Source organism: Chengkuizengella axinellae (assembly GCF_030730905.1).
Taxonomy (GTDB): domain Bacteria; phylum Bacillota; class Bacilli; order Paenibacillales; family KCTC-33759; genus Chengkuizengella; species Chengkuizengella axinellae.
In genome coordinates this window covers 230687-346029 of sequence record NZ_JAVAMP010000002.1, presented here as the reverse complement: position 1 = coordinate 346029, position 115343 = coordinate 230687, and the positions used below count along the sequence as shown (strand labels likewise).

General features: G+C 34.2%; 125 protein-coding genes and 1 other annotated feature (2 of these 126 running past the window's edge). Of the genes, 12 read left to right on the top strand and 113 right to left on the bottom strand.

Features of this window, described 5'->3' with window-relative positions:
- The 7 genes from parE to Q5Y73_RS07250 all read right to left on the bottom strand — a co-directional run.
- Positions 1 to 1470: the 5' portion of a DNA topoisomerase IV subunit B gene (gene parE / locus Q5Y73_RS07280; protein WP_305991630.1), read on the bottom strand. 504 nt of this gene lie to the left of the window's left edge; the window shows 1470 of its 1974 coding nt (coding positions 1-1470); the start codon lies at positions 1468 to 1470; its stop codon lies off the left edge, out of view.
- Positions 1471 to 1749: 279 nt separating this feature from the next.
- Positions 1750 to 2742, bottom strand: coding sequence for an ABC transporter permease (locus Q5Y73_RS07275; protein WP_305991197.1), 993 nt, complete (start codon positions 2740 to 2742; stop codon positions 1750 to 1752).
- Positions 2735 to 3691 (bottom strand): ABC transporter ATP-binding protein, encoded by a 957-nt coding sequence (locus Q5Y73_RS07270; protein ID WP_305991196.1) that lies wholly within the window; start codon positions 3689 to 3691, stop codon positions 2735 to 2737. The genes Q5Y73_RS07275 and Q5Y73_RS07270 overlap by 8 nt, the downstream gene beginning before the upstream one ends.
- 28 nt (positions 3692 to 3719) lie before the next feature.
- Positions 3720 to 4499: a GDSL-type esterase/lipase family protein gene (locus Q5Y73_RS07265; RefSeq protein WP_305991195.1), complete on the bottom strand. Its 780-nt coding sequence runs from the start codon at positions 4497 to 4499 to the stop codon at positions 3720 to 3722.
- A gap of 193 nt (positions 4500 to 4692) precedes the next feature.
- Positions 4693 to 5394: an ABC transporter ATP-binding protein gene (locus tag Q5Y73_RS07260; RefSeq protein WP_305991194.1), complete on the bottom strand. Its 702-nt coding sequence runs from the start codon at positions 5392 to 5394 to the stop codon at positions 4693 to 4695.
- 1 nt (position 5395) lies between these two features.
- The gene (locus Q5Y73_RS07255; protein ID WP_305991193.1) at positions 5396 to 5764 is read right to left on the bottom strand and encodes a GntR family transcriptional regulator; all 369 of its coding nucleotides are present in this window, start codon (positions 5762 to 5764) and stop codon (positions 5396 to 5398) included.
- A gap of 3 nt (positions 5765 to 5767) precedes the next feature.
- Positions 5768 to 6583 (bottom strand): hypothetical protein, encoded by an 816-nt coding sequence (locus Q5Y73_RS07250; RefSeq protein WP_305991192.1) that lies wholly within the window; start codon positions 6581 to 6583, stop codon positions 5768 to 5770.
- 183 nt (positions 6584 to 6766) lie between these two features.
- On the opposite strand from Q5Y73_RS07250, the gene Q5Y73_RS07245 reads away from it, so the two are divergent.
- Positions 6767 to 7747, top strand: a complete 981-nt coding sequence (locus tag Q5Y73_RS07245) for a right-handed parallel beta-helix repeat-containing protein (protein ID WP_305991191.1) — start codon at positions 6767 to 6769, stop codon at positions 7745 to 7747.
- Between the two features lie 57 nt (positions 7748 to 7804).
- On the opposite strand, the gene Q5Y73_RS07240 is transcribed toward Q5Y73_RS07245, so the two are convergent.
- The 6 genes from Q5Y73_RS07240 to leuC all read right to left on the bottom strand — a co-directional run bounded on the left by Q5Y73_RS07240 (position 7805) and on the right by leuC (position 16866).
- Positions 7805 to 11461: a dynamin family protein gene (locus tag Q5Y73_RS07240; RefSeq protein ID WP_305991190.1), complete on the bottom strand. Its 3657-nt coding sequence runs from the start codon at positions 11459 to 11461 to the stop codon at positions 7805 to 7807.
- Between the two features lie 234 nt (positions 11462 to 11695).
- Entirely contained in the window at positions 11696 to 11965 is a 270-nt protein-coding gene (locus Q5Y73_RS07235; RefSeq protein WP_305991189.1) for an NAD/NADP transhydrogenase alpha subunit, read from the bottom strand.
- A gap of 23 nt (positions 11966 to 11988) precedes the next feature.
- Entirely contained in the window at positions 11989 to 12651 is a 663-nt protein-coding gene (nth, locus tag Q5Y73_RS07230) for an endonuclease III (RefSeq protein ID WP_305991188.1), read from the bottom strand.
- 54 nt (positions 12652 to 12705) lie between these two features.
- Positions 12706 to 14211, bottom strand: coding sequence for an N-acetylmuramoyl-L-alanine amidase family protein (locus Q5Y73_RS07225; RefSeq protein ID WP_305991187.1), 1506 nt, complete (start codon positions 14209 to 14211; stop codon positions 12706 to 12708).
- Between the two features lie 597 nt (positions 14212 to 14808).
- A complete protein-coding gene (gene leuD, locus Q5Y73_RS07220) occupies positions 14809 to 15393 on the bottom strand; it encodes a 3-isopropylmalate dehydratase small subunit (protein ID WP_305991186.1) in 585 nt (194 codons plus the stop codon).
- A 63-nt stretch (positions 15394 to 15456) separates the two neighbouring features.
- The gene (leuC, locus tag Q5Y73_RS07215) at positions 15457 to 16866 is read right to left on the bottom strand and encodes a 3-isopropylmalate dehydratase large subunit (protein WP_305991185.1); all 1410 of its coding nucleotides are present in this window, start codon (positions 16864 to 16866) and stop codon (positions 15457 to 15459) included.
- A gap of 176 nt (positions 16867 to 17042) precedes the next feature.
- Here leuC and Q5Y73_RS07210 point away from each other — a divergent pair, with 176 nt between their 5' ends.
- Positions 17043 to 17942: a LysR family transcriptional regulator gene (locus Q5Y73_RS07210; RefSeq protein WP_305991184.1), complete on the top strand. Its 900-nt coding sequence runs from the start codon at positions 17043 to 17045 to the stop codon at positions 17940 to 17942.
- On the opposite strand, the gene Q5Y73_RS07205 is transcribed toward Q5Y73_RS07210, so the two are convergent.
- The 4 genes from Q5Y73_RS07205 to Q5Y73_RS07190 form a co-directional block, all read right to left on the bottom strand.
- Positions 17939 to 18730, bottom strand: coding sequence for a carbon-nitrogen family hydrolase (locus Q5Y73_RS07205; protein ID WP_305991183.1), 792 nt, complete (start codon positions 18728 to 18730; stop codon positions 17939 to 17941). The genes Q5Y73_RS07210 and Q5Y73_RS07205 overlap by 4 nt on opposite strands.
- Positions 18731 to 18813: 83 nt before the next feature.
- On the bottom strand, positions 18814 to 19689 hold the full coding sequence (locus Q5Y73_RS07200; protein ID WP_305991629.1) for a YitT family protein: 876 nt from the start codon (positions 19687 to 19689) through the stop codon (positions 18814 to 18816).
- A 96-nt stretch (positions 19690 to 19785) separates the two neighbouring features.
- Positions 19786 to 19971: a hypothetical protein gene (locus tag Q5Y73_RS07195; protein ID WP_305991182.1), complete on the bottom strand. Its 186-nt coding sequence runs from the start codon at positions 19969 to 19971 to the stop codon at positions 19786 to 19788.
- Between the two features lie 14 nt (positions 19972 to 19985).
- Positions 19986 to 20603 carry a LysE family translocator gene (locus Q5Y73_RS07190; protein WP_305991181.1) on the bottom strand — a complete coding sequence of 206 codons (618 nt, stop codon included), beginning with the start codon at positions 20601 to 20603 and terminating at the stop codon, positions 19986 to 19988.
- Between the two features lie 140 nt (positions 20604 to 20743).
- Positions 20744 to 20959 (top strand) — a binding site (T-box leader).
- A gap of 176 nt (positions 20960 to 21135) precedes the next feature.
- Between Q5Y73_RS07190 and proB the strand changes: the two genes are divergently transcribed.
- From proB to proC, 3 genes are all read left to right on the top strand, one after another.
- Positions 21136 to 22245, top strand: a complete 1110-nt coding sequence (gene proB, locus Q5Y73_RS07185; RefSeq protein WP_305991180.1) for a glutamate 5-kinase — start codon at positions 21136 to 21138, stop codon at positions 22243 to 22245.
- A 104-nt stretch (positions 22246 to 22349) separates the two neighbouring features.
- Complete coding sequence (locus Q5Y73_RS07180; RefSeq protein ID WP_305991179.1) at positions 22350 to 23597, top strand: glutamate-5-semialdehyde dehydrogenase; 1248 nt, start codon at positions 22350 to 22352, stop codon at positions 23595 to 23597.
- Positions 23598 to 23612: 15 nt separating this feature from the next.
- Entirely contained in the window at positions 23613 to 24464 is an 852-nt protein-coding gene (gene proC, locus Q5Y73_RS07175) for a pyrroline-5-carboxylate reductase (RefSeq protein ID WP_305991178.1), read from the top strand.
- A gap of 314 nt (positions 24465 to 24778) precedes the next feature.
- Here proC and Q5Y73_RS07170 read toward each other — a convergent pair whose 3' ends face one another.
- Positions 24779 to 26113: a glycoside hydrolase family 30 protein gene (locus Q5Y73_RS07170; protein ID WP_305991177.1), complete on the bottom strand. Its 1335-nt coding sequence runs from the start codon at positions 26111 to 26113 to the stop codon at positions 24779 to 24781.
- A 101-nt stretch (positions 26114 to 26214) separates the two neighbouring features.
- Positions 26215 to 27000, bottom strand: coding sequence for a DUF4037 domain-containing protein (locus Q5Y73_RS07165; RefSeq protein WP_305991176.1), 786 nt, complete (start codon positions 26998 to 27000; stop codon positions 26215 to 26217).
- A 259-nt stretch (positions 27001 to 27259) separates the two neighbouring features.
- Here Q5Y73_RS07165 and Q5Y73_RS07160 point away from each other — a divergent pair, with 259 nt between their 5' ends.
- Complete coding sequence (locus Q5Y73_RS07160; RefSeq protein ID WP_305991175.1) at positions 27260 to 27724, top strand: hypothetical protein; 465 nt, start codon at positions 27260 to 27262, stop codon at positions 27722 to 27724.
- A 55-nt stretch (positions 27725 to 27779) separates the two neighbouring features.
- On the opposite strand, the gene Q5Y73_RS07155 is transcribed toward Q5Y73_RS07160, so the two are convergent.
- From Q5Y73_RS07155 to murG, 7 genes are all read right to left on the bottom strand, one after another.
- A complete protein-coding gene (locus tag Q5Y73_RS07155) occupies positions 27780 to 28841 on the bottom strand; it encodes a DUF6687 family protein (RefSeq protein ID WP_305991174.1) in 1062 nt (353 codons plus the stop codon).
- Positions 28842 to 28903: 62 nt separating this feature from the next.
- Complete coding sequence (locus Q5Y73_RS07150) at positions 28904 to 29428, bottom strand: YfiT family bacillithiol transferase (RefSeq protein ID WP_305991173.1); 525 nt, start codon at positions 29426 to 29428, stop codon at positions 28904 to 28906.
- Between the two features lie 82 nt (positions 29429 to 29510).
- Entirely contained in the window at positions 29511 to 30074 is a 564-nt protein-coding gene (locus Q5Y73_RS07145) for a hypothetical protein (protein ID WP_305991172.1), read from the bottom strand.
- 63 nt (positions 30075 to 30137) lie between these two features.
- Positions 30138 to 30515, bottom strand: coding sequence for a hypothetical protein (locus Q5Y73_RS07140; RefSeq protein WP_305991171.1), 378 nt, complete (start codon positions 30513 to 30515; stop codon positions 30138 to 30140).
- 116 nt (positions 30516 to 30631) lie between these two features.
- Positions 30632 to 31081 (bottom strand): NUDIX hydrolase, encoded by a 450-nt coding sequence (locus Q5Y73_RS07135; RefSeq protein ID WP_305991170.1) that lies wholly within the window; start codon positions 31079 to 31081, stop codon positions 30632 to 30634.
- Positions 31081 to 31755 (bottom strand): YgaN family protein, encoded by a 675-nt coding sequence (locus Q5Y73_RS07130; RefSeq protein WP_305991169.1) that lies wholly within the window; start codon positions 31753 to 31755, stop codon positions 31081 to 31083. The genes Q5Y73_RS07135 and Q5Y73_RS07130 overlap by 1 nt, the downstream gene beginning before the upstream one ends.
- Positions 31756 to 31803: 48 nt before the next feature.
- Complete coding sequence (murG, locus tag Q5Y73_RS07125) at positions 31804 to 32871, bottom strand: undecaprenyldiphospho-muramoylpentapeptide beta-N-acetylglucosaminyltransferase (RefSeq protein ID WP_305991168.1); 1068 nt, start codon at positions 32869 to 32871, stop codon at positions 31804 to 31806.
- Positions 32872 to 33050: 179 nt separating this feature from the next.
- Here murG and Q5Y73_RS07120 point away from each other — a divergent pair, with 179 nt between their 5' ends.
- Entirely contained in the window at positions 33051 to 33245 is a 195-nt protein-coding gene (locus Q5Y73_RS07120) for a hypothetical protein (protein WP_371320169.1), read from the top strand.
- 74 nt (positions 33246 to 33319) lie between these two features.
- Here Q5Y73_RS07120 and Q5Y73_RS07115 read toward each other — a convergent pair whose 3' ends face one another.
- The 7 genes from Q5Y73_RS07115 to Q5Y73_RS07085 form a co-directional block, all read right to left on the bottom strand.
- Positions 33320 to 35107 (bottom strand): S9 family peptidase, encoded by a 1788-nt coding sequence (locus tag Q5Y73_RS07115; protein WP_305991167.1) that lies wholly within the window; start codon positions 35105 to 35107, stop codon positions 33320 to 33322.
- 117 nt (positions 35108 to 35224) lie between these two features.
- Positions 35225 to 36154, bottom strand: a complete 930-nt coding sequence (locus Q5Y73_RS07110) for a 5'-nucleotidase (RefSeq protein ID WP_305991166.1) — start codon at positions 36152 to 36154, stop codon at positions 35225 to 35227.
- 221 nt (positions 36155 to 36375) lie between these two features.
- Positions 36376 to 36810 carry an NUDIX hydrolase gene (locus tag Q5Y73_RS07105; RefSeq protein ID WP_305991165.1) on the bottom strand — a complete coding sequence of 145 codons (435 nt, stop codon included), beginning with the start codon at positions 36808 to 36810 and terminating at the stop codon, positions 36376 to 36378.
- A 43-nt stretch (positions 36811 to 36853) separates the two neighbouring features.
- Positions 36854 to 37147, bottom strand: a complete 294-nt coding sequence (locus Q5Y73_RS07100; RefSeq protein ID WP_305991164.1) for a MazG nucleotide pyrophosphohydrolase domain-containing protein — start codon at positions 37145 to 37147, stop codon at positions 36854 to 36856.
- 364 nt (positions 37148 to 37511) lie between these two features.
- The gene (locus tag Q5Y73_RS07095; RefSeq protein ID WP_305991163.1) at positions 37512 to 38303 is read right to left on the bottom strand and encodes a VOC family protein; all 792 of its coding nucleotides are present in this window, start codon (positions 38301 to 38303) and stop codon (positions 37512 to 37514) included.
- 41 nt (positions 38304 to 38344) lie between these two features.
- Positions 38345 to 38710: a VOC family protein gene (locus Q5Y73_RS07090; RefSeq protein ID WP_305991162.1), complete on the bottom strand. Its 366-nt coding sequence runs from the start codon at positions 38708 to 38710 to the stop codon at positions 38345 to 38347.
- An 83-nt stretch (positions 38711 to 38793) separates the two neighbouring features.
- Complete coding sequence (locus Q5Y73_RS07085; protein ID WP_305991161.1) at positions 38794 to 39474, bottom strand: RNA polymerase sigma factor; 681 nt, start codon at positions 39472 to 39474, stop codon at positions 38794 to 38796.
- A gap of 170 nt (positions 39475 to 39644) precedes the next feature.
- On the opposite strand from Q5Y73_RS07085, the gene Q5Y73_RS07080 reads away from it, so the two are divergent.
- The 3 genes from Q5Y73_RS07080 to Q5Y73_RS07070 all read left to right on the top strand — a co-directional run bounded on the left by Q5Y73_RS07080 (position 39645) and on the right by Q5Y73_RS07070 (position 41866).
- Positions 39645 to 40553 carry a phosphotransferase gene (locus Q5Y73_RS07080; RefSeq protein ID WP_305991160.1) on the top strand — a complete coding sequence of 303 codons (909 nt, stop codon included), beginning with the start codon at positions 39645 to 39647 and terminating at the stop codon, positions 40551 to 40553.
- A 29-nt stretch (positions 40554 to 40582) separates the two neighbouring features.
- Complete coding sequence (locus Q5Y73_RS07075) at positions 40583 to 41377, top strand: sugar phosphate isomerase/epimerase family protein (protein ID WP_305991159.1); 795 nt, start codon at positions 40583 to 40585, stop codon at positions 41375 to 41377.
- 75 nt (positions 41378 to 41452) lie between these two features.
- On the top strand, positions 41453 to 41866 hold the full coding sequence (locus Q5Y73_RS07070; protein WP_305991158.1) for a hypothetical protein: 414 nt from the start codon (positions 41453 to 41455) through the stop codon (positions 41864 to 41866).
- 72 nt (positions 41867 to 41938) lie between these two features.
- Here Q5Y73_RS07070 and Q5Y73_RS07065 read toward each other — a convergent pair whose 3' ends face one another.
- From Q5Y73_RS07065 to Q5Y73_RS06910, 32 genes are all read right to left on the bottom strand, one after another.
- Positions 41939 to 42664 (bottom strand): hypothetical protein, encoded by a 726-nt coding sequence (locus Q5Y73_RS07065; protein WP_305991157.1) that lies wholly within the window; start codon positions 42662 to 42664, stop codon positions 41939 to 41941.
- A 77-nt stretch (positions 42665 to 42741) separates the two neighbouring features.
- Positions 42742 to 42957 (bottom strand): hypothetical protein, encoded by a 216-nt coding sequence (locus Q5Y73_RS07060; protein WP_305991156.1) that lies wholly within the window; start codon positions 42955 to 42957, stop codon positions 42742 to 42744.
- Between the two features lie 7 nt (positions 42958 to 42964).
- Positions 42965 to 43102: a VOC family protein gene (locus tag Q5Y73_RS07055; RefSeq protein WP_305991155.1), complete on the bottom strand. Its 138-nt coding sequence runs from the start codon at positions 43100 to 43102 to the stop codon at positions 42965 to 42967.
- A gap of 184 nt (positions 43103 to 43286) precedes the next feature.
- Complete coding sequence (locus Q5Y73_RS07050) at positions 43287 to 43958, bottom strand: DnaD domain-containing protein (RefSeq protein ID WP_305991154.1); 672 nt, start codon at positions 43956 to 43958, stop codon at positions 43287 to 43289.
- 170 nt (positions 43959 to 44128) lie between these two features.
- Positions 44129 to 45424 (bottom strand): asparagine--tRNA ligase, encoded by a 1296-nt coding sequence (gene asnS, locus Q5Y73_RS07045; protein WP_305991153.1) that lies wholly within the window; start codon positions 45422 to 45424, stop codon positions 44129 to 44131.
- Between the two features lie 109 nt (positions 45425 to 45533).
- The gene (locus Q5Y73_RS07040) at positions 45534 to 46733 is read right to left on the bottom strand and encodes an acetate/propionate family kinase (protein ID WP_305991152.1); all 1200 of its coding nucleotides are present in this window, start codon (positions 46731 to 46733) and stop codon (positions 45534 to 45536) included.
- Positions 46730 to 47602, bottom strand: a complete 873-nt coding sequence (locus tag Q5Y73_RS07035) for a 3-hydroxyacyl-CoA dehydrogenase family protein (RefSeq protein WP_305991627.1) — start codon at positions 47600 to 47602, stop codon at positions 46730 to 46732. Before Q5Y73_RS07035 ends, Q5Y73_RS07040 begins: the two co-directional genes overlap by 4 nt.
- Positions 47603 to 47945: 343 nt before the next feature.
- On the bottom strand, positions 47946 to 48875 hold the full coding sequence (locus Q5Y73_RS07030; RefSeq protein ID WP_305991151.1) for a pseudouridine-5'-phosphate glycosidase: 930 nt from the start codon (positions 48873 to 48875) through the stop codon (positions 47946 to 47948).
- The gene (locus Q5Y73_RS07025; protein WP_305991150.1) at positions 48865 to 49983 is read right to left on the bottom strand and encodes a carbohydrate kinase; all 1119 of its coding nucleotides are present in this window, start codon (positions 49981 to 49983) and stop codon (positions 48865 to 48867) included. Before Q5Y73_RS07025 ends, Q5Y73_RS07030 begins: the two co-directional genes overlap by 11 nt.
- Positions 49984 to 50138: 155 nt before the next feature.
- Positions 50139 to 50558: a hypothetical protein gene (locus Q5Y73_RS07020; RefSeq protein ID WP_305991149.1), complete on the bottom strand. Its 420-nt coding sequence runs from the start codon at positions 50556 to 50558 to the stop codon at positions 50139 to 50141.
- A 264-nt stretch (positions 50559 to 50822) separates the two neighbouring features.
- Positions 50823 to 51269: a hypothetical protein gene (locus tag Q5Y73_RS07015; RefSeq protein ID WP_305991148.1), complete on the bottom strand. Its 447-nt coding sequence runs from the start codon at positions 51267 to 51269 to the stop codon at positions 50823 to 50825.
- A 188-nt stretch (positions 51270 to 51457) separates the two neighbouring features.
- Positions 51458 to 53686 (bottom strand): S-layer homology domain-containing protein, encoded by a 2229-nt coding sequence (locus tag Q5Y73_RS07010; RefSeq protein ID WP_305991147.1) that lies wholly within the window; start codon positions 53684 to 53686, stop codon positions 51458 to 51460.
- Between the two features lie 197 nt (positions 53687 to 53883).
- Positions 53884 to 54183: a hypothetical protein gene (locus tag Q5Y73_RS07005; protein WP_305991146.1), complete on the bottom strand. Its 300-nt coding sequence runs from the start codon at positions 54181 to 54183 to the stop codon at positions 53884 to 53886.
- A 225-nt stretch (positions 54184 to 54408) separates the two neighbouring features.
- The gene (locus Q5Y73_RS07000) at positions 54409 to 55890 is read right to left on the bottom strand and encodes an AAA family ATPase (RefSeq protein ID WP_305991145.1); all 1482 of its coding nucleotides are present in this window, start codon (positions 55888 to 55890) and stop codon (positions 54409 to 54411) included.
- 1 nt (position 55891) lies between these two features.
- Positions 55892 to 56416 (bottom strand): hypothetical protein, encoded by a 525-nt coding sequence (locus Q5Y73_RS06995; protein ID WP_305991144.1) that lies wholly within the window; start codon positions 56414 to 56416, stop codon positions 55892 to 55894.
- Between the two features lie 211 nt (positions 56417 to 56627).
- The gene (locus Q5Y73_RS06990) at positions 56628 to 57152 is read right to left on the bottom strand and encodes a cell wall elongation regulator TseB-like domain-containing protein (RefSeq protein ID WP_305991143.1); all 525 of its coding nucleotides are present in this window, start codon (positions 57150 to 57152) and stop codon (positions 56628 to 56630) included.
- Between the two features lie 3 nt (positions 57153 to 57155).
- Complete coding sequence (locus tag Q5Y73_RS06985; protein ID WP_305991142.1) at positions 57156 to 58448, bottom strand: amidohydrolase; 1293 nt, start codon at positions 58446 to 58448, stop codon at positions 57156 to 57158.
- Between the two features lie 80 nt (positions 58449 to 58528).
- On the bottom strand, positions 58529 to 59419 hold the full coding sequence (locus tag Q5Y73_RS06980) for a CPBP family intramembrane glutamic endopeptidase (protein ID WP_305991141.1): 891 nt from the start codon (positions 59417 to 59419) through the stop codon (positions 58529 to 58531).
- Between the two features lie 27 nt (positions 59420 to 59446).
- Positions 59447 to 60061 carry a redox-sensing transcriptional repressor Rex gene (locus Q5Y73_RS06975; RefSeq protein WP_305991140.1) on the bottom strand — a complete coding sequence of 205 codons (615 nt, stop codon included), beginning with the start codon at positions 60059 to 60061 and terminating at the stop codon, positions 59447 to 59449.
- 27 nt (positions 60062 to 60088) lie between these two features.
- On the bottom strand, positions 60089 to 62935 hold the full coding sequence (gene dinG, locus Q5Y73_RS06970; RefSeq protein WP_305991139.1) for an ATP-dependent DNA helicase DinG: 2847 nt from the start codon (positions 62933 to 62935) through the stop codon (positions 60089 to 60091).
- Between the two features lie 59 nt (positions 62936 to 62994).
- Positions 62995 to 63561 carry a tetratricopeptide repeat protein gene (locus Q5Y73_RS06965; protein ID WP_305991138.1) on the bottom strand — a complete coding sequence of 189 codons (567 nt, stop codon included), beginning with the start codon at positions 63559 to 63561 and terminating at the stop codon, positions 62995 to 62997.
- A 185-nt stretch (positions 63562 to 63746) separates the two neighbouring features.
- The gene (panD, locus tag Q5Y73_RS06960) at positions 63747 to 64130 is read right to left on the bottom strand and encodes an aspartate 1-decarboxylase (RefSeq protein ID WP_305991137.1); all 384 of its coding nucleotides are present in this window, start codon (positions 64128 to 64130) and stop codon (positions 63747 to 63749) included.
- Positions 64123 to 65043, bottom strand: a complete 921-nt coding sequence (gene panC / locus Q5Y73_RS06955; protein ID WP_305991136.1) for a pantoate--beta-alanine ligase — start codon at positions 65041 to 65043, stop codon at positions 64123 to 64125. Before panC ends, panD begins: the two co-directional genes overlap by 8 nt.
- Positions 65044 to 65074: 31 nt before the next feature.
- Positions 65075 to 65920 carry a 3-methyl-2-oxobutanoate hydroxymethyltransferase gene (gene panB, locus Q5Y73_RS06950; RefSeq protein ID WP_305991135.1) on the bottom strand — a complete coding sequence of 282 codons (846 nt, stop codon included), beginning with the start codon at positions 65918 to 65920 and terminating at the stop codon, positions 65075 to 65077.
- Between the two features lie 369 nt (positions 65921 to 66289).
- On the bottom strand, positions 66290 to 67267 hold the full coding sequence (locus Q5Y73_RS06945) for a biotin--[acetyl-CoA-carboxylase] ligase (RefSeq protein ID WP_305991134.1): 978 nt from the start codon (positions 67265 to 67267) through the stop codon (positions 66290 to 66292).
- Complete coding sequence (locus Q5Y73_RS06940; protein WP_305991133.1) at positions 67260 to 68552, bottom strand: CCA tRNA nucleotidyltransferase; 1293 nt, start codon at positions 68550 to 68552, stop codon at positions 67260 to 67262. Before Q5Y73_RS06940 ends, Q5Y73_RS06945 begins: the two co-directional genes overlap by 8 nt.
- A gap of 34 nt (positions 68553 to 68586) precedes the next feature.
- Positions 68587 to 69738: an N-acetyl-alpha-D-glucosaminyl L-malate synthase BshA gene (bshA, locus tag Q5Y73_RS06935; RefSeq protein ID WP_305991132.1), complete on the bottom strand. Its 1152-nt coding sequence runs from the start codon at positions 69736 to 69738 to the stop codon at positions 68587 to 68589.
- Positions 69739 to 69818: 80 nt separating this feature from the next.
- A complete protein-coding gene (gene bshB1 / locus Q5Y73_RS06930; RefSeq protein WP_305991131.1) occupies positions 69819 to 70517 on the bottom strand; it encodes a bacillithiol biosynthesis deacetylase BshB1 in 699 nt (232 codons plus the stop codon).
- A complete protein-coding gene (gene mgsA / locus Q5Y73_RS06925) occupies positions 70514 to 70933 on the bottom strand; it encodes a methylglyoxal synthase (protein WP_305991130.1) in 420 nt (139 codons plus the stop codon). The genes bshB1 and mgsA overlap by 4 nt, the downstream gene beginning before the upstream one ends.
- Positions 70934 to 70980: 47 nt before the next feature.
- Entirely contained in the window at positions 70981 to 71784 is an 804-nt protein-coding gene (dapB, locus tag Q5Y73_RS06920; RefSeq protein WP_305991129.1) for a 4-hydroxy-tetrahydrodipicolinate reductase, read from the bottom strand.
- Between the two features lie 22 nt (positions 71785 to 71806).
- Entirely contained in the window at positions 71807 to 72328 is a 522-nt protein-coding gene (locus Q5Y73_RS06915) for a tetratricopeptide repeat protein (protein WP_305991128.1), read from the bottom strand.
- Between the two features lie 126 nt (positions 72329 to 72454).
- Positions 72455 to 72781 (bottom strand): nucleotide pyrophosphohydrolase, encoded by a 327-nt coding sequence (locus Q5Y73_RS06910; RefSeq protein ID WP_305991127.1) that lies wholly within the window; start codon positions 72779 to 72781, stop codon positions 72455 to 72457.
- A gap of 170 nt (positions 72782 to 72951) precedes the next feature.
- Between Q5Y73_RS06910 and Q5Y73_RS06905 the strand changes: the two genes are divergently transcribed.
- Positions 72952 to 73824 carry a YitT family protein gene (locus Q5Y73_RS06905; RefSeq protein ID WP_305991126.1) on the top strand — a complete coding sequence of 291 codons (873 nt, stop codon included), beginning with the start codon at positions 72952 to 72954 and terminating at the stop codon, positions 73822 to 73824.
- A 234-nt stretch (positions 73825 to 74058) separates the two neighbouring features.
- Here the strand turns inward: Q5Y73_RS06905 and Q5Y73_RS06900 are convergent, their stop codons facing one another.
- The 23 genes from Q5Y73_RS06900 to Q5Y73_RS06790 all read right to left on the bottom strand — a co-directional run bounded on the left by Q5Y73_RS06900 (position 74059) and on the right by Q5Y73_RS06790 (position 95233).
- Positions 74059 to 74919 carry a sporulation protein YpjB gene (locus Q5Y73_RS06900; protein WP_305991125.1) on the bottom strand — a complete coding sequence of 287 codons (861 nt, stop codon included), beginning with the start codon at positions 74917 to 74919 and terminating at the stop codon, positions 74059 to 74061.
- Positions 74920 to 75015: 96 nt separating this feature from the next.
- Positions 75016 to 75654 carry a DUF1405 domain-containing protein gene (locus tag Q5Y73_RS06895; protein WP_305991124.1) on the bottom strand — a complete coding sequence of 213 codons (639 nt, stop codon included), beginning with the start codon at positions 75652 to 75654 and terminating at the stop codon, positions 75016 to 75018.
- Between the two features lie 148 nt (positions 75655 to 75802).
- Positions 75803 to 76708 (bottom strand): c-type cytochrome, encoded by a 906-nt coding sequence (locus Q5Y73_RS06890; RefSeq protein WP_305991123.1) that lies wholly within the window; start codon positions 76706 to 76708, stop codon positions 75803 to 75805.
- 108 nt (positions 76709 to 76816) lie between these two features.
- On the bottom strand, positions 76817 to 77488 hold the full coding sequence (gene qcrB / locus Q5Y73_RS06885) for a menaquinol-cytochrome c reductase cytochrome b subunit (RefSeq protein WP_305991122.1): 672 nt from the start codon (positions 77486 to 77488) through the stop codon (positions 76817 to 76819).
- A gap of 18 nt (positions 77489 to 77506) precedes the next feature.
- Positions 77507 to 78049, bottom strand: coding sequence for a QcrA and Rieske domain-containing protein (locus Q5Y73_RS06880; RefSeq protein WP_371320168.1), 543 nt, complete (start codon positions 78047 to 78049; stop codon positions 77507 to 77509).
- Positions 78050 to 78326: 277 nt separating this feature from the next.
- Complete coding sequence (locus Q5Y73_RS06875) at positions 78327 to 78773, bottom strand: DUF2487 family protein (RefSeq protein WP_305991121.1); 447 nt, start codon at positions 78771 to 78773, stop codon at positions 78327 to 78329.
- Positions 78774 to 78894: 121 nt separating this feature from the next.
- Positions 78895 to 79086, bottom strand: coding sequence for an IDEAL domain-containing protein (locus Q5Y73_RS06870; protein ID WP_305991120.1), 192 nt, complete (start codon positions 79084 to 79086; stop codon positions 78895 to 78897).
- Between the two features lie 113 nt (positions 79087 to 79199).
- Positions 79200 to 80327 (bottom strand): hypothetical protein, encoded by a 1128-nt coding sequence (locus Q5Y73_RS06865; protein ID WP_305991119.1) that lies wholly within the window; start codon positions 80325 to 80327, stop codon positions 79200 to 79202.
- A gap of 291 nt (positions 80328 to 80618) precedes the next feature.
- On the bottom strand, positions 80619 to 81230 hold the full coding sequence (locus Q5Y73_RS06860; RefSeq protein ID WP_305991118.1) for a histidine phosphatase family protein: 612 nt from the start codon (positions 81228 to 81230) through the stop codon (positions 80619 to 80621).
- A gap of 279 nt (positions 81231 to 81509) precedes the next feature.
- Positions 81510 to 82073 carry an anti-sigma factor family protein gene (locus Q5Y73_RS06855; RefSeq protein WP_305991117.1) on the bottom strand — a complete coding sequence of 188 codons (564 nt, stop codon included), beginning with the start codon at positions 82071 to 82073 and terminating at the stop codon, positions 81510 to 81512.
- A 1-nt stretch (position 82074) separates the two neighbouring features.
- Entirely contained in the window at positions 82075 to 82668 is a 594-nt protein-coding gene (locus tag Q5Y73_RS06850; RefSeq protein WP_305991116.1) for an RNA polymerase sigma factor, read from the bottom strand.
- 777 nt (positions 82669 to 83445) lie between these two features.
- Entirely contained in the window at positions 83446 to 84534 is a 1089-nt protein-coding gene (locus Q5Y73_RS06845) for a prephenate dehydrogenase (RefSeq protein ID WP_305991625.1), read from the bottom strand.
- A gap of 38 nt (positions 84535 to 84572) precedes the next feature.
- Complete coding sequence (hisC, locus tag Q5Y73_RS06840) at positions 84573 to 85667, bottom strand: histidinol-phosphate transaminase (protein ID WP_305991115.1); 1095 nt, start codon at positions 85665 to 85667, stop codon at positions 84573 to 84575.
- 23 nt (positions 85668 to 85690) lie between these two features.
- Positions 85691 to 86497 carry a tryptophan synthase subunit alpha gene (gene trpA / locus Q5Y73_RS06835; protein ID WP_305991114.1) on the bottom strand — a complete coding sequence of 269 codons (807 nt, stop codon included), beginning with the start codon at positions 86495 to 86497 and terminating at the stop codon, positions 85691 to 85693.
- A complete protein-coding gene (trpB, locus tag Q5Y73_RS06830; RefSeq protein ID WP_305991113.1) occupies positions 86484 to 87689 on the bottom strand; it encodes a tryptophan synthase subunit beta in 1206 nt (401 codons plus the stop codon). The genes trpA and trpB overlap by 14 nt, the downstream gene beginning before the upstream one ends.
- Entirely contained in the window at positions 87682 to 88386 is a 705-nt protein-coding gene (locus tag Q5Y73_RS06825) for a phosphoribosylanthranilate isomerase (protein WP_305991112.1), read from the bottom strand. The genes trpB and Q5Y73_RS06825 overlap by 8 nt, the downstream gene beginning before the upstream one ends.
- On the bottom strand, positions 88383 to 89171 hold the full coding sequence (gene trpC, locus Q5Y73_RS06820; protein ID WP_305991111.1) for an indole-3-glycerol phosphate synthase TrpC: 789 nt from the start codon (positions 89169 to 89171) through the stop codon (positions 88383 to 88385). Before trpC ends, Q5Y73_RS06825 begins: the two co-directional genes overlap by 4 nt.
- A complete protein-coding gene (trpD, locus tag Q5Y73_RS06815; RefSeq protein WP_305991110.1) occupies positions 89161 to 90198 on the bottom strand; it encodes an anthranilate phosphoribosyltransferase in 1038 nt (345 codons plus the stop codon). Before trpD ends, trpC begins: the two co-directional genes overlap by 11 nt.
- 40 nt (positions 90199 to 90238) lie before the next feature.
- Positions 90239 to 91768, bottom strand: coding sequence for an anthranilate synthase component I (trpE, locus tag Q5Y73_RS06810; protein ID WP_305991624.1), 1530 nt, complete (start codon positions 91766 to 91768; stop codon positions 90239 to 90241).
- Between the two features lie 387 nt (positions 91769 to 92155).
- Positions 92156 to 92524, bottom strand: coding sequence for a chorismate mutase (gene aroH, locus Q5Y73_RS06805; protein WP_305991109.1), 369 nt, complete (start codon positions 92522 to 92524; stop codon positions 92156 to 92158).
- A 7-nt stretch (positions 92525 to 92531) separates the two neighbouring features.
- Positions 92532 to 93626 (bottom strand): 3-dehydroquinate synthase, encoded by a 1095-nt coding sequence (gene aroB, locus Q5Y73_RS06800; RefSeq protein ID WP_305991108.1) that lies wholly within the window; start codon positions 93624 to 93626, stop codon positions 92532 to 92534.
- Between the two features lies 1 nt (position 93627).
- Entirely contained in the window at positions 93628 to 94791 is a 1164-nt protein-coding gene (gene aroC, locus Q5Y73_RS06795; RefSeq protein WP_305991107.1) for a chorismate synthase, read from the bottom strand.
- 289 nt (positions 94792 to 95080) lie between these two features.
- Positions 95081 to 95233 (bottom strand): hypothetical protein, encoded by a 153-nt coding sequence (locus Q5Y73_RS06790; protein ID WP_305991106.1) that lies wholly within the window; start codon positions 95231 to 95233, stop codon positions 95081 to 95083.
- Positions 95234 to 95542: 309 nt separating this feature from the next.
- Here Q5Y73_RS06790 and Q5Y73_RS06785 point away from each other — a divergent pair, with 309 nt between their 5' ends.
- Positions 95543 to 95977, top strand: coding sequence for a hypothetical protein (locus tag Q5Y73_RS06785; protein ID WP_305991105.1), 435 nt, complete (start codon positions 95543 to 95545; stop codon positions 95975 to 95977).
- Positions 95978 to 96031: 54 nt separating this feature from the next.
- Here the strand turns inward: Q5Y73_RS06785 and Q5Y73_RS06780 are convergent, their stop codons facing one another.
- From Q5Y73_RS06780 to cmk, 25 genes are all read right to left on the bottom strand, one after another.
- Positions 96032 to 96829, bottom strand: coding sequence for a CheR family methyltransferase (locus Q5Y73_RS06780; protein WP_305991104.1), 798 nt, complete (start codon positions 96827 to 96829; stop codon positions 96032 to 96034).
- A gap of 1 nt (position 96830) precedes the next feature.
- On the bottom strand, positions 96831 to 97274 hold the full coding sequence (gene ndk, locus Q5Y73_RS06775; RefSeq protein ID WP_305991103.1) for a nucleoside-diphosphate kinase: 444 nt from the start codon (positions 97272 to 97274) through the stop codon (positions 96831 to 96833).
- Positions 97275 to 97351: 77 nt separating this feature from the next.
- Positions 97352 to 98326 carry a heptaprenyl diphosphate synthase component II gene (gene hepT, locus Q5Y73_RS06770; protein ID WP_305991102.1) on the bottom strand — a complete coding sequence of 325 codons (975 nt, stop codon included), beginning with the start codon at positions 98324 to 98326 and terminating at the stop codon, positions 97352 to 97354.
- A 16-nt stretch (positions 98327 to 98342) separates the two neighbouring features.
- The gene (locus tag Q5Y73_RS06765; protein ID WP_305991101.1) at positions 98343 to 99209 is read right to left on the bottom strand and encodes a menaquinone biosynthesis protein; all 867 of its coding nucleotides are present in this window, start codon (positions 99207 to 99209) and stop codon (positions 98343 to 98345) included.
- The gene (locus Q5Y73_RS06760) at positions 99169 to 99822 is read right to left on the bottom strand and encodes a UbiX family flavin prenyltransferase (RefSeq protein WP_305991100.1); all 654 of its coding nucleotides are present in this window, start codon (positions 99820 to 99822) and stop codon (positions 99169 to 99171) included. The genes Q5Y73_RS06765 and Q5Y73_RS06760 overlap by 41 nt, the downstream gene beginning before the upstream one ends.
- Positions 99822 to 100691, bottom strand: a complete 870-nt coding sequence (locus Q5Y73_RS06755) for a UbiA-like polyprenyltransferase (protein ID WP_305991099.1) — start codon at positions 100689 to 100691, stop codon at positions 99822 to 99824. Before Q5Y73_RS06755 ends, Q5Y73_RS06760 begins: the two co-directional genes overlap by 1 nt.
- Entirely contained in the window at positions 100691 to 101407 is a 717-nt protein-coding gene (locus Q5Y73_RS06750) for a demethylmenaquinone methyltransferase (RefSeq protein WP_305991098.1), read from the bottom strand. The genes Q5Y73_RS06755 and Q5Y73_RS06750 overlap by 1 nt, the downstream gene beginning before the upstream one ends.
- A gap of 16 nt (positions 101408 to 101423) precedes the next feature.
- The gene (locus Q5Y73_RS06745; protein ID WP_305991097.1) at positions 101424 to 102275 is read right to left on the bottom strand and encodes a heptaprenyl diphosphate synthase component 1; all 852 of its coding nucleotides are present in this window, start codon (positions 102273 to 102275) and stop codon (positions 101424 to 101426) included.
- A gap of 95 nt (positions 102276 to 102370) precedes the next feature.
- On the bottom strand, positions 102371 to 102907 hold the full coding sequence (locus Q5Y73_RS06740; protein WP_305991096.1) for a hypothetical protein: 537 nt from the start codon (positions 102905 to 102907) through the stop codon (positions 102371 to 102373).
- An 84-nt stretch (positions 102908 to 102991) separates the two neighbouring features.
- Positions 102992 to 103210, bottom strand: a complete 219-nt coding sequence (gene mtrB / locus Q5Y73_RS06735; RefSeq protein ID WP_305991095.1) for a trp RNA-binding attenuation protein MtrB — start codon at positions 103208 to 103210, stop codon at positions 102992 to 102994.
- A 214-nt stretch (positions 103211 to 103424) separates the two neighbouring features.
- On the bottom strand, positions 103425 to 103697 hold the full coding sequence (gene hbs / locus Q5Y73_RS06730) for a non-specific DNA-binding protein Hbs (protein WP_305991094.1): 273 nt from the start codon (positions 103695 to 103697) through the stop codon (positions 103425 to 103427).
- Between the two features lie 296 nt (positions 103698 to 103993).
- The gene (gene spoIVA, locus Q5Y73_RS06725; RefSeq protein WP_305991093.1) at positions 103994 to 105472 is read right to left on the bottom strand and encodes a stage IV sporulation protein A; all 1479 of its coding nucleotides are present in this window, start codon (positions 105470 to 105472) and stop codon (positions 103994 to 103996) included.
- Between the two features lie 404 nt (positions 105473 to 105876).
- Positions 105877 to 106599 carry a YphF family lipoprotein gene (locus tag Q5Y73_RS06720; protein WP_305991092.1) on the bottom strand — a complete coding sequence of 241 codons (723 nt, stop codon included), beginning with the start codon at positions 106597 to 106599 and terminating at the stop codon, positions 105877 to 105879.
- Between the two features lie 30 nt (positions 106600 to 106629).
- Positions 106630 to 106971 carry a 2Fe-2S iron-sulfur cluster-binding protein gene (locus Q5Y73_RS06715; protein ID WP_305991091.1) on the bottom strand — a complete coding sequence of 114 codons (342 nt, stop codon included), beginning with the start codon at positions 106969 to 106971 and terminating at the stop codon, positions 106630 to 106632.
- Entirely contained in the window at positions 106972 to 107568 is a 597-nt protein-coding gene (locus tag Q5Y73_RS06710; RefSeq protein WP_305991090.1) for a nucleotidyltransferase domain-containing protein, read from the bottom strand.
- Between the two features lie 54 nt (positions 107569 to 107622).
- Positions 107623 to 107991: a 2Fe-2S iron-sulfur cluster-binding protein gene (locus Q5Y73_RS06705; protein WP_305991089.1), complete on the bottom strand. Its 369-nt coding sequence runs from the start codon at positions 107989 to 107991 to the stop codon at positions 107623 to 107625.
- An 18-nt stretch (positions 107992 to 108009) separates the two neighbouring features.
- A complete protein-coding gene (locus Q5Y73_RS06700; RefSeq protein ID WP_305991088.1) occupies positions 108010 to 108189 on the bottom strand; it encodes a DUF2768 family protein in 180 nt (59 codons plus the stop codon).
- 217 nt (positions 108190 to 108406) lie between these two features.
- The gene (locus tag Q5Y73_RS06695) at positions 108407 to 108706 is read right to left on the bottom strand and encodes a stage VI sporulation protein F (protein ID WP_305991087.1); all 300 of its coding nucleotides are present in this window, start codon (positions 108704 to 108706) and stop codon (positions 108407 to 108409) included.
- A 60-nt stretch (positions 108707 to 108766) separates the two neighbouring features.
- The gene (locus Q5Y73_RS06690; protein ID WP_305991086.1) at positions 108767 to 109813 is read right to left on the bottom strand and encodes an NAD(P)H-dependent glycerol-3-phosphate dehydrogenase; all 1047 of its coding nucleotides are present in this window, start codon (positions 109811 to 109813) and stop codon (positions 108767 to 108769) included.
- An 83-nt stretch (positions 109814 to 109896) separates the two neighbouring features.
- Positions 109897 to 110490 carry a glycerol-3-phosphate 1-O-acyltransferase PlsY gene (gene plsY, locus Q5Y73_RS06685; protein ID WP_305991085.1) on the bottom strand — a complete coding sequence of 198 codons (594 nt, stop codon included), beginning with the start codon at positions 110488 to 110490 and terminating at the stop codon, positions 109897 to 109899.
- A gap of 12 nt (positions 110491 to 110502) precedes the next feature.
- Complete coding sequence (gene der, locus Q5Y73_RS06680; RefSeq protein WP_305991084.1) at positions 110503 to 111822, bottom strand: ribosome biogenesis GTPase Der; 1320 nt, start codon at positions 111820 to 111822, stop codon at positions 110503 to 110505.
- Between the two features lie 131 nt (positions 111823 to 111953).
- Positions 111954 to 112559, bottom strand: coding sequence for a YphA family membrane protein (locus Q5Y73_RS06675; protein WP_442548607.1), 606 nt, complete (start codon positions 112557 to 112559; stop codon positions 111954 to 111956).
- 121 nt (positions 112560 to 112680) lie between these two features.
- Positions 112681 to 113898, bottom strand: coding sequence for a 30S ribosomal protein S1 (gene rpsA / locus Q5Y73_RS06670; RefSeq protein ID WP_305991082.1), 1218 nt, complete (start codon positions 113896 to 113898; stop codon positions 112681 to 112683).
- Between the two features lie 180 nt (positions 113899 to 114078).
- Entirely contained in the window at positions 114079 to 114657 is a 579-nt protein-coding gene (locus Q5Y73_RS06665; protein WP_305991081.1) for a lysophospholipid acyltransferase family protein, read from the bottom strand.
- Positions 114638 to 115343, bottom strand: partial view of a (d)CMP kinase gene (cmk, locus tag Q5Y73_RS06660; RefSeq protein ID WP_305991080.1) — the 3' portion only. The gene runs 11 nt beyond the window's last position; 706 of the gene's 717 nt are visible here — the last part of the coding sequence; the start codon falls outside the window, past its right edge; the stop codon is at positions 114638 to 114640. Before cmk ends, Q5Y73_RS06665 begins: the two co-directional genes overlap by 20 nt.

Genomic DNA, 115343 nt, shown 5'->3' with positions numbered 1-115343 from the left:
GTACTCTTCATTTTTCAGTATATCTGCAAGTTTTGCTTTTTCTGGATTCATAGGTTTCCCTTTTAAAGGTAAAATAGCTTGATGTTTTGAATCTCTACCTTGTTTTGCAGAACCTCCCGCGGAGTCCCCCTCCACGATAAAAATTTCATTACGTGAATAATCCTTGGATTGTGCAGGAGTTAACTTTCCACCTAAATTAGAGCTTTGGCTTCTTCCTTTTTTTCCAGAACGAACATCTTCCCGCGCTTTTCTTGCTGCAGCTCTTGCCTTGGCAGCTTGAACAGATTTTTTGATCAGCAATTGAGAAACCTTGGGATTTTCCTCAAGAAAAACCGCAATGTTTTCCGCTACAACCGCATCTGTTGCACTTCTTGCAGAGCTGCTTCCTAGTTGATCCTTCGTTTGACCTACGAATTCAACTTCACCCATCTTAATGTTTATAACAACCATTAATCCTTCACGAAGATCCGAACCTTCTAGGTTTTTATCTTTTTCCTTTAGTAAAGCAGATTTTCGAGCATATTCATTCATGATCCTAGTATATGCTGTTTTAAAACCCGTTTCATGCGTTCCTCCACCACGTGTAGGAATGGAATTCACATATGATGCAATCGTCTCTGTAAATCCATCGTTATATTGAATGGCAATCTCAATTTCGATATCATCCTTTTCTCCATGAAAATGAATGACATCATGCAAAACAGATTTGTTTTCATTTAAATATTCAACAAATTGTTTTGCTCCGCCATTGTAATCATAAGAAACATCTTCATTTGTACGTTCATCTTTTAAGTTTATTTTCAACCCTGAATTTAGAAATGCAATTTCTTGCAGCCGTTCAGCTAATGTATCGTATTGAATGTGAGTTCCGCTTTTAAAAACTTTTTGATCGGGTTTAAAGGTGATTTTTGTACCTGTCCTACGTGTATTACCTACTACTTCTAATTTTGTTACAGGCTCTCCAACATGTTCTGTTCCATCTTTGTCCACCCAATATTCATATCGCTGTTTATGTATTTTTCCATCACGGTATATTTCAACTTCCAACCATTCAGATAATGCGTTGGTTACAGATGCACCTACTCCATGAAGTCCGCCAGATTTTTTATAACCTGAGCCTCCAAATTTTCCACCTGCGTGTAGAATTGTAAATACAACCTGAGGGGTTGGAATACCTGTTTTGTGCATGTCTGTTGGAATGCCTCGCCCATAGTCAAAAACAGTAATGGATTCGTCTTTATGTATAGTAATATCTATTTGATCACAAAATTTTGCAAGATGTTCATCAACCGCATTATCCACGATTTCCCAAACCAAATGATGCAAACCTGAATTTCCAGTGTTTCCTATATACATTCCAGGTCTTTTACGGACGGCAACCAACCCTTCCAATACTTGTATATCATCCGCACCATATTCAGTTTGTTGTTTTTCTTTTGGCTTCGAAAATAAATCGATTTGATCCAAAATTTGTCGCCTCCTTGCCAATTACTTCAAACGCTATTTAGCATTATACCATGAAATTCATTTTTTTGTTGAATCGGGACAAAAACTCTAAGGTTGACAAGCCTTCAGGTATAGACTTAAAGATAATTGTCTTTAAACGATAAAGTGAGAAAAAAACAAGAAGATATACCAGATCATCGGTGAACTGGTTTTGACGTCAATCACATAAATCAGTTATTATCTGACCTACATTGCAAACGTCTTTATCTCGCTTGTTTTTTAGGTTTTTTATACTAATAGTTGTTAATTTAATATATCACGTTTCATAAATACAACAAAAGAAACGAAAATTGATAATAGAGCCCAAACACTTAAATTAATAAGAGAAAATGAGAGGGTTAGACCTTCAATTGGTGGTACTGAACCTGACAAATAAGAAACAGTTTGTAAGTTGACCATGAAAAAGTATTTCGCATTTTCCCAAGATGAAACCATATTGGTTAAAATGGTGCCGGCAATTAAAGTAGCCAACATAATCCCCATTCCAGCTGCAATACTTCTGACTAATACAGATATCATCATTGCTAAACAAGCTACAACTAAGGAAGAAAACCAAGCAAGTCCTAGTTCCATCACAAGAAATTGCCATTGGGGAATGCTATTAATGTTATTTAAATTCAAATCAGATCCAATCACTTCAAAGCCAGTTAAAACGGGCTGCATCCAGCCATTGAAGCCAAATACAATGCCTGAAATGAGATAACTCATGATAGCTAACAATAGAACTGTAATTGAAACATATATTGTTAGGGCAATATATTTACTTAATAATATCTTCCACCTTTTTATAGGTCTAGTTAATAACAATTTTAACGTTCCAGCAGAATGCTCCCCAGACACTAAATCTGCAGCAATAACCAGCACCAATAAAGGCAGAAACAAACCGACTGAATTCGCAACAAACTGATTCGTGAAAGTCACCCCATTTGGAGAATTAGGGTCTATATTTTGATCCAAATGAAGCTGCAAACGTTGAATTTCAACCGTGTACCATCGCTTCCATTCTTCTTGCATTCTAGGACTGCCAACACGATTCTCATAATCTTGAATTTGTTGCTGAACTACAATTCGCCAGTCTTCCGTTCCCATTTGTTTCTGAACATTTAAAGCAACTCGAAGCTGTGCATATGTAAAAATAGGAATTAATACGGCTAATATAAGCACAATGACAATAAATCTTCTTTTCTTCCATATTTTCAGCACTTCGTTACGCACCAAAGGGTATATTTTAATCAATTCTCTCACCCTCCGTTAAGGTTAAAAACATATCTTCCAAGGATGGCTTTCTGACTTCAATATTTGTAACTTGGATACCTGCTTTAACCATTTGTTCATTTACTAGAGGAATATCTTCTACATTCATTAATGTTGGTACAATATTAGAAGAAGTTACAGTCTCAAATTCGAAATCATCTAGCTGTGTTAATTCTATAGATTGAAATGATTGCAATATTTTTTTTCCTTGCTCAACAGGAGAGACCCCCCATAATACTGTTGAGCTAGATTGTTCAAGAAGTTCATCTACATTTCCAACGGCAATCACTTCTCCTTTTCTAATAATCGCTACACGATCACACATTAATTGAATTTCACTTAATAAGTGGCTAGATATAAATAAGCTTAAACCCTCTTTTGCTAAATTCCTTATAAATATCCGAAGCTCTTTTATCCCTTGAGGATCAAGCCCATTTGTAGGTTCATCAAGAATTAGAAGTTTAGGTTTTCCCAGCAATGCTTGAGCGATTCCTAACCGTTGTCTCATTCCTAGTGAATACGTTTTGACTTTATCATGAATACGTTGATCCATTCCAACAATTTCAACAACCTCTTGAATTCTTTGCTGCGATATATTCGGAAGCATTGCTGCGAAATGTTCAAGGTTTTCCCATCCTGTTAAGTATGTATAAAGTTCTGGATTCTCCACAATACACCCAACATGTTTTAAAGCCTCATCGTGTTCTGTCTGCACATTTTTCCCACAAACATGAATTGATCCCTCAGTTGGGCTGATTAAATCTACCAGCATTCTTATCGTTGTCGTTTTTCCCGACCCATTTGGTCCTAAAAAACCAAAAATTTGACCTTCATAAATATCAAATGAGATGTCGTTAATAATCCACTTTTTTTTAATTTTTTTCTTTAAATGTTTAACAGATAAAACAGGTATTTCTTCTTTTAATCCCATTAACTGAACCCCCTATCATGAGAAATGATTATTGCAGCACGTTGACAATTCGTTCTCCGATCCTCTTATAACCCTCTTCATTTGGATGATACACATCTGAAGACAAGAAACTTTTAGTATTTTTATAAAATAAATCAGAAGTTGGGACAAACATCACTTGTTTGTATGCTGTGGTCATTTTGAAAACCTCATGATTCCACTCCTGTACGAATAAAGCCACTTCTCCATTCTCATCAATTTCTGAAAAAGGATTATACAAGCCAACATAAACGATATCTGCTTCAGCATTTAGAGCATTTAACTCAGCAAAAACTTTACTAATATTAGCAAGCGCATCCTTCATCAGTTGTTCAGATGTCTGTAGGTCAAGCTCATTACCTGGAGAAAACATATCATTTCCTCCTATGGTCATTAAAATAAGATTGGATTCTTTTATAGCCGTCCGAACTCCACTTTGAGTTGTTATAAAATCCAGTAGCTGTTCCGTTGTGTAACCATCCACTGCAAAAGGACGAAGGTATACAGGCTTGTCTTTATTTTCCTCAAGCAGATTTCTCACAACCCCCACATATCCATTGTTGGTTTTGTCTCCTGTTCCTTTTGTTAATGAGTCCCCCAAAGATAAAATAATAATTTCATCAGCACTTGGGGCAATTTCTTCTTCAATTTCAGCTTCAGGTTCAGTTAAATTTGATCCATTTGGATAAACCACGGTTTGAATGGCATTCACAAAACCATAAATAAATATTGAGGTTGTAATTATAGCTACGATTAAAATTGAAGACCACAATAAACGCGACGATTTCAAAAGCTTCTAACCTCCTTATATCAATGTAAAATCGTAAGTAAGTATGTTATTTTATCTTACTAATTCTTTATTTCTTTTGCAAATGCAGGGCATACAAATAAGCCTTCATTATTCAGTGAAGGCTTATATTGTCTTTTTTTCATATGAAGTGGGGATGGTTTACATCCTCATTTCATCATCTATAACAGTATAATCATGCAGGAGCGTTCTCATACACATTCTTCAACCACTCTACCACACTCATTTGCTCTTGCTCATGAAGCTTCTCAACACTTTTTGTATCTATAATTTGACCATTTCTAATTACAACAATCATATCTAGAAGAGCCTCTACCTCTTGAATTTCATGTGTTGTAATTATGACAGTTTGTTTCTCCAAATCGATATAAGATAGGAGTCCCTTAACAACAGACTCTCTTACCATAGGGTCTAACCCAGAAAAAGGTTCATCCAAAATGATATACGGTACATCACGCGCTAGTGACAATACGATTTTTAACCGCCCTCGATTCCCTTTGGATAAGTTTTTCACCTTTTGTGAAGGCTCTAACTTCATAAACTTCATAATTTGGTTTGCTTTCTCTAAATCAAAGTCTTTATATTGTGTTGCAAAGAAGTCCATCGTTTGTTTCACAGTGTACATCGCATAATAAGCATCTAGTTCTGACAAATAAGTGACGATTTCACTGACCCTTCGGTTTGTTTGAATATCATTTACTTTCACAAAGCCTTTTGTTGGACGAATTAATCCAGCTATCAATTTCAGCATCGTTGATTTTCCACTGCCATTTTCTCCAATAATACCGATGATTTTCCCCTTAGGCAGCTCAATATTGATATCTTTTAAAGCTTTTTGTGTAATATACGTTTTTGAAACATTTTCAAAAGTAATCAAGTTATTGTCCCTCCTTTACAATGTATTCTTGTAATCCCTTTACCATCTCATTTTTGCTAAATCCCATTTCTCCCATCTGTTGGATAAACCTTGTGATATGTTCAGTTTTCAGTTGATCTCTTAATTGTTCTAATTTCCCTTCATCTTCCGTTACAAAAGTTCCCTGACCTCTTCTTGTTTCCACAATATTCATCCTTTCTAATTCACTGTACGTGCGTTGTACAGTATTTGGATTTACACCGGATTCAACAGCCATCTCACGAACTGATTTTAACTTTTCCCCTGCATGCAGTTCTCTCCGTACAATCTTATGATTAATTCGTTCTGCTAATTGCATATATATCGGTTTTGTTGCCTGAAAGTCCTCCATTTTTTACACCTCAACCTTCTTTTCAATCATCCATGCTGATAATACAAATAAAACAGCAAATATTAAAACGTTAAACACATAAAGTCCAACGAAGTCTTCACCTTGATCTACATCCATAACATTACTTTCTACAAAATTTAATGCTTCAAATGAAGGGAATTCAATGTTGATCTCCCCTCTAAGAACTAAATTGTTGTATATATCTGTGGCTTGAAAATTAGACATCCCCCAAATGAATAAAATCATTACAATTAAAATGACTAATAAACTCCATTTTCCAATTCTACTTTTAAATACATGGTACAACACCCAGAAAAATAAAATCGCACTTCCTATAACCAAAGAAGCAAAGATAATGTTCGTAGAGGCATACATAATTAATTTTGTTAAATCTCCAATGTGAGGTCCTAACTCCGATAGAATCGGAAGAAAATACATGAAAAATAGAAAAAATGAGAAAATGAGAGAAATGATTAGAGCAATTAATCCATTTACTACCTTACTACCTAATAAGACATATGCAGATTGTGGATTATGAAGCCACAAATGCAATTGTTTTCCCTCTTTTCTTAAACTCATAAAAACGTAAAAGCTTATAAACAACACATGTAATCCTATTGCAATTGCAAGTGGTATCAATTTAATAAAATCATTTTCATTCATCACCCAATTCAAACTTGGATTATTCAAAAATCCAATTTCTTTTATATGCAGATACCACCCTAACCCAAATGCCAATAAATCAAGCATCAAAAAAACCAAAAACCTATTTTTCATTAACAAAAAGTCTTTTTTCAATAATCCCATCCAAGAATCCATAATCATCCTCCTTTAATATAAATAATACTTCTTTGTTTTAGTGTTCTAGTTAGATAATACACTGATACATATGAATTGTCAACTTTTCACTAAAAAAAATCTCCTTCTCCTCAAACACCCATTTTTCTTACCTTTTTGATTAAAGTGAATATAATAAATTATTATCAAAGAGGAGGGTCCACGATGATCATTCATGTACCTCAGGATAAAGTCACAATTACTGACGCTGTCAAAGCTGCATCTGAAGGGGATACTATCTGTATTGCTGCAGGTTCTTTTAACGAAGCAATAAATATCGGCGTGGACAAAAATCGAATTCGAATCATTGGAGCTGGGATAGGAAAAACAATCGTAGATGGCTCAAATCTTGGATTAAATAAAGATGGATTTAACATCCAAGGTTCTAACTTCATTACAATTGAAAATTTAACGGTACAAAATTTCAGCCGATTTGGGTTATTCATTCAGAAGAATGATAATACCATTCACCATATTAAAACAATTGAAAATGAATTAGATGGGGTTTGTATTGAAAGTGATGCATTGCACAATGTAGTGACACAATGTGAGGCGGAAGGAAATAATAGAGATGGGATGCTTGTCCTTGGAAATCATAACTTCATTATGAAGTGCAAAATGAAAAACAACCTAGATTGTGGGCTTAATTTTCAAGGGAAATACAATCTAGCATTTAACAATATGACATCAGGGAACCGCTTTGATGGTTTTTTATCTGACAGTGTATATAATACATTTTTATATAACACCTCTTCTAAAAATGGAGAGGATGGATTTGATACTGAGAAAAGTTCTAACTTTTTATTTTGGAATAAAGCACTGCAAAATGAAGATGATGGAATCGAAGCAGATTCAAATTCATTGCTCCTAGGAAATGAGAGTAAGTTTAATAAGGAAAACGGAATCATGATATTCTCCTCTAAAGAAAAAGCAACTAAGAGTCGCATCATTCATAATGTAGTCACTAACAACAATAATGGAGTGAAACTTGAGGGGAATGAAAATATAGTTGACAAGAATACAATCAGAAGTAGTGAAGAGGCAGGCATTAACATTTTAGATGATGATAATGCCATACGCTCCAATCATTTTCATCAAAATAAAGAAAATATTCGAAACAAAGGTGATAGGAATACAGTTGATTAAACAGCTTACTTATATACTACAATTCAATTGTGTATTCATAACATATAGATTCACCAATTACATTGCTTTTAACGCATCTACCTTCGCTTCAATTTCTTTTATGTCTAATTTCATTTCTAGGGCAGAAATAAATCCATCGACATGCTCCTGCACATCGTTTTTCTGTTTCATTATCATTCGTTGAATCCAGCTTCTCATTTCGCTAGTTGCATGTTCAATTAATAATTCTTCATGTTCTCTAATATAAGATTCTATCACGGAACTCAATTTCTTTTCCAAGTCTATCTTAAGTTTACCTTTTCCTTGCCCTTCAAAAAATGACTTCGGATCTTTAAATTGTTTTACCAACCAGTTCAAATCCATTTCTATATCTCCTAAAGATTCTTGAATAGAAGGAGCATGATAGGTTTGTAAATTCAAAGCTTCTGTTTCAAACTGCGGAAGTTTTAGAGCAGTGTGTTGTATAAATTGGTTATTCATACCTTTTAGCTGTTCATTCATATAGTTTTCCAATCTTAAGGTTGTCGCCAAAACCTCTTGTGAACAATTCATGGATAATAAACGATGGAGCTCGTTCCAAGCTGAATGTAGTGCTTGTTTTAAACCTTCCTTACGGCCCATCCCAAAATCTGAAGGATGGAAGGATACATTGTACAGCTCCCCAAAACGATACATTACACGTTGTTTTACATAATATAAAAGTTCCTTTATTTCTTTTCTCAACGATTTTTCTTCAAATTCGGACAAGTTAAACTGAATGAACCATGTATTCAATTCTTCCATAGTCGCGGATAAGTGTTTAACCTTTTCTTTCCTAAGTTTACCCTCTTGAAGAGCATTGTTTTTCCATTGCTCTAACGTATTCGTTGCTCGATTCAATTCAATATTTGCAGCTTGAATGGCCATCTCCGTCAATTCTTCATCCGTAAATCTAATAAAATCCATTTCAAATGCAGTAATTCCAGCGTTTTTCATCGCTTGTTCATCACCTGATTGTTTACTCTCTAGGGCCTTTAAGCTAGATAATGGGTAAATCCTTGGATTTCGTATTTCATGCTGTGCTAAATTGTGTTTTACATGCTCCTCAACAGCTTCTAATTCCTGTTTTGACGACGCTAAATCTGCTGCATTTAAAACAAAAAACATTTTATCCAACTCAAATTGATCTTTCACTCTTCCTAGCTGCAGCAAAAATTCTCGATCTGCCTGAGAAAAGGCATGATTATAGTAGGTCACAAAAAGAATAGCATCGGCATTTTTAATATAATCAAATGCAACACCTGTATGTCTAGCATTTATGGAATCTGCTCCTGGCGTATCCACTAGAATCATACCAGAATCAGTAAATGGACAAGAATAATATAATTCAATATATTCAACGTAGCAGGATTTACTTTCGTCCGCTGCAAAACTCTGAAATGTATCGATATCCACTTTTAGTTCTTGACCTAAATCTTGCTTAATATCTTTCCATCCATTTAATGCTGCTTTTAAAAATGCATAGTGAGGTTTTGCTTTGCGATGAACCCCATTTGCTTTAATTTTTGAAATCTGCACAAAGGATTGATCTATTCCCATGTTTTGAAATCCTAATTGTTCCATTGCATATTGAATTTCCTCTAGAATAACCTCTTTTGTTTTTATTTTCACTTTTGCTATACCATGAGACCATTTTTCATCAGGTGGCATAATTTTGATAACGGTTGCTGTGGTTGGATTAGGTGAAACAGGAAGTAAGCGTTCACCTAATAATGCATTAGCAAAAGAGGATTTCCCTGCACTAAATGCTCCAAATAGAGAAATAGTAAAACGTCGATGGTTTAAACGATTAGATTTTTCAAGCAAAGAGCTGCTTAATGAGTTCATAGCAGGTAGATCTTTAATCATTTTATAGGCTGTATTTAGTTGGTCTATCGTTTTTGTTATTTTTTCTCTTGTTTCCTTTTTTGAAAAATTGGAAGTCAGCTTGTTGTGTTTTACTGGAGAAGATTGTTCAACATTAATAGAAACTTCCATTCCCTGTCTTTTACTTTTTAATTCAGAGCTCTGAGATTCAGTTTTAGATTTTGAAGGAGAATATTCATTTAGGTTGGGCATAATGACAGCTTGCTTATCCCATTGAATAATAGAAAACAATTTTTGTTCATATTGTGTTTCTCGTTTATTTATCTCCTGTAGTTGTTTAAAATCAACTAGTTGTTTTTGGATTTTTTCAATTTCATTTTGAAGTTCTACCATTTTTTCTTGATATGTATTTTGTGAGATGTCCAATAAAAGATTCGCAATATTTATGGCTCTTTTGCGGTATATTTTTTTCATTTCCTCGGAAATATGTTTTGAAAAATTTAATGTATATTCATTTGAAAACGCTGCTCCTGTGTTGACTTCCCCCATTAACCATTCTGGTGAAAGCTTTACTTCTAATTCATCTATTTGTTTTTGCACTTCTGATTTCATACTTTCATTTACAACCTGTGCATTTAAACGTTGATTTAATAAATCTTTCAAATGCCACATAATGTGAGCCTGTACTTTTTCAGAAAAATCCTCAAAAAAACGATTCAATCGTTTATCATGCTCTGCTTTAATTTTTCCTTTTGTAGAAAACAGCCCCATTCTAAAACCAGGTTGTCGACTTTGCAAATATTCATGTGCCAAGTCTCTCGTAGCTGCTGGAATCACGTTTGCATTTTGCAAAAGATCACTGATCTCATATTTTAGTTGATCTAAGTACTTTATTGAAGTTTCTTCTATTTCATTTCTATTATTTGTTAAAATAGATAGTTCTTCTAAAAGTAAATCACTGTTTTCACTATTTACAGTAAGCTGCTGCTTTTTCACTTCATTTTGTTCTTTTTTGGCTTTCATATGTTCGTTTAAAAGAAACTCGATAGATTTTTCCACATTCGAAATAAGTAAACTCTCCCGAATTTGCGTTAAACATTTCAGATACCACTTAAGTTGATCAAACTCATTGAAAATATAGTCATCTTGTTTGACGGAAATGAAAAATATAGCTTCAGGATGGATATCCCAATCACGAAATGCTTGATTCACGCTTTGTTTGAAATCAGAAAAGGACAATTCTTGATCCTGATGTTTGTCTATTTGATTTACAATAAAAATGAACTTTTTCTCCTGCTCTTGTAATCGTTTGGCAAAAGAAAAATTGATCTCTGATTGAACATGATTATAATCCATCACATAAAACACGATATCAGCTAAGTGCAAAGCAGATTCAGTAGACAATAAATGAGCTTCATCAGTAGAATCAATACCTGGAGTGTCTAAAAAATGAACATGGTCTTCGAGCATTGGAATCGGATATTGAATCTCTATAGATTCAATTTCAGAACCATTTTTACCATATTCCTGCAATTGTCCTAATTCAATTTGTTCAATACTTTGCTTTTTTTGAACATCTCGATAGTGAAGCACAGCCTTAGGATCACCATTCGATATAGCTACTAAATTAGCACTAGTGGGTATCGGACTAGAGGGTAAAATAGGATGTCCGCTTAACTTGTTAATTAGGCTTGATTTCCCGGCAGAAAAGTGACCGCAGAATGTAAAATATAAATCCGAAGCTTCTAATTTATCAGCTAATTGCTTCAATTTTTGTCCAGACTCCGTATCTTTTGACACTTCCATTACATTGCTTAACTCTAAAATATTTTCAGCATATTTGTGAATTGTTTCCCCTACGATTTTCAAAGCAGTTAACTCCTTTTATTCCTCTATCTTAGACCTATGTAAATATTCCGTTGAAAGTTAGACTTTTTTATTTATTTAAAAACTCGCCAAATTGGCGAGTTTTTTTCAAATAACATGAATTGCTCTTTGTTTTTTATTACTACATTAATTTACTAGTAAATATTTATTCTGTGATTCCTGAAAAGTATTCGAACTATACTCAAACACTTAATGTCGCTTTTTGGAGTAAATCCATTATACCACAGTTTCTTTTTCTGGAATTAATATTTCAAAAACTTCTCCATGTTGAAAGATGGTAATATCTTCTTCTTTCACTTTCATTACAACAACCTCTGGTTTGTCTCTCATACGATCTATGTACTGCATTGGAACTTCACCTGAATCACTCACCGTGATTCCTTCGATCACTTTTTCCTCGTCTTCAGCTAATGGTGTTCTTAATATCTCTTCAAATATATCGGAAAACTCTTCAAAGCTTTTAGTGTAAACTGTTATACATTTCATAATTTCACTACCTTTTTTATTTTTTACTTATCTTTCCTAAGATCTTTCTTTTTCATTCTTTTTTTTCCTTCTCTACATAAATCAAGTAAAGGACAAATATCACAGGCTGGATTTTGTGCTTTGCAATGATATCTTCCGAAAAATATAAGTCTGTGGTGTGTCTCTGTCCATTCTTCTTTAGGAATCTTTTTCATTAATTTTTTTTCAACTTCTAGAACAGAGTCCTTCCAATTGGCTAACGCTAATCTTTTAGAAACACGTTCCACATGAGTATCCACAGCAATAGCAGGAACTCCAAAAGCATTGGACACTACAACATTTGCTGTTTTCCTCCCCACTCCTGGAAGTTCTACGAGTTCACTATGTAATCTAGGTATTTCACCATCATATTTTTCAATAATCAACTCACATAATTTTCTTATGTTTTTTGCTTTATTGCGATATAATCCTATTCTTCTTATATCAGATTCTACTTCTTCTAGAGAAACATTCAGGTAATCTTGTGGAGTTTTATATTTTTCAAAAAGATCTACTGTTACTTTATTCACCATCTCATCTGTACATTGAGCAGAGAGCAGCACAGCTATCGTTAGCTCAAATGGATTCGAGTGATGCAACTCACAATGAGCTTCTGGAAACATGTCTGCTATGGTGTCTAGTACAACCCTAATTTCTTTTTTATTCATGATTCCTCCAATATAAAGTACCAAACTCTAACATGTTAAAAACCTCTAAAAATGTTATTCATTCAAGTAAAAATCTCTAAGCGCCTCTACAATAGATTCAGCCACACGATTTTGAAAGTCATCAGTCAACATCAAATCTTCATCGTGTTTAGTTGATAAATAGCCAATTTCCAACAAGGCAGCTGGCATATCCGTTTTATCCAAAACTCTGTATTTCACTTCTCTTAACTCACGATCAGGAAGTCCTGCTGCTTCTACAACATAACCGTGGATAGTCTGAGCCAGATCATAACTTTGATCAGACCAATAATATGTTTCTGTACCACTGATATTTAATTTTTCATGTATATTACCATGAATGGATAAAAACGCATCTGCACCTAGTTCATTTGCATATGCTGCACGATCATCCAATTCAATTTCCACATCATCGTTACGAGTCATGTATGGCTGAAAGTATGGGTCTTCATCAAGAAGATCGTATAGCTTTTGCGCAAATTCTAATGTAAAGTGTTTCTCTACTCTTGATGAAACACTGCCTGTTGCCCCTGGATCATCTCCTCCATGACCAGGATCTATTACTATAATAAAAGGATCTTCAACTACGATCTCTTCATCTGGATGATTATTGTTTGACTGAGATGCAGTATTCGTCACTCCCAATAATACCTTTACTTGATTATCTTCCGGAATTCCTATCATACTATACTCTATATTTTCATGTAAATCAACGACAATTCGAGGATATAAATCTTCAAACATGGCATATCGAATTGATTTTACATCTGGATGATCTACTTCAATAACCCCATTATAAGTACCACTTTCTTGATCCATGAAGGCGGGTCCGAATGAGCTTTTTTCAAAGTCTATTACAATTCGATCTGGCTCTGGCAAATAAAAACTTGAATAATCTAATGGTGTACTTCCTTGAAAAACAATTTCATCTTCTAACACTTCAATCTCATAAAGAGTAGGATCTCCAGCATTCGTTTGAAGAACGATATTATCACTCGTTAAGTTAGACTCTGGTTTTATTTCTGGACTCTGTGTAGATTGTGTCCCAGTTGAGCTATTCGTTTCAACTAGAGGTTCAGGTTCGGGATTTGATCTTTTGCTGCTTGAAATTTGTATTCCGTCTTTGTTCTTATATACATAAATAGATTGAGTGAAATTATCCCAAATATATTTTATTCCAAAGTCTTCACTCATAATTTGTATTGGCAAATAGACCTCGCCTTGAATCATTTTTGGAGTATTCTTCATCTCCAATGTAGAACCATTCAGATATGCTGTACTGCGATCCATGTAGATATCTAAATTGATTTGTTTATTTTGTATATTTACATGATTATTGCTAGATTTCCATTCTACTTCTGCATCCAATTCATCAATAAAAAACTCAAACGGTATGTATAAGTCTCCATTTATTTTTTGTGGTGAATCGTTTGATTTCTCACCGTTTACATACAATGATATGGAGGAATCATCTGCAAAAATCATAGAAGGAAAAACATTTAAAAATAGTAAAACAGATAGTAGAATGGAAATACGTTTCATAGGTCACCTCGAAATGATATTTTTATAATTTAATGAATTAAAAGTGTAACGCAGCGTTAGCTCTGTAAATTCCAATTCATGAATGTGATGATTATAAATTGAAACAAATATACTTAATAAATACTAGAATTCAACTTAACAAAGCCCACTTCACTACGTGTAAATCATAATTCTTAACGTCTCTTATTCTAGCACTAGCAATGAAATGTTACTCACTACTATATTCTAGCAAAATAAATGAAAGAATGACAATAAGATTTTAAATTCGACAAACACTTTATTTACTAGACGAAAAATTGAAGGAAAAGTTGCGAAAATTAGTGCAAAAATACTAGAAAAAGAGAACTTCCCCCACTAAGCGCTAGATGACCTTAAGAGTTGCTTTGCCACAGGGCTTTATCCGTGCCAATTCTCTATCAGTTATTTCAATAAAACCACTTGAGATAGTAAATATAATCCTTTTAATAGTACTAGTATTTTAAGAGCACACCATTTTTTTTAAAACCCGCATAGCAAAAAAACAGTTCGCTTATTTCCCCACATAAAAACGAAGGAAGCGAACTGTTTTCTTTTCATACAATCCCTAGACTCTAATTGTTATCTTTGCTCATATGCTGCAATTTTATCTTCATATTGCAAAGTTAAACCGATATCGTCTAAACCTTGAAGCAAGTACTGACGACGATGTTCATCCAAATCAAAATCTATTTTTAATCCGAGATCATCTGTAATCACTTTATTTTCTAGATCTACATTCAGCTTATAGCCATCGTTTGCTGCTGTACGTTGGAATAAATCCTCAACTTGCTCTTCAGAAAGTTTAATAGGTAAAATACCATTTTTAAAACAGTTATTATAAAAAATATCTGCAAATGAAGGAGCAATAACGACTTTAAATCCATAGTCTAAGATCGCCCAAGGTGCATGTTCACGGGAGGAACCACATCCAAAGTTCACTCGAGATATCAAAACAGAAGATCCATTATATCTCGGTTTGTTCATTTCAAATTCAGGATTCTCATCTACACCATTTTCTAAAAATCTCCACTCATAAAATAAAAATTGTCCAAATCCTGTGCGTTCAATTCTTTTTAAAAATTGTTTAGGAATAATCGCATCTGTATCTACATTTACACGATCCACAGGTGCTACAATTCCAGAATGTTGTTTAAAAGCTTCCATTAATTATTCTCCTCTCAAATCTATCAATTTGAATCTAAAAATATCTTTTAAATCATTATATTTTTATTGAAACTGCCACTCTCTCACATCTACGAAATGTCCTTTAATTGCCGCTGCAGCTGCCATTGCTGGGGATACTAGATGCGTTCTACCACCTCTACCTTGACGACCTTCAAAGTTACGGTTAGATGTTGATGCACAACGTTCACCTGGATTTAGAAAATCAGGATTCATAGCCAAACACATACTGCATCCAGCTTCTCTCCACTCAAAGCCAGCTTCTTCAAAGATTTTGTCTAAACCTTCTTCTTCGGCTTGGATTTTTACTCTTCCTGAACCTGGTACAATCATAGCATTTACATTAGATGCTACTTTGTAACCTTTAATAACTTTAGCTGCACTTCTTAAATCTTCGATTCTACCATTTGTACAAGATCCGATAAATACACGATCGATTTCAAGCTCGCTCATTTTAGTTCCAGGCGTAAGGCCCATATATTCAATTGCTTTTTCAGCAGCTTTGCGTTCGTTTTCAGTAGTAAAGTCAGTTGGGCTAGGAACTGAAGCTGTTACGTCTGTTCCCATACCTGGACTTGTTCCCCACGTAACTTGCGGTACTAAGGATTCGGCGTCGAATTCTACAACACGATCATATACTGCACCTTCATCAGTTGCCAGACTCTTCCAATCTTCTACTGCGCGATCAAAAGCTTCCCCATGAGGAACATGCTCTCTACCTTTTAAATATTCAAAAGTAGTTTCATCTGGTGTAATTAGACCCGCTCTCGCTCCTGCTTCTATAGACATATTACACACTGTCATTCTTTCTTCCATAGAAAGGCTGCGAATAGCTTCTCCTGTATATTCAACAACATATCCAGTAGCAAAATCTGTACCATATTGTGCTATAACACCTAAAATTAAATCTTTTGCAGTTATACCTGGTTTTAATTTACCGTTAATGCGAACTTCTAATGTTTTTGGTTTAGCTTGCTGTAAACATTGTGTTGCAAGAACATGTTCAACTTCACTTGTACCGATACCAAATGCAAGAGCACCAAACGCACCGTGTGTAGAAGTATGGCTGTCACCACAAACAATCGTTTTACCAGGGTGAGTTAATCCAAGTTCCGGTCCCATTACGTGAACTACACCTTGATCCAAGCTATTTAAGTCATATAGTGTTACTCCGAATTCCTCACAGTTTTTAGTTAACGTATCAATTTGTTGTTTTGATACAGGATCTGTAATGTTGAAACGATCCTTTGTAGGAACGTTATGATCCATTGTAGCAAAGGTTAGATCAGGTCTGCGAACTTTACGACCTGCTAAACGCAAACCTTCAAAAGCTTGTGGAGAAGTTACTTCATGAACTAACTGAAGATCAATATATATAATGCTTGGTTTTCCTTCTTCTTGATGAATTTCATGGCGATCCCAAATTTTTTCAATAATCGTTTTTTTAGTAGACATCAAATTTTCACCTCTTAATAAAATCTTATACATAGTTTAACATTTCTTTATTCATTGATCCAAGATATAATAGTTATAACCTTTATAACTTTTACCTATAACTATGAAAATTAATACAAAGTAATTTCTATTTATTCATTATAAAATGAATTTAATATGAAAGGCAGGAACAAATAATGGAATTAAGACAGCTGCAATATACCATCCAAATTGGATTAGAAAACAACTTTTCTAGAGCAGCGGAAAAGTTGCATGTCGCACAACCTTCTCTTAGTCAACAAATCGCAAAGTTAGAGAAGGAATTAGGTGTAAAATTGTTCAATCGAAATACAAATGCTGTTGAGCTGACGCATGCAGGAACTGTATTTGTTGAAAAAGCACATAAGGTTATGGATTTAATAGAACAAATGAAAAATGAAATGGAAGACATTTCTCAAACCCGGAAAGGTAAACTAATCATAGGTAGTTTACCTATTACAGGATCGCATATACTACCACGTGTCCTTCCCATCTTTCAACAAAATTATCCAGGAATAGAAATCGTACTAATTGAAGAAAGCTCTACCAACTTGGAAATTTTAACTTCTCAAGGACAAACAGATATCAGTTTGTTATCTTTGCCGATGCAAGAATCATCACTTACTTATTATCCTGTGATTGATGAAGAAATCATCCTTACTGTTCCTCCCAAGCACCATCTAAACCTTAAACACCATGGCCAAAAAAGAGAGATCGATATTAAAGATTTAAAGGATGAACCTTTTGTTATTCTAAAAAAGGGACAAGGATTTAGACAAATTACAATTGATTTATGTGAGCAAGCAGGATTTACACCTAACATTGTTTTCGAAAGCAGTAACATTGAGACGATCCAATCTTTAGTAGCCGCAGGAATGGGCATAGCTTTTGTACCCTATATGGTTACGCAAACGAAGTGGAGTCACTTTACTCCAATTCATTTCAATTTAAAACACCGTCCAAAACGTACACTTGTTATTGCACACCAAAAAGGCAGATACTTGTCCAAAGCAGCGGAAGCCTTCATAGAAACTATGATGGATGAGATGAAAATTTAATATAAAGACGGTCTTCTATCCTCAAATACAGGAATCGTGTCACGTACAGTCTGTACTATATCCAAATCTATCGTTGCTTGTAATATGGTCTCCTTATCGTCAGCTTCTTTGATTACTTCTCCCCAAGGACTAATGATCATAGAATGTCCTGGAAAATCTTCTCTTCCACTGCTTCCAATTCGATTACAAGCAACTACATACATTTGATTTTCAATCGCTCTCGCCATCAATAATGTCCTCCAATGATGAAGTCTAACATCAGGCCATTGAGCTGGAACAAACAAAACCTTTACACCTTCCAATGCTAATTTACGCACAAGTTCAGGAAACCGAATATCATAACAGATAACCATGCCTACTTTAGTACCAAACAACTCAAAAATGCCAACACTATTTCCACCTACATAATAACGATCTTCATACATCAATTGAAATAAATGTATTTTAGAATAATCTGCAATAAAGTTCCCACTTGGATTGCAAACGTAACTGATATTATGAACTTTTCCATTGATCTTTTCAGATATTGAACCTGCTACAATATGTACTTGATGTTTTTGGCTCATTTCTGAAATAAATTGTTTTGTTCTCTCTCCATACGTCTCTGCAAGAGTTGAAACATTTTTTATAAAACTGGTATTCCACATTTCTGGGATCAAGATCACATCTGGTTTATCTGAACTTGCAACTGCATTTTCTATCATCCTTGTTACTTTATTGATGTTTTCTTCAACCAATCCTTTTTTAACATCAAATTGCAAACATGAGATGTTCCAATTCACCATCATTTTTTATTTTATTCCCCTCTAACTTAACTCATCCACACAAAGTTTTCTTTGCGCCAGTATTGAGCTTTTAATCTTTAGTGATTTTAATGAATATCTCTCTTCTTAAATCTTCCACCCTTTACATCATGAATATTGCCGATGGCAAGAAAAGCCTCAGGATCTAACTCATCCACAATAGACTTTAGTTTGGCTTCTTCCAATCGAGTAATAATACAGAAAATAATCTTTTTATCATCACCTGAAAAACCACCTTCTCCACTCATATAGGTGACGCCACGTCCTAGACGAAATAATATCGCATCCCCTACTTCTTTATGGTTTTCACTAATGATCCATACCGATTTTGATTCATCAAATCCGTTGATCGTAATATCAATCATTTTAAAAGCGATAAAATAGGCAATTAGTGAGTACATGGCACGTTCCCATCCAAACACAAAACCTGCACTACCTAGAATAAATAAGTTGAAGAACATTACAATTTCGCCTACGGAGAAGGGTGATTTTTTATTCACCAGAATAGCAACGATTTCTGTTCCATCCAATGATCCACCATATCTTAGTACGAGACCAACTCCAAATCCAAGAATCGTACCTCCAAATACAGCAGCTAATAAAGGTTCATCTGTAGCCATTTCTGCTGAATGTAAAACAAAGGTACCAATAGACATTATAAAAACACCAAATAAAGTCGAAATCGCAAACGTTTTACCAATCTGTTTATAACCAATAAATAGAAAAGGTAAGTTTAAGAAAAATAAGAACACACCTAATGGAATATTGCTCAAATATGATAAAATGATGGATACCCCAACTATTCCTCCATCAATGATTGTATTCGGAACTAAGAACATCTCTAACGATACAGCTACTAAAGTTGCTCCTAAAAAAATGAAAAATATACGTGTTAAGATTTCTCGTAGTGATATTTTATGATGTTGTCTTTGATCTTTTTTCATACTTTTTTCCACTCGTTATAATCCCCTCTTTAAATAATTTTGATATGTATAAATAAGATTGCTTAAATAAAACTTATGATAAACCTCAGTAATTAATTATGAATTATTTTTATCCAACTTTTCATTTATACTTTTCAATTCTTTTTTTAGGTCTATGAAAAATCTAATCCCCTTATATGTAACTAACATTATTCCTATTACACCTGCAATCAGTATAATCAGCAATAAAAAAGGCAATATTGTTGGAGATTCTTCAAGAGGAATAAACTCTACATTTAACATCCATTCTCACTCCTCTAAAAAACTGAAAATACAATAGTAATAGCAAATAAAATGAGTACAATTCCAAAAATGCGATCAATCCAATACGCATATTTGTTGTAGTATTTCCTAAATATAAAAGTAGATGCAATAACGGCTATTGTGCTAAATAATAATCCTACAGTTAGAACCATTTCCAATCCGTATAACCAACGAATTTGTGTGCCCGTTTCTGGGTCTATAAATTGTGAAAAAATACTAACAAAAAATAAAAGTGGTTTCACATTAAACACACTAATTAAAAAACCCTCTCTAAAAGCTTTGAAAAATGGTTTCAACTCTTTTTGTTTATCCTGATCTTCATTTTTTTCACCTTTCGATGGTGAAGACTGAATCGCATTAATCCCAATCCACACAATATACAGTGCCCCTATAATTTTAATACCTGTGTTTAAACTAGGGTACTGGTCTACCAAAACTGAAATTCCGATAATTGTTAAACTAATGTGTACAACGTTAGAGGCTGCAATACCCAAAGCAGTAGCTAAACCAATTCGAACACCGTAACTAAGACTATTCTTAATGACAACAAACAAATCAGGACCAGGGGTGATCCCAGCAAACAAAGCAATAATAAAAAGTTCAATAAACATGTACAATCTCCTCTTAAGCTTATCTTTCATATGTGGTATAAATCAAAAATAATTATACATTAAAAAAAAGCGTTCGGCATTAAAATTTATACTTATTTGGGATTTACAAACGTTATTCCCCGTGATATCCTAATAAAAAGCAAAACATAGTGATGGGATTAGTAGGTTAGTCACTTCTGTTCAGAGAGTAAATTTCCAGGCTGAGAAAATTTACCGTGAAGCCTTTCCGAACCTGCCCCAGAATGGTCAATGAAAGTTGAACAGTCCCCTTCTGTTATCAAGGGATAAAGTTGGATAAATGATATTTATTTATCAACGAAGGTGGTACCGCGGAAGCACAGACTTTCGTCCTTTATTGGATGAGAGTCTTTTTTGTTTTCAAAAAGCATCTTGAGACAAATCACCATTTAACGAAAACTCTTGCATAGTGTATATCAGCTCAAATTATTATTAGAGTCGGCAAGTTCTCAAGAGACACCGATTGACTTTTCGCAATATACAAGGGATAAAAATACAGGAAGTGTGATTATTTATGCAGCAAAGAATCGTCGTAAAAATCGGAAGCAGCTCACTAACCACGGCTGAAGGAGAACTGGATTATGCGAAAATTGAATACTTTACTAGTGAAATCGTACAGCTACGCAAATCCGGATATCAAGTGTTATTTGTTTCATCAGGAAGTGTTGCGGCTGGATTTAAATTAATCGGATATAGAAACCGTCCCAAATTGCTGCAAGAAAAACAAGCATCTGCAGCAGTAGGGCAAGCGGTGTTAATGCAAGCTTATTTAAAAGCATTTGAAAAGCATGGTTTTAAAACTGCTCAAATATTATTGACCCGCAATAATTTTACAAATCGCAAGCAGATGCGAAATGCTTTCAGTACATTTGAAGAATTATTACGTCAAGACACGATACCTATCATAAATGAAAATGACACTGTATCTGTTGAGGAATTAAAATTTGGGGATAATGATTCTTTATCTGCTCTAGTGGCTAATTTAGTAAAAGCAAAACAACTTCTCATTTTTACAGATACTGATGGTTTATATACAGCTGATCCTCGTAAAAATCTCAACGCAAAAAAAATCCAACGTGTTGATGAAATAAATGAGGATATGTTCCGCATAGCTGGTGGAGCAGGTTCATCTGTAGGAACTGGTGGGATGCGTTCAAAAATAGAAGCAGCTAGAATTGCTATGCGTGGTGGAGTTCCAGTGTTTGTAGGAAAAGCAAACGAACCTTCAGATATGCTGCAAGCAGTGAAACAAGATGGGAAAGGGACTTACTTTGATACAGCATTACACAATTTACCTACAAAAAAACAATGGTTGGGGTTCCATTCAGTTCCCAAAGGAATCATAACAGTAGATCAAGGAGCAGAGCAAGCACTTATAATGGGAGGAAAAAGTTTATTACCAGCAGGTGTTATTCAAATTTCTGGAGATTTTCACCCTGGTGACGTTATCGAGGTAACAAATCAGTCTGATAAAGTCATTGGTCGCGGGGTTGTAAATTATGCTTCATGGCAATTAAAGGCTGTTGTTGGAATGTCAACTAATGAAGTAAAAAAAAGAATTGATGTCAATCGAATTGAAGTCATTCACCGTGATGAATGGGTGACCTTACAGCTTCTTAATTAACTCCCATAACACGCTTTAAAAGAGAAAAGAAAACCATTATAAGCTGATCATTAATAACACAGTATAAAAGAATAAACGAAACATACTAAAAGGAGGTATTCATAATGAGTGAAGTAAAGCAAAAGGCAGAGCTTGCCAAAAAAGCTTCTATGCCATTCATGTCTTTAACAACAAAGCAAAAAAATGATGCTCTAAATGCGATGGCAGATGCATTAGTTGAACATCAAGATCTCATCATCTCTGCTAATGAAGAAGATTTGCAAATGGGAAGAGACCACGGATTAAGCAAATCATTACAAGATCGTTTAGCCATTAATGCTGAAAGAATCAAAGACATGTCAGAAGGTTTAAGGCAAATTGTTAATTTGAAAGACCCGATTGGGGAACAATTAGAAGAAATAAAAAGACCAAATGGATTAGTCATATCCAAGATAAGAGTCCCTATCGGTGTAATTGGCATGATTTACGAAGCTCGTCCGAATGTAACTGTTGATGCTGCTGGACTAAGCTTAAAAACAGGTAATGCTGTAGTATTGCGAGGAGGTTCTTCTGCATTAAAATCAAATCAGAAGATCGTTGAGGTATTACGTCAGGCATTACGTACCACAGATATATCAGAAGAAGCCATACAATTGATTCATGATCCCGATCGTGCTTCAGTGAATGAGATGTTAAAATTAAACGGCTTATTAGATGTGGTTATCCCAAGAGGCGGGGCATCTCTCATTCAGAATGTAGTTCAAAATGCCACAGTTCCAGTTATTGAAACAGGTGCAGGAATTTGCCACACGTATATAGATGAATTTGCAGATCCTCAAATGGCAATCAACATCGCTTTTAATGCAAAAGTGCAAAGACCTTCTGTATGTAACGCCATGGAAACTTTACTTGTACATCAAAATTTTGCGAAAGAGCATTTTTCAGCACTTGCAGAAAAATATCGTGAAGCAGATGTTCAGATAAAAGGAAATGAAGAGGCCAAAAGGATTGTTTCTTGGATCGAAGATGTTTCAAATGATGACTATGCAACTGAATATAATGATTATATTTTAAATGTTAAGGTAGTTCGCAATATAGATGAGGCGATTGAACATATTCATACTTACGGAACAAAACATTCAGAATGTATTGTCACAAAAAATCAAGATCTCGCGACACGTTTTCTTCAAGAAGTCGATGCAACTTCTGTATATCATAACGCTTCAACACGATTTACTGACGGTTTCGAGTTTGGATTTGGAGCAGAAATTGGTATAAGCACACAAAAGCTGCATGCACGTGGCCCTATGGGATTACCAGCCTTAACTTCTACAAAATACAACATCTATGGCACAGGGCAAATTAAAGAGTAGAAAGGTTGATTCATCTTGAATATTTCAACTAAAAAAATATGTTTTATCGGTGCGGGTTCCATGGCTGAGGCTATCTTCAAAGGTTTGGTTGAAAAGGAAATTTTACCAGTTCAACACATATCAGTTACTAACCAGCAAGATCAAAATAGATTAAATGAATTAAATATGTTATATGACATTCAAACAAGCAACAATGCAGTGATCAAAAAAGATTTGATCAAACAAGCAGACATTCTTGTATTAGCTATGAAGCCAAAGGATGCTGAGAGTGCGTTTCAAGAATTAAATCCTTTATTAAACGAGACACAAATTATTGTTTCTGTTATTGCAGGACTTACCATCGAAACTATCCAAGACTTGTTAAAAACGAACAACCCAATTGTTAGAACCATGCCAAATACTTCGAGTTCTATTGGTTTAGGTGTTACAGGCATCAGCTTTTCATCGAATGTGAATGAAAAGCAGCAGCAGCTTTCACTGGAAATGTTTGATGCTATAGGTACAACTTGTGTAGTTCCTGAAAATAAGTTAGAGATATTAACTGGTGTATCAGGAAGTGGACCTGCTTATTTCTATTACATGATGGAAGCCATGGTTCAAGCTGGTGTTTCTGGAGGGTTATCTGAAGAACAAGCCATGGATCTAACAAAACAAACCATACTAGGTGCTGCTCATATGGTGCAAGAAACGGGTGAACACCCAGCGGAATTGCGCAGCAAAGTAACCTCTCCTGGAGGCGCTACAGCAAAAGCTATAGAAGCCTTAGATTCTCATCATATTCACGAGGCTGTTCAAAAGGCCGTTTATGCTTCAGCTGAAAAATCCAAAGAGATGGGCGAAATGATTAAAGTGAGTTTAGTTAAATAAAAAAACTTTTAGTAATAGGACTGATATTATATAATCAGTCCTTTATACTGTGCCAAACTTAAACAGATGTACAATAAGGGAAATTATAGCCTTATTCACATCAACTATCCCCCCTTCTATTTAGGGTGTAATATGAGTTGAAATTCTCTATGTACCAGCTCAAGAATTATATTGTTTACCTTTCTTCTTTTTTGGCTGTAACTCCTCATATAATCCGCTCAATATAAAAAACAAAAAAACATGGATTTTCATAACGAAAACCCATGTAATTTCATTAAAATATGGAATTTGAAACAATATTATAAATTTCTATATTACAGAATAAAAGTTGTAATTGAATGCTCAGGAACTACAACCTCTGCACCTTTTTTATCATGAACTAATGAAAATTCTTGTAAATGGTCACGCTCATTTTGTACTACAACCGCAATACTTCCATCTGTATTTTGAAACGCAGTTGCATAAACATTTTCAGGCAAGTTCATTGAATGTTGAATTCTTTTTGCACCTGGACGAATAAACTTGGAAAAATGACCGATATAGTAATAGGAACTGTTAATAATCAACTCATCTTTTTGGCGGTCTGCAAGAATTGGAGCATCACATAAGTTACCTACATGATTTGGTCCTCCTTCTTCATTCAACACCAAGTTCCAATCCAACCATCCTCTTGACCAGTTGTTAAAATCACCGATAATGTTACGACCATATCTTTCACCAGTAAACCACTCACCTGGTTTAGGTCCACCCTCTTGACAACCTTCTGTAAATAAGATGTGCTTGTCTGGGAAAAGATCATGTATGACAGATAAGTTCTCAAACTCTTCACTCACATACCAGTGATTTCCAGTTCCCCAAACATATTTTGCTGCTTCTTCATCACGAAGAACTGTAGATGCTCTTTCTACAATTTCATCACGGTTATGATCCCAGATGACAATCGCTTTTTCAGCCATACCTGCTTTTTCAAAAGTTGGTCCAAGATGATCTCTTACAAAATCACGCTCATCTTTAGATGTATAAATACATGAATCCCACTTTTGAATTGCTGCTGGTTCGTTTTGTACACTTACACCCCAGATGTCAATTCCTCTATCCTTCATTCCTTCAATGAACTTCACATAATAGTTTGCCCATGCTTGACGGAATTCAGGTAACAGATATCCACCATAGTTCATTTCCTTATTCGATTTCATAAACGCAGGAGGTGACCAGGGAGATGCTAAGATGGTTAATTCTTGTCCTGCTACTTTTGTTGCATCATTAACCATTGGCACGACCCATTTATCTTCGTGTGACATATCATAAGTAGACAACTCAGTGTCTCCTTCTTCAATGTATGTGTAGTTTCCTAATGCAAAGTCGCAAGAATGAATATGCACTCTTCCTAATGTATAACCTAATCCTTCTTTCGGATCAAAATACTTTTTGATTGCTTCAGCACGTTTTTCCTCTGACATTTCACTTAATGTATATGCAGCTGCTTCTGTGAATGCTCCACCAAAACCCATATGTTCTTGAAATGTTACTTCAGGATTAATAGCTAGCACCGGTATGTTATTATTGAACTCTTCTTTTAAATGTAATGATTGCTTTTCAGTGAATCGATCACCAGTATTTTTTGCTGTTCGAATTACTTTTGCTTCCATGTTTGCACCTTCTTAATTTTAGTATAGATAATTAATGAAATCGATTTCGATCTCTTTTCTGATATTATACATGCTGTTATGAATATGAACAAGTAAAAACTCTATAAGTCTGCAACTGGAGCTGTTCCATCCATCCAATTCCACTCACTTTCAACCATAAAACGATTGGGCCAACCTTCTTTAATCTCAGGCCACTTTGTGAATTCAAGCACACATTTACTAAATAGCTCAGCATTCTCTTTATTAGGCTCGGACAATAAAACATCTGCTAATTGCATGAAATCTTTCGGTTTATCTTCAACCTCACTCAATTTTCTCATAAACCACTTATGATAAGGGTAAATAATCTTATTATGAGCTAAAATCATTCTGCCACCAAATAAAACAAGTGATGATACGATATGCATCATTAAATATTTATCGTTTCGTTTTTCCGCTTCATTGACATACCATCTGGCTGCCTCAAATTGAGTATAGAAACTTTCAATCTTTTGTTGTTGCTCGTGTTCTGGATATGTGGTTACTTGTTGTAATAAAGGCTCTAGTTCTTCTGTTTTAGAGAAGCCTACAGTCACATTGCAAAAAGCAAACCTTGCTGGCTCGCTTCCACGTTCAGCCACATCCTTTAAAAACTGCAAACTCGTAAATTTACCGTCTACATATCCACCTTCGTAATCACAAAAATCACCAGACCAATAATATAAATCGTGGTTTCGTTTGCGAGTTTCAAACTCATCCTCGGTTACAACAAGCATAAAATCCACATCAGAATTTTCTTTTGCATATCCTTTTGCTACAGATCCCCCAATTAATAATGCCAATACTTTCGGCTCTTTTTCGAAATGGTGAATCAGCTTATCAATTACTTTTTTATGATGCTCATACATAGTTTCACCTTCTTTTCAAAAATGATTCTTTATTTGATGAATAAACTCGAAGATGACTGACGCATTGATTTAATTATAATCGGTGGCTCCTCCCTATTAAATTACCATTCTAGTAAAATCTTTATGTTATTTTGGGATTTAAGCTTTTTTCATTATTTTTATTTAAAATGAAACTTTTTCCGTTTACGATAGTCATATTATATATAAAGAAATAAAAAGGCAGATTTAGAGTTTATTTTGAAAAGGACGAGAGGATTAAATGATAAGAAATAATAAAAGAATAATATTCAAACTTAGCAAAGAACCAACTTACAATGGGAGATCCTTAGAAATTGGGGTAGTTGGAGATAAAGTGTTCCCTGCATTTGATCGTATCACATATACAAGGGTAGAACTTGACTCTCTAGTTCCTGAGGAATCACAATTTGACGCCATTTTTATAACAGAAGATGCTTTTCTACAAGCAGACAACGTTAAATATGTTCCATTTTTTAATCAAGTATTATATCCGATTTATTTTATTGGAATGGAAGATCATATGTCTTTTGCATTTACTTTTGAGGAAATAACTCTTGATATGGCAAAAAACGAAAACAGTGCTTATATCCAAGGAATTAAAAATGAAGCAGATGGCACTCGTAAGAATTGGGGGGTATATAGAGAGCATTCAGAAACAATGAAAGAGTTACTTTTGATCCTTTTTAATGACCCATTTCTCCATTAAGATAGCGCGGTGATTCATTTCATGCATTTCCATAATAAAATGAATCACCATTAATTTAAAAAGCTTTACTTAACTTTGAAATCACTTCGGATGGAGAAATAGAACTCACGGATGGTTTATCTTCATTCAAAAAGGATAAAATAACTGGAAAATCTCGTCCCTCTATGCTTTGAAATGGGCTTAATTGTTTAGCTAAAATCCATTGTCCCGCTCCCTTTTCAAGATGATTCAACTCTGTGATAGCATCATTTAAAGGTTCATGTCCATAATAATATGCATTTGTACTGCCACTGAATTCAAACCCTGGTGCACGCCAAGAATGAGGCGTATCTGCCCACATATATCCTGGATACCATAAATCGTAATACCAACCCTCAGCAGTTTCGGCTGAAACTAATTGTACCTTTTCTCGATCATAATAATTTCTAACCGAAGGAATTAACCACATATTATCCTGCAATAAGTCATTAAAACGAGGAATTTTAATTGCTTTTTCTAAATCTTTTTCCACTAACTCTTTTGGAATCTGATAACTTACAAAATGTTCAGAAACAATCCGCCTTTGAATTTCTTCTGATTTTACTCTATTCAGAGATTTCTGTAAGGCTTCTAAACCATTAATAATGACAGAGTATGATGTTTCTTTTTCAATTAACTCAAAAACATTATCAAAACATACTGCATAAATTTCCTTTATATCTTCTTTCCCTTTTAATTCAAACATCAACTTCGTAAGACCTTGAAACAAAATTTGGCTAGAACGCTCAGAATACCCCCAAAAATCTCCAATCTCTGCCGCTCCAATAATTGTATTTCGATGTTTTAAGGCGAATTCACTATGAACTAACGTAAACACTGACAATATGCCATCTACATCCAAATGGTTGTTTATAGCCAAGTCCCATTCCTTTGAGGATTCCTTTGCAACAAAATTCATACATATTTCAGTTGAAGTATCTGCTCGATATATATCAGGAGTTTGATTAGGAATCCAATGACTTAATTCAATGTCTACTCCCTCTCGAAAAGTATTGTCTGGTGCTCCATCCGTAAATATCGTCTTTTTGCTTGGAGGTCTCTCCGTTTCACTCCCAATGATATAAAAATTTGGTATCACTTGCTTTATACCTCCTATTTAAATGAATCTCAATTTATTATCCTACATAAAATAGAATTTCATTATTCCCATCCCATTCTTGATTTTAAACTTGTTATATGTGCTGTATGATGTTCACCATGCCAAGCGTAAATACCAAGTGCTGTTTTCAAACTCACAGAACCTAACTCAGGATGAATGAACGTACTTTCGAAATTGTTGGGGGACAGTGATTTTAGTAATGACACCCATTTATTATGTAACGATTCAAACAAAGTTAATGATACTTGGATATCTTCAAAGGAGTCGCTTAATTGTGCCCACCCCTTTTGGTTATAAGCTTTTATTGTAGGTGTATCCTCTGTTAATGTCCACTTAAAACGAATGAAACCATTCATATGACTATCAGATAAATGATGAACAACTTGTCTAATCGTCCAACCTTCAGGACGGTAGGGAGTATTTAACTGTTCTTCGTTTAAACCTTCAACTGCAGCTCTGAGAATTTTTGGTGCCTCATCCATTTGTTGAATCCATAAATTTATCTGGTCCTCTGTAATTTCTCCTTGATGTTCAAACTTTCCAATTGGATAACGTAGAGCTTCCATTTATTTTTCCCCCTAAACATTTTTTGGGTTTAATTCTAAAGCCACGGAGTTCTATATCATGTATGGTGAATTACACTTTTTCTCATTTCAAATCATCCACCAAAGAAGCTTTTAAAACAAAAACCCAATCGTAATTCAACAATTCATCGCTATTATCTATATAATCCTCTTCTGTTGAGAAATACCCCCAAATAATAGCTTCGTTACCTTCTAAAATTTTTATCTCATCCTCTATATAATGAATACCACTTGGACTATTTACATCATCATCAAATTCTATGTTAAATATATAAGTACCAGATCCACCATCGTTCAAATCTTCGGAAGTAAAGATTAATTTCTTCAATTCTTTTTGATCTTTATGATCCTGAATAGAAAATGAGATCTCTTTATTTTTTTTTATATCAAATCTTAATAATCCCCTAGAATCAATCAGTTTTCCTTTTTCATATACTTCTATTGAAAGATTCATAAATTTTTCTGGACCTGAGTATTTTACCTCAAACCTTCCAGTAAGCCAATCTAAATGAGGTTCTAAATACTTCGTATCTTCCTTAAAAAAATCAATAGGCTGTATGGTTAACATACCCGACTCAAATTCAGAATCAGACGTACTCTCGCAGCCAATCAAACTTACTAGAATCAAAAAACAACTCACAATAATAACATATCGTTTTATTATTTCCACCTCCAATACTATACCTTAACCTTAATTCTCATCTATCAAAGTCAAACCACATGAAGGACACTCCATCTGCTCAGAATGAATTCTAGAATTACAAGCAGGACAAGTTTCATATTCAATTATATTTTCTTGTTTAATAGGCTTTTTATGAACTATAAGTTTCTCCGCATAATCTCCTATGCTCTTTCCATCAACTTCAACTACGATTAATTCATCGGTATAAACCCATTGAATATTACCAAACTCATCACTAACTGAAGCAACAGGGATCTCATCTTGCTCTTCATGCGGGAACAAATCACCACCTAAAAAACCTGGCCTGCTAGCCTTATAAGCTCCAAATCCTGTACCTAACAAGATGTATCGTTTCCCACTAGGTTTATGTAAAACAACTGTTGCCATAATACAATCCCTTCCTACCTTATGTATTTTTTTATATCATATGAACTAGTATTATTACTACGATTCAACACACCGTAAACTTTCTCCTCAATATAGGTACTTAAAGAAAGTTCACTTTATATCTCCATTGCTTTTTTCAATGCCCATCTATGATGTGCATGCACTAAGTCCTGCTTTGCTTTGGAAGTATCCATCCAGCCATATGTTTCATCTGGTTCAATAGATTCTTGTACCTTTTCGACGATTCTAGCCATATAAAAATAACCAATCATAAAATAATAAGTATCATATGTTGGAGAATAAAAATAATTTCCCGCTGAACCAAGAAAATCACCTAATTCAATCTTGCAGCCGATTTCTTCTAAAGCTTCTCTATGCAAGCATTGTTCAGGTGTCTCCTTATTTTCAATACCTCCACCTGGCAAAAAATAATTCCCTGTTTTTAAGGATTGAACCGTCATAACTTGATTTTTTGTTTCATTAAAGATGATGGCATATGCACCAGGTCTAGTGATATATGTCTGGTCCGTTTTTTTCTCCCCAAAAACTAATTCTACTTTTTCCATTATTTGATTTCCTTTCCGTAATCCGCTTCATCCATGAGAGCTATTTTCACAACAAAAGCAAAATCATAATCTTTTTTTAAATTTTCTTCTGTTAGAATATCTGGATTTATAATACTATTTTCATTGACCAAATAAGCCCATACTACTGCTTCTTCCTTTTCATTTAGATTCATTTTTTCATGAATACTCCAAATTGTGCTTGCAGCCATATCAGGTCGTTGGAGTTCTGGCATATCATCAGAATAAGCACTAGATGCTGATCCACTATTTTCGACAAGTGAAAGACCTAAACTATAATCTTGTATATCACTCGTATCTTCATCCATTAGTGAAATTAATAACTTGCCATTATAATCACCAAACATGACTGAGCCCATCGAACCATTAGAACTTACCAATTCTCCACTTTTATATATGTCATAAGACAATACAATCATCTTATTTTCTTCACCTGTATATTCGATATTAACTTTCCCGGTCTGCCAATCGTCAAAATGAGTTGCTAAAATTTGCGCATCCCCTTTCATAAATTCAGCAGGACTAATAGCTAAAGTAGGGACAATTTCTGTCTTTACTTCCTCTGGCATTTCAATAACAGCTTCTTCGTTATTACAGCTTGATAAAATAATTAAGATGAAACAACTAAATAGAAAGAACTTCATTCGTTTTTTCATTTCATACTCCTTATAACATGTCTATCATTTATTACATATATCAAATGGCTAAATGGCTTCATTTTTTATAAGCTTTATCACTTTAGACAAAGCCTTTTCTCCTTGATATGTTTTCATTTTGTTTATGTAGTTTTCTTTATTTTTATATAGATGTTTTATCGTTTTTGTTAATGAATCCTTGGATAATTCCTCTTCTTGAAGCACTTCACAATATCCAGCTTTTTTAAAGGATTCTGCGTTTAAGATTTGATCCCCTCTGCTTGCTTCCTTAGATAAAGGAATCAACAACATCGGTTTTTTTAAAGACAAAAATTCAAAAATAGCATTAGAGCCTGCTCTTGAAATCACAATATCTGCCATATGCATCATATCCGGCAATTGTTCATTTATGTATTCAAATTGTTTATACCCTCTTTTTTTAATAGAAGAGTCCACTCCGCCTTTACCACAAATATGTACAATTTGAAAGTTAGACAACAATTCATCTAAACTGTCTCGAACTGACTTATTAATTTTTTGAGAGCCCATACTTCCTCCCATGATTAACAAAACAGGCTTTTCTCGGATGAAATTACAATAAGTATAACCTTTAGTAGCATTTCCATGCCTTAGTTCATCTCTAACGATAGCCCCTACATACTCTGCTTTTTTAGAGGAGAGGTGTTTTTCAGTTTCTGGAAAAGTAGTGCAAACCTTTTTGACAAAAGGCATTGAGATCTTATTAGCTAAACCTGGAGTAAGATCGGATTCGTGAGTTAATACTGGAATCTGATTTAATTTAGAACCTAAAATAACAGGTACTGAGACAAAACCACCCTTGGAAAAGACAACATTTGGCTTAGATTTTTGGATAATCCGGAAAGATTGAAATATCCCTTGAACAACTCTAAATGGGTCTTTCACATTGTTCCAATCAAAATATCTTCTCAATTTTCCTGTTTTAATACTATGATAGTGTACTCCCTTTAGCTTAGAGATAAGTTCTCTTTCAATTCCATTCTCAGAGCCGATATATTCTACTCCCCAGCCCTCATGTAAAAAATGAGGAATCAGAGCTAAATTTACCGTGACATGCCCTGCGCTTCCTCCACCAGTAAATACAATTTTTTTCTTCATGATGTGCACCTGCTTTCAATATGTTTATACAGGAGATATGTAATATACAACCTTAATTTTTCTAAAAACTTGCTGATTAGGATTTACTTTCAAACAGTTCTATTTTATCATTTTATGTATATAAATGCAGTTGTGGACAAATTATATTTTGTTTTTTCTTAAATCAGAGGGGGAATTCCATGAAAATGTTAAAGGAATTTTATATATTCCACATGATTTTGATAGCGATAATTGCTTATTTTACAGGTGAGATCGTCACCTTTATTATGCTAGCCATTGTAGTTAAGGTGTTACACAATATTCATATTACGTTGAAGCAAATTTCTAATAAACTTGATCAAACTACTGCTGTAGATGAAATAAAAAAAGAATAGTTTAACTAAGCAGATTAGAAGTCTTCAATATAAGAAAAAAGACCCGAAAATGCTATTCCGAGTCGATTCCTATTTTATAAATGTTGATTGAAAAAGTCTAAAATTGCTCGATAGGTCTTCATTTCATTTTCTTTTTTTGAAAAACCATGTCCTTCATCCTCAAAAACTATATATTCGACTTCTCTGCCTTTATTCTGAAGTGATTCTACAATGTAATCAGATTCTGCCATGACCACTCTAGGATCATTTGCTCCTTGAATAATAAGCATAGGTTTTGTCATTGTTTCTATATAAGTATCGGGAGAATCTTCGATCAATTTTTCCTTATCTTTTTCAGGATGTCCGATTAACTCATACATCCCTAACCTCCAATGCTCAGGTACTGAATCTATAAAAGTAAACAAGTTGCTCGGTCCGAAGATATCAACAACTGCTTTAAAATATTCTGGATGACGACCATGCAGCAACAATGACATATACCCTCCAAAACTACCGCCCATGATGAAAATTTTATCTCGATCAGCTTTATTGTTTTTAATTAAATTTTCCAATGCTTCTATGTTGTCAAGTCTTGATCCTCCTCCCCAATCTTGTTCAACCCGCTTCGTAAATGAAAATCCGTACCCTGTTGAACCTCTAAAATTAGGAGTCACAATACTGTACCCATAATAAGTTAAAAACTGAAATAAAGCTCTGAAAGACTTGCGTTCTGCTTCTTGAGGTCCCCCGTGAGGCCACAATATAACATGACCGTTGTCAACTTCCTCTCTTGCTTTAAAAAACAAAGCTTCGATGTCCAATCCATCAAAGGATGGATATCTAAACACCTCTGGTTCACTCATCATTTGTTCTGATACGCCCGGAACACTTAAATTCGTTAAACAGCTCCACTCTGCTTGATTATGATCAACCTTATAAATGTTCATGGGTTTTGTTGCAGTTTGACCCATAATATAAACATTTCCTGACTCAGCTACTTCCAATTGTTTAATAATAGAAACTGGAACTTCTATTTGGGTGAGTTCCTTTGACGACAGGTCAAATTGATATAAAAGATCTACTACCCCTTTTTTACTTACGATATAGAGACAACTATGGTTGTTATCTAGTTTTAAGGTTATAAACTCTTCCCCTTCTACTTCCAATTCCTTTGTAATTTTTCTCGTTTTTAAATCAAACCGAGATAAATGATGGAATTCAGACCCTATATTAGAAGTAAAATAAATTTCATCTTCGCTGGCAAATAACAAGTCCGTATATGTATGATCTTTCTCTTCGGGAGATGTAATATGAATGACTTCCTCATCCATCTTAATAAAAACTCTTGAATTTGTATTCGTAGTAAATTCTAAAAATGCGAAGCTTTGTTCTTCTGGGCTTTTATCGATTAAATATGTAGCTGCTTTTTTACCTTGATGCAGCATAGCTTCTTCTTCAGACTGTAAATCATAAACATAAGTATTTAAAAACTGAGGATTATCCTTGTTGGAGGTATAGAATAACTTTGATCCATTGTTGGATAGTAAAAACTGCACATGCTGTTTTCCTTCTTGAAGACGAATAGGTTTTAAATCTCCACCTGCGGTTGGCAGTGCATAAATTTGAGGATTTTCATCTCCATCTTGGTCAAAAGAGGCAATGATAAATCGATCTTGTTTATCATAGGAAATACCATGACAGGTTTGATCTATGAAGGTTAAAGGATAAGGATACATATTTGGCAAATCCATTGCCCAAAGATTGAATTTACCACTAATGTTTGTGCTAAATATACATTGTGATTCATCTGGACTTACTTTAAATTGCTGAATGCCAAATGTGCGGAAAAACTGCTCGACATCCGGTTCCTTGAATGGAATCATTGACTATCTCTCCTTAAAAATAAAAATATATAACTTCTTATACTTATTACTTACGTTGGAGAATAATTTCAGTTTCCAAAAATTAATAACGAATTGACAATCCTTACAACTAAGTTTTTATTTCTCTTTGTTGGCAACTCCAAAAGGTACATGCACTGACGGAGTTGTCCTGGCTACTCCTTCAATGTGACCTAACTGGTCGTCAAAAAATATGTGGGGTTTAAACACCTTTAGCACTCGTTCCTTGTTAATCCCACCTAAAAAAAAGGCTTCATCAACTTGAATTCCCCAATTTCTCAGTGTAGAAATCACCCTCTCATGTGCAGGTGCATTCCTTGCCGTTACGATCCCAATTCTTATTCGAGGCTTATAATTTTCATCAGATTCCTTCTTCGCTATTTCTATCTTTTGCAAAGTAGATAAACCTTTCAAAAATTTCATTAAAGGTCCAGGTGGAAGAGGTTCTTCTGCTTTCTGCTTCTCGTGTTTATGAAATAATTCAATGGCACCCTCTTGATATACCGCTTCTGCAGAGTCATCTGCTAAAATCCCATCAAAATCAAAAGCAATTCTGAGCACCTCTTCTTCATCATTATCTTTAAATTCTGTTGGAAAAACTTGTCCCGCAGGGAGTCCTTTTTGTACAGCTTGATGAACATCATTGGGATTAGCTGATAAAAATAATGAGGCATTAAAAGCGTCCATATAAATAAACGGATTGCTCCCTTTTACAAAAGCAGCTCTAGAAATAGATAGATCATAATGTTCGATAGATTTAAACACTCTTAACCCCGTATCTGGGTCATTACGAGAAAGAAGTACTACTTCAACTGGCTGTTCCTCAGGGGTCATTCCATTCAGTCCTAATAGTCGTCTTACTAAAGGATATGCCACACCTGTGTTAAGTGTATTGCTTTCATTTTCTCTCTGATATTTCCTATATTCTTCTTCTCCTCTTTCTTGGAATATTCGATCAGATTCAGATAAATCAAAAAGTGCACTTGAAGCTACAGCGACAACAAACTTTTCTTCAATTTGAAAACCCATAGACACCTACCTCACTGCATTTGATTAAGAATTGATATGATTGGAGTCAATAATGAGCCCAACACAAATAAACAAAAATATATACTTATCAAGATGATCATTGAAATAATTGTATGCATTTCTACATGAAAATAAGAAACTTTAATTTTTTTTCTAAATAAGTATATTAATATGATCATGCACAACATGATCATAAATAAAAAAAAACATGTGTCCCTGGTTTATGAATGCCCGTTTTTTAATATACTAACCAAGTCTTCAGGGTAAATACGTACTGATTCCAATTCATGAAAATTAATCCATATATATTTATTTTCATCTAAGCCTATTTTGCCCAGATCAGATATATTTTTAATTTCATCATTGCTGAAATTACACATAAAATAATAATCCACTTGATGAGTGTCTATTTCCCATTCAGGATTATCATATTTTTCTGCCATGTATTCTTTTACGTATACCATGTCGAGTACATCGATCTCAATACCAGATTTTGCAGTAAATCCCCTCTTTAAAGTCACTCTTAATTGTTCCCCATTTTTTTGAAGTTCACTAGGCAGTAAAAAGTAATCCCCATTTTTATCTACGTTTTTCGTACATAAGATTTGATCATTTAGAATAATTGCGGCTTTTGTTAAGTTTTTAATTGGTCTCATTGGAATTCTCCTGACTTTTAGTATAGTTGTCTTTTTCGAGATATTATCGGTTCCACTTCACTTTGTTCAACTCATCCTTGAGCTTAAAACTTTCTTCAAGATCTATATCATATACATTCGCTAATGTTATGACGTAATATAAAACATCACTTAACTCTTCCTCTATAGTGCCTTTAATGTGACCTCTTTGATTCATTCTTACATCTTTCCTAAGGACTTCAGATAATTCTCCTACCTCTTCTATTAATTTCATAAAGTACTTCTCTTTGTTTTCAATGTTATGATCAAATTGCTTAATATATTGCTGTAACTGAAATAATGAACTATTTTCTTTCAAAGTGTGCCCTCCAAAATATCTTTTCTATATATTATATTTCAATAAAAAAATGGATTTTCCTGTATCTTTATACATAAAAAATTGGTACACCGCAAAAAGAGAAGAACAAAAAAATGATCTGCCTAACAGCAGAATATATCTACTTTACCAGTGTTAGATAAACAGCTTATTGTTCTACTATATACCATCTCACATCTTAACTAAAGTCTGGCGGTTCAAGAGTTTCATCCTATAGATTGCATATTAAACTAGGAGCACAAAAAAATAAGGGAGTTTGCCTCCCTTATTCTTTACTTTTATCAATTCCAACAAAATTTTGATACCCTTGGTGAATATAGTTCTTCAAAATTCTATAAAATGGTGATTAATACGAAATGGCATGAAGCTGATTTCCATATAAATCTTCAAAATCAAACCACTTCATAAAGTCATCAGAGGACGCTTGTATTTCATTAGTTTTAATTTGATGTTTATTAAATAAGTGTTGAGTATACTCTAGCTCACTTTTTCCACTAATTTGAAAAAATGGTCGAATTGCTACTGTACTAGGTTTATTAGATGAGTTGATACGACTATCAAAACTGGAATTTGAGAAAAAAATCGGGAAACTTGTTCCTTTATCTTCAGGCATTCTCATCAAAACATAAGATTCAGAATGATTGATTTCACTGCTAATCATCCCCAAATAATTGGAGTACCACTCTTTTGTATCACGTAAATCTCCAACATTGATGTGTAAAAAGAAAGAAGAGAACTTACTGTTATAGTCTATCTTTTTGTCTTGCTGATTTGGTATGGATGTGACAGTAAGTCTCGTTCCTTGAAGATCAGAAAAATCAAATGCATTCATTCCCCAAGGAGTAACATATATTTGTGATGTAAAAATGCCTTCGTGCTCTACAAACAACTTCGTTTTTTTCAAATCATGTGTTATAAAACAAACTCTAACTCCTTCATTTATTGTTTCAGAGGAATCAGGATACTCAGAAAGCAAGGTGATGATCTGTTGTGAAGGTAATTTGAAACATGTAAGTTTGTTATCAGGTGAATCCCACTTAGGTTCAAGTCCAAGAAGATTTATATACCAATCAATATTAGCTTGGCGATGTTCTTCTTTTATAAGTATTGTTAAATGATCAAATTTTGAAAAATGCATAACAAACACTCACTCCTCTAACCTAATTATATATCTTCGTCCTAGAAAGTAACCGCTCCTAATTCATTTCCATCAGGATCTACAAATTCAAAAAATCTCATACCATCACCAGCATGAATTTCAGTTACTTCTACACCTGTTTCCTTCAGCTTTGTATGTAAAGCATCTACATCCTCAGTATAAAAATTAAAAGCCATATGTTTTAATGTAGGGACTTCATCTGCTTTATAAAGCGTTAATGCCGTTTTAGGTTCTCCATGACCTTCAAAACGAAATCCTACATAATTTCCGTCACTACTTCGAAAAACCGCTTCTTCAAATGAAAAGACCTCCATATACCACGCCTCTGATTTCTTTAAATCGGTTACTGGTACGAAAACAGTGTCAATTCTTTTTACTAAATTCATATTTAAATGACTCCTTTTTCATATATTTTTTATTCTTATACAATTAACGTCCAGAAGCATAAAAAAGATACGCTTAAATTACACTATTTATTTATTTTTTCGATTATACTCAATAGATTTCCATCAGGGTCTTGTAATTCAAAATAAAACCATTCATCATCCTTGTCAACCATAATACCTCTAGAAACTAACAGATGATAGGTTGATATCACTGTTCGAAAATCATTGTTTTGTAGCGAATGGAGTAAACGTTTAATAAGAGTAGTCATGGAGTCATGTTTTTCTTGTTTCACAGTTGTATCTTTTATTTTTTGGATTGATTTTCTTCCTCTATGGAGTGTGGCTTTCACTGCACCTGTTGTGATTTCTAACAATTCAGAAACTTCTTTTGCTGTAAAACCAAAGTAATCAATTAATAAAATAATGGAGGCTTGAGACAAAGGGAGATAGGTTACAAGAACTTCAATGGTTTCAAGTAAATTCAAATCTACTGTGTGGGGGTCTATTGATGCGATTTCTTCTTCTAAACTGCTGACATTTTTCCAATGCTTATTTTTCCTTAGCATATCTCTCCACTGATTTGTTGCTGATTTGAAAAGGTAACCTTTGGGGTTTGAGTGATTACGTAGTGTTGTCTGATGATGGAGCATCTTTATCAATGTGTCCTGATAAAGATCTTCTCCATCCCACGGAGTGCCGGCAATAGAGATGCAATATCTTTTTAAATCAGGTAAATAAGAATTTATAACCTCATGATCAAACATACTATCACCTATTAAAAAAAGCAGCCAAAATTTCCATTCGGGCTACTTGTCATTTATTGTTTTTATATAGAGTTCAATTTTCATTATAACAAATTATAAATTATAAGTCTATTATTTTCTTATTTTCCCACTATAATAAGGAACATACTTAATAAAGGAGTGCGATGAAATTGATAATCGAAAAGCCATACAAGTGGAAATCAATACAGTTTGACATACTAAACGATGTAGTAAAATGGGAAGTTTTAAGAGAGTGGTCATTATCAAATGTACATCGAATTACATTAACATCTGGAAAAACGATGATTGCAAAGTGGTCAGGTGGCAATATGATTAGAGAAACAGATATTTACAACAACCTACTTGCTCCTCTTAAAATCGAAAGACCAATAATTAACGAAAACTTTAAATCTGATCAAGGCACCTTTACGATTATGGAGGATATCGGTAAAAACACATTAGAACATAAACCACTGGAGCGATACTATATGCTTGCTTCACAAAAATTAGCAAAGCTGCACGATCAAGCCTCCAAAAATATTCAAAAAGGCTATTTATCAAATGATAGACTACAACATTATTCAATTAGTGAAAACACGTTCATCGAAGAACTCTTATATTTAAAGCAGCATTCATTCTTTTCCAATCATGAAAAACAAGTGATAAATAAACTTACAGAGATATTTCCGAAACAAATCAAAAATTTGTACCATGAATCTACACCAACACTCATTCATAATGATTATTACCCTAAAAACCTAATTGTCGCAGATGAGCAAATAAAAGTAATCGACTGGAGCAACGCATATATAAGCAATCACCTTGGAGACTTATACGGTCTAATAAAAGAAGCAAAACATCTACATTTCTGCCCTGATTCTATTCTTCAAGCTTATTACAATGAAATAAAAGAGAGAAACTATTCCTTAACTGAGTTATATAGGAATGTACAATTAGGAGGATTATGTTGGTATATTCACAGCATCACATGGGTTCTTGATTATGGAAGAAGTGTAATAACAGGATCAGAAAACTGGATTAAAGGCATGATCACAAACATTAAAAATTTGATAGAGTAAATAGAACACAACGAGAGGAGTTGTTCATTTTGAAATATGGTATGCCTACCTTAATCGAATTAAAAAGTTTAGAAGGAAATATAAAATTATGTAAAAAACTTGGTCTTAACTTTATAGAATTAAATATGAATCTCCCTTTTTGTATACCAGAAAATTTACACCCTAAGTACTTAAAACAATTAAAAAAGAAATATGAAATAGATTTCACAATACATCTTCCCGAAGAATTAGATTTAACATCATTCCAACCCTCTATTCGAGAAGGACATTTGAAACGATGTTTGGAAATAATTAAATGGGCGCACATTTCAGAAATTAAAATACTCAATATGCACTTAAATAAAGGCATTTATTTTACTTTACCCAACACTAAAAAGTGGATTAATGAAGAATACGAATCTCAGTTTCTGCACCTGTTAACAGAATCATTTTCACAACTATATAATGATGCAAATTCTATGGGTGTTATTGTATGTATAGAAAACACATGCAATTTTCAACTTCCATTTATTCAAAAAGCTTTAAAACAATTAGCCATTTCAGATCCATTCGCCCTTACGTGGGATACAGGACATGATGCTAAAACGGACTACAACGAAAAGCCAGTATTAATGCAGTTTAAAGATCAAATTAAACATATGCACCTACATGACTATAACGGTGTCTCCGATCACCAAACGTTATATTCCGGCTCCATTCCTATAGATGAAAGGCTAGACTTTGCAAAAGAAAACGGCCTTTCAGTTGTAATCGAAGTCAAAACTGTTCAATCACTTGTAGAGTCAGTAAAAAGGTTAAATGTACATCGTAAATTGAAAATTTAAAAACGAAAATAGAATGAAAAAGTAACACATTTCTATAAAAAGAGTGGAGAATACTATCTATGAGGTGATTCAATAGTGAGAAAAATAATAATCATTGGCTTATTTACATTTCATTTCATTTTCATCCATGTTTCTGCTCAAACAAATCCTCAAATTGAGATTTTCGATATTAGCAAAAATGAAGTGATAAAAAGAGTAGATACTAATTCAAACTTATATCAGGATGCTTCACGATTTTTAGAAGGAATAACAGGCATTTATGTAGGAATTTCACCGATTCCAAAAGAAGGTTATATGATCAAAATCCCACTTGATCCTGAAATTTTGGTAAAAAATCAATGGTTAAACAAGCTGTTAGATGAAGTCATCATCATATTTCCTACACAGGAAAATCCATATTTGATGGTATTTGATAATAATAGACCTCTTTTTTTTAATTTTGAGGGCGATACTCAGTCTTTTTTAGAAAAATTAAACTTTTCATTTTAAATAAATTCTAACAAGGTCTCTTCAAGATGTTGTTGAGTCCTTGTTAGAGGATGTGACTCACCATCTCCTGAATCAACTTCCCAAACAAACAATATTCTCTACCTTATTGAATAAAGGAAGCAATTCTGATGTTTTTAATTGCCCTCCTACATAATTTTCATCATAACTTGTTAAATAGAAAGATAAAGAAATCCCATTTGGGAGTGTTATATCCACCCATTGATTAATACAAGACTTCGCTTCCTCTATATTTGTTATAACCTTTCCTTTACAAGTTATAGTTTGATAAGTATGATGTGAAACAAAACCTCCAACTTGTTTCATATTAAAGGAGCTCAAATACGCTGTTATGTTAGTCCCATCTTTAAGCGAAATTCTGATCCAATTGTTCATACAGCTTAAAATTTCATAAGGATTTACTCTTGGCGGATATGTGGCAGCACCTCCTGTTGCAGGTAAATATGGACCTATTAAACTGTTTACGCCTTCTTCTACTCCTTGGAAACCAATAAGATTAGGAAAACCAGCTCCATCGCCCTTACCAACCATATCAGAATAATCAACTTGAATCTGCTGCCAATTTCCACAAGTAGTTTGTATATCCAATCCAAACTTTCTGTTATATGGATTGAAACTTCGTACATATGCACATACATTCCCATATCCCGGAATGTAGGTTCTAATATTTTTACCAATATACCCCTGAATAGTTGCTGGAGATACATATTTAAGCATCGGTTGCTGCCTTTTATATTTACGATAATAAATTGCACGATTTGTCCCATTGTTTCTCATCATCAAGACACTTCCTCTTTGATACGTTTTAACAATGGTATTATATGCAACAACTAGGCAAGAGTGCATTTAAATTCCATTTATGCTGAATCATTTGTTAGTTCATCCCATTCACTTAAATACAAAATTTTATCGAATGGTTCAATAGGTTCTTTTTCACGAAAAGCTTTTTTCACTTCTATTCCTTTACCCTTTAACCATTTTATAGAGTTTTTTAGATCATCTAACTCAACTCCAAAAGCAAAGTGTCTTTTACTCACTTCCCGATCTTCTGGAACTTCCCATATGCCCAACATCTGCTCTTTATCTCCTATAAAAAAAGAAGGCTACTTTTCTGCTTGAAATTTTATGAGCTAACTTCAATCCAATTTTTTCAAAAAAAACTATGCTTTTATCTAAATCCTTCACCTCTAAATGTGTTTCATAAATATTTTGTATCATTTATTTCATCTCCCCTAATGTGTATTTATAAATATAATTATATAGATCGTTTAAAAACTTGACATCAAAATAAAGCAGTATGATTAACTACAACTCTAGTAGGAGGTATTAGACGACTGCAAAAAAAGCTATTCATCGTAGTATTTAAACACGATCAATAGCTTTATATTATGAGTCTTTGCAACTATCTTGCACCTCTAAACCTTTGTGAATACTCCTTTGCTTGATCCGCTGTAAAAACACGATTTCGACTCCAATCCAACAAAATACGATCTATATAACGAAAGTGAACTTTACCTGCAAATACTGCCTCTTTTAATGCAGCCAAAATAAGTTCTTCTTTATATTGATCATGATCAATCCAGCCGGATATGGTTTCAAGCTCCATAGGGGATAGAGGTCTGGCAAATTCTTGTTCAAATATAGAAAAGAGATTCATTTCAGTGCTACTTTCAATTGGGTCTAACTCCGAGGATGATTCAGACAATAACATATCATCAACGTAACTGCCAATTAACTTTTCCATAAGGGGCTGCAAATTATAACACTCGGATTGTACACCTGTTATCGGGTCTATCTTTTCATCTATAAGAATGAACCCATCCTTCATCATTTTTTGCATAAAATGAATAACTTGATCAGGAGGCACGCTCATTCTAAATTGAATCTCCTCTAAAGTAGGGAATTCTTTTTTCTCCTTTTCTTTAAAAGAAATAATATGGATCATCATCATTACTTCTGCTTCAGAAAGGTTTAAATGTTTATAATATTTTAATAATAAATAAGGAACATCTACTGTTCCAGCTTCAAGACCTAGCTGGATTCCTTTTGTTAGCTGTGAATTATCATGTATCATATAGAAAGTTCCTCCTTATCATATTAGTCATTGAAACTAAATCCCCTATCGGGATTTTCGGAGATGTCGTCGATCCTTCATTAAGTTACAAAGAAACGAATAGCACTCGGAATTAATCCAAGTGCTTTCTTCATGTATAAGAATAAGCTATTTGGCTTTTTGAAAACATTTTAAGGATACATACGATATAACAAACGAGGGAATGGAATCGTTTCACGAACATGCTCTAATCCACAAATCCAAGCGACTGTTCTCTCTAAGCCTAAACCAAAACCAGAATGAGGAACAGATCCATACGTTCTTAATTCCATATACCATTTGTACGCTTCATCTGATAAGTTATGCTCAGTAAATCGCTGCTCCATTAATTCTACATCATCAATTCTTTGACTTCCACCAATAATTTCTCCGTATCCTTCAGGCGCAATTAGATCCGCACATAATACAACCTCTGGTCGTTCTGGATCAGGTTTCATGTAGAAAGATTTTAATTCAGTCGGATAATGTGTGATAAATACTGGTTTATCATAATGTTCAGCAATCGCTGTTTCGTGAGGAGCTCCAAAATCTTCTCCCCATTTGATATCAAAATCGTTATCTTGTAAAAATTGAATCGCATCATCGTATGTTATACGAGGAAAATCCCCTGTTATATGTTCAAGTTTACTCATATCTCTCTTCAAAAACTTAAGTTCTTTTTGGCAATTTTTTAGCACAGACTGCACTATATGAGAAATAAATTGTTCTTGTATTTCCAAACTTTCCTCATGTTCTACAAAAGCCATCTCAGGTTCAATCATCCAAAATTCAATTAGATGTCTGCGTGTTTTGGATTTCTCTGCTCTGAAAGTTGGTCCAAATGAATATACGCGACCTAATGCCATGGCTGCTGCTTCCATATACAATTGTCCACTTTGAGAAAGAAACGCATCTTCTTCAAAATACTTAGTATGGAACAGCTCTGTTGTTCCTTCACAAGAAGATGGTGTTAATATCGGAGCATCCACCTTTGTAAATCCTTTTTCATCAAAAAATTGCTGTACAGCTTTAATAATTTCATTACGAATAACTAAGACCGCTCTTTGTCTTGGTGCACGCATCCATAAATGACGATTGTCCATCAAAAAGTCTACACCATGCTCCTTAGGTGTAATCGGATAATCCTTTGTTAAATGAATAACCTTAACACCTGTCAAAGTCAACTCAAACCCAGAACGACTTCTTTCCTCTTCTCTTACAATACCCGTAACATACAAAGAACTTTCTTGTGTCAGCTCTTTGGAAGTCAGCCAAATTTCTTCCTCAACTTCTGCTTTTACCATCACACCTTGAATAAAACCAGTACCATCTCTTAGTTGTAAAAATTGAATTTTACCACTTGATCTTTTATTATGTACCCAACATCCAATTGTAACTTCTTGACCTATGTGGTTCCCTACTTCACGGATCAAACATTTATTGCTCATCATTTTCACCCTTTTACTTCTATTTTTTTTAAGGCCAACTGCTTTTATAAGTATAACAGCCATCCAAAAAGGATGGGCTGTATACTAAGCAAAGTGCAAGAATGTAATGTTAATTATTAATTAGTTTATAAGTATCTCTTGCGATAACTAGTTCTTCATTTGTTGGAATGACCAATACCTCAACCTTAGAATTCGATGAGGAAATTCTGCGTTCATTCTTAGATCTAGTCTCATTTATTTTATCATCCAATTCAATTCCAAAAAAGGTCAATTGGTCACAAATTCTTTTTCTTAACGTAGAAGAATTTTCTCCTACACCAGCAGTAAATACTAAAACATCCATTCCATCCATAGCAGCAGCATAGGAACCAATATATTTGCGAAGTCGATATTCGTACATATCAAAAGCTAGTTTTGCATTCGTATCTCCAGCATCCATGCCTTCTTCGATTTCTCTCATATCACTGCTGTCGCCTGATATTGCCATTAAACCACTATGTTTGTTCAACATGGAATTCACTTCTGAAATTCTTAAATCCACCTTCCCCATGATATAGGGTACAACAGCAGGGTCAAGATCACCACTTCTAGTCCCCATCATTAATCCTTCTAACGGAGTCATACCCATGCTTGTATCAAAGGACTCACCATGTTTTACAGCAGTGCAGCTAACACCATTTCCGATATGACAAGTGACAATTTTAAGATCCTCTGGTTTTTTATCTAAAAAGGCTGCTGCTCTATCGCTCACATAATCATGTGATGTTCCGTGAAAACCATAACGTCTAATTTTATATTTATTATATAACGCTTTAGGGATTGCATATAGATATGAGGATGCAGGCATCGTTTGATGGAAAGCTGTATCAAAAACTACGGCTTGAGGAACATCGGGCATAGTCGACTCAACAGCCTGAATTCCCATAATATGAGCTGGGTTATGCAAAGGTGCAAGATCAAATAATTTCTTGATTTCTTGTTTCACTTCTTCTGTTACAATAACGGAATTAGAAAAACTCTCTCCACCGTGCACTACTCGATGTCCTACCGCTTCAATTTCATCTATGGAAGAAAGAATGCCATGTTCTTTGTGAATTAACATCTGCACGACTTTTTTAATAGCTGTTGTATGATCAAGAATTTCACTTACTTCCGTTACTTCTTCTTTACCTTCAGGTTCGTGAGCTAAAATAGATGATTCAAAACCAATCCTCTCTACTCTTCCTTTTGCTAACACAGATTCATTTTCCATATTATATAGTTGATATTTTAAGGAAGAACTACCTGCATTGATAACTAATATTTTCATATTCGATCACCATCCACATCATATCTAAAAAATCCTTCACCTGTTTTCACACCAAGATTACCAGCCCTCACCATTTTTTTCAATAAATAAGAAGGACGGTATTTTAAATCTCCAAACTCACGGAACAATCTCTCCAATGCTGCCAATACTGCATCTAATCCAAAACGATCACACATTTCTAGCGGACCATAGCGGAAGTCATATCCTAATCTCATTGCGGTATCAATATCCTCTGCAGATGCCACACCTTCTTCCAAAGTGTGTAATGCTTCGTTAATTAATAAACAAATTAAACGAGAAGTAACAAACCCTGGAGATTCATATACCATAATTCCTTTTTTCTGGATCGTTTCCTGCACAAAATTCAATGTTTTAAGAAACGTCTCTTCTGAAGTTCTTAAACCTCTTATAATTTCAACTAAATCAATCTCAGCCACTGGATGTAAAAAGTGTAGGCCAATGACTCTTTGCGGATGTTTTGTTTTACTTGCAAGCTCAGTTAAACTTAATGTGGAGGTGTTGCTAGCTAAAATCACATCGGGTGAGCAGATTTCATCCAACATCTCAAATACTTCCTTCTTTTCATCTAAATCCTCCGTAATCGTTTCAATGATCATTTCGCATTCAGACAACTTATGCACATTTGTGATTTTTTCTATCTTCGATAAGGTTAATTTTTTCTCTGCTTCTGTTATTGCCCATTTTTCTAACTGTTTATCTAAGCTGATTTCAATACTATTCCAAGATTGTTCCAGCTTTTCCTCTGTTTTTTCAACAAGGTATACTTCAAGTCCTTTTTTGGACAGCATCTCTGCTATACCTTGCCCCATAGTTCCTGCTCCAATAACTCCTACTTTTTTAAACAAAATATCACCTTTTTTATTTATAAATTTATTAGATTATTTTTCCCTAAAAGATCATAACAAATGTAACATTATTTTTCATTCTTTTTCATCAAATACACAAAATGTTCATAAACACTCAAAAAGGTAAAACAAAGATTTTGAATCTTATCTGAATAACAAATGGATCTAAATCATAACAAAAACTCCTATCGGAGTCTCTCGGAGAAGTCGTCAAATACTTCTTTAGTGGTAATTTTTGTTGAAACTTAGAATTTGTAATCTTATAAATTCTTAAGTTATAAAAAAACGATGTACAACAATGTTGTTCACCGTCATGATTTGTTAATTAGATTATAACGCATCTAAATTATAATTTCACTTTAAGCTTATGAAGTCTAACTGCAATGCCTGCTCCCACTTTTGCATTGTTTTTTACAAGAGCTATATTTGTAATCAAGCTCTGTCCCTTTGTTAATTCTTTTACTTTATCAAGTAAAAAAGGAGTGGTTTCTTTTCCAGTAATACCATTCTTTTTGGCCTCTATTAAAGCTGTTTCGATGATTTGATCCATAAGTTCAGGTGCTAACTCGTCTTCTTTAGGAACTGGATTGGCTATAACAACTCCGCCATCTAACCCTAATCCCCATTTTGTATCAATGATCTGAGCCATTTCTTCTGTAGAATCAACTTGATAATCTACTTCGAAAGGGCTTGTACGTGAATAAAAGGCAGGTAAAGTTTTTGTTTCATATCCTAGCACAGGGACACCATGTGTTTCTAAATACTCCAATGTCAGACCTATATCTAAAATTGATTTTGCACCAGCACACACAACAGCTACATTCGTTCTTGCAAGCTCCTGTAGATCAGCTGAAATATCCATCGTAGTTTCAGCTTCACGATGCACCCCCCCGATACCTCCAGTTACAAAGACTTCAATGTTCGCTAGATTAGCACAAATCATTGTTGCAGCTACGGTTGTAGCACCATTTTTCTTTTTCATTAGTAAGTATGGTAAATCTCTTCGACTTGCTTTTTCAATCTCATCACTTTTTGCTAAAAATTCAACTTCATTTTCTGTTAATCCTATTTTAATTTTCCCATTTATAATTGCAATAGTAGCTGGGATAGCACCATTTTCACGTATGATCTGTTCAACCGTTTTAGCCGTTTCTACATTTTGCGGATAAGGCATACCGTGCGAAATGATCGTAGACTCTAACGCAACTACAGGTCTGTTATTTTTTTTTGCTTCCAAAACTTCTTGTGAATATTCAATAAATGATTCAAGTTTCATGTTGTTCGTTCCCTTCAAAATAAGTTTTATATACTTCATGCAACACATTTTTATTTAATTCAGAATGTACTGTTTCATTTGTTTGTAATGTAATTGCCGAACATGACATTCCATATTTGCAAGCCGATTGTATATTTTCACCGTGAATCGTTGCATAAACTAACCCTGCAATCAGCGAATCCCCTGCACCTGTTACATCTTGTACTATAGTTGAAGGAGGATGGATAAACTCTGTTTCTCCTTGTTTAGTAAAGTAAAACACACCTTTATCTCCGAGTGTTATCACTATATATTCTATCCCTTTTGCTATCATCATTTTCGCAGCCTTTTTAAAAGACTTTTCATCAGACAGGGTTATTCCAGTTAATGTTTCCGCTTCATCACGATTTAAAATCAGCCAGGTCACCCCTAAACAGTTTTCAGGGATTTTATGGATCTTTGGGGATGAAACAGAAGCGATACAGACTGGGATAGCATTGATATTACTCTGTTTTATGATGTATTCAATGACATCGGATGGTAAATTTGTATCCATTAATATGAAATCAGAGCCGGCAACTCGTCCCCATTTTTTTTGCACATGGGACACTTCCATTTGATCCATAATCGACATTTCTGATAGAGCAATGACCATTTCCCCTTCATTATCGATCACTGCTGTATAAGCTCCTGTATTATTGTTTGGCATTTTATAAGATAAACTCATATCCATATATGGCTTGCTTTTTTCCAATAACCAATCTCCTTCAGAGTCATCTCCAAGGAGTGTTAATAAAGAAACTGAGCTTTCTAATCTTCCTAGATTTTCTGCAATATTTCGTGCTACACCACCCGTTGATTTAAAAGAAGTCACTGGATTAGACGTTCCATATTGAGGTGAACCCATTACCTGGGATTTTCGGTCTACATTAGCACCACCAATACAAGTAATATGTTTATCCTTAGGTAAAACGTATGCTCTTCCAACAATTTTCCCTTTTTTGGTAAGAGATGATATATAATTTGCTACAGCAGGTCGTGATAATTCTAATTTATCTGCGAGCTCATTTTGAGTAATGAAGGGATTCTCTTGAATAAGTTGAAGGATTCGCTGTTCTTTAACGTTCATGGTTTCACCACCCTCTTTAAAATAATTATATTTGTTTGAATTATAAACTTTTGTTCGATAGAAAGCAATAAAATATTATTCACTTCCCCCTCCATAACTCTACAAAAAAACCCACTCCTAATGATTGAGCAGGTTTACTTCATGAGATACTTTTTCTAACTTGATAGCTTATTTATTACACTTTCCATCTTTTCATCTATTGTGTCAGCTGTATACACATAAAATAAAACAACATTATTAATTTCATATGTAAATTTATCAGTATCAATAGTTGCCGAACCTAATCTTTCCTTAAATTCATCCATACCTTTTTGCCGTTCTGTTTCATTTTCAAAAACATAAATGGTTAATTCATTATCTTGAATCGTATAAACATTAGGAGCAACCCCGTTTAAGTCTAACTGAAAAATATTCCTAGGATTTCTCTCTATTTCTTTCATCTCGATCCCTTCATCCGTGATTGCCGTTGTCACGTCATCAATGGTTAATATTTTATTGTTATTTGTTGCACAGCTCGTGAGAACCAGTACTAATAGAAAAACTAACATGTATAAAATCACTTTCATTTTCTTCATATTTCACACTCCTGAACACGAATATTTAAGCGTCACTGTTAAGCTAATTTAGCTTTCCCTTTTTTGGATAACATAATACAGAACTATCAGTAGCAGATAGTAAAAAAAAGAGGCTGGGACATAAGTTGAAATCTAGCTGGTTTTTGTACAATAAGCATAATTAAAACCGCATGAAATCAAGGTTTATAAATTTGATTTCATGCGGTTTATTCATTTTTGCTGGGTTTTGTCCCAGCCTCTAAACCTCAATCATATAAAATTTTATTACTCACATAACTCAAACATCTTTAAAACTCCTTCCCCAAGTTCTCCCTTTGTAGCATCAATATTTAGTTTTAATTGAGGTGTATCTTCGTACCAACTATAAGCATTTTTCTCACGTTTTGTAGATGTTATTTCAAAACCCTCTGAAGGATATAAGGTAACCCTAGTAAGTATATACAACCTGGTAAATTTCCAATTACTTTTAATTCCTGTTACTAATTCAGGTACAGGTAAACCCTTGTCCTCTTCTGTATACTTTTTATTAATTATCACATCTATACATTTTTTAAGTGAAACTCCAATGTCTTTAGAGGTATAGTCATCATTCATTATAATAGGTTTATTTATAGCGGTTCCTGCTCCAATTTTATTTTTTCCCATTGGAAACATAAACATACTGTCATCACTTACATTTTTAAATATACTTATTGCTGTGTATTCCTTCACTTGAATCACCTCTTTTCATATATTATACAATTGTAATTTTCTATAAAGATAGGATTAAATACATATCATTTTTACGATGATCAAAAAAAGACTACAAGTTAGTAATTAAATCTAACTTGCAGTCATACTGGATTAAATTTCAAATCTAATTTCTTTTATATTTTCTCTTTCCAAACTCCAACTAACCTTTACTTAAACTCATTCATCATATTCGCCAGTCTAATCACGGATACAGAAATTTCAGCTAATGTAACTGATTCCTGCGGTCGAAATTGTCCATTCTCATTGGCTGTAATTAACCCTAAAGAATTAGCTATCGCTACATAAGATTGGTATTCATCTGCAATTTGTTCTGAATCAGCAAAATCTATAAGATATAAATTTTGCTGCTCTGCCATTTTTTGCAATCCCAAAGCTTTAACATACCAATATGTTAATTGTTCTCTAGTTAATGCTTCATCTACAGCAAATGTATCAGGTTCACTATTAATAATACCTTGCTGTACTGCTCGTTCAATAATATAAAAATATTCATGATCTGAATCAATATTTGAGAACGTTGGAGCAGCTCCTTCTGAATCTTCTATATCATAATAACGGTTGAGTGATTTTATAAGAACATCTAATCCTTCAGCAACAGTTACAGCTTCATCTGGAGAAACTTCTCCATTTTCATTTGGGGAAATGATCCCTTTCTTAATTAAATAGTTCAACTCTTTTTCCGCCCATGGATGGCTTACTTCAACACTCATTTCTGGTTGATCTGCCACATAACTTCTTGTGACCCATTCTCCCTTAATCCCATCATAGAAGCTGTATAATACTTCTGAAGAAAAACTTACATCATAATATGGAATGTGATGTTTAACATCTCCTTCTTTATAATCAAGACTCAAATCATAAACTAATTCTAAAGTCAAATTATCTTGAAAATCAGACATTGCTTTTTCCAATGAAACGGCATCCTCAAGGTTTGGCCATTGATCTGGTACATGACTATCTATAGACATTCGTGTTAATGTTCCATCCGTTTTACTTACAGAAACACTTGCACCGTTTCCTTGAATTCTAATTCCATCTTTATACTGAGGAAAATGAAACATATACTCCAAATCCTCTCCATATCTATAACTATAATAGGATTGATTTAAACTACTGCCATCTTCATAATATACTAACTCATTTGCAATAACTGGAGCATATTGTTTTACATAATCCAATGCAATTTCTAAAGCATCTTCCTCTGATATAGGTTCGCTGTCTTCACCTTCTGAAAACAAGATATTATATTCATCTCTATAATACCTTATCAAATCACCTGTTTCTTTATTAAAGTCCACACTTGAACCTGAACCAGAATTCCTAAGTTCATACATATAACTCACATCGTAAGTGGTAAAACCGTATCTTGTTTCATTTTCATTTGTACCTCGAATAGTAAGCTTTACTTCATCATTTACAGGTTCTAATAATTCTAAAGCCATTTCTTCAGCTTCATCTTTTGTCAAAGGTTTGTTTTCAACTGGAGACTCGCCTATTTTTTTATATTTTTGATTCGAATTCAATTCACTTACAAACTCTCTATTTATTAAATAAGAACCATCCTGAGCATTCACCTGTTCAAATGAAGGATTTAATACATAAGCTAGTTTTGCTATTGTTTCATCGTTCCGATAATTCCAATCTATTAAATATACCAACTCTAGATTAAAGTCTTCTAAAATTTGTTGTTTTATTGATTCTAAGGTTAAGATGTTGCTAGCATCTTCAAATGTATCATTGGTAGAATTTCTATTGAAATACCTAGTGATTTCACCATTTCCTGAAACAGTGATATCCCCCTGCTGACTTTTTACAGTAATACCATTTTCTTTCGTTGTAATAATAAAGTTGTATTCTATAGGCTCTGTTAAAGGAGAAACACTTATATTTTGATAAGGATTTTCTTCAACTTCAATATTAGTCAACCCTATAGAATCTATAAATTTTTGAGCTATTTCTTTTGCTTGATCGAATTCTACTTTTGGTGGGAAAATATCATTTTCATACGCTAGGTCATCATCATTGTAATAAAAACCAATTAATTCTTTAGAGCTATTAAATTGAAAGTCTCCATAAACTCGTTTGTCGTCACCTAATCTTTTGTAGAAAGATACATCGAAGCTCTCTTCATTATAAAAATCATTATACATAAACTCAAAATCTTCATCACTTACGAAATCAAACTTGTTTGGAAATAATTCCCTCACCTTACTTACAAGCTCTTCTCTGGATATATCTTGACCCTCACTAACCGTACTAGTTTCTACAGATGTATTACTTTCTACTACTTGGGTCTTCTCTGCACTTACAGGTGAAATTAAACTACCTGCTATTAATGCAGATGACAATAATGAAACTACTAATTTCTTTTGCACCATTTACTCCTCCAATTTTTTCATGAAAATGTAATATATTAATAATAATTAATAGTATTATCGTAATAAACAATAGAATATTTGTCAATTAATTACAAAGAGTTCTGGTCGAATTCCATCATCGCTGTTTAATCTCAATTCATATATCAAAAAAACCATTTTATAGGTAATGGTACCTATAAAATGGTTTTTTAACCCTACTTTCGTCCAATATTCCAAAATTCACTTTTGTTGAACAACTCAGTGATCGTCTCCCTTGCTTTATCTGGTTCAAATGGCAAAAGACTAAAAGCCGTTTTGTATCTGACATAATCATTGGAATGATCTAAAAGCTTTTTAAGTTCTTCTATGTACTCTGAACCATTTACGGATTCTCTAATTTTATAAATGGTTGCTCTTTGTATAATCGTTTGATTAGAATCTCCTATTTCGATTGCCTCACCGTATTTAACTGATGCATCAATTAGTTCGTCTATTAACTCTTGTGGTGTGTCCAAACTTATCACCTCAATCATCTTAATAATAACCTAGTGTAGAATAAATACAGCAAAGATATATCTTTAACATTTATATACATATATTGTATTGAATTGTTTACAGTTCGTAAATAGGAACAATGTTGCAAAAAATTCGAGGATTCAATAAAAAACCACCCTTATGAGCAATAATGATCATGAGGATGGTCCTATTTTGTTTTTAATACTTCACCTAAGTCTTTTGCTCTAGTTACTCTGCATCAACTCTCGAAACTTATCACCACTTAAAACTTCTTCGTCCATCAGAATCTGCAAGGACTGATCAAAAACATAACGGTAACTTTCTAACTGCTCGCGAGTTTTGTGTGTCAGGTTATCTAAAATAATTGTACTTGTTTTTAACAAATCCTCTTTAGTGACCATGTCTTGATTCACTATTCCTAAATCCGTAAGTCCTGAATAAATCATGTTTTCTGTTAATTGCAATGCTTTCTCAAAATCATTTCGGGATCCAGTACTTCTCCCTCCATAATACATTTGTTCAGCAACAGAACCACCTAATGCAATTTGAATTTGCTCTTCAATATAATTTTTTGTATATAAATATTGATCCTTTTGAGGGTTATGTCTTACAAAACCTAATGCTTGTCCCCTTGGACTTAAGGATACCTGTGAAACAGAACCAGGTCGAACTAACTCGGCTGCAATCGCATGACCTAATTCGTGAAGTGCAACTCTTTTCCTTTCTTCTTGAGTGGATTCTCTATCTGTTTTTTCTCCCATCATGACTTTATCGATCGCTAATGACAGGTGTTTATGATGTATATTGTCTTCCTTTTCTCTCATCGCATAAATTGCTGCCTCATTCATTACACTTTCTAATTGTGCTCCTGAAAATCCGTATGATTCAGCAGCCACTTTATTTAAGTCTACCTCAATACTGATGGGCTTATTTTTCGCATGAATGTTTAAAATATGAAATCTACCCTTTTTATCAGGCAGATCAACTTGAATTTGACGGTCAAAACGTCCTGGACGAAGTAATGCACTGTCCAGCATTTCCTTACGATTTGTAGCTGCCATCATTAAAATTCTAGGTGAGTCCGCGGTATGAATACCGTCCATTTCCGTCAGCAATTGATTTAATGTTTGATCATATTCTCTATGCTGTCCTCCGTCACGCTTGCCACCAATCACATCAATTTCATCAATAAAAACAACTATACTTTCTTTCTTTTCTTTTATCGCTTTTAATTTTGCCTCTTTAAACATGTCACGAATTCTACTCGCTCCAACACCCACATATTTTTCTACAAATTCACTTCCTGAAGCTGAAACGAAGATGGAGTTGGTGTATTGTGCCGATGCTTTAGCCAGCAATGTTTTACCTGTACCTGGAGGTCCAGTCAACAATATCCCCTTCAATGGACGAATGCCTAATTTCGCAATTTCATCTTTGTGGATTAAAAAATCAAGCGCTTCTTTTAACTCTTTTTTAGCGCTATCCTGCCCACCAATGTCATCAAATGTTAAATGAGCGATCTTAGCTCTTGAGCGTTTTCGATCACCTTGAATGTTTACAGTGCCTTTCACTTTTGTAAAATACAATAAAGCTATACCTATAGCTAAAAATACAAGCAGTGGAATGACATTAACTCCAATATAAACTAAAAAGAAAATGAGAACGGGAATAAAACCCAACGCTATTTCTTTTCCATACTTTTTCATATTACCAAACCTCCAATTCAGCAGGAGTTCTCGGTAAAATAATGATTTTATAACTATCTTCATAAGTTAATTGAACATAAACATTATTTTCATCCATTTCAGTTTTCACTTCAAGTCCTTCTATATTTTCTTTATGTTGTTCAAGTTTTAAAGGTATGTCGCCATATTGTCCTGACTCCATCGCTTGAGCAACATCAAATAAAGCAGAGGACCACCACTTTTCGATTGTACTGTTAGAATCATCTATAATATTGTAAGTAATTTCACGATCATTTATAACAGAATCACCTTCTGTTTCAATTTGCTGAATTACTTCTCTTAGACTAACATTAGGATCCATTGTGATCTCAATTATAACTTCATTTGTTTCAAATGTAGTATTTACGTTTTCTACACCTTCTATATTTGAAATGATCTTTGTCATTGGATTTGTTAAGGCGTAACTATTGTAAGCAAACCATCCACCAAATAAAACTGAAATAGAAACAATTAAACTTACTAACATCGGTATTGGACGAAATTTCATCTTAACGCCTCCTTTTATAATATATCAATTAGTGTGTACATATAGTATATCACGAAGTATGTATTCATTTCGTATGTAATGTGTGGAAAAGAAAATGACTTACAAAAGTGTAGTGTACTTTTATGATCAGAGACTCGATTAAATTTTGAAAACTTCACGTTACTTTTTTGGGCATGAAAAAACGCCCGATTTAAATCGGACGTATCGTTGTTCATCTCATTATGCTCATTGTATACGTTTCTAACCATTCACCATCTGCAAAACGGTAAAAATCATAATAATGTCTCGTTCCTTTTTCCTCATCCCTTTTATAAAAAACTTCCCAAACCCATTCATCTGTCCATTTTGCTGGCGTGATACGCAGGAGCTCAATATCTGTTTTGGTGTTTAATATAAGCCTCTCAACCGCTTCTTTTGAAACTCCTTCTGAAGCTAGCTCCGTATGCACTTCAGTCTCACCAATCCATATGATGATCTCCTGATCCTCTTTATCTTTACCGTAAATAATAGTGTAAGACTCATCCCCGATAAATGTTTCTGTATCCGTAACTTCCTTTAAACTTGTTTCGTCATAAGCTCTTGCAACTGCCTCCTTAACCTCTATACGAAGGGGATTTTGTATAGTTAAATAATACCACCTCAATACTATAAATATGATGATAAGAAGCAGGAAAATGAGCAAACTATATTTAATGATTCGTTTGTTTTTTAATGTCCGTTCATAATCACGTGTCATGATTTAATTCGTCAACCTTTCAAAACGAGCATTGAATTCAAATTTAATTTTTTCTTCATCCATTGTAAGAAGCTCTTTGTTTTTCACAAGCTGTTTCCCATTCACCCATACATCTTGAACATCACTTGCACCTGCTGAGTATACAATGTGCGAAATAACATCAGACTTTGGTAAGAAATGAGCTTGGTTACTGTTCAAAGAAATAAAATCAGCTTTCATCCCCTCTTTCAACATACCAACATCGTTTAGCCAAATCGATTTTGCACCGTCTATGGTACCTAAACGCAAAGCTTCAATTGCTGGTATTGCTGTAGGATCATACGTATTGCCTTTATGAATTAATGCAGCTAATCTAACTTCCTCAAACATATCTAAATTATTATTGCTTGCAGCACTGTCCGTTCCTAATGAAACAAGAACTCCTGCCTTTTTCAGCTCAGGCAATCTTGCAATACCACTTGCTAATTTCAAATTACTTCCAGGATTATGAGATACATGAACTGAATGCTCTTTTAAAATGCTAATTTCCTCGTCTGTTAAATGAACAGCATGCGCGACTAAACAAGGTTGATCAAATACTCCAAGTTTTTGTAAATGTGCTACAGGTCTCAGTCCATACTGTTTTTCATTTTCCATCACTTCGTGTTGCGTTTCAGACATGTGTGTATGTATTGGCAACTGAAGTTCTTGAGCTGCTTGTACTATTTTTTCTATGAATTCAGGTGGACAAGTATATGGAGCATGTGGACTCATCATCGCAGTAATTCTTCCATCTGCTTTCTCGTGCCAATCATTTGCAAATGCTCTAGCTTCCTTTAACTTAGCATCCTGTACTTCCTCACCACCAAAACCAATCATCCCTCTAGTTAAACAAGCTCTCATACCTGAAACTTCTACAGCTTGAGCCACTTCATCCATATGATCATACATATCTACAAAACTAGTTGTTCCACCTTTAATCATTTCTAAAATGGATAAATGAGTGCCCCATTTCACATCTTCATTCGTAAATTTAGCCTCCATCGGCCACATATTATCTTCTAACCATACTTGAAGAGCCAAATCATCCGCGTAACCACGCAGCAATGACATTGCAGCATGATTATGTGTATTTACTAATCCAGGCATATAGATACGATTTTTGCCATCAATGATTTCATCGTATTCTGATTCTACTATCGGTTTATTTTTTCCAATATATTGGATCAAATCATTTTCAACAACCATATATCCATCTCTAATCGTTTCATTGCCATTCATCGTAACAAAGGTTCCATTCTTAATAAGTAATTTCATCTTGTTCCCTCTTTCAATTCAATCCATTTTATAGATTATTATTATTTACATCGATTATAAACCTTTACGGGGCGAGAATGTCAACTCAGCTTTTTTTGATATCTAATCATTGAGATTATGCCAGCAAGAAGAATAAAGGTCGCAACTATACTCCCTTCAGCCCCAAACAATCCACCATTTAATAAAGTAGACCCTTGTGAGCTGATTTGAATCCATGAATTCATTTCCGTCCCTGAAACTTCAAATCCATAAATATTTCCCTGAAAATAATTCCACGTTAAATGAATGCCAATTGGCAACCATAACCCACCACTCACTTCTCTGCTTATTGCTAACAATACACCTGCTAAAAATATATTGAGTAAAGGAATAGGAGAATCTAAGACAGCTGCATTAAAAGCATGTAAACCAGAAAAAAGCAAACTTGAACTTATAACAGCCGGCCATATTCCGTAATGAAATCTAAACAATCCTTGCAGATAACCTCTACAAAATATCTCTTCATTCACTGCTGTTAAAATAAATATGATCAAGGCTAGACTTAACTGTATCCACAATCCAGGATCTGTGTTTATTGACTCAACCTTAATGCCTCCCAAAATCCAAATGATTAGGAATGTCATGGACATTAATATGATTCCAATGATGAAACCTTTTAACAATAACTTCAACCCATCATTTTGCTTCAAGCCTAAATTCCAATTCTTATTTCTTTCAAAAATGAAAACCATTAAATAAGCTGCTAATATAAAACCAATAGCTTGTGGTGCGTATAATACTAAAAATAATGGATCACTAAGAGTAATTGAATTTCCGTATACCTCCTGAAGAGCTGCATCATCTCTAGATATTAATAAATAAATAAATACCGAAATAATAATCAATATAAAAGTAATGAATAAAGCAAAAAATAAACTTAATAAAACCTTACCTATTATTTGCAGCAATGTATTGCTCGCTCTTTCAGACATTCGCCTTCACCTCAAAATGAATTCCTTTTAATCTAGATAATAAGCCAAGCTATGAAGTTCTGTTGTAAAATCAGCATGATGCACTTTAATTTCTTGCGGCACCTTGATAATACTTGGAGCGAAATTCAATATTGCCTCTACCCCAGCTTTTACAAAAGCATCTGCAACATTCTGAGCCTCACTAGCAGGAACAGTAATAATACCTATTCTAATGGCTTGAGATTGAACCGTTTTGGTAAGTTCACTCATCGGCTGAACAATTAAATTATTAATTTGACTTCCTACTTTCTCAGGAAAATCATCAAAAACAGCCGTAATTTTCATATTGCTTTTTAAATAAATATTATAGTTACATAATGCATGACCTAGATTCCCAGCTCCTACCAAGGCAACATGTATCGTTTGATCTAACTTTAATATCTGTTGTATTTTCTCAATAAGATAAGGAACATCATATCCAATTCCTTTTTTACCAAATTCCCCAAAATAATTAAGATCCTTTCTTATTTGGGCAGGGTTCATCCCTAATCTTTCTCCAAAATCTCTAGATGAAATGGTCTGAATATTTCTCACATGCAATTCATTTAAAAATCTTAAATAAATAGGCAGTCTTCTAACTACAGCTTCAGAAATTTTCTTCATTACATATAAACCTCTTTTCCTACATCATCAATCCACGAACCATTCTCCAATTCTTGTAACCATCTGCTCTGATTTCATATGCTCTATCTTTGGTTTTGGAAGTGAATAAAGAAAATGTTTACCATATCGTGTATGGATTACTCTTGTATCATAAATGATCACGACACCTTTATCTTCTTCTGTACGAATTAATCTTCCAAACCCCTGTTTAAACTTTATGACAGCTTGAGGAACTGAATACTTCATAAATGGATTTTGCTTTTTTTCTTTTATATAATCACACTTTGCTTCAACTATTGGATCATTCGGTGGTTGAAAAGGCAACCTTATAATAGCTAAACAACTTAAGGCATGCCCAGGAATATCTACACCTTCCCAAAAACTGCTTGCACCAAGCAAAATGCTTTTATCGTTATTTTGGAACATACGTGTTAGTTTACTGCGATTGCCTGAATCCACGCCCTGTCCTAAGACCTGAAAACCTTGTGGTTTTAACACTTCTTTTATCTTTTCATATACGAGCTTAAGCATCCTGTAAGATGTGAACAGAATAAGCATTCTACCTTGTGTTTGTATAGCAACATCTATCAAAGAATCAGTTACACTTTGTATAAAATGTTCATCACCTTCAGCACCTCTTATAGCAGGGAAATCCCTTGGTATACATATAAGTGATTGCTCACGATAATTAAAGGCTGTAGGAAGCTGAACCGTCCGCAATCTCCCATCGTTTAAATCCTCTTCTAATCCTATTTGTTCTAATAAGTGTTGAAAAGATTCATTTACAGACATTGTCGCTGATGTCATTATAATACTATTTTTCACTTCAAAAAAGCTCTGCTTCAACATTTCACTCACATCGATTGGAACTCGTTTAAGATGAATTGATTTTTGTTTAAAATGAGCATTAGCTTCTATCCAATAAACTTCATTTTCATCATTCAATTGCACGAATAAACGCAAGTTATCCCTAAATTGGAATAAATCCTTCATTACACCTGACAGGTCAGTAGATAAACTTTGTAAATCGTATTCATCCTGAAACTCTTTTAAAATTGTTAATATTTCATTACACGTTTTTAAAATTTCATTCAACTCTAAATATAGATTTTGTTCAGTTGTTTCAATGGAACCCCAGATATCAGGCAGTTCCTTGGTTTTTAATCGAAGAACCAATTGACCGCCATCCATCGATGAAATATTTCTCTTATTCATCATAACATCATAGAATAAAGCGGATAAAATGTCCCATTCTTCTTTAACCTGTACTAATCTTTCATTTGTTGTTCCTATTTTACCAACAAATAACGAACCATCTATTTCATCCATTTGCTCCAATTGAAAACGAAGTTGAGGCAGCAAACCGTTATGACTATCTTTATAGAGTCTAGTTAATACTCTGATAAGAGAAAAATAAGTTAAATTCCTTCCTAAATGATGACTAGCCACAGACTCAAAATGATGAGCCTCATCTATAACAAGATGATCATAAGAAGGCAATAAACGATTTTCTGCAATCACATCAGTCATGATCATAGAATGATTCGTAATGACGACATCCGCTTGATTTGCTTGATATCTAGCACGGTGGTAAAAACATTTTTTAAACCATGGACAAGCCCGATTCAAACAAGAATCAGCATCACTAGCAACATCAGTCCAAAATTCTCTTCCCTTATTTCCAAAAGATATTTCATCTTCATCTCCATGACTTGTTTCACTTAACCATACAATCATTTGTCCTGCAGTAATGCGATCATCACGAGTATCAGCAATATCTTTTATATTTACTTTATTTTCAAATTTTCTTAGACAAAGGTAATGACTTCGACCTTTTAATACTGCTGCTCGAAAATGAGCAGGGAAGATATTATTTAATAATGGAATATCTCTTTCCATGAGTTGAGTTTGTAGATTAATCGTATGTGTGCTAACCACAATGGTTTCGTGATTCATTAATCCGTAATATAAAGAGGGAATTAAATAACCTAAAGATTTCCCTGTTCCAGTGCTTGCTTCAATCATTAGATGTTGATCTTTTTCAAATGACTCATGTATTTCATGAATCATCTGCTCTTGAGCAGGGCGTTCCTTATAGGATTCAAACTGTTCATTTAATGCATGTTTCATTTCATCTAAGAATTGTTCAAAGGATGGATTTATATAAACAGGTTCAGACTGGTTCAGATTTGAATCAGATTCATCAGCCCAATCATTCACATTTAAGGCAAATTGCCTAAAGTACTTATGAGAATTTATATCTAAACTTGTTTCTAATTCTAATTGTTCTTTCAATTCATGAATAAACCAGGCCAAATCATCTGTTATTGGTTCAAAAATCTGCGCAATTCTTTGCACAGTTAATAAAGGCAGGTTAGAAAAGCGATCTATGCATTGCAATAAAATATGTGCTGTTGCAAGTGCATCACTATCCGCTTGATGTGGTCTGTCGTGGTCAATTCCCATCGTATCAGAAACCATAGACAACTGTAAGCTTGCCATATCTGGGTACAATAAGCGCAGTAAATCTATGGTATCCAATACTTTTCCGTTAAAAGGAGTATATCCTGTCTCTTCCAAAGCTTTTTGCAATAAACCATAATCAAATGCAGCATGATGAGCAACCAAAATACTATTTTCCAAAAGTGGTTGAAATTGTGATATCACTTCATCAATTATAGGAGCATTCTCCACCATATCGTTTGAAATCCCAGTTAATTCCGTTATAAATGAAGGTATCTTTGTATCAGGATTTACAAACGAAGTAAAATGGTCAGTAATGGTTTTATTTTCTATAATAACAAGTCCAACTTGAATAATACGATCATGAGTTTGATTTCCTGTTGTTTCAAAATCTAAGACTGCAAATTTCATCTTTCACTTTTCCTTCCCTTCTAAAACCAAGCACTCCTTTACAGGATATCAAATAATGTCTAAGAAAGGGAGTAAAAACTTAATGCAGGATCAATTTTTTTAGCCATGTCAAAATATTTCTCTGCTTTTTCCACATTTTTACGAAACATTTGAATGCATCCCATTGCATTGTAAGAAATCGCATTGATTTTATCATTTTCCGAAACTGAAATTACAAATTGAAAATGATTATAAGCTTCATTGTTTTCTCCCAACTCTAAATAAGCCAAGGCTAAAAAAACACGAGTTAATAAAAATTCTGGATGTTCTTTTACTGTATGATTAAATTGCTCAACTGCCTGCTTATACATTAAAAGCTTAAAATAACCAAGCCCTTTTTGAAAATGAAGATTGTTGATTTCTTGTACAAACGACTTTTGACTTTTAGGTGCAGAAGTTAAGTCTGGTTTAGGCAGCTCTAAATGCACCTCATTAAACTGATCCATTTTTTCCTCAAACAATAACCATTCCTCAATAAAGGTATTGCTCATCTCTTTTAATGCTTTTACTTGCTCCATTAATTCCCTTTTTTTCTCATTCACAGCTGTTGGATATTCGAGCATAATTTCATCCAAAACTTGATTCATTGAATCAAACAATTCCCTGAACATGGGTACATCCCTACCTTCAGTGATCTGTATAGAGACCGTTTACCTCATTTTTTGTTAAGAGCTCAATTTTCATTCTTCCAGTTCGTGGACTTAATAATTTAGAATATTTTGGGACTTTTGCGATTTATGCAAGTGGAGCAAATAATTCTAAACACTATGCTCTACACTATAGTGGCATGAATTTCCTCAGCCATAAGCTCTTCGATTATATTATCCTTCCCCATAATTGCAACTTTAGGTTGGAAAGTTCTAGCCTCTTCATCAGTCATCATTGAATACGCAATCACGATAACAGTATCACCAGGTTGAACCAACCTGGCTGCTGCCCCATTCAAGCAAATCACACCTGAACCACGCTCTCCTTTAATGACATAAGTTTCAAGCCTAGCACCATTATTATTATTGACAACTTGTACCTTTTCATTGGGAAGTAAATCCACAGCTTCCAATAAATCTTCTGCAATTGTGATGCTGCCAACATAATTTAAATTTGCCTCTGTTACCGTTGCACGGTGCAATTTGGATTTCATCATGGTTCTAAACATAAATCATTCCTCCTAATTCAGGTTCCCTTTTTTCTGTGTTTAAACTACCTGTATAAATGCGATTATCAATTAATCTTGTTGTCCCAAACTTAACAGCTAACGCAATAATGACTTGGTGATTGGATAAAAGCTGAGATATAGGAATATTATTTTCTATTGGTTGCATATCTGGAAAAGACAATACTTCTATATAGTCAATGTTTGCTAAATGAGCAGAAGAAATATGTTCATATAAAAGCTGCTCTAATTCAAAAGAAGTGACATTTTGTTCTTCAATCCAACGTTCTGATTGTTCAAGAGATTCGAATAACTTGATCGCTTGTTCTCTTTCGGCCTTATCTAAATAAACATTCCTAGAGCTTAATGCTAAACCATCTTTTTCTCTAATGATTGGACATGGCACGATTTCAACATTCATATTTAAATCCGTAACCATCTGTTTAATCACTGCGACCTGCTGTGCATCTTTTTGACCAAAATATGCTTTATGAGGCTCTACAATGTTCAATAATTTCATAACCACTGTAGATACTCCATCAAAATGACCAGGTCTTGAGGCTCCACACAAACGTGAAGTCAAGTTCGAAACAGACACGGTTGTATATATTTTATTGGGGTAGATTTCTTCTGTTGTTGGTGAAAAGACTACATCAACATTCATATTGCGAGCAATTTGCATATCTCGTTCCATATCCCTTGGATATTCATCAAAATCTTCATTTGGACCAAACTGCAAAGGATTTACGTAAATACTTAAAACAACGATATCACATTGTGATGTTGCTTTTTCCATCAGGCTCATATGACCTTCGTGTAAATATCCCATTGTTGGTACAAAACCTATTGTCAGTTTCTGTTCTTTTTTACGATGTATATATTGTTTTAATTGTGAAATTGAACGCATCATTTCCATTATCATAAACACCTGCTTTCCACTGTGTAGATTATACGTCTAGGATATCCTTTATCACATCAGAATCCATATGAAAAACATGATTTTCGCTTGGGAATGTATGGTTCTTAGTTTCCTGAACAAATTGCTGAATCCCATTTTTTATTTCAGTGCCAATATCTGCATAGGCTTTTACAAATTTAGGTTGCATTGGTGAAGCATATTGCAATAAATCGTGAAAGACTAAAACCTGACCATCACAACCTCTCCCTGCCCCAATTCCTATGGTTGGAATTGAAATCGTTTCTGTGATATAAGAGGCTAATTCCTCAGGAACCATTTCCAATACTATTGCAAACGCTCCAGCCTGCTCTAATGCTTTAGCATCCTCAATTAGTTTTTTAGCTTGTTCCGGTTGTCTTCCTTGTACTTTATAACCACCCAATTGATTTACGGCTTGTGGTGTTAATCCAATATGACCCATCACTGGAATCCCTGCTTTTACACACGAGAACATGGAGGAAGCAATTTCAACTCCTCCTTCCATTTTTACAGCCTTAGCTGCTCCTTCTTGCATTAATCTGGCTGCATTTTTTAAAGTATGATCAATGCTGCCATGGTAACTTAAAAAAGGCATATCCGTTAAAACAAAACTATTTTTGGCTGCACGAGCTACTGCTTTCGTATGGTGAAGCATATCCTCCATTGTGACAGGAATAGTAGAATCATATCCTAATACAACCATGCCTAATGAATCTCCAACAAAAATGATATCCGCTTCCGCTTCTTCTGCAAGCTTTGCTGAAGGATAATCATAAGCTGTTACCATTGCAATCGGTTCTTTTTCAGTTTTCATTTTCTTCATAGCTGTTGTACTCAATATTTTTCGATATTCCATAACATACACCTCATTTAATATATTTGTACAATGAGTGAATGAATTCACCCCAAAAAAGTGAAGCAAACTCGTTGATGTTAAAACCTATTCTTTAATGGGACCCCGTAAATAATGGTTGATTTATCATACTTAAAAAAGTTAAAACCCTTTTAGTCAAAGACTAAAAGGGTTCATATGCATATATCATAGTAAAAATACTTTAAAATTAAAATTCAATCGTAAAGTATAACATCCTATAGTTTATGCGATGATCCTTCTGTCTCGGTCCAACTATGGCTCAGAGCAGAATCCAACACTGCAAATAATTATGATGTTGTTAATAACCGGGGAGTGCAATTCTTGATCAGATATCGCCTCATTGTATCCCTATTATACCAAATTTAAACTTACATCGCCAGAATATATTTTATGTTCATTTCCTTCTTCATCTGTTATCATTAACGCACCCATCTCGTCCATTCCATACGCTCTCCCCTGAATTGTTCCTTGGTGTGTATGCACCTGAATTGGACAATCTAAACAAATGGCTAATGCTTCCCATAAAATACGAATTGGGGCAAAACCTTCACTTAAATATATATGATAAAGCTCTTCCAATTCCTTAAATAATAAAACAAACAGCTCTTCTCTATTGATTTGTTCTCCAGTTTCTACATAAAGAGATGTCATTTTATCTTTTAATTCTTCTGGTATATCTTCCTGTTTAAGATTGACGCTAATACCTATTCCAGCTATGACATGTTTTAAACGTTCATCCTCTGCGCTGGACTCCAATAAAATTCCGCAAACTTTTTTTCCACCCACATACAAATCATTAGGCCATTTTATTCCAACATCTATATTCAGCATTCTCTTAAGCACTCTACAAACCGCAACAGAAATTAACAATGTTAATTGATGAATAAACTGAAGTGGAATTTGAGGTTTTAAAATTAAACTCATCCAAATGCCTGTTCCAGCTGGTGAAAACCATTTTCTACCTAGTCGACCTCTACCTTCTGTTTGTTGTTCTGCAATAACAACTGTGCCTTCCTCTGCACCCTTTTTAACTAACTCAGCTGCTAATGTTTGGGTTGAACCTACCTCTTGTACATATTTGATTTTTATTCCCAAACAAGCTGTATCCAACATTGAAATTAACTGCTTTACATTCAAAGGCTCTGGTGGAATTTGCAGCATCCTATAACCTAAACGTGGCGTTGATTCAAAGACATACCCTTTCTTCTTTAGCCCCTGAATATGTTTCCAAATTGCAGTTCGACTGCAGTTTAACGCTTCACTTAATTTTTCTCCGGACACATATTGATTTGGGTGATCCAAAAAAATTTGGATAATTTGTTCATTCATTCTCATTCATTCCTCTTACAATTTGTATAGCTCTATTTAATAATTCCTCATGTTTATTTGCAAGTTGATTTAGAGCAACCTCAGTAAGCAGTTGATCTAAAACCGCTCGTATCCAAGGACCTGGTTCAGTTTTCAAACTTGAAATATCATTCCCCTTAATAGCAAGCTCGTTTATTTTTTTTATCTGTATATCCTCAAGCCAACCTAACCCTTTTTGCAATATTTGCTCAAAATCAGCTTTACTCATTTTGAATGACAACAACTCTAACAAAGAATAGTCATCAGCTATAGACTCCAAAAAAGTATATATATTTTTAACCGTATCTTCACCGTATAGAATCACCGCTTGCTTCCAGTTTATTTCTAAATAGGTGCGTTCATTCAACCAATCCCTTGCCTGAAAAATCGTATGAATGCTTAGGTTTTTTTTATTTGGGAATTTGAGTTTTTTTAATAGAGCTTTCATTTGATCTGTCTCTATTTTTAACATCATAAACAATAAAGTCCAACGAATATTTGCATCTTCTATATATTGAAAAATGTTTAAACCACGATGATTAGATAATGCTGACCAATTTCTTTTATGTATTTGCAAATGCTCTTTAGTATATTCCATCAATTCGCTGTCAATTAGAAGTTGGATTCCTCTATTAGGATCAGCCCCATCTATCATTTTATCCAACTCAGCAGTTACTCTTTCCATAGCCACATGTTTGATAGCTTGTCTATGTAAAACAAGTGCATCCCAAGTCCCTTTTTCAATTTGCAAATCGTATTCAGCAGCAAAACGGATCGCCCTCATCATTCTTAAGGCATCCTCAGAAAAACGAAGTTTAGGATCTCCCACGCATTTTAAAATGTTTGAATTCAAGTCCTTTTTTCCGCCAAAGGGATCAATCAATGTTCCCTTTACATCTAAAGCCATCGCATTCATCGTGAAATCCCGCCGTTCTAAATCATCTACCAAATTTCCAACAAACTGTACTTCTTTAGGACGACGGAAGTCTTCATATTGAGATTCTGTACGAAAAGTAGTTACTTCAAAGTGATAGTTCTCTTTAACAACAGTTACAGTGCCGTGCTGTAAACCTGTAGGAACCGTATGAGTAAAAATATCCATCACATTGGATGGATAAGCTGATGTAGTAATATCTATATCTTTAATATTTCTATTTAATAATTTATCTCGGACATATCCTCCTACAAAATAAGCTTCATAGCCTTGCTTTTCTAGGATATGAATCACTTCAGACGCTTCTTTCACCATTAGCTTTATATCGATCATCATCCACACCACTTTTCAATAGATCATATAAGAATCATGAATGTACTGCTGCCCGTTCTAAATTTAGAACCCGATAATAGATTTTTTCATATGTTTCTGTTATTACATTATTACAAAAATAATATCTTGCACGTTCTAAACAGCTATTCATAAACTTATCGTACATATCAGTATCAGACAACAATCGAATCGCATCATGCGCCATTTGGTCTGTATCCCCTATATCTGCTAAAAAACCTGTTTCTCCTTGAGTAACAACTTCTGGAATGCCCCCTGCATTAGAACCAATCGTTGGCACACCACAAGCCATTGCTTCCAACGCCACTAATCCAAAGCTCTCCTTTTCAGAAGGCAATAACATAATATCGGCTAACGACAATACTTGTGCTACATCGTCCTGTTTTCCCAAATAAATGATCCGGTCTTCAACACCTAATTTCTCTGCTTTACATTGAACTTTTGATAATTCAGGCCCTTCACCAACAAACAACAACTTGGAAGGCATGTTTTGATTGACTTTATTAAATATGTCCAACACATCCAGCACACGTTTTACTGGTCTAAAATTAGAAATATGGATCAATATCTTTTCATTTGAATGTGCAAAGTCTTCCCTAAATTCTGAGACATCACGAGGATAATACTCTCTTTTATCTACAAAATTATAGGTTAGGTCTATTTGCTTTTCAATAGAAAGCACACTTTTAGTTTCTTGAATCAGATCTTTTGATACAGCAGTAACAGCATCACTCTCATTAATTCCCAACCGAATTAGATCCTTTAAAGATTCATCCTGTGCAAGAATAGTAATATCTGTTCCATGTAATGTTGTGACAATTTTTACTTTATCACCAACGATTTGTTTTGCTAAATATGCACATACAGCATGAGGAAACGCATAATGCACATGAAGCAAGTCCAAACCTTTCATATTTACGATTTGAGCTAATTTATTGGCTAAAGATAAATCATAAGGAGGATATTTAAAAACATGATAATTTGTAACTTGAACCTCATGATAAAAAACATTTTTATGATACTTCCCTAATCGAAAAGGCATACCGTGGGTAATAAAGTGCACCTCATGTCCCTTTTCAGCTAAGAGCTTCCCAAGCTCAGTGGCAATGACACCTGAACCACCTAAAGACGGGTAACAAGTGATACCTATTTTTAATTTCTTTAACATCAATTTTCTCCTCCTAATCCCTACCGAGAAACCTAAATACATTTAGATAAACTCCGACAAGGTCCTAAGCCTTAAAAGAATTAAAACAATTCGACTAAATAAGGAGCTTTTGAAATAAAACCCTCAGCATAGGCAGAATTGCTTTTTTGACCCAATAAACGATCTCTTGCCTCAACGTTTTGCAAATAACCTTGATTTAAAGGCGTATTTACTATACCAGGAGCTGATCCAACTTGTTGGAATTGAGAGCGATAAGCTTGCAAAGCACTCTTTTTTTGTTCATAAACGGAAGAAATATCTACCATCATATCTGCATCTTGAATATCATTAATAAAATAATAATAATTTTTTTCTACTTTCCAAGGACTATACTCTGGTAAATAATTGCGCAGCTTTGCATTAAAAATCGCTTCGTCTACCATTTTACTGCACATCACATGATCAGGATGACGATCAATCCAGAATGGTGAAAAAACAATTTTAGGTTGATATTTTCGAATTTCCAAAGTTATTTTATCTATTTGTTCGCTAACTAGTTGAAGTCCCCGATCCGGCAGTCCTAAATTAGATCGAACTGTTAGATTCAGAACTTCATTCGCAGCATTTGCCTCCTGTTGTCTAGTATTTACATCGCCATTTGAAGACATTTCTGCATAAGTTAAATCACATATACCTATTCGGTAACCTGCTAAAGTATGTTTATAAATTGTGCCGCCCATTCCAATTTCAGCATCATCTGGGTGAGCACCAAAAATAAGTATGTCTAATGATTGATTCATTCTATATCACCTGGTTTATATTTATGAACTAACTCTCTCCATGCAAAATCGCCACGCTCAAGTGCCTTCACTAAAATTTCGGCAGTTGCTACATTAGTAGCTACAGGTATTCCTTGTACATCACATAATCTTAATAAAGCAATGATATCAGGTTCATGGGGTTGAGCCATTAAAGGATCTCTTAAAAATATGATCAAATCCATTTCATTCTCTGCCACCAAAGCACCTATTTGTTGGTCACCACCTAAAGGACCGGACATGAATCGATGAATTTGTAGTTCTGTGTTGCCCATAATATTTTTACCCGTTGTTCCTGTTGAGTATAATTCATGGTGTGAAAATGTTTTTTCATAGGCAATTGCAAAATTCACAATCTCTTCTTTCTTCCTATCATGTGCAATAAACGCGATTTTCATATGTATAATAACTCCCCTCTAAGGAATCTAAACAAAATGTATACTTTTTAATCTACAAAATGCTCGAATCCATATACTATTCCGGTAAGATCCATCACTTTTTGTATTGCTAAGTTAACACCAGGCATATACCCTTCTCTATCATAAGAGTCATGACGAATTTTCAAAGTTTGACCATGTCCGCCAAATATGACTTCCTGTTGAGCGAAAACACCTGGTAGTCTGACACTATGTATTCTAAATCCATTGTACTGCCCACCTCTAGCTCCATCAATCGTTTCTTTTTCCTCTGGGTTACCTTGACGTAACTCCTTTCGGCTTTCTGAAATGAGTTCAGCAGTTTTGATAGAGGTTCCTGATGGTGCATCAAGCTTTTGATCACCATGATACTCAATGATTTCTAAATGAGGCATATGTTTTGCAGCTTGTGCCGCGAACTTCATCATTAAAATCGCACCGATCGAAAAGTTAGGGGCAATGATTCCACCCATGTTTTCTTTTTTGCATAGCTCGTCCAATTCCTCAATATCCTGCGGTGTAAACCCAGTTGTTCCCACCACAGGTCTTACATTATGTTTTATTGCCATCTTTGTGTTTTTCATCACAACATGTGGCGTCGTAAAATCAACAATAACTTGTGCCCCTGACTCCACTAATGCCAGCTCTAGATCATCCTGAAGCATCACCCCACAAGGATCTAAACCAACTAAAGTACCTGCATCCTCTCCGCTTTTTGAATCAATGGCTGCAACTAATTCAAGTTCAGGTGAAGATAATACCATTTTAACTACTTCTTTTCCCATTCTCCCTGAAGCTCCAGATACAGCTACTTTAATTGTTTGTTCATTCATATTTCTTCTCACCTTATCCCTTTCATTTATACGATTGTAAATAAATTTTAAACATCATTTTATATTGTTTCAACAGTTCTTTCGCAATTTCATGATTTGGATCTAAATTCAATACTTCCTTTAATGTTTGAATGGCTTGACTATATTCTTCTAACTGAGCATAAGCAATGCCCATTAATAACCAAGCTTCAACAGACAATGGATCTAAATATGTTGCTTCTTTTAATAATATGATTGCCAAATGCAATTGATCCTCATTTTGATCAAAGTAAACCTCAGCTCGTTTAACAAGTTCCTTTGCTTTTATATGTTCATAATGAAACAAATACTCCTCATTGCTGTTGTCCAATGAAGAAGCTTTTTCAGCATGTTCTAAAGCTTTCGTTAATTTATTGCTTCTTGCATAAGTAATAGACAATTTATAATGAAATAAAGCATTGCCGGGCTCCTGTTCAATTGCTTCTTCAAACCACTCTATTGCCTGCTCAAAATCACTATTAAGAATGGATTCATATGCTTTTTTTATTTTTTCTTCTCCATCCATCTGCACCAACCTCCTCTCTATATTTAGAAAGTTTATACGTATATCCCTTATTAAACATCCTATATATGAAAGTGATGGTACAGCATATGAATATATTTCTAATATGGTGTTACGATTAGTCCATTTTTACTCAATTTTGGTCCATCTGTCCTTATCTCGAGTTTGAAATTTATTCATAACTTGATTAAATGCATCGGTTAGATTGATCCCCTGAGAATTCGCAAAGCATATTATAATGAATAGAATATCTGCTAATTCCATTTCAATTGAATTATCTTCTTCAGAAGGTTTTTTTGGTTTTTCACCGAATGAATGATTTACTTCTCTAGCTAGCTCCCCCACCTCTTCAGAAATTCTAGCTAGCATGGATAATGGGCTGAAATACCCTTCTTTGAATTGCGATATGTATTCATCCACTTCCTGTTGAAGTTGATTTAAAGTTTTATCTGACAATCACATCACATCCCCTTTAGAAAACCAGTAGTATTCTTCTTTTATGCCTTTCTACTATGTTATATCAAAGAAAGTTTAAAAACAATGTTATTGAAATATGAAGTTTTGATTTGTATGATAATCATAGTGAGTTAAAATGAAGACAACATACAATAATAAGGAGCTTATCTATGAGTTGGATCAAGAAAGGTTTTTCAATCAAACAATTGTTTTTCATTATGGTAGGTACAGGCATTTATGCATTTGGACTTAATATTTTAATTATCCCTAACGAATTAATGGAGGGTGGGGTTACAGGGATAGCCTTACTATTAAATTATGCATTTAATCTTCCTCCATCCTATACTACTTTATTTATCAACATTCCTTTATTTTATGTAGGTTGGAGACTATTTGGAAAACAATCTATGATATTAACGATATTTGGAACTGTTTCTCTTTCTGCATTTTTATTCCTTATGGAATTTAGTATTAACAATAACTGGATACAACCATTTGAAAATAATGATTATTTTTTAACAACACTTTATGCTGGAGTAGCTAGTGGGGTTGGATTAGGTATTGTTTTCCGTTATGGAGGAACTACAGGCGGTGCAGATATAGTAGCAAGAGCAGGTTATAAACTGAAGGGATGGAGCATTGGAAAAGTATTATTGGCCATTGATTTTATGGTGATCGGAGCCTCTATTTTTTATATTGAAAAAGAAAAGATTCTGTACACACTCGTTGTAGTGTTTATAGCTGCTCGTATTATTGATTTTATACAGGAAGGAGCTTATTCAGCCAAAGCTTTTACTATCATATCTGATAAATCTGAGGAAATTTCGGAAAGCATCTCCAATGAGTTAGAGCGCGGTTTAACTTTATTCATGACAAAAGGAGCTTATTCCAAAAAACATCGTGAAGCCGTATATTGCGTGGTCAGCAGAAGAGAGATTAGAAGAATGACAGTTTTAATAAAATCGATCGATCCAAGAGCTTTTATCATTATAAGTGATGTGCATGACGTGCTTGGAGAGGGGTTTAAGGAGGAGGAAGTCTAAAATCCAGTGTCAGACTTTCACCGATATTAGTTGTATCTAGCTTAGCTAGTTGCGTGAAATAAGGGAACTTCTTTCCCTTATTTCAATGAAATTATCTCATCATAAAAAAATAGAGGAAAATTTTGGCCTTATTCTTATCAGTTAACTCTCAATGAGATGAAATAAAATGAATAAAATCCTCGTTTTCCTCTATTTATCAAATCAGGATGATTTGATGCATCGTTATCCACATACCTATTTCCTAACTGAAACCACATGTGTCTTTTCATAATCATACCTTCTCCAACCAGCATAAAATAATACTGAAACAATGATGGTACCTATGGATATGATCCATGAGAATACATCTTGTTCCTTTTCGAATGGAATAACCCCCGAAGTTTCATCACGCAGGAATAACTCGTTCATAAAAAGTATCATTCCTTCTACTGCAGTGTTAATATTCTCCTTCTTACTTACATCAGAAATATTGTTTTGCAAAAATATAATATAAGAATCCAACTGTTCTATATGCTCTGGTTCTCGATTAATAATCATTGCAGGACGAATTAGTCCATAATGCTTTTTAAATGTTTCTAATAACCCATTTGCTTTCTCTACTTCACTTAATTGAACCGATTTTTGTAATTCTTCAAGATCTGAGTTTAATACACTGTAATATTGCAACCACATAGGTTCTTTCTGATGACTCAAAGCATCTATGGCTAAGTGAATTTTTGCAGAGGATATAAGTGCATCTTCTTTAGACATATTTACAGAGTTAAAGTTGCGTTTTGCATTCACAATTGAACTAGAAAGGGCTTGTATCCCTTCAATCGAGGTTAATCCATCATAATTCAACTCAGCTAATTGCTCACTTAACTTTAATAATATATCTCTAGCTTCAATATAGTTTTCTTCCGTTGTTTTTTGATACATTTCATTAGCTAACATATTCATCGTTTCCAACTGTTTTAATTTTTCTTCATCAATACTCATCACTTTTTGAGCAGAATGCTCTGGTTCGTTAGTAGAACAGCCACTTATTAGAACAAAACTAAAAACGATGAGCAGCATGTACACTCTGAAAGTAGATTTACTATTAAAACGAAACATAAAAAACATCCCCCTATAACGTTCAATACCACGATTGTTTAAATATATGGGGGGATGTCCACTTTTAGACCAAAAAAATCAAGGATAAATAAATGATCAATTCATATTAGATACTTTAAATCGAGTACCGATGTATGCAATCAATAAACTAAAGATACTTAATAGGATCGTAAACATTTGAATACTCGTCAAATCGTCTGTTAACTCCTTTGGCAACCATGGGTAAACATAATACTTATAATCTACATAGTCATTAAATAGTGTCCATATCGCAACTGGTATGATATGAATCATTTTAAATCCAAAGAAACGAATAAATAATACAGCCTCTAATGCCATACCAAGATGAGAAGTAGTTAACATCCAGTCCTGCCAAGATAATACGTCACCTTGAGCAGCAGCTGCAAATATCATAACAACGGCCCAAATTCCATATTTCACAGATGTCACTACACCAAAAACTTCAATAAAACCACGTAAAAATCCTGAACTTCTTTTATGCGTATATTCATCTATTAATAAATATAAAATCGATAAAGTAAAAAACAAACTAGCTGTTGGGCTATCTGGAACAACGAATACAAACCAATTTGAATATTCATTCATTGTATAGATAATTTGATTTTTGTACCAATAGTATCCATATATTGTTCCCAAAAAATTAACAATGAATAGTAACCACAATAAATGACGGTTTAATAAAAATGTTCTGCTCCAAAAAAATGATAAAGTCAAACTAACCTTTACCTCCATTCTAAAATCTTACATATAGGTTCCTAGCGGAGTATCTCGGAGATGTTGTCTATGTTTTTAAAAAAACCTGATCGAACTTCGATCAGGTTTTTCATAATTGTATCGCGAATATTTTCCTGTAGGACATTAATTAATGAGACTCAGTTGCTTCTTCCGGCGCTTCTTCTCCTGCTGGTGCTTTTTGTTCAGCTAACCACCCAGCAAGTGTATCAAGATCTGCCTCAGTTAACCCGGCGTCAAGGTTCGCTTGAGCCTGACCTGTCATTCCGCTACCAAATCCATTGTATATGATATCCGTAATTTCTTCTTTAGAATGCTTATCACCAATACCAAGAAGTGATGGCATTGAAGAAACCCCATTTAAATCCACAGCGTGACAAGACACACAAGAGGCTTTTTGATAAATCTCATATCCTTCACTTTCCTTGTTGACAATCGCAATGGGTTCAGCTTCTTTGCCACCAGGTTCTTCTAACCCAGCCGCAATTTTCTCAGCACGTTCAAGATGCTCAGGAATAATATTAAGTTCTTCCAATTCATGCTGATAACCTTGCCATGAAACCATTGTTAAAAAGATAGTTGCAAATAAAGATAAAAACATTAAAGAACTTGCAATTGGTCGTTTATACCAACGTCTTTCCTTACCAGTATCTAAAAACGGAGCAAGCATTAATGCTCCAAATAAAATACCTGGTAATACAAGTGTACCTAGTACAACATAAGCATCTGAAGTATAAGGATATTTTAGCAACTGATACATGAATAAGAAGTACCAGTCTGGAATCGGAACAAAATCTGTTTTAGTCGGATCCGCAGGATAACCTAACGGAGAAGGATGAGACATGGTAAGAATCATAAAGCCGACTAAAAAAACGGAACCAACCATCCATTCTTTTAATAAAAAATTGGGTATAAATGCCTCTGAATTTCCAGGATAAGCGGAATAATCAAGAGGAACATTGTTTTTCTTATATTTTTTAACTCTTGAATCCCCAACATAAACTACTTTTTCTTTCGAATTATGATCATGAGCCACGTATTGCTCCTCCTTTCATGAATTTTTTTAAGTTTTCAGTAACTCTAGAAATCAACCTCTAGAGAGGAATTTGCGAAACCCCGAAGATGTTCGCCTTAATGTTTCTTCTTATAGAGGACCAGATATTCCTTGTTTACGTATCATGAAGAAATGACCACCTAGCAACGCAAGCAATGCGCCTGGCAGGAAGAATACGTGTAATGCAAAGAACCTTGTTAAAGTTTGAGCCCCAACGATTTCCCCACCTTGTAAGAAGGTTTCGATATATTGTCCTAGATATGGAACAGAAGCTGCTATTTGAATCCCTACTTGTGTAGCAAAATAAGCTTTGTTATCCCAAGGCAATAAGTAACCTGTGAAACCTAAACCTAACATGACAAAGAAAATGGACATCCCTACAACCCAGTTCATTTCTCTTGGTGCTTTATAAGAACCTGTGAAAAACACTCTCAGCGTATGTAAAAACATCATTACAATAACTAAACTTGCACCCCAGTGATGCATACCACGAACGATAACACCAAATGCTACTTGATGTTGAAGATAATCAACACTCTTATATGCATTCACGATATCGTCTACATAATACATGGTTAAAAACATTCCTGATAAAATTTGGATGACAGTAATAAAAAACGTCAGTCCACCAAAGCAGTATACGAATGCAGAAAAGTGATGAGCTGGGTTCACATGCTCTGGAACCTCATGATCTGCAACGTCTCTCCACATCGGCGTGATATCAAGACGTTCGTCAATCCAATTATATACACTTTTTAACATCTGATTTTTACGCCTCCTTTATTCTACCCTCGTATTCGGTTTGATTTGACTTAAATAAACAGAACCATTTTCAATCTTTACATCATACTCATCCAATGGTGCTGGTGCAACTGCTAGGTTCTTACCATCTTTGGTATACCTTGCTGCGTGACATGGACAAAAATATTCATTTGGATAATTCACATTTTTCTCCCACTCAACTGTGCAGCCTAGATGTTTACAAATAGGTGACAATGCAAATACATCACCACTTGCATCTTTAGAAATCCATGCACCAAATCCCTTATCGGATTCGTACCAACCATCAACAACATTTTTCTCAAAATTAACCGCTGTTGGTGTGTCGGTAATTTTCTCTACATCAATAACCTTAACCCAATCTGATTCAGCTTTTGGTTGCAATAGAGGATCTACTGCAAATCTCAAATTAGCGATCAAAGGTAAACTCATCATGAATCCACCTGTGCCCCCGAGGGTATAGGAAAGGAATTGTCGACGAGTCATTTCACGTCTTTTGTTTGGTTTCCCATGTGATTGTTGCTCTTTATTATGATCTTGCACGTCTCTTTACCCCCTTTACTACATATCTCACGTTATCAATTTGTTGATAAAATGCTCAACATACTAGAACATAATAATAATAGCTTACGACTAAGGGGTCGTCAAGAATGATCTGTATGTATAATCCACATAAAACCTCCCTTTCGAAAAATGTAAGGAAATTGTCACAAGTTCGAATATACATTATTAATCATTATTGTTAATCTCTTCGGGTAGTTTTACCAAAGGTTTCTGGTTTTATGTCAAATCAAATAAAGTTTTGTTTTTCATTTCTAGATTATACAGATTCACCCTTTCCACTTTTATTATTCCACAATGCTTGGACTTTATTGGAAATCTCATCCTTTAAACTAACAAGATCCTGTTCTTTCTCATCAGGCATCAAAAACAAATCAAACTCTTGAAATTTCAGTTTGTCCATCTCCGTTTGATGTGTGATTAAAATGAGATATGTAAAACCCTGTTTTTTTAAATTTAATCTAATGTTGTTTAAATAAGATGCTAACTGCTCTTCCTCTTGATGAAAATGGACTGTAGGATAAGTCACAACTCTCCCGTTAAATGGTATTTCCACAAGATCCAACATGTCTCTTAACTCTTCTAATGCCTTCGTTGTTTCCATCGGGTTTTCTTCTCCTGTCAACCCTGTAAAAGGCAGCAAACATGTATCTAAGTATTCTCGATGTTCATCCCATAGATTAATTTCAATCTCACTAAATTTCATGAATCTTCTCCTAAACAAAATATGTATTGTAATCACATTCCATTTTATTTATTTTCATTAGAATTGTCCACACAATAATACAAAAAAAAGATAAATGAAATTTGATTCACTTATCTTTGAATTAAGCAGAAGATTCGTTTATTGATTTCAATTCATTTGTTAGTTTAATAAATAGTTCTTCATCTCCGTTTTGTAATGCATAATCTATCTCTTTATATAAGTTTACTTCACGGAATTTCCTCAAAGATTCTTTTATGACTACATCAGCGTGGAGATCCAACAAAGCTTCATAAATAATACTCATATTTCCCATTGTATAACCACCCTCCATCATGAAAAAGAAAACTGTTTCCATAATAAATTATATTCACTAACTAGATATATGGTTTGGGATTTGACCACCCATTTTTTAAAGTTTAAGTTGTTCTAATTTTGTTCTACTGGAATAATGATCGTATCTTCTTCATTTATGTGAATTCCTCTTATAATGAGTGTACCTACTTTCGTCATTTGAATCACTGTACCTTTAATTTCATGTTCACCTATTTTCAATAGGCCTAAATGCATCATCATTTTTAAAACTCTTTCTTCTAGGATGGAATCAATATTGTCATAATAATAAGGTTTTATATAATCATTTAAGACCTCTTTTAAGGATGAAACAGTTACCCAATTTTGTGCTAAAATGCTTGTCCAATGGACTATGGATTGAATATTGTGAATTGGGCCTTTATAAAGTCTTATCCAGAATCTATATACATTTTCTAAATTTTCTTTTTTCTCATTCTCTACTATGTCTCTTCCTTTATCCGTACATTTAAGAGTTTCGTTTTCTTCTTTAATTAACTTGTTGAAATAACAATAGTCATATATTAATGAAAATCTATTGGGATAATCCTTGAATTTCCTACCATATCCAAAACGCCACTCTCCTTTTTGAATCGGATTCTCTTGAATAGATAGTTGATTCAAGAATTGAAAAAGAGAACGTTTGTATAACGTACCTGAAGCAGTTAAATGAACTTCTTGCATATGGTACAACTCTTTTAAAAACAAATAGATATCTTGAATAATCAAATTAAATTCATCACGATATATATCAGGTTCTTGTATGTGTTCTATTTGCTGCTGAAACTTTTTTGATATCATATCCATAAAGCGTTTTTTGAGATCCTCTGGAAATTGGAACAGATATTTCGTTTTATGAGAGACACCATTAAACAGCCAACCTCTTTTTTTAAACGTAGTAATAGTTTCTCTCGGATTTAATTTCTCATCGTTCTCTTCGGCAAACCTAGTATTTTTCACTCTAGCCATTAAATCCTCAAGACTAAATGCTTCTCTTTTTTCAAATATGACCGTATTGATAAATCGTAAATCCTCAACACTGAGATTTTGCAAACTTTCCTCAAAAACATCCTTTCGATAAATTTTTGAAAGAATAGATTGAATTAAATCGTTTTTTGAATTGCTACTGCATTCGCATTCATAATATCTCGCAATACGATCTAACTGCTGAATATCAGCGAAGCTTAACATATCTGCTAAATTCATAATGGTACCTCCAGAGACTGCGCATATTTCTAGTACCATTATTGGATGATTAACAGAAAATATTCATAATTTTGGAATTTTTTTTATAAACTCCCCATTTCAATGCTTTTAATTTTAAGGATGTGATCATTTTTACTAGTGAAATAAGATATTTTTGGGAAAAGTAAGTGTTGCCTGAGTCACTTTTGTGGGAGTTTCGTCCATGTGACTAACGTAGGATCAGCACTTCCTGTGCTGAAAGCATATTTTTTTGGGGGGGTGTGTTTGTCCGGGCCCCGCAAAAGTAATAGGTTAGCTTCGGAGCTTTACATTACTTTTGTGGGTATCTTTGAGATGTTTCGTACAGTTTATTACATCAAATTTCCATTCATCCTGATCTTTTTGAAAAACTGAGATGGATGTGTTTTCAATTTTGTTGTCAAAGTCACCAATAAGTTCTCTTAATACTTGATTGATCAATCCCCCATGACTAACAATTAAAACCCTTTTGTTTGTATACTTTTTTTGGACATCCTCTATTAAACTAAAACCTCTCGATCTTAATTGTTCATCCTCCTCAATGTTCAATTCCTTAAGATCAATAGCTTCCCAATCCTCACCATACTTATCAACTCTATCTTGATGGGTCAAGCCTTCTAATTCCCCTAAAAATCGCTCCCTTAACCTTTCATCATAGGACGATACTTTAAGACTTAAACGTTCTGCAATAATAGCGGCCGTTTCTTTGGCTCTTGCTAAATCACTGCTTATGATAACATCCCATTCTTCCCCAACTAGTCGTTCTCCTAGTGCTGCAGCTTGTATCCTTCCCTTTTCATTTAAAGACACATCTCTATGTCCTTGAATGATTCGTTTTTGATTCCAATCCGTTACACCATGCCTAACAAATCCAATTATAGTCATTTTTCACAATCCTTTCTTATTTAAAGATAACTTATTTCAAGAGATCATCTTGAACAATATAGAGAATCTTGCTATTAGTGGGAGTTTTTATATCTATCACTAGTAGTTAGATGACCTTACCCTAGTTTCTAAAGTCCGTTATCTCCCCTTTGAGAAGAGGGAGTCTTACGGAGTGTTGATACGGGATAAATAAAAAAGCCCCCGCCTTAAATATAAAAGTGGAGACTCGTTATAAATTAGTTTTACACTACTGCTGTATTGAATAACCTGTTAATAAAATTAGGATCTAATTCTTGTAAACCAATTAAGAATTAAAATAGTACCAATTAACCCCAATAATGAAAGGACAATTAAGTAATTTGGGAAACTTGGATCAACTACTAATTGAACTGGTAAAGGATCATTAATGCTGGCTACAGTTACAATTCCTGACTGAGGTACAACCGATTCAGCTGTATCCGTTTGGAAATTATTCGTTAAGGACAAGAATAAACTTGTTACAAATATTGCAAAACAAAACGAAATTAAAAATGTAACATTCCTTTTAAATTTAAATGAAAATGAATATATTCGATCTTGAATTGGAACTTTCCATGATTCTTCCATGTAAATTCGATCCATGACTGAACTTGAAATGTTCTGATTTGATTGAAATGTATGCTCATGCTCATCTTCAAATGAAGAGGTCATATGTATAAAATCTCTACTCTTTTCCCACACATCAAACTCTTCAGAACAAGATGAACATGTTTTAAGATGCTGGTCTATTTTAATACGTTTAAAATCATTTTCTGGCAAATCCCAGTACAATGCAAATGATTCCTGAGCCTCTTTACAATTCATATTATTTCATCCCCTCATACTCTTCATATTTAGGTTCATGAAAGTATGGTTCCAATTGATTTTTCACACTTACTCTAGCTCTAAATAAAAGTGATTTTACAGAACTAATTGATTGACCTAAAATGTTTGCAATTTCTTGATAGTCTAGTTGATTATATTCTCTTAATATAAGTGCTGATCTTTGTTTTTCTGGCAGATTATTTATCGCTTCTCTTACTAAGGAAACTTTTTCGTTTCTTAACATGGATTGTTCAGGCATCATTTCAAAATCTGCTAATGGCACAAAACCATTCTCATCATCATCTATGGATACCTTTGTGCTTTTGTGTTTACGAAGCTCACTTAAAACAGTGTTTCTAGCAATCGTATACAACCAAGTAGAAAAGGAAGCTTCAACTTCTCTAAACGTACCTAAACTTCGATATGCTTTATAAAAAGTATCTTGGCATAAGTCTTCAGATGAGCTTTCCAATCCTGAACTCTTTAACATATTATAAATAAATGAATAAATTTTACGCTCATAACGTTTTATAAGTACTGAGTATAATTGCGTATCTCCATCTTTTATATCTCTGATCAACTGGGAATCAGTCACTATAAGCGTACCCCCTAGTTCAAAACTCCTCCCCAGTGTTTATATTATATTTTTACTACACTGGAGATAAAAAGTTGCGTTGTTTTATAAAAAAATCATGTACCTTATCCTTAACAAAAACACTTGGCGTAGTCTACCAAAGGTTTAATCAAAAAATCTATTATCATAAACCTAGCAGCCCCACAAAGTATTAGGAACCAAATACTAGCCTTCTTTAATTTATGTTTAAAAACTTATAAATTCTTAAGTTATAAAAAAAGTGTATTCATATAAAAAAAATTCATTCTCAAAAAAAATATTAAGAATCTAGTGTATCATCATAAAAATTAACATTTTTCATTAATATTGTAACTGTGGCAAAGATCTTATTGTAAACTATATTAGAAAAAATTTCAAGTCGTTGCCTCTAAATTAACTTTTTATTATTATAACATGAATTTTATGAAAAAAAGTTACAAATTCAATCAAATTATTGTTATTTATAACTAACATATTTATAATGCGCCATGAAAACACATTTCTTATACTACAAGATAAAAAAGAATATTCTCTAAAGATACCGTTTTCAAAAAAAAGCCACCTTCTTAGAAGGTGGCTGCACATATCTTATGTGCTTATATTTGGATAGGAGTGGAGAGAAACCATACTGTAGTAATAGTATAATGTATACGTTTTCATTTTGTCAACCATTTATTTTTTTCTGTAAAGAAAAATCGTAAAGTGCAAAAAAAACCGCTACTTCATTTTAATGAGTAACGGAAAAATTTTATATTATATTTAAAAATGGACTGAATAAGATAATTCTTTTAATAACTCCACAGCGTTTTCTAGATCATTTTCACTTCTAAAGGACAATCTTAATATTCCAGGAACTTCAGCTCTACTTTCAATGATCTCAATGTTCTTTAAGCTTATTTTTCGATTGCCCAACTCTGAAGTTATATGTCCTATTACACCAGGGTGATCCTTAATATCTACATAAACATCAAATAGAGATGTCATAACCCCTTTTCTACGCTCAGGCAGTTTACTTCGAAAGTCACTTGCAAATTTAAATTGATCTTCGACACCTTGACCATCATCTGATTTTAATAACTCAATAAATTTAGAAATCTCCAGTTGCCAATCTTCCAACAGATGCAGCAAAATCTTTTTATTATTTAATAAAATATCTCTCCAAATCACTGGATCACCTGAAGCAATGCGTGTTAAATCCTTGAACCCGCCAGCAGCCAACCGCTCATACAAATCATTTTGATCATTGTATTTTGCAACTTGATTTACTAATGAGACTGCGATGATATGAGGTAAATGGCTAATCGCACCTACGATATCATCATGCGTTGAAGCATCTACTTTAATAATTTGTGATTTTGTATAAGCTAATAAATCTTCAAGTCTTTTATAAATATGCTCAGGAATTTCCGGATCAGGCGTAAGCACATAAAATGCATTTTCAAATAAGTATGAAGTTGCCGCATCAACACCTGAGCGCTCTGAACCAGCCATTGGATGACCACCAATAAAATAACCATTTTTTAACGAAATGGATTTTGCGCAGGAAGTAATGGATTCTTTGGTACTACCTACATCGGTAATAATGCAATCTGATTTTAATGGAAGCTTGCTCAATTTAAGCAAGTATTCCTCTAATAACCCAACTGGTACACAAAGAAATATAAAATCTGCATCTAGTGCTGCTTCTTCTATGGATGTCGTAGCTTCATCAACGACTTTTCTGTCTACATATTTTTGGACGGATTTTGGATTGTTAGAATGCCCTACTACTCTTATGTTTGGTTTATCCTTAAAACATAAAGCAAGTGAACCCCCTATTAAACCTACACCGAATATTGTAATTTTCATCATTTAATTCACTCTTTTTCTATGATTTCAAAAAATCCTTAGTCATTTATTTCATTTAATACGGATTCCAACACATTTATAAACTCTTCGTTTTGCTCTTGTGACCCTATTGTAACACGTAAGGAGGTTGGAAATCCTAATTGATGTCCACCACGAATAATGATTCCTTTTTGCAATAAACCTTGAAATACTAACTCTGCAGGTTTTTGAACATCCACCATCACAAAATTACCATAAGCAGGATAACTAGAAAGTCCCAGACGTTCAAACTGTCCTTTTAAATAAGCAAGACCTAATTTATTTTTTTCACGGCAATCTTTAATGAACTCCTGATCTTCAATGGCTGCCAAAGCAGCAGACTGGGCATATCTCGTTGTGTTAAAAGGCTCTCTAACCTGATTAATAGTATGGATGATTTCCGGATGAGCGATTCCATATCCTATTCGTAATGAAGCTAGTCCATAAATTTTAGAGAAAGTACGCAAAACAACTAGATTTTTAAATTGTTTCATCAAGGACAAGCTATCAGGATATTCATTTTGCTCATTATATTCAGCATACGCTTCATCAAAAACAACAAGTACATGGTTTGGAACCTGCTCTAAGAAGGCTTTAACCTCATCATGGGAATTGATCGTCCCTGTTGGATTGTTCGGACAACAGACCCAAATTATTTTTGTGCGATTCGTAATTTTGGCTAACATCTCATCTAAATCATGCGTTCCATCTTTTAAAGGCACTTCAATACAAACTGCGCCCTCAATTTCTGCATTATGTTTATATTGTGGAAAGGTGTGAGTTGCCATTATGGTTTCGTCGCCTTTTACAAGAAAAGCACGGGCTATCATTAAGATCACTTCGTCTGAACCAGCACCAAAAATCAATTGATCAGATGGAACATTATAAAATTCACTCAATTTGTCCGTTAATTTTGTACTTGCACCATCTGGATAAATATTTGTGTTTTCAAACTCAGACATCAGCGCCTGTTTTACTTTTTCTGAAAATCCATACGGATTTTCATTCGAAGCGAGTTTGATTATTTTTTCCAATCCAAATTCTTTTTTTACTTCATCTGTTGATTTTCCCGGTTTATAAACTGGCAAATGAATAATATTGGACTTTGGCTGCATATTACTTCACCTCTTTAACAAGACTATTCTTTTAATTGTGCCACAAATTCTCTAATTTGCAATAGACCTTTTGCTTTCGTATCTTGAGATTGAAGCAACGGCAGCTGTTCCTCTATTTTTCGAACTATGGCGCTCCCAACTACTACCCCATCACAAATCTTTGAAAATGTATTGAATTGTTCATTCGTAGATATACCAAAACCAACGGCAACTGGCAAATCAGTAGATTGTTTTACAAGTGATATAAAATCATCGATTCCATCATAAAAAGAAGATCGAACCCCTGTAACGCCTAATGAAGAAACACAGTAAACGAATCCAGCTGCTTTTTTTGAAATTTTGGTAATTCTATCATTTGAAGTTGGTGCTACTAATGGAACAAGATGAATTCCATATCGTTCAGATAATTGTCTAACTTGTTCATCTTCCTCAATTGGTAAATCTGGAATAATAACGCCACTTATCTCATTTTCGCGCAATTTTTCAAAAAAGGATTCAAGACCAAACTGAAGTACTGGATTATAATAGGTAAATAATATAAATGGCAAAGAAACTTCTTCTTGTCTCGCTTTACTGGCAATTTCCAAACAGCTGTGGATATTGATATTGTGCTGCAAAGCTCTAAGGGATGCTCTTTGAATGACTGGACCGTCTGCTAATGGATCTGAATAAGGCACACCAAGTTCAATAATATCTGCGCCAGCAGCTTGAAGTTCTTTTATGATTTCCACAGAGGTTTCTACATCAGGGTCTCCCATAGTTAGAAAGGGAATTAATGCTGTTTTATTCTGTTCTTTAAGCTCAAGAAATTTTTGATCAATGAGATTCATGGTTTTTCCCTCCTAAATATTGCATGATGGATTCGACATCTTTATCTCCTCGTCCAGATAAACTAACAACAATCACTTGATCCTTGTTCATTGTTGGTGCCACTTTTATCGTTTGAGCTATCGCATGTGCACTCTCCAAAGCAGGAATGATGCCCTCAGTTTTGCTTAATAACTTTAAAGCTTCCAGTGCTTCTTCATCCGTAATCGGGAAATACTCCGCTCTTTTTGAATCTTTTAGATAGGAATGTTCGGGACCTACTCCTGGATAATCTAATCCCGCTGAAATGGAATGTGCAGGTTGAACTTGACCAAATTCGTCTTGCAGTAAGTAACTCATAGATCCTTGAAAGACACCATGCGTTCCTTTTGTCATCGTAGCAGCATGTTCATCAGTATCTACTCCTTTACCTGAAGCTTCAACACCGATTAATTTCACACTGAAATCATTCACAAACGGATAAAATATGCCGATGGCATTACTTCCACCACCTACACAAGCAATGACTGTATCTGGTAGTTTCCCTTCTGCTTCAATGATCTGCTTTCTTGCTTCTTCACCAATAATTCTTTGAAAATCACGAACCATCATTGGATATGGATGAGGACCTACAACAGAACCTAAAATATAATAGGTATCATGAACATTACTTACCCAATAACGCAGTGTCTCATTCCCTGCATCTTTTAGTGTACGAGTTCCTGATGTTGCTGGGATTACCTCAGCTCCTAATAAATTCATACGAAATACATTTAATTGCTGACGCTTCATATCCTCTTCACCCATAAAGACTTTACATTCAAGACCTAATAAAGCCGCTACAGTAGCTGAAGCCACACCATGTTGTCCCGCACCTGTTTCTGCAATAACCTTCTTTTTACCCATTCGTTTGGCAAGTACACCTTGTCCAATGGTATTATTAATTTTATGAGCCCCTGTGTGATTAAGATCTTCTCTTTTTAAATATATTTTAGCTCCGCCCAAGTGTTCACTAAGACGTTCAGCATAATATAACGAGGTAGGACGCCCAGAGTATTGTTTTAGTAAATAACGGATTTCATCCTGAAAATCCTGGTCCTGTGAATAATGTTTATAAGCTTCTTCTAATTCAACTAATGCGTTCATCAATGTTTCGGGAACATACTTCCCTCCGAATTTACCGAATCTTCCATGTTCATCTGGTACATTAAACATTTACTCTCACCCTTTCAACAAAGGTTTTTATTTTTTGAATATCTTTTATACGATTTGTTTCCACTCCACTTGATACATCAACGCCTTCAGGAAAGTAAGTGGATATTAAATGGTTTACATTATTTGCATCTAACCCTCCAGCGATTAAAAGAGGGATATTATTTTCCTTCGTCCACTGCTGAACGATCGGAATCAACTCCCAATTGAAGGTTTCTCCTGTTCCTCCACCAACTGCTGGATCATACGTATCAAGCATTAAAGCATCTATATAGTCCAAATAAGGATTTAATAATTCTGACAATTTTTCATTTACTTGATGCTGATTTTCAGCACTCGAAACGACTTCATGTAAGTTTGAGAATACTTTAAACACTTTTACACCCAGTTCTCCCTTCACCCACTTGCAAAAAGCTGGTGACTCTTGACCATGTAATTGTATAACATCCAAAGGGGCTAGTCTAATTGTATCTTTTAACACCTCTTTATCAGGGTTTACAAAAACACCAACAGTCTCAGGTACTTTCACTTGATGTTTTTTTAAAGCTTGAATCATTACATCAGCTTGTTCAGGTGTTACCTGTCTTCTACTTTTGGCAAATACAAAACCAATGTAATCAATAGGTAGATCCAGCATCTTTTCAATCGTAGGTACATCTAGGATTCCACATATTTTCACAGCAGTATGTTTCTTATTCATTGTCTTTCTCCCATCAACTGATTCACAGCCTGTTCTACACTTTCCTGTCTCATGAAGTGCTCTCCAACAAGAACTGCTCCTGCGCCTATGGATAATAACTCATGAATTTGTTCTGCATTTGAAATTCCACTTTCACTTACAACGGTTACGTCATTTGGAATATGCTGAATTAAAGAGTTTGTCGTGTTAATATCCGTCACAAATGTTTTCAAATTTCGATTGTTGATTCCTATTAAGGAAACATCGAGCGACAACACCTGTTCTAATTCCTGCATATCATGAACTTCTATCAAAGTATCCATTCCTAGATCACTAGACAGCTTAGCAAATTCACGCATTTGATCTACGGTTAATATCGCTGCTATTAATAAAATCGCATCTGCTCCAATAATTCTAGCTTCATATATTTGCAGAGGATCTATAATAAATTCTTTTCTTAAAATTGGTAAACTCACCGCTTCACGCACTTGTTTTAAATACTTTAGCGATCCTTGAAAATATTGTTCATCTGTTAAAACGGACAAACAATCTGCTCCTGCGGATTCATAACTTTTGGCAATTTCAACAGGATTAAAATCTTCACGTATTAAACCTTTGGATGGCGATGCTTTCTTTACTTCCGCTATAAGACCCATGGATCTATTTTTGGTCTCTGTTAGAGCTTTTTCAAATCCTTTACATGGTGGTAAAGTGGAAATGATATTTTTATAGTTTTGGATCGAAAACCCCGCTTTTAAACGTTCAACTTCTTCTTTTTTAGTAGCTACTATTTTATCAAGTATCATGGCTTATCTCCTTTGTAAAGCGAGCTAAATCCTCTAATTTTTCTGCAGCTTTTCCACTATCTATCATATTGGCAGCGATTTTTACTCCTTCCTGTAAAGAAGAACAATGATCAAATACATAAAAACAAGCACCTGCATTCGCTAACACAATATTTCTTCGAGCTCCTTTTTCACCTTTAAAAATAGAGCGAATAATTTCAGCATTTTCGACTGCGTCACCACCAGCAATATCATCGATCGGGTAACTTTGGAGGCCTAGATCATCAGGTGTAATGTCATAAGTGTTCAACAAACCATCTTTCAATTCAGTCACTTGAGTTGGAGCAGAGATACTAATTTCGTCCAAACCATCAAAGCTAGAAACTACAAATGCTCGATCTAGTTTTAGTTCTCTCAATACAGAGGCTAAAAGCTCTGTTTTGCTTTTATCGAATACACCCATGAGCTGACGATCTGCATTTGCAGGATTTGTTAAAGGGCCAAGCATATTGAATACGGTTCTAAATCCGAGCTCTTTTCTAGGAGCTGCAACATTTTTCATAGATCCATGATACTTTTGGGCAAACATAAAACACAAACCAACCTGATCAATGCACAATTGTGCCTGTTTATGGTCTAAGTTAATGTTGATTCCTAATGCTTCAAGTACATCTGCACTACCACTTTTGCTCGACATGGCACGATTTCCATGTTTTGCAACACGTATTCCTCCTGCTGCTGCTACAATGGCAGAGGCAGTTGATATGTTAAAGGTATTTGCTCCATCCCCACCTGTACCACATGTGTCCAATAATGGATGGTTCGCGGTTTCAACTCTGCTCGATTTACTTCTCATGATTTCTGCAAACCCTGTAACTTCCTCGGTAGTTTCTCCTTTTATTCTTAGAGCCGTTAAAAGGCTGCCTATTTGTGCATCTGAAGCTCGCCCTTCCATCATTTCTTCCATTACTTGGCGTGCATCATTTTTGTCTAAATCGTTCCCTTCTAACAACTTAGACAACACATTTTTGATCACATTCGTTTCCATACTTCCCTTTCCTCCCTACACTGCATTGTTTTATTTATTTTTAATAATAATCTTGATTCACAAGGTTTGATTGTTCTTTGTTAAACCATACCTCAGCTAAACGGATGGCTTTGAGCAAGGCTTTAGCTTTATTCACGGTTTCCTCATATTCCTTTTCTGGAACAGAATCCCATACAATCCCTGCTCCTGCCTGTACATAGGCTTTTCCATTTTTAAAGATAATCGTGCGAATAGTAATACATGTATCTAAATTACCGGAAAATCCCAGATATCCAATTGCACCTGCATAGGCTCCCCTAGCTTCATTTTCAAACTCAGCAATAATCTCCATAGCTCTTAATTTGGGAGCTCCTGATACAGTTCCAGCAGGCAGACATGATATAAATGCATCAAAAAAATCTTTATCGTCACGAAGTTTACCCGAAACATTAGAAACGATATGCATCACGTGAGAATATCTTTCTATTTCCATAAATGTATCACATTTCACTGAGCTGAACTCTGATACTCTTCCGATATCATTACGTCCTAAATCGACTAACATTAGGTGCTCAGCTAACTCTTTTGGGTCTGCTAGTAGATCTTTTTCATACTGTAAATCCAATTCTTCTGTTTCCCCTCTTGGTCTTGTTCCTGCAATGGGTTTTGTTTGGACACGCCCACTTTCTACACGAACTAAAGATTCTGGTGAAGTTCCCACTATAACTTCATCCTCCATTTTCAAATAATACATGTAAGGAGAGGGGTTCATTGTTCTAAGTACTCGATATACATGCAGTGGAGATATTTCTGTTTCTATTTCAAATCTTTGAGAAAGCACAACTTGAAAAATATCTCCTGCACGAATATATTCTTTAGCTGATTCTACATTACTTATAAATTGTTCTTTGGTTACATTGGATTGTATGTGTTCTAAATCCACATCTAGAACTTGATTATGAGCCATAGGGGGAACAGCTAACGGTTTTTGCAATCTAATAATCGTCTCATCTATGCGCCTACAGGTTTCACTATAAACCTTTTCAATTTCCATTTCAGATGCTTGATCTGGCACATGAACATTGGCTATGATCTTTACTTGCTGTTTAAAGTGGTCAAACACAATCACTTCGTCACAAAACATAAACTGAATGTCATTCATTTGTAAATCATCAATATCATGAGCGGGAAGCTTCTCATAATATTGAAGTAAATCATATCCAAAAAAACCGACTGCGCCACCCGTAAACCTAGGGAGATTAGGTAAAGCAGGACTAGAATATGAACGTAGCAATTGTTTCAATGCTTCAATAGGCTGATCTTTCACTTTGTGTTTTTCTCCATCTTTATTAATGGTTATGTTTCCGTTTTTACCTTGTATGATCAAAAAAGGATTTTTGCCTATAAAAGAATATCTCGCCCAATTTACGCCTCCCTCCACACTTTCTAATAAAAATGCATTTTTCTCTTCATGAAAATGATTGAATACTCGGATTGGTGTTTCAATATCAGCGAGAATATCTCTTACAATCGGTATAAGATTATAGTCCTTAGCTAGCTCTTTCACTTTTGTTATTTCTGGAAAATACATCATTCTTTCAACTCCTTGTGAAGCGAATAAATTTAGTTTTGTAGAGGTCGTTTATTCCTTAATAAGTGGTACTTAGTAGAAATATTAAATTTGTAAAAACTTAAAAATTGTAAGATAAAAAAAACCTCTACTTTAAATTAGCAGAGGTTTGTTATATTTAAATCGATGAAATAATAGTCCTGTATTAATATACCCCAAACAGAAAAGAATACTCTAAAATATATCCTTTATTAAACCTAAGCAATGCATAATCAAAATAAACAAGGCTCTTGATTAAGGGGCTTCAAAATAAACTCATCTATACTTTTCTTAGACTATACTAAATCCATCTACACTCTTCTAAACTCTACTCTACTCACTCAAATATACAATAGGAAACACGAATCGTCAAATTGACTTTAAATCAGGACGAAGCTTTACAGCTTCATTCAAATATACATGTTTCATCTCATTTTGTTGTTTAGTTGTATTCACTTGCACCATTAAACGAATACATTTTGGTAAACTGCCCGGTACATCAATTTCCAAGGAACACATAAGTGGAACTAGCTCCCACCCAGGCATTTGACGAATCGTCCTTGCTGGAAATGTAGCCGTAATATCATGTGTTACTGTAACAAACACACTGCAGATATCTTCAGGATTTACATCATTTTCCTTAACGATTGTTTTTAACAATTCAGAGGTAGCATCTAGGATTTCAGATTCCTCGTTTTGTTTAACCGTTATTGCTCCACGAATTCCCCTAACATACATAAGTTGTTCATTCCTCCCATCTTAACTCTTCAACAATCTCTCTAATCAAATCTATGGAGATTCCACTTTGAATATGTGCTTCACCTATATCTTTTAAAATCGTAAACACTACTTTTCCTTCTTTAAACTTTTTATCATGCAGCATCGCTTTCATGATTTCATCTATATCTAAGTGACCAGGGATTTGGATTGGCAAACCATATTTTTTCATCGCAGCTTTCGTCTCTGTATAAATTCTTTCAGGATAACCTAAACGAACAGATAACTTTGCCGCACCAACCATGCCAATCGCTATCGCTTCACCGTGCAAAAGCTGATTGTAGTGAGCTACCGCTTCAAGAGCATGACCAATCGTATGTCCAAAATTCAAAATGGCTCTCAAACCATGTTCACGTTCATCTTCAGATACAACGTGGGATTTAATTTTACACCCATTGTATAAACCATACTCTAAAGCTTCAGCATCTAGAGATAGCAGTTTTTCAGCATTTTCATCTATCCATTTTGAAAATTCAGCATCCCATATTAAACCATGTTTGATCATTTCTGATAAACCTGCTTTAATTTCTCTCTCAGGTAATGTTTTTAAAGTTGAAGTATCATATAAAACGATTTGAGGCTGATGGAAAGCACCGATAATGTTTTTAGCCTTCGGATGATTCACTGCAACCTTACCACCAACGCTGCTGTCATGTGCAAGGATAGTTGTTGGGATTTGTACGAATTTAACACCTCGCATAAAACTTGCAGCTACAAAACCAGCCAAATCTCCAACAACTCCGCCACCCAAAGCAATGATTGTAGAGGTTCGGTCCAAACCTGCATCTAATGCCTTACCAATAATCTGTTCAAGCACAGACAAAGATTTAGACATTTCTCCAGCTGGAACAATATATTCAACAACTTTATAACCACTCTCTAGTAGATGTGTTGTCACTTTTTTTAAATGCAGAGAAGCAACATTATCATCTGTAATCACCATTATGGGAGAACGTGAGCTAATTTGATGCTTCGCAAAATAAGAACCAATTTGTTCTATAATACCATCACCAATATAAATGGGATAAGAGCGATCACCTAAATCAACATTTAATTGTTTCATTTTAATAGCGCTCCACTTGCTCTAGGTAATTGTTAATATTATTACGAATTTCATCTATGGAGTCTCCCCCGAATTTATCCATAAGAGCACAAGCTACTTCCCAAGCTACAACATGCTCCATTACTACACTAGCTGCTGGAACAGCGCAGCTGTCTGAACGCTCTACCTGTGCAGAGAATGGTTCTTTGGTATCAATATCTACACTTTCCAAGGGCTTGTACAATGTTGGAATTGGCTTCATTACACCACGTACTACAATTGGCTCACCGTTAGTCATACCACCCTCAAAACCACCTAAACGATTTGTCTTTCGATGATATCCTTTTTCTTCAGAGTATAATATTTCATCGTGTACTTGAGAACCGCGAATTGTTCCTGCTTCAAAGCCAATTCCTATTTCACAGCCCTTAAAAGCATTGATAGATACAACGGCCTGAGCAATTCTTCCGTCCAACTTGCGATCCCACTGAACATGACTACCAAGACCAATAGGGACACCTTCTACTATACACTCCACAATACCACCAATGGAGTCTCCTTCTTTTTTCACTTCATCGATATGGGCAATCATTTTTGCTTCTGCTTCTTTGTCTACTACTCTTACTGGGGATTCCTCTGTTACACGAATCAACTCATCAATAGGGAGGTTTTGGGTTTGTGCTTCTACTTCTCCTATACGTATCACTTGACCTGCAACTTTAATACCAAATTCAGCTAATAGTTGTTTTGCAACTGCCCCTACAGCTACTCTTGCTGCGGTTTCTCTAGCGCTAGAACGTTCAAGTACATTTCTCAAATCTTTGTGATTATATTTCAATCCACCATTTAAATCAGCATGACCTGGTCGAGGTCTATGTACTCGTCTCTTTTCTTCATCTGATCCTTCAATCGGCTCAATGTTCATCACTGTTGTCCAATGTGTCCAGTCTTTATTTTCTACTATTAATGCAATTGGAGCACCTGTTGTTTTACCATGTCTTACTCCACCAACTATATTAGCCGCGTCTTTTTCAATTTGCATTCTTCTGCCTCGTCCATACCCCTTTTGGCGACGCTGCAACTCTCGATTTATTTCTTCAAAGTTAATTTTTAAGTTACTGGGCATTCCTTCAACAATGGCTGTTAATTGTGGCCCATGTGTTTCACCTGCTGTTAGATATCTCACTCAACTATCCCCTTTCATACTTTTCCCATGGCGTTTATCTTTCATCGCCCGTTTTCCTACAAATTCATGTGCTAATTATAGTATAGTTAAGTAAAGTTGACAACAAAAAACACGATAGGCAATTCTGCTTAGCGTGTTTTTCAGGGATAGAAAAACCTTCTATCCTCATACGGATTAGACTACCAGTTCACAAAAACAGGATGTTTTGGTACATCATTAATCACAAAGATGTAATTGCTCTCACATGACACCTCTTTATTGCTGAAGATCACATATATGTTTATTATTATTATTTTGCTTTTTGTTTCTTTTGTAGATTAGACCAGTTCGTATCCTGAACAACTTCCATGATTTTGACAGAATCCAAACCTAAAATTTGAGCACATTCTTGTATAGATAGAAACCCACGTTGATAAGCTTCTATCACCTTTCTTTTATCCATAAGAGAACCCTCCAAGCATGATGTACTCCCATAATATATAGTATGGGTAAAGTTGGAAGAATTTATTCGTGGAAGTAGTTCAACCCTCTTAGTCAATCCACTTCCAAACACCACAAAAGTGGGAAATTAGAGGATTTGACTTAAAAATAGGGAAGATAAGGTTTACTCTCTTGAGTATGTTTAGAGATGACCACATAATGGTAAGATCAGATTTTTTTTAGTATTATTGTCTAGGGTTATCAGTCCAAGCAAATAAATTCGATTCTTCATAAAATAGGATAACGAATAAAGAGAGAGGTCAAGTATAACGTGTCTTTTCATAATAATAAGGTTGAGATTGAACAATTTAAATTTGAAACACCGGAGAATAGTCGTAATACAGGGGAAGTAATTTCTATGGACGACCAAGAACCCACTCAAGTTGCAGAAATTATTTATGATTGTTTAGAGCCGGGGAATCTCATATGGTTAAACAGTATTTTCCACATAGATACTACTGAAGAGGTTACGGTGAATTACAAAATATTAAAAAATAAGGATGAGATTTATAGTTCAATTACAGAGCTTGACAGTGATGATGAGATAGGACAAATATTTTCCCAACAAACTGTGGATATGATTACAAAACTTGAAAAAGATGTAACCTACAAAGTTGTTTGTGATACAAATACTCCAATGGTGAATTTAAGTGGTCCGATAAATTTTACTGATACTCGATTTGTAGAGGATAAAAAGTTCTTTTAAGTGTAAATATAAAAAACGACTTTACAGGATATACAAATCTGTAAAGTCGTTCGTTCAAGACTTCATTTTCCTATAAAAAAACATATCTTCTGTTTCAAGCTGATAATCTTTTGGGGAGAAGATTTGTTCAGTACTCCCCACAAATAAAATACCACCTGGTTTCAGAGCATCAGAAAATTTCTGATATAATAAATCCTTAGCAGGATTCGTAAAGTATATCATTACATTTCGACAAATAATTAAATCGAATTGTGATCCAAATGGATCAGATAATAAATTTTTCTTTTCAAACTTAATATTTTCCTTTAATAAGTCCAAAACCTTATAATATGATTGTTCTTTGTTTATGTATTTATGATATTTTTGCGGCAATTCACGTAAAGAACGCTCATCATATTTACCTTTGTCAGCTTTTTCCAACACACGTTCATCTAAGTCAGATGCAACAATTTTATACTTAGAAGCACTCGTTTGATTTGCAAGAATCATAGAAAGTGTGTACGCTTCTTCTCCAGTAGAACAACCAGCGCTCCAACATTTAAGCTGTTCATTTCCATTTAAAAGCGATGGAATGTATTTTTTCTCCAACAGACTCCATCGATTTGAATTTCTCCAAAATTCCGAAACATTAATTGTCATACGATCTAAAAACTCATCCATTAGGTTAGGCTCTTTAACAATATCTTTTAAATAATCTCGAAAACTATGATAACCCCGTTTATTTTTCAACACTGTAAGTCTTCGCTTCATCTGTGTTTCTTTATATTGGGATAAATCAATATTTATATGCTTCTTCAACTCTTTAACAAATGAATGGTAATCTAAATCTAATTCTAAATCTAAATCTGACATCTTAGATCCAAGGGGCTAATGTTTTCTCATAGGACACTAATTCAGAATCCGTAAAAACGTTTTCAATCTCGCGTACAGCGCTTTCATTGCTATCAGAACCATGGATAATATTTAAGTTTTTATGTGCCGCGAAATCACCACGTATCGTACCTGGTTGAGCATCTATCGGATCTGTTTTTCCAATCATCATTCTGGAAATTTGAATAATATTATCGCCTTCCCATACCATTGCAAATACAGGTCCAGAGGTAATAAATTCAATTAACTCACCAAAAAAAGGCTTGTCCTTATGCTCTTCATAATGTTTCTCAGCTTGTTCCTGACTTAGCACTGTGAATTTACCAGCTCTAAGCTGAAAACCTTTTTGTTCAAAACGGGAAATAATATCCCCCATTACATTACGTTGAACTCCATCTGGTTTGATCATTAAAAATGTTTTTTCCATGTTTAACCCTCCACAAATGTGATAATTATTAAAAGTAAATCCAAAATTACGACAAGGTAATTTTACCTTATCGTAAGTTAGTATTTACGGCTCAACACAAAATTCGCTATATCATGCAGATGTTTTTTTGTCTTAATATCGGGCAATTGATCTAATTGATGAATTGCTTTATGTATGTATTGATTTGCAAGGGCTTCAGCCTTTTCAATGCCAGCACTATTTCTGATCAATTGAATAAACTGGTTTACATCTGATTGGTCTTCATTCTGTTTTATTTTATTAATTAGGAATAACAATGATTCTTTTAAATCAGATTCTTGCAAAGCATATATCATCGGTATTGTTATATTCCCTTGTTTTATATCACTACCAGGTGGCTTTCCAATTTGTTTTTCAGTACCACATAGATCTAATACATCATCCGTAATCTGAAATGCCATGCCTACATTATACCCAAACGAATATAAAGCTCTGACTTCTTCTCTAGAAGCATTGGCGGCTAAAGCACCTAATTGACAGCTAATTGCAATTAACAGTGCTGTTTTCCTTCTAATTCGAAGCAAATAATTACGAATAGACTGATCAGTATTAAAGAAATCACGAATTTGCTCCATTTCGCCGATACACATCTGTACAATGGACTTGGATAAAATTTGATGAATTTCTGGATCTTTAAGTTGAGTTACTACAGCTAACGCTCTAGCAAAAATATAATCTCCAGTGTACATGGCAATTTTATTATCCCACTTTGCCATCACAGTCTGCTCTCCACGTCTTGTCACCGCATTGTCAATGACATCATCATGAACAAGTGTTGCCATATGAATAAGTTCCAGTGCAACTGCAACATTTTTCAAATTTTCTAAATGATAGTTTCCAAATTTGCCTGAAAGCAATACAAAAACAGGACGAATTCTTTTCCCTCCTGCTTTTAGCAAATGAATTGAGGTTTCTTTTAGAATATCATGGTCAGAATGAACATTTTTTTCAAGTTCACTTTCTATATATTGAATATCCTTTTTATAACGTGCGTAGATGTCTAATAGCTTCATTATATCTCCTATAACATCAATATTTTATAATTTCGGGCGACTCACGATTTGTCCACATTTGTATTGGGACTTGCTCAGATATAAGCTTCATATCTCTCGCATACTGATAATATAACTTTAACCCATTTTTTTGGAATTGTCCAAAATCATGACTTAATTCAGAAAAATATTTTTCCCAAAAGGATTTCGAGCCACCTATTCTAGCTTGAGCCTCTGAGAGCATTTTTTTTCTATCCTTTAAACCACGTTCCTTACTCTCTTGCAGCAAACGAAAGATTTGTTGAACCAATTTTGGCTTCTCTTTCACAATGTCTTTACGCACAGCCCATACTGCAAATGTCATCCAACTATTTGTTAAATCCGTCCAGAGTTCACCTAGATCTGTGACCTCATATTTTGAATTCATCCACTTCGCTTGAATGGCATCATCCCCTATTAACAAAGCAGCATCTGCTTTCTTTAACATATTCTCTAAATTAGGTTCAGCATAAAAATATTGAGGATTGCCACCATAAAATTTATGAATAATAATTTTTAGTAAATTCACAGAGGTTGCAGAAGCTGTTGTTAGTGCAATTCTAAGATTAGCTATTTCTTCAATTGGTTTTTTATGAAATAACAAAATTGAATTCACTTTGCCAAAAGAACTTACTGACAAGTCAGGAAATAACACATACTCTTGAAAGGATTCTGCATAAGCAAAAGAAGAGATAGGTGCCATATCTAATTCTCCATTTGAAAGAGCATGATTAAGTTTTGTCGGCACTTCAGATACGAACTGTATCTGATTTTCATATTCCTTTTTTGGGAAATGATATAATATAGGCCAGACATTGGTATAATCAATTTCTCCTATTCGAATTATATCCATTTTTCGACTCATCCAAATCTCCCCATCTAGTAAACATGTTATGATGTATACCCATTGAATCTAAAACTTTACCTACCAAAAAAGAGACTATATCATCTATTGTTTTTGGTTTAAAATAAAATGCCGGCATTGCTGGTATCATTGTAGCACCTGCTTTTGATAATCTAAGCATATTTTCGATATGAATCATATGAAGCGGGGTTTCTCTAGGGACAATAATCAATTTGCGCCCTTCCTTCAGCATGACGTCTGCAGCCCGCTCCATTAAATTGTCCGACATCCCGTGTGAAATCCCAGCTAATGTCCCCATAGAACAAGGCATAATCACCATACCCTCAGTTAGATAAGAACCACTTGCAATAGTTGCACCAATATCTTGAATAGGAAAATAAGAATATTTCCCAGGGAATTTTGAAAAATGTTGTTCTAATGTCTCATGTCTCTGAGAAACATTCCAACCCAACTCTTCTTTTAAGACTCTCCAACCTGCATCAGTGACAACAATTTTAATATGATAACCTAGCTTTTGTAAAACTTCACACAAACGGATTCCGTATATCGCTCCACTAGCACCAGTTATTCCAATTATCCATTCTTTTTCTGGTTGTTGGTTCCATTCATCCATTACTTCAGCACCGCCAAATCAATCAATGTAAATACAAAAACAACGACACTCAATACACCATTCATCGTAAAAAATGCTGCATTTAATTTAGATAAGTCATTCGGTTTAACAAGTTGATGCTCATAAATCAATAATATTGCTGCAATAATTGTACCAACAAAATACCACCAGCTTAAATTAGCTAAGAACAAAATGCTGACAAATCCAATGGTTGTAATCAAATGGAGGAACTTAGCAATTTTCAAAGCACTTGCAATACCAAATACACTTGGAATAGAATATAACCCTTCTTTTTGATCAAAATCAGTGTCTTGACAAGCATATATAATGTCAAACCCTGCTGTCCATAAAGCAACAGAAATAAATAAAATAATTGCAGTCATATTTATACTACCGGTAATGGCAATCCAACCACCTAAAGGGGCTAGAGCAATGGTAAACCCAAGAATAAGATGACATGCCCAAGTAAAGCGCTTTGTATATGAGTAAATGACTAAGAAAAATACGGCAATTGGTAAAAGTTTAACCGCCAATGGATGTAATTTGAATGAAGCATAAAATAATAAACCAAATGACAATACTATAAATAGAATGACTTCTTTGGAGGAAAGCAAACCAGCTGGAATCGCCCTAGCCGCTGTTCTTGGATTTTTACCGTCTATGACTTTATCTATCACTCGATTCAATCCCATTGCAGCGCTTCTTGCTCCAACCATGGCTAATATAATCCATCCGATTTGCGCCCAAGAAGGCAAATGACCATTCATCATAAAAGAGCCTAAAACTGCTCCCATAAAAGCAAAGGGCAAAGCAAATATCGTGTGCTCAAATTTTATCATCTCAAGAAATATTTTTGTTTTGTTTAACATTAATTTGATTTCCCCTTTGTGCCAATATGAAGTGCAGCAATCCCTCCAGTTAAAGGATAGGCTTTAACCTCATTCAAACCTACTTCTTCAAATATTTTCGCTAGCTCCTTATGATCAGGAAATGTAATCAACGATTCTGGAAGCCATTTATATTGTTCATAACTTTTCGCTACTAATTTTCCAATCAATGGTAGAATCCTATTAAAATAAAAATAATATATGGACTTAAAAGGCTGCCAAGTTGGTTTAGATAATTCCAAACAATATACTTGACCACCTGGTTTAACCACTCTTCTCATCTCACTGAGAACTTGTCTAAGATCTGGAACATTTCTCAGTGCAAGTCCAATGGTTGCATAATCAAAAGAATTATCATCAAATGGCAGATCCATTGCATCCCCATGCACTAATTCAATTTGATTATCCAGCTTAGAAGACTCTACTTTTCTTCTGCCTACATCTAACATATTTTGACTAAAATCAAGACCTACAATTTTTCCTGCTTTACTTTCCTCTGCCATACTGATTGTCCAATCACATGTACCACAGCATATGTCAATCGCTGTTTCAGCGGTTTTTATATTCATTTTTTTCATTGTGAACTTACGCCAAGCCTTATGTCTTCTAAAACTAATAATATCGTTCATGATATCATATTTAGGTGCAATATTTTCAAATACAGAATGCACAAATTCCTTCTTTGCATTTCCTTCCAATTTTATCACCTTTTCTTTAAACTTTAGATGCAGTTATATAATTTCTGAAGGGTTGTCCTAATTTTTCCAATTCGTGTTGAAGACTTTTATTATTAATACTATGAAATGAATCACTAATTTCCTGCCACTGTTTTTCCAACATTTGATGCAGTTTAAGCTTAATATTATACTTTAATAAAAAGGATTGAATTAGAGACTCATTGGAGCTTTCAGTTTTTAATACTTCTTGCTCTTCATGTGTAACATGATTTATTAAATACCAATATCCCCAGCTATCTTTTAGATTTTTATTTTGAGTCATCCGGTCTAATTCCTCAGTAATTAGTTCACATTTCGTTATTGACAATAGGAGCTCTGACCATTGCTTTTGCGATTTCCCATCCATATATTTCGAAAAAACAAGAAATAATTGTGACTTAATATCTATACGTTGCTGAAAATACTCATCAGCGGTTAATTTAAACTTTTTCATCTTCATATATAAATTTATTTTTAAACGATTGACCTCAGCAATCGCCTGCGATAATGAATGAACAGCTTCAACTTGCCCTGCTTGTGACAATAAATGATAAAATCGACTGCTAAAATAGTCCCCTGCTAAAACTCTAAGCTGTCTTGTTCGCATTTTTTTCATTTCTGCATGCTCAGTGCCAACATCAACTAAATCATGGGTATCTAATCCCATTTGCACTAAAGAAGTAACTAATGAAAACAACTCAGATATACCCTCTAAAGGTGAATATTTATTTAAAAAAATATAAAGCAATTTTGAACGTGAATACGGAAATTTGGGTAGGTCCGTATGTTGTTCAATCATATCATATTGCATATTTTTTTTTGCAAGTTCAGGAACTAAATAACCATCCATAATACTGCCTCCGAAATTCATTACTTTAATAAAATCTAAATAATTATATCACATCCGTCTAACACACGCACTGTACAATAATACAGTTTTATTTTTCAAGAGATTTCTTCCATCCATTCTTCCCAATAATCAGTAGTTTTCAACTTAAAAAATATCGATAAGAGTTCTTCTTTTGAGATTTCACGATTATTTATCAAATGTTCCATTTCTTCTGACCATTGACTATCATTTGCATCAACAGTCATTAAAAGCTTTTGATTCCCACTGCCTAAATGATCTTGATCAAATACTCTTATTAATACAAGCTTCACATTTTTAGTTTCTTTCAGTCCCGAATGGACGATCGAATACAAATCTTGATAAACTGTATTGGGTTTGTTCAACGTTTCAGAAATATTTAAATCAATCGAAAGCGTTGAATGATCCCAACCTACTTTACTAAGTTTATTTTGAATGGGCAAATCAATCATGAAATCAACTAAATTACCGTCAGATAATTGCCATACCGCATTGCCTGTTTCTTTATTATCATTCATTTCGAATTCATTTTTTTTAAATTCTAACTGAAAAAAACTAGACATTGCAATTGGGATCAAGATCATCAACAATGAGATAAGAAATATACGCTTCATATTCACTTCTCCTTTTTGAACAGATACTTATATCCCATTCTACAAATAAAAACGGCAGGCTATGACTGCCTGCACATAAAAAATTCATTCACTTTCAATTGTTCCATGTTTTGTTTGAATAGTCGCCTTTCCTCTTACCTTCACTGCAGATGTGTGCTCAGTAAACTGTGCAATCATAACTTCCCCTTTATCTAGCTTTTCAGTATGATTAAATCTAGTGTCTTGGCCTCTTGTAAGTCCAATTACGTTAACGCCATCTTCATTGGCCTTGATTATCACGTATTCATCATTTATTTTATTCATGATAACCCTCCATTTCTTTACATTCGATTATGTACTATCTCAAAATTATAACATATTTTATTTCATCTCGATTCATTCATGAACTGAGATGTCGTTTAACCCTTCGTTTTACTATTACTGAACATATTTATATATTCTTATATTTTAAGAAAAACCGCTGCGTCAACTAGACACAACGGCTCCTATAATAATTTCCTGAATGATATGTACGTAATTAGTTAATTCCTTCTTTTAAAGCTTTACCTGGTTTAAAAGCAGGCACCTTACTAGCTGCAATATCGATTTCTTCTCCAGTTTGTGGATTACGACCCTTTCTTGCAGAACGCTCACGAACTTCAAAATTACCGAATCCAACTAATTGTACTTTATCACCGCTTTGTAATGCTTCAGAGATTACTTGAAAAACTGCATCTACAGCTTTTGATGCATCCTTCTTTTGAAGCTCAGCTGTTTCTGCAACTTTAGTAACTAATTCAGATTTATTCAAGTTCTTCACCTCCCCCCAAAAATATTATATTATCATTTGTGTTAACCTTTTTAATTAAAAATATACATAAAAACACCGAAAAATGTTTAAATCACTACATTTTATACTTATAAACACAAAAAATAATACAAAGGGAATTTGATATTCTTCCAAATTCTAATATATTATACATTTTCCTTTTGAAAAAGGGAAGAGCAAAAAACCGATTCAACCTATTTATTTAGGAAAATCGGTTCTTTTACATCTATTTATTTTTCTTCTTTAGGAAAACAAACTTCTATCGGAGTTGTTCATTCTTATAAGATAATAGCTATTAGTCCGCCTGATCCTTCGTTCGTAATCCTTCCTAACGTTTCTTGCAGCTTGTTTCTAGCATTTTCTGGCATCATGGCTAGTTTTACCTGAATGCCTTCTTGCACAATAGACTGCAATGATCTTCCAAAAATATCTGAATCCCAAATTCTTACAGGATCATCTTCATAGTCTTGCATTAAGTATCTTACAAGTTCCTCACTCTGTTTTTCAGTTCCAATAATTGGAGCAAATTCTGATTCTACATCTACTCTAATCATATGAATAGAAGGAGCGATAGCTTTTAATCTTACTCCAAATCTTGAACCTTGTCTGATCAATTCTGGTTCTTCTAAAGTCATATCTTCTATTGGTGGTGCTGCAATTCCATAACCTGTCGCTTTTACCATCTCAATACCTTCAGCATAATGATCATACTCTCTTTTGGCATGGCTAAATTCTTGCATCAATTGAAGCAAATGATCCTTACCTCTTATTTCTACTCCAACTACTTCCATTAAAATTTGATCATACAATTCATCTGGAGCGTACAAATCAATTTCAGCTATCCCTTGCCCCATGTTCATACCAGCCAGGGAGGCTCTATCAATAAAATCAAACCCTTCAAAATTACCTACAACCCTATCTACATCTCGAAGTCTGCTTATATCTTTAACGGTCTCCCTTACACTTTCTTCAAAATTAGCTCTTAACCAATGATTCTCATCTAAAACCATAACCCAGCTAGGAAGATTCACATTCACTTCATGCACTGGGAACTCGAATAGTACTTCTCTTAACACGGAAGTCATTTCCCGTTCTCCCATGGTATCTACACTCATAGGCATTACAGCAATATCATATCTGCTAGATAACTCTTCACACAGCTCAATTGTTTCCGGATGCTCTGGATGAGTAGAATTTACAATTAGAATAAAAGGTTTGCCTACTTCCTTCAATTCATTAATTACACGTTCTTCTGCTTCAAGATAGGATTCTCTATCAATATCCGTAATTGATCCATCTGTAGTAATGACTACACCTAGTGTGGAATGCTCTTGAATCACTTTTCTTGTACCTATTTCTGCGGCTTCTTGAAAAGGTATCGGATCCTCAAACCACGGAGTATTAATCATTCTAGGGCCATTTTCATCTTCGTACCCTTGCGCACCTACAACAGCATATCCAACACAGTCTACCATGCGCACATTTACTTCTAAGCCTTCATCTACAGTAATCTTCACTGCATTATTTGGAACAAACTTAGGTTCAGTTGTCATGATGGTTCTACCAGATGCACTTTGAGGTAATTCATCCTGAGCCCTTACTCTGTCAGCCTCATTAGAAATATTTGGTAACACGATGGTTTCCATAAATCGTTTAATAAAAGTAGATTTACCTGTTCGAACCGCACCTACTACCCCTAAGTAAATATCCCCACCTGTCCTTTCTGCGATGTCTTTAAAAATATCCACTTTTTCCAAAAAGATCCCCTCCTATACAAGGTATCGTACATTCAATTGGACTAGTAACAATATATGTAGCAAAAAAATGAATATGACTGAATTTTTGAACAATCCAGCCCGATTTGTTGACTTGTAAAAATACTTTTTAACATATCCTCTGAAAAATATATGATTATTATGAGAAAATATTCTTTATATATTTCAAAAAAGAAATAGTATCCTAAAGTATAAGAGGTTATTGAATCTTTCTTTAATGAATGATTTGTTAAACCTTAATTTTAGAAATCATCATTAAAACAACCCATAGAAGTGAAGTAATGCTCTGAAGAATAATCCTATTACTTTTGCGGGGCGCTAAGCCAATATGAGGATGGAAAGTTATACTTTCATATACTCTAAAAAAACCGCTATTAAGCGGTCTTTTAAAATGTATTTACAATTGTAGGTTGTTCATTAATCCATTCATAAGGATTGGATTTAACGGGTACAAATATAGAATTTTCAACTAAAACATTTCGCAAATCTTGGTCAAGGATTATATTATTTTTATCGGAACTCTCTATTTTTTTCAAAATATCTATACCATAATCCACTTTTACAATACCTGAAGTATGTACGATTGGGCTTAAATATATTTCTGAATAAGGACTTTTGATCTGCAGTCTTTTTTGACCTAGTTGATCAAAATCTATACTAAACCAGTTTTCATATATTTGCTCGCCTTTGGGTAGTTTTCCATTGTTATCGCTAATATAGAGCATAATCTCTCGTTCAAGAGTATTTATTTTTTGAAAAGAAACGATATCCATTAATTTGACCGTAGGATCTTCCTCAACATTAACCAGTACAAAATAATAATTTCCGCCATTTTCAAAGGCAACAGGTGGAATTTGCCCGAGATATGCACCTAATTTAGTAAAATCAATGATATATTTTTCATAAATCGGTGTATCCATCTCACTATTTTTTATCGGAAGCAATCCACCAGAGACTTCTTGATAGGCATCAACAGCAGTTTGAACTATTGTAATTGATTCTCTAGTTGCTCCAATACTTTTGTCTCCCCTCATATCATCTGGATACATACATCCTGTACTTAGTAAAATAATAAATAAACTAATAAAACTAAGCCATATTCTTTTCATATTATCATTCCCTCATCTTCACAAAATCACTTATATCCCTTGATCCATTTCATTGCGTAAATGCGCTTGAACCACTTTGCTTAATGGACTTTCTGGTATTGATACAGTTACTTTTTTATTTAAAATACGTGTTTGACATGCTAATCTAATGTTATCTGAAATTTGATCATGGCTTAACTTGGTTTTCTCATTTTCTGTTAGAGGAACAAGTGCTGAGGGGTTGTCAACTTTGACCTTACACAACAAACAAGCAGCATTTCCACCACAGCGTGCAGAAATAGCAATTCTTGCCCGTCTGCTAGCTTCTAACAAAGTTACTCCTGGCTTCACCTTTATTTTTTTATTATGAGGCAAAAAAGTGATTTCAGACATTTACGATTTCCTTTCCTTCAGAGGCTCACCTAACAATGCGCTCAATTTTTCGACATGTATTTCATCTAAATGATTTCGCTTTAATATTTCAAATAAAGCAGGAAAATACAATGAACGATTTGTTTTCATTTTTTCTGCTGAAGCTATATATCGGTCTGGTCTATCTCGCAGTATGTTGAAAACAAATTCATGTGCTAAAGGCATAACCTTGATCATTAGACCATTCACATTTACAGTAGTGCTATAATCTTTCAAAATATTCATATCAACTATATAATCTGACTTCAAAACTTGCACACTAAAATCTGCAACAAATTCCACTTCAATTCCACCCACTTCATAATGACTCAGTAATGATCTAAAATGATCTGATTCACTATAATGTGGTTTATCCAGAGCATAGGGTTGCAAGAGAGAATGAATAACAGGAGAATATTTTGACTTAATTTGGATATCTAAATCATTCGGGTCTGCATTTAAAGAGATATTTTGTAGTACTAAGCTGCAACTCCCTGCCACGTACCAGTCCACCTCTGAATTTTCCAATTTTTTGTAAACAAATGTTAGACAATCATTTAATGATTTTGATAACAGCAATGATGCCACACCTTTCGATTCATTTTCATAAGTCCCGTAGCTATTTATCATGAACTACGAGTTAAAATATGTTTTATTCATCGCTTTAATAGCTCCGAATTTCACGATTTCTGCTTGACATCCAAGTCTGTAGCCTTCTTTGATTTCCTGCAAATCCAATCTAGATTTCTCTGCTGAATTCACTTCACTTAAAAATTCAGCCCCTTCTTCTACGTAACATCGACATCTTGCACAGTTTCCATTTGTGCAAGCAAACTGCCAATCAATGTTATGTTTCAGTGCGAGATCCAATAATGTAAATTGAAGCTCTGGCTTCACTTTTTCTTCTTTAAATTGACCTTTTAACTTTACAATCAACTCATCCTCGTTCTGTTGCATCTCCTCAGAGGATTTATTTTTATTAAAAAATAACTTTCTAAACAAATGCTTGTCCTCCCCAGTTTATACTATTGAAATTAAACCAAGAAAAAAGGAACATATTAATATAAAAACTGCAACTGTCGATAAAATTAACCGAATGAATCCCTTTGTTTTTGCTCGTGCGAATGTAATTAAAACTGAGGCCAAAACCATAAATCCAATTGCATAAAGTGACAGCCACATTTTGTCCATTGCGTCCATTTTTATCTAGCTCCTAATCATTACTATTTCATTAATTTTCATCATCTACTATAACATATAACAATAACCCGAAAAAGTAAGATAAATGGAAGGACTGCCAACTTAATGAATGATCTCACACTTACGTCTATTATTTGATCAATATAATAAATGCCAACATTTATAGATACACAAAAAAAGCATAAGGATGATCACTTAAACCTTATGCTTTCAAAAATCACTTCTTTTTTTTCATCATACCATGCATCATTTGCTCTAATTGATCTGGATTAAATCCGCTTCCTTTAACAGCTTTTATAATTTCATTAATCGTATTTTCTGAAACAGGAACATTTACCATTTTAGAAACATTCATAATCAATTCACGCAATTTTTTCTCACTTTGTAATGTAGAAGGTTTAACACCATCTGCTATTTTTTCAATATCTTTAAAATTTACTTTTTTACCCGTTTTTTTCTTTACAACATCCAAGACGTTATTAGATAATTCTTTTTCTTTTTTTCTGCCCTTACTCATACTAACCCTCCTTATTCTGTGCTACTGCATCTTATGAATAAAGAGAGTAATTCGTGTAGGCTATTCCACCCATTTTTTGGATGATGGTTTTGCTATATCCTCCATTTCATGGGTTTTTACACGCCCCATCAGATCTTCAACTGCAAATTTGGGCTCTTTTCCGTTAAATAATACTTTGTACAATTCGGTAGTAATGGGCATTTTTATATCGTGAATTTTGGAAAGCTCATAAGCTGCTTTGGTTGTTTTTATTCCTTCTACAACCATGCCCATTTTTTCCAATGTTTCCTCCAATGAATTGCCTTGAGCAAGCCAATAACCAGCTCTCCAATTACGGCTGTGCTTACTCGTACAAGTTGCAACTAAGTCTCCTATTCCTGCTAAACCAATAAAAGTTAATGGATTTGCCCCCATAGAAACACCTAATCTCGCAATTTCAGCTAATCCACGTGTGATTAGAGCTGCCTTTGCATTGTCCCCAAAAGATAATCCATCAGACATTCCTCCGCCTAGAGCAATAATATTTTTTACTGCTGCACCTATTTCAACACCAATAATGTCTGGATTTGTATACACTCTGAAATAAGAATTAATAAACAAATCTTGAACTTTCTCAGCTATATTTAAATTCACTGAAGATACGACAATGGTCGTAGGTGATTTTTGAATTACTTCCTCCGCATGGCTAGGTCCTGAAAGTGCAGTGATATTATTCTCATCCACATTGGTTAATTCTTCAGCAATCACTTGAGACATCCTTTTTAAGGATTTTTCCTCAAAGCCCTTAGTTGCATGTACAATGAGATGATCCTCATTTACATAAGGTTTTATTTTGGAAGCTACCTCTCTCATTCCTGAAGAAGGTGCTACAATAATTACAGCAGTTGTTCCATGCATTGCTTCTTCAATAGAAGTAGTTGCTCTTATATTCTCCGAAAGTAAAATATCAGGAAGGTATTTACTATTTGTGTGATTACTATTTATTTCTTCAACTTGCTTCTCATTGCGCGACCAAATGACAACCTCTAATCCATTATCTGCTAAAACTGAGGCTAATGCTGTTCCCCAGCTGCCAGCTACGAAAACGGAAACTTTTTTATTTGACATATTGTCCCCTCCATCTCTTTTGAAAGAAACGATTTTATGTAATAGTATTGAAGTTTAGCTTCTCCTCACTTTTGTGGGTGCCCTTACCCTTTCTGACCGACCTTTCGCTCTTGACCCTGAATAATCCTTATTATGTTAGACCTGTGACGAAACCATGCAAATAACCAAATGGCTATACTTAAATAAAAAATTTCAACTGCATCACTAAAAATAAAAACAGAAATTGGCAACAACAATGAAAATAATAATGAAAAAAGTGAAACATAACGCGTAATAATTAAAAATACAATCGAAATAAGCCCAGCATATAATGTTGGTAAGAAAGCAATTGTTGCTGCAACCCCGATGGTAGTAGCAATTCCTTTTCCACCTTTAAACCCGAAAAACACCGGCCAATTATGACCTGCAATCACAAATAATCCACATAAAACTGGGACAAGCAATTCATTAGGAGTAAACCATTCTCCAATCCATACCGCTAAGATTCCTTTAAATACATCTAATAGCAGTACTGCTATTCCTGGTCCAACACCTATAACTCTTAAAGCATTGGTTGCACCTGCATTCCCACTTCCGTGATTCCGAATGTCAATCCCTTTCAACACTTTAGCTGCAATCGTACTAAATGAAATGGAACCCAATAAATAACTTATTAAAATAGGTAATATGAAATTCACTGACCCAACCCCCTACTCATCTTGTGACTTTCTACGTAAAAATATTTGAATAGGCGTTCCTTCAAAGTTGAACGACGAACGTATTCTGTTTTCAATGTATCTTCTATACGAGAAGTGCATTAATGCTGGATCATTCACAAATAAAACAAATTTAGGCGGTTTGATTGAAACCTGCGTTCCATAGTTTATTCTTAATCTTTTACCTTTATCTAATGGAGGCTGATTCATTGCTACCGCATCTGAAATCACATCATTTAATGCACTAGTTGAGATTCTCAAAGCATGCTGATCTGCGACATAATCAACTAATGGCAGTAATTTATGCAAACGTTGATGAGTTTTAGCAGAGACAAAAAGAATTGGAGCATAGGCCATAAATTGAAACTGCTCTCGTATTTTCGTTGTGAATTCTTGTAGAGTCTTGTCCGATTTTTCTACAGCATCCCACTTATTCACAAGAAAAACAGCTGCTTTTCCAGCTTCATCAGCATATCCTGCAATATGTTTATCTTGTTCGATAATGCCCTCTTCCGCATTTATAACAATTAATACTACATCAGAACGTTCAATCGCTCTCATCGCTCTCATAACACTATATTTTTCCGTTGTTTCATATACCTTCCCACGTTTGCGCATTCCTGCTGTATCGATAAGCACATACTCTTGTCCATCTTTTTCAAAAGGAGTATCTATAGCATCACGTGTTGTTCCAGCTTGATTGCTTACAATAACCCGTTCCTCTCCAAGAATAGCATTTACCATTGAGGATTTACCTACATTAGGTCTTCCGATTAAAGAAACTCTGATGACATCTTCATCATAATCATCTTCCTCTTGAACTGGAAGAGATTCCACAACTTTGTCTAATAAATCACCTATCCCTAAACCGTGTGAACCTGAAATTGGATATGGATCTCCAAATCCAAGTGAATAAAATTCATATATGTCATTTTCACGCTCTAGATTATCCACTTTATTTACAGCTAGAACAATTGGTTTTTTTGATCTAAACAACATATTTGCTACTTCTGAATCAGAAGGGGTTATACCTGACTTCACATCAACCATAAAAATAATGGCGTCTGCTTCTTCAATAGCTAGTTCAGCCTGCGCTTTAATGGATTGAGTAATCTCATCTTCACTAATTTCTATCCCACCTGTATCAATGATACTAAATTGTCTATCCAACCATTCAGCGTTAGCGAAAATGCGATCACGTGTTATACCTGGTTTATCTTCTACTATAGATACTCTTTCACCTACAATGCGATTAAAGATCGTTGACTTGCCAACATTTGGCCTTCCAACAATCGCTACAATTGGTTTAGTCAAATTACGTTCACTCCTAATCTAATTCCTCATGAATAATATCATATCAAAGTTATATTTTGAAGGCCATAGCAATAACATATTAGTCATTAACAACTAACATACTTCTTCTGTTACATATGTGATAAACTTTCTTAACTCCTAATCTTAATAAAATACTGTTTGAATGTCTGATACGCTTTACTTACGGTTTCAGAAATAAATCTACATATGATAAAAGTAAGCATCCAAATATCGTATAATTCAAAAGTTCCTAATTGTGTTGGTAGGTGATACAAAGTGAAATAAGATAAAATAAAATCACCAAGGATTATCCCTATGGTTATCACAGCAAATTGTTCTAATGAACTTTTAACTAATACCGCAGTTAACATGGCTAAAACAATGGCTGCATCAACAGTTGGATGATAAATAATAAACATAGGATCCATAAAATAAAGCTGCTGAAATAATACGTACAAAGTACTAAAAAAGATCATAAAAGTTAAAGAATGAAATGAAATAAATCGAGTTTTCTGGGATAAATAGATGTATGTTGAAGTCAATAACATAATCAAGTAACTTAGGTTTACATAAGTATTAAATAATGGGATATCAATAAACAAAAAAAGGCTCCAAACTAACATAAAAACAAGTATGGTTTTTCTTGAAACCTCTTGAATAATTTGATTCTCCCACCCAAAAAACACCAATATATATGTAATACTTAAGAGTAAAAATGATAAATAGCCAGGATTCATTCTCTTCACCGCTTTTTACTCTTATATTTTGAAAAAAAGTTCTATTTTACTCAGATAGAAGTAAAAAATCGGCGAACTCACTTTGAGACCGCCGATTTTTATTAGAATGATGAAATTAAGATTATTTCAATTTACTTAACTTATCTCCAAAACGTTCACCTAAGGTTAAATTCAAACCTTTATTTTCAATTAAACCTTCATAGTTCTTCTCTTCTTTACGGCTTCTTTCTGGCTTTTCTGAAGCAGCAGGAGCTTCAATCGTTTCTTTAATGCTTAAGGAAATCCTTTTCTCTTTTGGGTTGATTTCAAGGATTTTCACATCTACTTCTTGTCCTTCTTTTAGAACTTCATGAGGAGTTCCAATATGGTTATGTGAAACTTGAGAAATGTGAACTAATCCTTCAACACCTGATGAAATTTCTACAAAAGCTCCAAATTGAGCAATACGCTTTACTTCACCTTTTACAATATCTCCAGCATTAAACTTATCTTCTACAGTTTCCCAAGGACCTGGTTGAGCTGCTTTTATACTTAAACTGATTTTTTCATTTCCAGCATCAATTTTTAGAACTTTAACCTTTACCTTATCCCCTTCACTGACAACATCGGAAGGTTGTTCTACATGTGACCATGATAATTCAGAAATGTGGACTAATCCATCAACCCCACCTAAGTCAATAAATGCACCGAATGGTGTAAGACGCTGAACTGTTCCTTCAATCTCTTGACCTACTTCTAACGTAGACAATACTTCTTTTTTCTTTGCTGCAAACTCTTCATCTAAAACATCTCTTTGTGAAAGGATAACCTTATTATTTTCTTGATCTAATTCTTTTACCTTTACTCTTAATGTGCGGCCTTTGTAATCAGAGAAATCTTCAACAAAATGTCTTTCAACCATGGATGCTGGTACAAAAGCACGAACACCTAAATCAACAACTAATCCACCTTTAACTACATCCGCTACGTTTGCTTCAAAAACTTCTTGGCTTTCAAAAAGAGTTTGTAACTCTCCCCATGCCTTTTCACTTGCAACAGCTTTTTTAGACAAGATTAATTTCTCATTTTCATCATTAATGCTTACAACTTTACATTCAATTTCTTGATCTAATTCTGCACCTTCAGCTGCATTTTCTAAATGAATGGAAGATAATTCACGAATAGGAATGATACCGTCATATTTATAACCAATATCAACAATAACTTGACTATCTTCTACTTTAACAACTTTACCTTTTACTATATCCCCTCGTTGAATGACATTAACATTTGCCATATCCTCTTGTGTAACTGTTTCTGCAGCCTCTTGCTCTTGTACCACTTTTGTTTCCTCTGTCATTTAATTTACCTCCTAGTGCTATATCTGATTGTATAATCAGATCGTTCACTGTATATTTTATTAATTAATATCTGTGAATAACAGAATTAAATCACTAACTCTTCATAATATAAAGCATTTGTAGATATTGTTCCATATTCAAGATTACATTTATTCAAAAAAAATAAATTAATCTTATTACTAAGTATTTTTTTTAATTAAAATTTCTATATTAGACATAATTTTATCAGTAGCACGCTCTAAACGATCTGGCTCTGAATTTTCCTTAAATTCACTTAAATCCACTGGTTCTCCATAAATAATTTTTAATTTGCGAAATGGAGTATAGCTTCCAATAATTGCAACTGGAATTACCGTTGCTTCAGATCGCAATGCAAAACTGGCTGCACCTTTTTTTCCCATACCCAGTGATTTCCTTCTAGTTCCTTCAGGAAATATTCCAAATACTTTTCCTTCATTTAGAATCTTGATTGTATTTCTAATAGATTCTCTACTCACACCGCCACGTTTAACAGGAAATGCTCCTAATTTAGCAATAAGTGATCCTAAAACTGGAATTTTAAACAATTCTTCCTTTGCCATAAAATGGACTTCTCTGTCAACTGGTGTTCCTACAAGAGTAGGATCTAATAAATTAACATGATTGGAACAGAGCATCACTCCACCTTGTTTAGGGATGTTCTCTTTACCTACTACTTTTAATCGATATATGAGTACATACAAAATTCTTAAAATCAATCTAATCGTTTTGTATAACATGATTATCCCCACCCATTTTTTTAATGCATAACTCTTTAATCGTTTGCACAACCTCTAAAATGGTCATGTTAGTACTATCGACTTTAATAGCATCTTCTGCCATTTTTAATGGAGAAGCTTTTCTCTCTAAATCCATTTGATCCCTTAATGAAATATCTTTTTGAAGCTGTTCCAAGGAAATGGCTATCGAAGGTGATTTTTCCAGCATTTCTTTATATCTTCTAGAAGCTCTTTCCTCTACACTAGCTGTCAAAAAGATTTTCACCTCTGCGTTAGGAATTACATGGGTTGCTATATCTCTCCCGTCCATAACAACACCTTTTGAAGATGCAAGTTGCTGCTGTTTCATCACAAGCAATTTTCTAAGTTTGCTAACCCCGGCAAATTTAGAGACCTGTTGATTTATTTCATTGGATCGGATTGATTGAGTTACATCCTTACCGTTAACGATAACTTTTTGACCATTTTCTTCAGGAATCAATTCAATATCCAAACCTCTGGTTAATTCAACGATATCGTTTTCTTGATCAGGAAGAATCCCATTATTCATAGCCGTTAAGGTAACAGCTCTGTACATTGCACCTGTATCAATGTATACATACCCTAATTCATTAGATACTAACCGTGCAATTGTACTTTTTCCAGCCCCCGCAGGACCATCAATAGCGACATTAATCTTATTGCGT

What these genes read in the sequence shown, in the direction of transcription:
- Q5Y73_RS07270 (WP_305991196.1), bottom strand. Translation starts at nt 3,691, where the DNA reads ATGGGATTAAAAGAAGAAATACCTGTTTTATCTGTTAAACATTTAAAG.
- Q5Y73_RS07255 (WP_305991193.1), bottom strand. Translation starts at nt 5,764, where the DNA reads ATGGAGGACTTTCAGGCAACAAAACCGATATATATGCAATTAGCAGAA.
- Q5Y73_RS07250 (WP_305991192.1), bottom strand. Translation starts at nt 6,583, where the DNA reads ATGGATTCTTGGATGGGATTATTGAAAAAAGACTTTTTGTTAATGAAA.
- Q5Y73_RS07245 (WP_305991191.1), top strand. Translation starts at nt 6,767, where the DNA reads ATGATCATTCATGTACCTCAGGATAAAGTCACAATTACTGACGCTGTC.
- Q5Y73_RS07235 (WP_305991189.1), bottom strand. Translation starts at nt 11,965, where the DNA reads ATGAAATGTATAACAGTTTACACTAAAAGCTTTGAAGAGTTTTCCGAT.
- nth (WP_305991188.1), bottom strand. Translation starts at nt 12,651, where the DNA reads ATGAATAAAAAAGAAATTAGGGTTGTACTAGACACCATAGCAGACATG.
- Q5Y73_RS07225 (WP_305991187.1), bottom strand. Translation starts at nt 14,211, where the DNA reads ATGAAACGTATTTCCATTCTACTATCTGTTTTACTATTTTTAAATGTT.
- leuD (WP_305991186.1), bottom strand. Translation starts at nt 15,393, where the DNA reads ATGGAAGCTTTTAAACAACATTCTGGAATTGTAGCACCTGTGGATCGT.
- leuC (WP_305991185.1), bottom strand. Translation starts at nt 16,866, where the DNA reads ATGTCTACTAAAAAAACGATTATTGAAAAAATTTGGGATCGCCATGAA.
- Q5Y73_RS07210 (WP_305991184.1), top strand. Translation starts at nt 17,043, where the DNA reads ATGGAATTAAGACAGCTGCAATATACCATCCAAATTGGATTAGAAAAC.
- Q5Y73_RS07205 (WP_305991183.1), bottom strand. Translation starts at nt 18,730, where the DNA reads ATGATGGTGAATTGGAACATCTCATGTTTGCAATTTGATGTTAAAAAA.
- Q5Y73_RS07200 (WP_305991629.1), bottom strand. Translation starts at nt 19,689, where the DNA reads ATGAAAAAAGATCAAAGACAACATCATAAAATATCACTACGAGAAATC.
- Q5Y73_RS07195 (WP_305991182.1), bottom strand. Translation starts at nt 19,971, where the DNA reads ATGTTAAATGTAGAGTTTATTCCTCTTGAAGAATCTCCAACAATATTG.
- Q5Y73_RS07190 (WP_305991181.1), bottom strand. Translation starts at nt 20,603, where the DNA reads ATGTTTATTGAACTTTTTATTATTGCTTTGTTTGCTGGGATCACCCCT.
- proB (WP_305991180.1), top strand. Translation starts at nt 21,136, where the DNA reads ATGCAGCAAAGAATCGTCGTAAAAATCGGAAGCAGCTCACTAACCACG.
- Q5Y73_RS07180 (WP_305991179.1), top strand. Translation starts at nt 22,350, where the DNA reads ATGAGTGAAGTAAAGCAAAAGGCAGAGCTTGCCAAAAAAGCTTCTATG.
- Q5Y73_RS07170 (WP_305991177.1), bottom strand. Translation starts at nt 26,113, where the DNA reads ATGGAAGCAAAAGTAATTCGAACAGCAAAAAATACTGGTGATCGATTC.
- Q5Y73_RS07165 (WP_305991176.1), bottom strand. Translation starts at nt 27,000, where the DNA reads ATGTATGAGCATCATAAAAAAGTAATTGATAAGCTGATTCACCATTTC.
- Q5Y73_RS07160 (WP_305991175.1), top strand. Translation starts at nt 27,260, where the DNA reads ATGATAAGAAATAATAAAAGAATAATATTCAAACTTAGCAAAGAACCA.
- Q5Y73_RS07150 (WP_305991173.1), bottom strand. Translation starts at nt 29,428, where the DNA reads ATGGAAGCTCTACGTTATCCAATTGGAAAGTTTGAACATCAAGGAGAA.
- Q5Y73_RS07140 (WP_305991171.1), bottom strand. Translation starts at nt 30,515, where the DNA reads ATGGCAACAGTTGTTTTACATAAACCTAGTGGGAAACGATACATCTTG.
- Q5Y73_RS07135 (WP_305991170.1), bottom strand. Translation starts at nt 31,081, where the DNA reads ATGGAAAAAGTAGAATTAGTTTTTGGGGAGAAAAAAACGGACCAGACA.
- Q5Y73_RS07130 (WP_305991169.1), bottom strand. Translation starts at nt 31,755, where the DNA reads ATGAAAAAACGAATGAAGTTCTTTCTATTTAGTTGTTTCATCTTAATT.
- murG (WP_305991168.1), bottom strand. Translation starts at nt 32,871, where the DNA reads ATGAAGAAAAAAATTGTATTTACTGGTGGAGGAAGCGCAGGGCATGTC.
- Q5Y73_RS07120 (WP_371320169.1), top strand. Translation starts at nt 33,051, where the DNA reads ATGAAAATGTTAAAGGAATTTTATATATTCCACATGATTTTGATAGCG.
- Q5Y73_RS07115 (WP_305991167.1), bottom strand. Translation starts at nt 35,107, where the DNA reads ATGATTCCATTCAAGGAACCGGATGTCGAGCAGTTTTTCCGCACATTT.
- Q5Y73_RS07110 (WP_305991166.1), bottom strand. Translation starts at nt 36,154, where the DNA reads ATGGGTTTTCAAATTGAAGAAAAGTTTGTTGTCGCTGTAGCTTCAAGT.
- Q5Y73_RS07105 (WP_305991165.1), bottom strand. Translation starts at nt 36,810, where the DNA reads ATGAGACCAATTAAAAACTTAACAAAAGCCGCAATTATTCTAAATGAT.
- Q5Y73_RS07095 (WP_305991163.1), bottom strand. Translation starts at nt 38,303, where the DNA reads ATGCATTTTTCAAAATTTGATCATTTAACAATACTTATAAAAGAAGAA.
- Q5Y73_RS07090 (WP_305991162.1), bottom strand. Translation starts at nt 38,710, where the DNA reads ATGAATTTAGTAAAAAGAATTGACACTGTTTTCGTACCAGTAACCGAT.
- Q5Y73_RS07085 (WP_305991161.1), bottom strand. Translation starts at nt 39,474, where the DNA reads ATGTTTGATCATGAGGTTATAAATTCTTATTTACCTGATTTAAAAAGA.
- Q5Y73_RS07065 (WP_305991157.1), bottom strand. Translation starts at nt 42,664, where the DNA reads ATGATGAGAAACAATGGGACAAATCGTGCAATTTATTATCGTAAATAT.
- Q5Y73_RS07060 (WP_305991156.1), bottom strand. Translation starts at nt 42,957, where the DNA reads ATGTTGGGCATATGGGAAGTTCCAGAAGATCGGGAAGTGAGTAAAAGA.
- Q5Y73_RS07055 (WP_305991155.1), bottom strand. Translation starts at nt 43,102, where the DNA reads ATGATACAAAATATTTATGAAACACATTTAGAGGTGAAGGATTTAGAT.
- Q5Y73_RS07050 (WP_305991154.1), bottom strand. Translation starts at nt 43,958, where the DNA reads ATGATACATGATAATTCACAGCTAACAAAAGGAATCCAGCTAGGTCTT.
- asnS (WP_305991153.1), bottom strand. Translation starts at nt 45,424, where the DNA reads ATGAGCAATAAATGTTTGATCCGTGAAGTAGGGAACCACATAGGTCAA.
- Q5Y73_RS07040 (WP_305991152.1), bottom strand. Translation starts at nt 46,733, where the DNA reads ATGAAAATATTAGTTATCAATGCAGGTAGTTCTTCCTTAAAATATCAA.
- Q5Y73_RS07030 (WP_305991151.1), bottom strand. Translation starts at nt 48,875, where the DNA reads ATGAAACTTGAATCATTTATTGAATATTCACAAGAAGTTTTGGAAGCA.
- Q5Y73_RS07025 (WP_305991150.1), bottom strand. Translation starts at nt 49,983, where the DNA reads ATGAACGTTAAAGAACAGCGAATCCTTCAACTTATTCAAGAGAATCCC.
- Q5Y73_RS07020 (WP_305991149.1), bottom strand. Translation starts at nt 50,558, where the DNA reads ATGAAGAAAATGAAAGTGATTTTATACATGTTAGTTTTTCTATTAGTA.
- Q5Y73_RS07000 (WP_305991145.1), bottom strand. Translation starts at nt 55,890, where the DNA reads ATGAAAAAGTATGGAAAAGAAATAGCGTTGGGTTTTATTCCCGTTCTC.
- Q5Y73_RS06995 (WP_305991144.1), bottom strand. Translation starts at nt 56,416, where the DNA reads ATGAAATTTCGTCCAATACCGATGTTAGTAAGTTTAATTGTTTCTATT.
- Q5Y73_RS06990 (WP_305991143.1), bottom strand. Translation starts at nt 57,152, where the DNA reads ATGACACGTGATTATGAACGGACATTAAAAAACAAACGAATCATTAAA.
- Q5Y73_RS06985 (WP_305991142.1), bottom strand. Translation starts at nt 58,448, where the DNA reads ATGAAATTACTTATTAAGAATGGAACCTTTGTTACGATGAATGGCAAT.
- Q5Y73_RS06980 (WP_305991141.1), bottom strand. Translation starts at nt 59,419, where the DNA reads ATGTCTGAAAGAGCGAGCAATACATTGCTGCAAATAATAGGTAAGGTT.
- Q5Y73_RS06975 (WP_305991140.1), bottom strand. Translation starts at nt 60,061, where the DNA reads ATGAAGAAAATTTCTGAAGCTGTAGTTAGAAGACTGCCTATTTATTTA.
- dinG (WP_305991139.1), bottom strand. Translation starts at nt 62,935, where the DNA reads ATGAAATTTGCAGTCTTAGATTTTGAAACAACAGGAAATCAAACTCAT.
- Q5Y73_RS06965 (WP_305991138.1), bottom strand. Translation starts at nt 63,561, where the DNA reads ATGAATCAAGTTTTGGATGAAATTATGCTCGAATATCCAACAGCTGTG.
- panD (WP_305991137.1), bottom strand. Translation starts at nt 64,130, where the DNA reads ATGTTTAGAACCATGATGAAATCCAAATTGCACCGTGCAACGGTAACA.
- panC (WP_305991136.1), bottom strand. Translation starts at nt 65,043, where the DNA reads ATGGAAATGATGCGTTCAATTTCACAATTAAAACAATATATACATCGT.
- panB (WP_305991135.1), bottom strand. Translation starts at nt 65,920, where the DNA reads ATGGAATATCGAAAAATATTGAGTACAACAGCTATGAAGAAAATGAAA.
- Q5Y73_RS06945 (WP_305991134.1), bottom strand. Translation starts at nt 67,267, where the DNA reads ATGAATGAACAAATTATCCAAATTTTTTTGGATCACCCAAATCAATAT.
- Q5Y73_RS06940 (WP_305991133.1), bottom strand. Translation starts at nt 68,552, where the DNA reads ATGATCGATATAAAGCTAATGGTGAAAGAAGCGTCTGAAGTGATTCAT.
- bshA (WP_305991132.1), bottom strand. Translation starts at nt 69,738, where the DNA reads ATGTTAAAGAAATTAAAAATAGGTATCACTTGTTACCCGTCTTTAGGT.
- bshB1 (WP_305991131.1), bottom strand. Translation starts at nt 70,517, where the DNA reads ATGAATCAATCATTAGACATACTTATTTTTGGTGCTCACCCAGATGAT.
- mgsA (WP_305991130.1), bottom strand. Translation starts at nt 70,933, where the DNA reads ATGAAAATCGCGTTTATTGCACATGATAGGAAGAAAGAAGAGATTGTG.
- dapB (WP_305991129.1), bottom strand. Translation starts at nt 71,784, where the DNA reads ATGAATGAACAAACAATTAAAGTAGCTGTATCTGGAGCTTCAGGGAGA.
- Q5Y73_RS06915 (WP_305991128.1), bottom strand. Translation starts at nt 72,328, where the DNA reads ATGGATGGAGAAGAAAAAATAAAAAAAGCATATGAATCCATTCTTAAT.
- Q5Y73_RS06905 (WP_305991126.1), top strand. Translation starts at nt 72,952, where the DNA reads ATGAGTTGGATCAAGAAAGGTTTTTCAATCAAACAATTGTTTTTCATT.
- Q5Y73_RS06900 (WP_305991125.1), bottom strand. Translation starts at nt 74,919, where the DNA reads ATGTTTCGTTTTAATAGTAAATCTACTTTCAGAGTGTACATGCTGCTC.
- qcrB (WP_305991122.1), bottom strand. Translation starts at nt 77,488, where the DNA reads ATGTTAAAAAGTGTATATAATTGGATTGACGAACGTCTTGATATCACG.
- Q5Y73_RS06875 (WP_305991121.1), bottom strand. Translation starts at nt 78,773, where the DNA reads ATGAAATTTAGTGAGATTGAAATTAATCTATGGGATGAACATCGAGAA.
- Q5Y73_RS06870 (WP_305991120.1), bottom strand. Translation starts at nt 79,086, where the DNA reads ATGGGAAATATGAGTATTATTTATGAAGCTTTGTTGGATCTCCACGCT.
- Q5Y73_RS06865 (WP_305991119.1), bottom strand. Translation starts at nt 80,327, where the DNA reads ATGAATTTAGCAGATATGTTAAGCTTCGCTGATATTCAGCAGTTAGAT.
- Q5Y73_RS06860 (WP_305991118.1), bottom strand. Translation starts at nt 81,230, where the DNA reads ATGACTATAATTGGATTTGTTAGGCATGGTGTAACGGATTGGAATCAA.
- Q5Y73_RS06855 (WP_305991117.1), bottom strand. Translation starts at nt 82,073, where the DNA reads ATGAATTGTAAAGAGGCTCAGGAATCATTTGCATTGTACTGGGATTTG.
- Q5Y73_RS06845 (WP_305991625.1), bottom strand. Translation starts at nt 84,534, where the DNA reads ATGAAAATTACAATATTCGGTGTAGGTTTAATAGGGGGTTCACTTGCT.
- hisC (WP_305991115.1), bottom strand. Translation starts at nt 85,667, where the DNA reads ATGCAGCCAAAGTCCAATATTATTCATTTGCCAGTTTATAAACCGGGA.
- trpA (WP_305991114.1), bottom strand. Translation starts at nt 86,497, where the DNA reads ATGAATCTCATTGATCAAAAATTTCTTGAGCTTAAAGAACAGAATAAA.
- trpB (WP_305991113.1), bottom strand. Translation starts at nt 87,689, where the DNA reads ATGTTTAATGTACCAGATGAACATGGAAGATTCGGTAAATTCGGAGGG.
- Q5Y73_RS06825 (WP_305991112.1), bottom strand. Translation starts at nt 88,386, where the DNA reads ATGAATAAGAAACATACTGCTGTGAAAATATGTGGAATCCTAGATGTA.
- trpC (WP_305991111.1), bottom strand. Translation starts at nt 89,171, where the DNA reads ATGATACTTGATAAAATAGTAGCTACTAAAAAAGAAGAAGTTGAACGT.
- trpD (WP_305991110.1), bottom strand. Translation starts at nt 90,198, where the DNA reads ATGGAAACGAATGTGATCAAAAATGTGTTGTCTAAGTTGTTAGAAGGG.
- trpE (WP_305991624.1), bottom strand. Translation starts at nt 91,768, where the DNA reads ATGTATTTTCCAGAAATAACAAAAGTGAAAGAGCTAGCTAAGGACTAT.
- aroH (WP_305991109.1), bottom strand. Translation starts at nt 92,524, where the DNA reads ATGTATGTTAGGGGAATTCGTGGAGCAATAACGGTTAAACAAAACGAG.
- aroB (WP_305991108.1), bottom strand. Translation starts at nt 93,626, where the DNA reads ATGAAACAATTAAATGTTGATTTAGGTGATCGCTCTTATCCCATTTAT.
- Q5Y73_RS06790 (WP_305991106.1), bottom strand. Translation starts at nt 95,233, where the DNA reads ATGGATAAAAGAAAGGTGATAGAAGCTTATCAACGTGGGTTTCTATCT.
- Q5Y73_RS06780 (WP_305991104.1), bottom strand. Translation starts at nt 96,829, where the DNA reads ATGTCAGATTTAGATTTAGAATTAGATTTAGATTACCATTCATTTGTT.
- ndk (WP_305991103.1), bottom strand. Translation starts at nt 97,274, where the DNA reads ATGGAAAAAACATTTTTAATGATCAAACCAGATGGAGTTCAACGTAAT.
- hepT (WP_305991102.1), bottom strand. Translation starts at nt 98,326, where the DNA reads ATGAAGCTATTAGACATCTACGCACGTTATAAAAAGGATATTCAATAT.
- Q5Y73_RS06765 (WP_305991101.1), bottom strand. Translation starts at nt 99,209, where the DNA reads ATGAGTCGAAAAATGGATATAATTCGAATAGGAGAAATTGATTATACC.
- Q5Y73_RS06760 (WP_305991100.1), bottom strand. Translation starts at nt 99,822, where the DNA reads ATGGATGAATGGAACCAACAACCAGAAAAAGAATGGATAATTGGAATA.
- Q5Y73_RS06755 (WP_305991099.1), bottom strand. Translation starts at nt 100,691, where the DNA reads ATGTTAAACAAAACAAAAATATTTCTTGAGATGATAAAATTTGAGCAC.
- Q5Y73_RS06745 (WP_305991097.1), bottom strand. Translation starts at nt 102,275, where the DNA reads ATGGATGGTTATTTAGTTCCTGAACTTGCAAAAAAAAATATGCAATAT.
- Q5Y73_RS06740 (WP_305991096.1), bottom strand. Translation starts at nt 102,907, where the DNA reads ATGAAGCGTATATTTCTTATCTCATTGTTGATGATCTTGATCCCAATT.
- mtrB (WP_305991095.1), bottom strand. Translation starts at nt 103,210, where the DNA reads ATGAATAAAATAAATGATGAATACGTGATAATCAAGGCCAATGAAGAT.
- Q5Y73_RS06720 (WP_305991092.1), bottom strand. Translation starts at nt 106,599, where the DNA reads ATGAAAAGAATATGGCTTAGTTTTATTAGTTTATTTATTATTTTACTA.
- Q5Y73_RS06715 (WP_305991091.1), bottom strand. Translation starts at nt 106,971, where the DNA reads ATGTCTGAAATCACTTTTTTGCCTCATAATAAAAAAATAAAGGTGAAG.
- Q5Y73_RS06700 (WP_305991088.1), bottom strand. Translation starts at nt 108,189, where the DNA reads ATGGACGCAATGGACAAAATGTGGCTGTCACTTTATGCAATTGGATTT.
- Q5Y73_RS06695 (WP_305991087.1), bottom strand. Translation starts at nt 108,706, where the DNA reads ATGAGTAAGGGCAGAAAAAAAGAAAAAGAATTATCTAATAACGTCTTG.
- Q5Y73_RS06690 (WP_305991086.1), bottom strand. Translation starts at nt 109,813, where the DNA reads ATGTCAAATAAAAAAGTTTCCGTTTTCGTAGCTGGCAGCTGGGGAACA.
- Q5Y73_RS06675 (WP_442548607.1), bottom strand. Translation starts at nt 112,559, where the DNA reads ATGAATCCTGGCTATTTATCATTTTTACTCTTAAGTATTACATATATA.
- rpsA (WP_305991082.1), bottom strand. Translation starts at nt 113,898, where the DNA reads ATGACAGAGGAAACAAAAGTGGTACAAGAGCAAGAGGCTGCAGAAACA.
- Q5Y73_RS06665 (WP_305991081.1), bottom strand. Translation starts at nt 114,657, where the DNA reads ATGTTATACAAAACGATTAGATTGATTTTAAGAATTTTGTATGTACTC.